Here is a 112133-nt window from a genome sequence, read left to right as displayed (position 1 = left end):
GGCTCACCTCGCCGGGCTTTCCGGACCAGCGGCGGACGCCGGGCTCGTCCGTCTCGCTCTCGACTGGGCGACCGAGCTCCTCTGGGAGGAGTTCGAGTTCACGTGGTGGCACGAGGGCGATCCCCAGGTGGTTGCCGCCTGGCTTGCCACGCAGCGACCCCGCATCTCCGCCTTTGCCCGGCGTCATCCGAGGTGCAAAACCGCGGCGGACGCGCTGATCGCCGTCGACCGCCTCCGGACCGGTGACCACAGCCCATGGCTGTACCCGTACGGAATGAACGAGCTGCTCGGCCTGGTCTCATGAAGCCGAGGGCGGAGCACCGGCGACACGTCGTCCGACCGGGAGACCGGCGCCGGACACGACGGCATGGCCGGATGAGCTGACGCGCCAGGCCCACCCCGGGGAGTGCATGGGCCGCTCCCAGTCGCGCTCCGGGACGGTGGCCGCGGCACCTCCGGCTGCCCCGATCCCGGACTGCCCGACGCTGATGTCGGCTGAGGCTCCCGGCGGCAGTGGAACGGTTCGGGTGTCCGCTTGCGTCGTCCCTCTCCAGGGCGCGGCGGTTGTGCCCCGGAAAGGGGATCCGGATGGATACAGGTGGCTTCGCCAAGTGGACAGGGCGGTTCGAGGACGAGCACGCGCGCCGGCGGGCGCTGGGTGATCCGGACTGGGAGCAGGGCGCGACGTTGCCTCCGGCGGTGTGGACCAGCATCCAGCGCTTCCAGGTCGGCGAGGACGGTGACGGCGCCAACCTGATCGGCAAAGCGGACCAGGCCGGCGACCCCGACTATGGGCAGGCGGTGCGGCTCTTCATAGCCGAGGAACAGAACCACGCCCGTCTTCTCGCCCGGCTGCTGACGGCTGGAGGTGTGGCGACGCTGCCCGGACACTGGAGCGATGTCGTCTTCGTGCGGTTGCGGCGTCTCCTGGGCCTCCGTACCGAACTGCTGATGCTGATGATCGCGGAGGTGGTGGCGCTGCGCTATTACCGCGCCCTCCGCGACGGCACCGACGACGCGCTCACCTCGGAGGTGGCGGGGCGGATCCTGGCCGACGAGCAGCGCCACGTCCCCTTCCACTGCGAACGGCTGCACGCCTCCCTGGCGGACCTGCCCCGGCCGGTGCGCCGCCCGACGATGGCGCTGTGGCGGCTTCTGCTGCGCGCGGTCTCTCTCGTCGTCGTCGCCGACCACGGTTCGGCACTGCGCCGACTCGGCGTCAAGCGGACGCGGTTCGTCGCCGATGTCATGACCTCGTCCCACGAGGTGGTCTCCGCAGTACTGTCGCCCCGCCCGGATGCCTGGACGAACGCGGGCTGACAACCATACGAATCACCGCTCTCTCCACCTCTTCAGGAGCCGACACGTTCTCAGGCAGTCAACGGGTCACCCCGGAACACCGGACGCCGTCATGGGAACGGCTGCTGTCCCGCACACCCGGCCGCTTCCGACCCGGTGACGCTTCCTGAGGAGCGGGAAGGGTACGAGCGTCCCATGATGCTGTGGGGGAAGCGCGTGGGTGTGGCGGTGACATACGGGGCGCTCACCGGGGTGATGTCACGCCTGTGGGAGGACACCTGGTCGGACAGCCTGACGTTCGGCATCAGCATGGCCGTGCTGATGCTCGGTGTCGGTGCGGCGACGGATATCCGGAAGCGTGCGGGCAAGGACTGACGTACCGCCCCCGGCCACACGGTCCGGGGCACGCCTTTCCCCACTCCCCGCCCTCCCCGAAGGCGCGTCCTGCCTTCATGCCGCGTCGGCCGCACTTCCTCCGGCCGAGAACAGGTCGACAACAGGCCGACGACCGCCGTGTACGGACATCGCCCCGCCGGCGTCGAACGGGGGGCCGATGAGGAGCAGGACGACCGTGTCCGCGGCCGTGCTCGCCATACTGCTGTCCGGCGCGTGCACCGCCGACGGCGCAGATTCCGCGGACACCGGCGGGCCGTCTCCGTCGATGCCGCCGAAGCCCACCGGGACCCCCGGAGAGTTGCGCCGCGGACCCGGCCGCCCGCCGGGTCCGCCAGGGACTCAAGCAACGACGACTGACACAGCTCTGCTGCCTCCGGACCGAGCGCTGCGTCACAGGCCGGCACGGGGAGTCCGATGACCTCCAACGGTCGGGCGGGGCCGAACCCACAATCAATGGATCAAGTCCCGCTCGATCATGACGCACGCTCCGTCCCGCTCGATCATGACGCACGCTCCGTCCCGCTCGATCATGACGCACGCTCCCGCGAGGTGCCCGGCCATCCGGCCTCCCCTGGTCAGCAGGTCAGCAGCGTGCCGACCGGTCCGGCCTGTGCGAGGGCTTCGAGTGCCCGCGAGCAACGCGGCGGGGGGCGCCCGCCGCGCCCACGGCGCCGATCGCTTCAGGGGGTGGCGCCGGGAAGGGCCGTTTCGCGGCGGAGGGCCTGGAGGGTTTCGCGCTCGCGCTCGATGTCGCGCTGCTTCTCCGCGAGCCGCTCGGCCTGCTCGGCGAACAGCCGCTCCATCTCGCCGTTGCGTTGCTCAAGCGGAGCGTCCAGGCAGGGCAGCACCTGGTCGATGGTGCTGCTGCCCAGGCCCGCCGCGAACAGGTGCTGGATCATCACCACGCGGTCCACCATCGACGGGTCGAAGTCCCGCCATCCGCCCGAAGTGCGCTCGGAGCGGATCAGACCGTGCTCCTCGTAGTACCGGAGAGAACGGCTGCTCACCCCGGTTGCCTCCGCCAACTCGCCTATCCGCATGGCTCCTCCTGGCCGCCTGTCGAGTAACCGGGGTCGTCGGCGTTGCACCTGACACCGGTGTGAAGACCGAAGGTACAGGCACGGCGCACACAAGGTGCGCCGGAGGAAGCCGGAGGCGAACATGGCGGCAAAGATCCACATTTGGTCCGACTACGTCTGCCCGTTCTGCCTGATCGCCGACGAGCTGATCGAGCGGGCCGTGACGGACCTCCCGGAGGTCGAAGTGGTGCACCACCCCCACGAGCTGCGCCCTCACCCCACGCCCACCCTGCGCCCGGAGGACCCTTACCTGCCCGAGATCTGGAACCGTGCCGTCTACCCGATGGCCCGGCACCACCGGATCCCGATGCAGCTGCCCAGCGTCTCCCCGCAGCCCTACACCGAACTCGCCTTCCGAGGCGCCCAGTACGCCCAGGAGCACGGCCGTGGTCACGCCTACCACCAGCGTCTGATGGCGGCCTTCTTCCGGGAGGACCTCGACATCGGGGACCGGGCAGTCCTGGCACGCCTGGCCGAGGAGGCCGGCCTGGACCCGGCCGGCTACACCCAGGCCCTGGACGACGAGTGGTACGCCGAGCGGCACCGGGAGGCCCTGGCCGAGTCGGCACGGCAGAAGATCACCGTCGTACCGACCCTCGTGATCGGCGAGCGGCGCATCGAAGGCGTGGCAACCGAAGGGGTCATCCGCCGCGCCCTGGAAGACCTGGCCGTGTCATGAGCGAACCCACCCGTGCCCCATGGGACCTGATGACCAAGGCCGTGGAGTTCTGCGTCCATCATGTCGACTCCGGTGGGCCCCCCTTCGTCGGGCAACTGCTCCACTCCGACGGCCAGGTCTCCGCACCCGGTGTGAATCTCGTCCTGGAGACCGGCGATCCCACCGCCCACGCCGAGATCACCGCGATCCGGCAGGCCGTGCGCGAGCACGGACCCGCCGGGGTCCGGGGCGCCGTACTCCTGGCGACCGGTGAACCCTGCGGCATGTGCTACCGCTTCGCCGCCGCCCACGGCATCGCCGAGGTCCACTACGCGGTGGGCCGCGACACGGCTGCCGCGTGGGGCTTCGACTACCGGCCCGGATACCCGAGCGGCGGGACCGAGCCGCTTCCCCTGGAGCGGGATGCCCGGCATCTGCCCGTGAGGCGGGCGCTGGTGCCCTTCACCCGCTACCGCGCCCTGCACCACCCCGCGTCCATCTGACGCTTCTGCACCACTCCGTGAACCACACATCCGGAAGGAACCCGTCATGCACTGGCTCTACCTCGCCATCGCCGTCGTCTTCGAGGTCGCCGTGGCCATCTCCGCGGGCAAGGCCCAGGGCTTCACCCGCCTCGGCTGGTCGGTCGCCACGCTGGTCAGCGGCGGCATCGCCACCTACGTCCTGAGTCTGGCGCTGATCACCTTCGAGGTCGGGGTCGGCTACGCGATCTGGACCTCCGCCGCCGGCGTCGGGATCGTCTTCCTGGGAGCCCTCTTCTTCGGCCAGCGTTTCGACTGGCGCAAGCTCCTCGGGATCGCCGCCGTCATCGCCGGTGTCGTCGGGCTCCAGCTCACCGGTGCCGCCTGATCCCCGCCACGGCCCACCCCACTCCGTCACACACACGCCCGAGAGGAACCGCCATGTCGATCGCCACCGCCACCACCACCGCCACCACCGCCACCACCGCCGCCGCCACCGGTCCGAGCCCCGCCGCCGCAACCAGCAAGCGCACCCGGGCCTGGCTGGTCCTCCTGCTCGCCGGAATCTTCGAAGTCGGCTACGCCCTCGCGGTGGGCGGCAGCCAGGGATTCACCATCCTGCCCTGGTCGATCGTCGCGGTGGTGTTCTTCCTGCTCACCCTGCTGGCCCTGAGCATCTCCCTGCGCACCATCGACGTCGGCATCGGCTACGCGGTGTGGGCCGGGATCGGCGCCGTCGGAGCAGCCCTGCTCGGCCCGGTCTTCTTCCCCGAGACCCTCACCCTGGGCAAGGCCGCCTGGCTCGCGCTGATCATCGGCGGCGTCGTCTGGCTGAAGCTCTCCGACCGGCCCACCGCGGAGTCCACCGAGCGGTAGAGCAAGCAGTGGGACCCCGCTGCCGGCACGGCGCGGAAGGTTTTCCCGTACGAGAGCCGCACCCCAAGACCCGGCCCTGGCCCCAGGGACCGGGTCGGCCTCTGTTCGGAGGGGCGGGACAGGACAAAGCCAAGCGTTCTTCAAAGGAACCCTGCTTCCGCACAGCGACCTCCTGGGCATCAGCCGAGAGCGGTACTGCGCTACGCCACCGCGCCCACCATGGCCTTGGCCGGCATGGCGCGCATCGCCGCGGTCCACGTCGGCTCCACGTGAAATCCGGTCGGCCCACTGCACCCGGGCGGGAATCAGCCGAGCCGCGCGGTCGAGGCCTGCGACACCGTCATGGCCGCCGACGCCTACGTCCTCGCCTGCCAACCCCACGCCAAATAGGGCATGTCAGTCCGACGGCACGTCTGCGGCATCATTCCCAGAAACCAACGGGACCCAGAGAAACAAACAAGACCCAGGTCGCTGACCTGGGTCTTCGTCATGGAGCGGGCGACGGGAATCGAACCCGCGCTCTGAGCTTGGGAAGTACCGGACATCAAGCGGGGAACCAGGTGCTGACCTGTTGAGACGTGGCTCTCCGGCCATTGCTGGGCAGGTCCTGGAGAGCCGCTGTTGACCGTGAATCGCCGCCCTGACGGGCACGCATCGGGCACGGCGGCCGACGGTGCTGAGCTCCGCGTTCACACGCGCCCTGGTCGCGGTCGCAGGTACGGCTTCGGCTGACCGGTGTCAGATGGACTGGGTGCCCCCCTCTCTGGGGTGGCGCAGAGCGCCCCGCCGGGGGATGCCGGGGGATGCCGTGGTACGTGCCCGTGCTGCTTTAGCCGGTACTTGGCCGCAGCCAGTGGCCGCTGACCTCCCATGCCCTCTTGCGTGAGCTTGCGGTATGCAATCTAACGCATATATCGTTGAGTGCATGGATGGGCAGTATGTGATCGAGGTTGAGCCCGAGGTGCGGGACTGGCTCGATTTGCTGCCCTTCCGCCTCTATCGCCGCGTGGAGGACAAGGCGGACCGTCTACTGGCCGAGCCCACGACACTCGGCGAGCCGTATTCGCGCCATCTGGGCGGCAAGCTGCGTGAGCTGCGGCTGGCGCTCGACGGGGATGCCGTCCGTATCCCCTACTGGCTCGCCCCGGGCCGGCGGATCGTGCTGCTGACCGTCTTCCGCAAGACCAGAATGCATGAGACTGCCGAGATCGAGCGTGCCCATCAGGCGCAGAAAGCCTGCGAGGCCGAGCATGGTCCGGCCCAGCACACCTACGACCGAGTCAGGGAGGCGTGATGAACCACAACCAGTGGAAGACGCGTCGTACCAAGCAGCTTCTCGGTGAAGCTGTGGAGTACGACCAGGAGTACATCGACGCACGTCTCGCCGGGGACCTCGGACAGGCCATTTACGACCGCCGCGTCGAACTCGGCCTGTCTCAGACCGAACTGGCCGATCGTGCGGAGATGACGCAACCGCAGATCTCGCGCATCGAGGGTGGAGACACCGTCCCGACGCTTCCTCTGCTGCGTCGCCTTGCCAAGGCCCTGGACGGCTCGCTGAACGTTGCGCTCACAGCGGAGGACTCCCGGGTAACCTTCACCCCGTATGCGGCCTGAGCGGTGCATGTCGCGGCTCGACAATGAACGAACCCCCGGGTCCATGACCTGGGGGTTCGCGTTGGAGCGGGCGACGGGAATCGAACCCGCGCTCTGAGCTTGGGAATCAACTGCGCCTGCAAGATCAATATGTACGTTGACCTGCGAGGACGTGCCAGAGGCGACTCATGTGACTGGCCTGGTGCCGCCGCTGTTGACCGCCGTTTCCCCCTCGGAAGGGCACGGGTGGGGCACGCGGCGCGTCAGCCCTCGCTACCTCTCGCGGGGCGGAGTGTCCCGACTTGCCACGGTCTCCGCTCCGACAGTTCCCCTGGCCGGATGCCGATGAGTAGAAGAGCCGATCAGGAGACCCGGCTCGCACAGCGGCCCACTGTGCCAACGTCTGCTCTTTCGCAACGGGATGGCTGACCGTGGGGGTGCCGCGCAGTTGTCTGACTATTGCGCATCCTGCAGGACGCAGCGGCAGGCGGTGCTGCGGAGCCAGAAGCAGTACACGTAGCTGGGGACAGAGAAGGCAGAAGGGTCGGCCGACCCCGGCGAAGGACACCATCAATCCAGCGTTGGCGCTGGTGGGCCGCGCTTCCTGGACAACCTCTCTATTCCGGTCGCGGTATGTCCCGGCAGGTCGCTTTGGCGCGGTACGGCCAGATGTCCGGAGGGGCCCGGAAATTCACGGCGGATTCAACGGAAGGAAGGGTGCCCGAGCACTCCATCGTTGACGCCTCGACGACTGCAACAACTCAGGCACGGTCCCTGTCGGACAGTACTTGACGGCACAACGAGGGCTGGCTGGGCCGAAGCTCTCACGGTGCGATTGGCAAGAAGGCGCCCGAGGTGCTCTCTGGGCACACCAAAAGCGGTTGAAGTTCGAATTATATTACCTTCCACACCGTGTAGCGGTACCTTTCTGGCGACTGTCTGCGTCGGAGGCGAACAGCTCCGCCTGTTTCGCAGGACAGCGTGGCGGCGGGGCGCCACGCCCGGGCTTTTTTCTTTGGGCTGTTCGAGAGGCTCGCCTGACGGTGGAGATCGGCACGATTAAAGGGCCCTTCATCCTGTTTGAAATGCAGTTTCTTGCCTTCGGCGTCAGATGGCCGTCGGGGAGGGGGTCGTGTCGGAGAGGTTGCATGCGCATAAGCCCTAGTCAAAATGCGTATGGTGTGCCAGTGCTTCGCCCCGACGTTGCAGTCAGTTTTCAGGGGGCGTGCAACGGCGCGAGTCGCCTCGCTCAGACCTCACTCGTCAGGTGAATGCCGTTCGCCGCCTTCGGCCTCGCCAAGCACATGCCGTTGGCATGTGCCGCAGCGATTATCTGATGAAGCGCGAGGGGCCGTGAAATTGTCCGCAGAGTCTCGTACACGGGTAGGAATCTTCATGAGATCCAGCCTCAGTGGTGCGCTCACCAGGCGTGCCGTCCCCGCGTGGCTCGCGGTGATCGCGATGATCGCCGCAGTCATGGTCGCAGTAACCGCCTCTCGAGCGCAGGCCATTGCGACAGCCGTCCCTCTCGGTACCGCAGAGAGCTACGCCGTCCTCGCAGGCCAGTCCGTCACCAACACCGGGCCGACCGTGATCAACGGCGACCTCGGGGTGCACCCCGGAACCGCTGTCAGCGGGTTCCCGCCCGGAATCGTCAACGGGGACACCCACGTGGCCGATGCCGCAGCCCAACAGGCCAAGAGCGACCTGACCACGGCGTACAACAACGCCGCGGGCCAGGCTTCGGATGCCAGTATTTCCGGTGATCTGGGTGGACAGACGCTTCTTCCTGGGGTCTACACCGCGTCGAGTTCCATCGGTCTCACGGGCACGCTGACCCTGGACGCCCAGGGCGACCCCAACGCGGTCTTCCTCTTCCAGATCGGATCAACGCTCACGACGGCATCTGCCAGCCGCGTGCTCCTGGTGAACGGCGCTTCGCCGTGCAACGTCTTCTGGCAGGTGGGCAGCTCCGCCACGCTCGGAACCAACACAACCTTCGTGGGCAGCATCCTGGCGCTGACCTCGATCACCGCAAACACCGGGGCGACCATCGAAGGCCGGGCGCTGGCGCGCGAAGGTTCCGTGACGCTGGACAGCAACCAGATCACCCGGCCGTTGTGCAACGGCGGCACCACGACCGGCACGACCACGGGTACCACGACCGGGACAACCACGGGTACCACGAACGGGGGCACCACGACTGGTACCACCACGGGCACCACGAACGGGGGCACCACTACCGGTACCACGACCGGGACCACCACGGGCACCACGAACGGCGGATCGACCACAGGCACCACGACGGGCGTTCTGGGCGGCGTCCTGGGCGGTACAGGCATCCTCACCGGCGGCACCGGCGGCCTGATCACGGGCGGCGGCGGATCGATCGCAGGCAACACCGTGGGCGGCAACACCCAAGGCAACGTCCAGGGGAGCACTGTCGGTAACACAGCAGGAAACGACGGCAACACCTCCGGCAATACCTCCGGGAACACCCAGGGCAACACGGCCGGAAACACCGAGGGCAACACCTCCGGAATCACCCAGGGCAACACCGCCGGGAATACCACGGGTGGCGGAAAGAGCGGACATCACAAGCCGTGCAAGGGTCATGGGAAGTGTGGGCATCACAAGCCGTGCAAGGGTCACGGGAAGTGTGGGCATCACAAGCCGTGCAAGGGTCACGGGAAGTGTGGGCATCACAAGCCGTGCAAGGGCCATGGGAAGTGTGGGCATCACAAGCCCTCTGGCCACCACGGCAAGAAGTGTGAGCACGGCAAGCGTGCCGGTGACGGGCCCGCGCCCTGCCGGGAGGCAGTGTAAGGAGGCCGCATTTCTGGTCGACCCGCCGGCTGACTGTTTCGTGAACATGCGCAGCTGGACGGAAAACTTGTCCAAGCGTGCACAGCAGGACCGGTAGGTCCGGCGTTCAGTCGGTGGCGCACGGATGGGGCAGTGGTGTGGCGGGGCCCTGAGGGTCCCGCCACACCCGCACCGGGTTATCAGTGGGAGAAGTTGAGCGGGCGGCGCAGTTCCGAGCTACTGGATGTGAGGGAATGGAAAGCGGACTGATCGATGAGGCGTCTACCGACGATGCGAGGGCAAGCAGGCAGAGACCGGCTGGTACATCGCCGCGCCCACGGGAGAGTTCCGCACTTTCTCGCCCGCTGCGACGAGTCGTCGAGATCGTCGCCACTCTGTGCGTGGCCACATGCCTCATCCATCTGCTTTTCGTTTTTCTGCACGTGGCGCCACCCAGTACCATTTCGAAACGATACCAGGATCAGATCAACGCATGGATCTTCCCTCTGTTCGAGCAGAACTGGAAACTCTTCGCCCCGAACCCGCAATCTTTCAATCAGAAGATCTCGGTGAGAACCATGCACACTACGGAAGGCGGAACCCGTCAGGTCAGTGACTGGTTCGATCTGTCTGCGGTGGATGATGCAGCGGTCAGGCACAGTGTCTTTCCGAGCCACACTGCGCAGAACACCCTTCGCAGGGCTTGGGCCTCTTACCTCGAGACACACGGCGGGGACGATCAACCCCATTCGGAACGGGCTCGAATGATGCAGGAGTACCTGAGGAACATCGCGGCGGATCGAGTCGCTGCGCACCGGCGGGGCTCTTTCGAGAGCGTTCAGCTACGTGTGCACACCCGTCCGATCGCGCCGCCGGCAACCGCAGGAAGTTCTCAGCCCGCGGCACCCCCTCGTGGAGAGGTCCGGCATCTGCCGTGGTGGGAGGTGACCCCCCGTGCGAACTGAGCACCCGGATTCCCCGAACTCGCCCGATACGCGGCAGGCCACCGCACAGACCGTCGGTACCGCGAGGAAACGCATGTTCGACACCGTGAGGTCATGCCGTGCTGCCCTCACCGAGCGGGCTGGTTACCTGTACGCCGCGGCGGTGCTGCGCATCGGCTACGGGTTCCTCTACCTCGTCTTTCTCCTGCGGGAGTTCCCGCACCGCGACGAGCTCTGGGGCCCCGGTTCGCCCTGGACGCCCGCGCTCGCCAACGAGTTGTTCGTGCAGACCGGCTGGTCCAGCATCCTCACTCTGTACTCGGGGCGCCCGTATTTCGAGACCTGCTACGCCCTGGCCCTCGTCACCTCCCTGCTCTTCATGCTGGGCTGGCACACCAGGGCCATCTCCGTCGCCTTCGCGGTCATCGTGGCCTCGTTCCACGCACGGACCATCTTCATGACGGATGGCGGAGACAACCTGATCCTTCTCATGTCCGTCTACCTCTGCTTCACCGCATGCGGACGCCGGTGGTCCCTCGACGCGCGCAGGCACCGGCTCCGTCCCGGTGCGACAGTTGCGGGGCTTCCGGCACCCGCGGAGAACTCCAGCCTGCGACACCAGCTCGGGACCGCGCGGCGATACCTGACGACGCTCATCCACAACTGTGGGATGCTGGTCATCGCGGCCCAGGTCTGTCTCCTCTACGGGGCTGCGGGTCTCTACAAAGTGCAGGGCAGTTTCTGGGGTGACGGAACCGCCCTCCACTATGTACTCAACCTCGACCTGTTCCGGCCCTGGCCGGCACTGTCGCACATGGTCGACAGTCAGACCACCTTCATCGCTGTCGCCGGATACCTGACGGTGTTGCTTCAAGTGGCCTTCCCATGCCTGCTGTTCAGCAGACCGAAGTACGCCCTCCTCCCGATGCTCCTCGGCATGCACCTGGGGATCGCGGTACTCATGGGACTCCCGTACTTCTCCGCCGCCATGATCGTCGCCGACGCCGTATTCCTCCCCGACCGCTTCTACACCTCCGTGAGGCGCCTCCTGCGGCGGACGGGAGGCCGAGAGGCCGACGGAAGGCCGTTCGCTCCCACCTCGGCGAAGAGTTCACTTCTGCCTTCGCAGCCTCGATCAGCGGACATGGGGCAGACGTCGCAGGACCCCACTGGAACAGATCGCCGGTTCGCTTCCGGTTCTGCGCCGCCTGGGTGACCCCTTCGGATCGACAGGGCGATGCCCTCCCGATCACCGGTGGCCGCCCAGGGGAAGATACCTGTGATGTGGAGTCCGGCGAGGTGGGCGGCGCGATTCTCTCGTAGCGGGTGGCCCGGGTCGGATGGGCGCAGTGCCCCCTGGCGGTGTCGCAGCCGGAGTATCCCTCGCCCCGCTCCTGGCGTTCTTGGTCGTCTTGGAGTGTCGCTCGTTGGCGTCGGGTCAGTGGGGGATGCCGTCGATGATGTCGCGGGCGTTTTGGCGGAGGAGTTCGGCGCAGACGCGGGAGCCGAGGGTGCCGGGGTCGTTGGAGGTTTCGCCCCAGATGTGGGCGTGGGCGAATTTGGAGCCGTCGCGGGAGAAGACCATGCCGCGCAGGGAGAGTTGTCCGTCGGGGTCGGTGGTGCAGTATCCGGCGATGGGGCTGTTGCAGTGTCCGCTCAGGCCGTGGAGCATGACGCGCTCGGCGGTCGCCTCGGTTTGCGTCTGGGCGTGGTTCAGCTGTTCCAGGAGTGCGGTTACGGCGGTGTCGTCGCGGCGGCATTCGAGGGCGAGGACGCCGGCGCCGACGGCGGGCAGCATCTCGTCGGTGGGGAATTGGTAGACGATGCGGCTGGTCAGGCCGAGGCGTTCGAGGCCGGCGCGGGCGAGGACCATGGCGTCGGCGTTGAGGTCGCCTTTGGTGCCGTCCAGTTTCTCCAGGCGGGTGCCGACTGCGCCTCGTACGCGTACGACGTTGAGGTCGGGGCGGCGGGCGAGGATCTGTGCTTTGCGGCGTACGGCTGTGGTGGCGACGGTGGCTCCGGACGGCAGGTCGCCGAGGGACTTGGCTGTGGATTTGTGGGGGACGAGCAGGACGTCGCGTACGTCGGCGCGGGGCAGCATGGCGGCGAAGATGAGGCCCTTGGGGAGGGGTTCGTCGCCGGGGACGTCCTTGAGGCAGTGGATAGCCATGTCGATGTCGCCGCGCTGGAGCTGCTGGTCGATGGCTTTGACGAACAGGCCCTTGCCCCCGAGCTGGGCCAGGTCGCCCTGCCAGCGGTCGGCTTCTGTGGTGGTCGGCACGGTCTCGATGGTCAGCTCGGGGAGGAGCTGGTGCAGCAGGCCGCTGACGTGTTCGGTCTGGGCGAGGGCCATGGGGCTGGAGCGGGTGCCGATGCGCAGGGTGCGCTCTGGGAAGTCAGACATGGGCGGGGCTTTCTCTCGGTCGGTCTGGTGGTCAGTGTTCGAGGTAGGCGGGTACCGGCCCGGCGTAGGCCCGGGTCAGGCGGAGGGCGTGCCGCTTGTGCAGCAGCTCCACTGCCGCCTCCGGCGGTATCCAGCGGCAGGCGGCCACTTCGCGGCGCTCCAGCAGGATGCGGCTGGCCTCCTGCGGAGTCACCGGAGGGGTGGCGAACAGGAACGTCATCCTCGCGCGGCGGCCCGGCGTGTGGGGCAGAACCCACTCCTGTACCAGCAGGGGGCCTGCTGCTCGGTCGAGCGACAGCTCCTCGCGCAGCTCCCGCCGCAGGGCCTCGCGGGGTGTCTCGCCTCCTTCAACGAGCCCGCCAGGAAGACGCCACGGCGCATTGGCGCCCTTGCCTTGGGGCTGCACGATCAGCACACGCCGTGACTGGTCAGTCACCAGCCCGTAGGCCGTGGCGGGAAAGCCAGGCGGTGACGGGTGCCGGGTCATGACCGTCCTGCTCACGTACTTTGTCCCTGGACGCGTCGGGGGACGGGGCGTTCGGGGTCGTCGAGCCATGGCTGGTGTGCCCCGTCACAGGTCACCGTCATGCCGAAGCGTTCGGGGCCGGGTTGTCCGGCCTCGGTCCACCAGTGGTACGCGGCTTCGACTTCGCTCCACAGCCGTCGGGGCCCGTGCTCCCAGACGGCGAAGGCGTCGTCAGTCTTACCGTCGTGGTCGACGGCGGCCCAGGAGGTGGCGTCGGTCGTGGCTACCCACAGGCGGGTTTCCACGCCGTCCACGTCAGGGTTGTGGTGCCAGGCACACCACACATCCGGGAGCTGCAGGCCGATGGCGAACTGCGCGGCCCAGTTGTCCCCGCTGACGGCCCAAGGCGACAGGGCCGAGGTGAACTCGGTGGGGATGTGGTCGTCGCGTACCACGTCGCGGAAGATCCGCAGGTCGGTGCGCTGGCCGCGCATGAGCATGAACGCCGAGTGCGGGTGGAAGCGACCGACCGCGGGGCCGTCCGGCTGGACAGTGAGCCGCAGCAGCCCGTAACACAGCCACGGACTCTCCCAGGGAAGAAGGATGACCCCACCCGGAGCCACGCCGCTGACCCAGCGCCGAGGTACCTGGCGGACGCTGCAGGTGGCCACGATGCGGTCCACTGCACGGTCGGCGACCACGGCTCCGTCCCCGGTGATGACGTGCGGGCTCAGGCCGACGGCTTCCAGGTTCGCGCGGGCCTGGTCGGCGAGGAGTGTGTCCACTTCCACGGTGGTCACCAGGGAGGTGCCGAGCCGGTGGGCGAGCAGGCCGGCGTTCCAGCCAGTGCCTGTGCCGACTTCCAGAACGCGTTCCCCACCTTCAAGATCCAGCATGTCGAGCATGCGGAAGACGATGCTGGGTGCCGATGCGGAGCAGGAGGGCCAGCGGTCGTCCTCGGGACCAGGGGCGTGGCCATCGTTGATCTGGGTGACGACCGGGGCGTCGTCGTAAGCGGCCCGTAGCCAGGCATCGAAGTCGTCCTGGCAGTTGCAGGGAGCCAGGTCGTCGCCGAGCCACACCGTGTCGGGAAGGAAGGCATGGCGGGGAACGGCGTGGAAGGCCGCTTCCCATTCGGGGGCCAGCGGGCCATGGAGTGACTGGTGGAGCCTGCTGAGCAGGCCGCTCATGGCGGCCTGCTCAGCGGCACGGGGGTCGGTTGTCATCCGTGAGTGCCTACTTCCCCTTGTGCTTGGGCTCGTCCTTGGGGTGCTGCGTGTCGGACGACGGCTTGGAGGTGCCCGGGTCCTTGCCTCCGGAGTGCTTGCCCTCGCCTCCACTGCCACCCTTGCCGGTGCCCCATCCCATCCGTTTCCCCTTCCGTTCAGTTACGGGTTGTTTCCTTCTCCCGGCTCCTGCTGCTGCAGGCCGGACTTCCTGCGAGTGCGGGTCGTGTTCAGACGAGGGGGTCACCTTTCGCCGATCACGAGCCTGCTCTCCTTCACCGCACCGGGAGCCTGGCCCCAGCCCTCCCGCTCCAGCAGGGTCAACACGTCGCGCAGCGTCTCGGCCGCGCTACGGGCGTCTGCCCTGGAGGTGCCGAGTGGGGCGTACGCCGTGGCCCGTGCGCGATTGACGACTTCCCGCACTACGACACGACCCGTGTCCAACTCCGATTCGGCTGCGTCAGCGAGAGCCAGCAGAAAGCCGCGCAACGTACTGATGGTGTGCTCGGCCTCCCCGTCCGTCACCGGGTCGAACCGCTTGCTCAGCACCAGTGCGACTGTCCGTTCCACCGTGTCCCGGGTGACGGGCACCGGTTCGTCGGCGTCCTCCAGCCGCCAGCGATGCATTCCAGAAACCGCCGCAGAACGGCTTCGTCAGGAGCACCTTCGGCCAGATGCTCCGGAGCTGCCGGACGGTGTGCCCAGGCCGCGCCCGGAGTGCGGCGCTCGTCCAGCTCGGCATTCGTCCGGCTACTGCGTCCCGACCGGTCGTGGAAGGTGAGGGAGAAGCGGCGCTGCTTCGCGTGGCGGGCTCTCATACGCTTTCCACCGCCGATTGGTCGGCTGTTTCGGTGAGCAAGTCGGCCCACACCGTCTTCCCCCAGCGGTGCGGCTCGACATCCCAGTGATCGGCCAGTGTCTCCACCAGGAGAAGACCCCGACCGGCCTCCGATTCTTCAGCATCGTCCTCCAGCAGATTGGGCTCGGGCAGGCTGAGGGACTTGTCAGAGACCGCGATCCGTACGCGTTGATGAGTGGCCAGGGTGATGCTGACACGTACCAGGCGGCAGCTTGTGTGCTGCACAGAGTTGCTGACCAGTTCGGAGACGACGAGCGTTCCGTCCTCGATGAGATGGTCGAAGCCCCAGGCGCTCAAAGCGGCTCTGACCAGGCTGCGAGCGCGGCTGACGGACCCTGCCTCGCACGGCCAGGTCTCGCTGTAGCCGGGGACACCAATCGCGTTGGGCCGGATCGCTGTCATGGTCACGGGGTCGTCCCTCCGGTGGCGTTGAACGCCCGAACTGACGTCGGCCGGACGTCAGGCGCTCTCCTACCTGCCGCCGATCACCCGGACCTGGGCGTCCGGCTCGGCGGCATCAGGGGTCAACCAAATCGCCATGCGGAGGCCCTGGTTGATCCCACAGCCAGAACCTACGGTCGTTGTCATTGGAGTAGTACTGACTGTGGGTACGGGTTAGACGACGCAGTGCACAGGGGGCGGCATGGCCGCGAAAGGGGCGGCGCGCGGAAGGGCAGCGGCAGGCACCATCGCTGGGTTCGTGCTCCGTATGGCCAGGGAAAGCGTTCCAGGAAGCGGTACGCAGGCCGGCATGGCGGAAGCCATGGGCGTGGACCTCGCAACCTGGCAGGGGTGGGAGTCCGGGCGCCGACCGTTGGCGAACATGAAGGCGGGCTCCCTTCTCGAACTCCGGCGTCGGCTACTCGGACTCGGTAGCGATCCGGCCGTCCTCGGTCTCCTCGACCCCGCCATGGACGCGGACCGCATCATCAGCGCCACTATCGAGCCGTCAGCCGATAAGCGTCACCCGCTCGCCGATTGGGTGCACACCCGCGATGCGGCCCACATGCTCGCCTGGTCACTCAACGGCACTACGCCTCCAGCGCTTGCATCAAGATCGACCAAGGCCCGACGTGGACCAGTTCCGGCCGCGCCGTTGCTGTCGGCTCCGGAACGCAGCCGGTTCTTCTCCCAGCTACGGGACACCGCGGAGGCTGCGGCCCGCGCGGGCGAAGACGGGATACTGCTACACCGCCAAGCGCTCTACTTGTGCTCCTACGACCGGAGCCGCGAAGCAATCTCGTGGATGAGCCATGCCCTGAACGTCCGGCGAGACCTGATCGTGGCGCGAGGGTGGACTCCCCACTGGGCGGCTGCGCGTTCCACCGCAACGGCCCTCGTACGCCTGGGCGACTCGCAACCGCTGCGGGACTTCATCGACCGGTCGATGGCCGACAACGATACGGCCGAGGCGGCGAACCTGAACTACTGGGCCTACTGGCTCGGAGCCATCCGCGAGCCCCAGGCGAACGACGGGTTCATGAGGGATCGGCCAACCGACTGGGAACCACTCCGGCTCATGCGGGGGCTCGTGGAGGGCTTGGACCAAGCACCGGGCTACGTCGATCTCTACGCCCACTCGCTGTGGGCGCTTCTGTCGTCTCAGCCCTGGCTTCCGCTGGCCTCCGCCGAACTGGCGAACAGACTGGATCAGCGAACGGCCCAGCTCCTCGACGACGACCGAATCTCCAAGCGATCCCGGCACGAACTCAGCTCCGTGCATTACGTTCTACGCGAGAACCGTGCGTGACAGACCGGAGGAGCCATGGCGGACACAGAGCAGGAGCAGGCGAAAGGCACAGCAAGCTTCCTGCTGGAGATGGGAATGCTCAAGCGGGCGAAGCGATCAGGCTGGTGGATCGCTGGCGTGAAGGACCCCGAGACCATCGCCGAGCACTCCTTCCGCGTTGGCCTCATCGGCTCCGTGCTCGCCATGATGGAAGGCGCCGACCCCGCGAAGACCGCGCTCCTCGGGCTCTGGCACGACACCCAGGAAACCCGCGTCAGCGACATCCCGCACATTGGCCGGCGCTACTTGGACGCCGCGTCGAACGAGAAGGTCACCGCGGACCAGGTATCCGCCGCTCACCCAGCCGTACAGGCCGGTGCCAAGCGGATCGTGGACGAGTACGAGAATGGCGACTCCCTCGAAGTGATCTGCGCACACGACGCTGACAAGCTTGAGTGCCTCATCCAGGCTGTCGAGTATCGCGAGCAGGGCTGCTCGAACGTGCAGGGCTGGATCGACAGCAGCGTGGCCAAGCTGAAGACAGCCTCGGCACAGAGCCTCGCCGAGGCCGCGCTGAACATGACCTCCGTGGAGTGGCAGAAGACGTACTTGCCGTAATCAACGGGGAAGACAGGACGCCCGCCTCCGTGGGGAGGCGGGTGTCCTGTGATGAGTCACCGTCGTCGCTGGGCACCAGGGCGGTGGGCGGCGGTGTGAGGGGTGGCTTCTCGGGGTGCCTCTACCTGGTGGGTGGAGCGAGGGCGAGTGGTGGTGCGGGCTTGGGCGGCTCGTGCGCGGGGGCTGGGTGCGGGGCGTTGGCTCATGCGGTGGATGCGCCAGACCAGGACCTTGGCGGGGGAGTGTGCGTCGTCCAGGGTGCGTTGGTCGGCGGCTTGCTGGAGTAGGCGGCCGGGGTCGTGGCCGACGGTCTGCGCGTCGGTGAGCGCGGTGGTTAGAGCCTCCCAGGCGGGGCTGTTGATGATTCGGTCCGCGTGCCCGGGGAGGGATTGGCGTATGAGGTCCGCATGGCGGGCTGTCGTTGTGTGCGGGGGCTTGCGCTCGGCGAGTGCGGCCAGCGGTGTTGCTGCGGCTTGCTCGTAGACGTCGCGGAGAGGTGCGGCGGCTTGGCGGGCGGCGATGGCTTGCTGTTGGTGGTGGCGTTTTTCGTGCCAGCGGGCGGCGGCGATGACGGCGAGGAGCGCTGCGTCCAGCAGCATTGCGAGTGCGGCCCCGTCCTTGGGGGCTGGCTGGCGCAGGATTGCGCGCATGGCGCTGCGCAGGGCGCGGGTCTTGTCGTGGTCGGAGCGGATACGGGAGCGGGTGGCGCGCTCGAACATGGTTGCCGACTGGTGCAGGCCGGGACGGAGATCCTTCGGTGCGATCAGGGTGAGGGCGTCGAGGGTTTCACCGAGGGCGGCCAGGTGGGCCTGGGAGGCGTCGTCGTCGCCTTGGTCGAGGCGGCGGGGGATGCGTTCGAGGGTGGCGGTGGCCTGGTGCCAGGGGTTGGCCTGGCGGTGTGGCGCTGGCTTATCGATGGCGGTCAGGCGTTCGTGGATCTTGGGGTAGGACAGGTCGGGGGCGAGCTTGGAGCCGGAGAACCACACCGGCTCTCCGGCCGCGTTGGTGTCCGAGGCGAGGGCGACCTTGTAGCCCCGGACGTCGCCGGAGGGGAAGCGCTGTACCTCCACCAGTACGTCGTCGTTGGCGTCCAGTAGGGAGATGAACTCTTCCTGGCTGCTGGCGGCGGCAACGGTGGTCCGCACGGTGCCGCGAAGTCGCTCGCGTGCGGTCTGTGATCGCCCGGTGCGGCGGGCCTTCTCCTGTTCGGCGCGGGTGGGGCGCTGGGCGGCGGTGCGGTCGCCGCGCGCGATGCGGTGGAGGCTGTAGTCCCTTCTCGACGGCTTCCAGTTCGCGGTCGGCGGTGAGGAAGTCGTTCCAGTGTTTCTCGTTGCGCAAGTCGCCCCGCGCTGTGGTGGCGGCGATGTGGATGTGGTCGTCGGCGTGCCGTACCGCGACCCAGCGGCACCCGTCCGGATCGCCCTCGGGCGCGATTCCGGTGGCGGCCACGACGCGGCGGGCGATGTCGGCCCATTCCTCGTCGCTGAGGGTCCGGTCTTCGGGTGCGGCCCGTACGGAGCAGTGCCACACGTGCTGTTTGGTGTCGCGGCCCTTCTGCCGGGCTTGGTTCACCCGCAGGTCGAATGCGTCTCGTCATTCGAGACGGAGTGATCCCCACACCACCCTGGTGGTGCGGGGAGTGCCCTTATAGCCGTGCTTTCCACGGAGTTAGGGCACGCGGAGGGCACGGACGGCCCCAACAGGTCTACACAACAAACAAGACCCAGGTCACTGACCTGGGTCTTCGTCATGGAGCGGGCGACGGGAATCGAACCCGCGCTCTGAGCTTGGGAAGCTCATGTTCTACCATTAAACTACGCCCGCGAGGAGCCGGGTATGGGCTGGCTCGTCGTCGGACACTCTACCTCATGGCGGACCCCGGTCGCATACGGCCTGGGTCCTTCTGCTGTTCCGGGGGCGTGGGGGTGTCGGTGCGGGTGGCGGTGGTGTCGCCCGGTCTTCGTCGGTCCGGTTCGTCGGCGCTGTTCCGTCGTTGTCCTCGCGGGGTGTCCGCGGCTCTTCGGTGTGTCCGGAATCGCGTCCGCAGCTGTGGTCCGGGCGTGTTCCGGGCGGTGTTCCGGGCGGCTGGGTGGGCGAGTTGAGGGGCGTACGGTGGGGATGGAGTGCCGGGCGTCAGAGCGTCGGACTCATCCCCTAACGTGGCTTTTGTCGTCCACGCATCCACGTGACTGGGGAGAGGGAAGCGATGGAATCCACTGTCGTCCGGTGTGCCGAGGGGCATGTTTTCAGCACCACGACGTTCCCGATGCAGCAGCTCGGAACCTCCCGGATCGGCCCTGGGCGGTTGTTGCGCTGTCCCCAGTGCGGGCGGCTGCGGCAGGCGGTGCCCGTGGTGCGGCAGCGGAAGGGGTGAGGGCGCGGCGTCCTCCTCCGAGGAGGCGCTCAGCGTCGCGGGGCCGGTCCGATTGGGCCGGCCCCGTTCCGTGCGCGTAGTCTCGGCCCGTGCTTCTCTCAGACAAGGACATCCGGGCCGAGATCGACGCCGGCCGGGTGCGGATCGATCCCTACGATCCGGCCATGGTGCAGCCCTCGAGTGTGGACGTGCGGCTGGACCGCTACTTCCGGGTGTTCGAGAACCACCGGTATCCGCACATCGACCCCGCCGTGGAGCAGCCCGATCTGACGCGGCTGATCGAGGCCGAGGGTGACGAGCCGTTCATCCTGCACCCCGGGGAGTTCGTGCTGGCCTCGACCTACGAGGTGATCACGTTGCCGGAGGACGTGGCCTCGCGGCTGGAGGGGAAGAGTTCGCTCGGGCGGCTGGGGCTGCTGACGCACTCGACGGCGGGCTTCATCGATCCGGGGTTCTCCGGCCATGTGACGCTCGAACTGTCCAATGTGGCGACGCTGCCCATGAAGCTGTGGCCCGGTATGAAGATCGGCCAGCTGTGCATGTTCCGGCTGACGACTCCCGCGGAGTTCCCGTACGGCTCGGCGCGGTACGGCTCCCGCTACCAGGGGCAGCGCGGGCCCACGCCGTCCCGCTCGTATCTGAACTTCCACCGGACCCATGTCTGAGGCGGATCCGCGGCCGAGTGGCCTGCGGGGTGACCGGCCGGGCAGCCGGTCGGGCAACTGAGGGACGAGAGAGCAGAGGGCCACCTGTGAGTGACGAGCAGGCGCACGAGCGCGAGAACCTGACCTACAGCCTCTTCGGGCAGGCCATCCGGGAGCTGGCGCAGCGGGTGGCCGACGACGGTTACGAGTCGGACATCATCCTCTCCATCGCCCGCGGTGGGCTCTTCGTGGCCGGCGGGCTGGGCTATGCGCTCGATGTGAAGAACCTTCATGTGATGAATGTCGAGTTCTATACCGGGGTGGGGGAGACGCTGGCCATGCCGGTGATGTTGCCTCCGGTCCCCAACGTCGTCGATCTCAGCCGGAAGAAGGTGCTCATCGCCGACGATGTCGCCGACACCGGCAAGACGCTGAAGCTGGTGCAGGACTTCTGTGCCGAGCATGTGGCCGAGGCGCGCAGCGCGGTCGTCTACGAGAAGTCCCATTCCCTGGTGAAGTGCGACTACGTCTGGAAGCGGACGGATCTGTGGATCAATTTCCCTTGGTCCGTCGAGCACCCTGTGGTCCGCCGGGAGGGTCAGGTTCTCGACGCCTGAGGGCGGGTCGGAAGGCCGACGGGGTCGGTAACTCCGTCTCGGTGGCGGCGTGTCGAGGATGAGCGCTGTGCGGTGGGGTCCGCACGGGTGGTTCCCTTCTCCGGTACTTGCGGGTAGGTACCGCTGGTAACAATGTTGCCGGCCGTAGGGAGACCACCTGATGGCGCGTAGGAGATCCGCGACCGCGCTCGCGGCGGCTCTGCTCATGGTGTGCGGAGGTGCGGGCGTGGCGGCTGCCGCGCCCACGAGCGGGGCGGTCGCGAGCGGGGCGGCGGCCGCGAAGGCGGACGCCCGTGTGAGTACGCCGCTGCCGCCCGAGTTGGAGAAGATCCGGGCTGCTGAGGCCCGGGAGCTCTACGGCAGCCCGGAGGAGCGGCCGCTGGGAGAGCGCAGCACGAGCCTCATCTCGCTCGGTGACAGCGAGATCTCCGGGGAGGGTGTCGGCACCTACGAGCCGGGCACCAACGGTCCGGACAACTGGTGCCATCGGTCGCCCGACGCGGCCGTACACCGCACGGGCATCGATGCGGACGTGACGTACAACGTGGCCTGCTCCGGTGCGAGCACCCAGAACATCCGGATCGGCGGCACCAAGCAGTACGCCGACGAGCTGGTGCAGAGCGACAGCCTGGCCATCAAGGCACGCAACACGCGGCTCAAGCAGATCATGCTCGTCGTCGGGGCCAACGACGACCTGCAGTTCGGGCCGGTGATGACCGACTGCGTCACTCGCTATCTGACCTTCCAGGGGCGGTGTGAGCCCAAGTACGACCCCGGCTGGCAGGACCGGGTCGACGGCCTGGTGCCCAAGGTGGAGCGGACCGTGGGCGACCTGCGGACGGTGATGCGCGACGCGGGGTACGCGGACGACGATTACCAGCTCGTCCTGATGGCCTACCCCAGCCCCATCGGTCCGGACATCAAGGACAACCCCAAGTTCCCGGGCAAGCTGGTCGGCGGCTGCGTCGGATACACCAGTGACGCCGCCTGGGGCCGCAACACGGCGGTGCCGAAGTTCGAGAAGGGCATCAGGGCGGCCGCCGCGCACACCGGGGCCGACTTCCTGGACGCCTCCCGGCTCTTCCACGGCCATGAGGTGTGCATGGAGAACACGTGGGCCCGCGGGCTGTATGTGGACCTCACCAACCCGTTCCCGCCGGACTCCAACTCGGTCCGCCAGTCCTTCCACCCGAACGTGCGCGGGCACGGCGCGTTCGCCGCGTGCTTCACCGAGATGTACCGGGCCGGGCAGCAGGGAGTGCGGGAGGCCTCCTGCGCGGATCCCGCCGGCCGCGGCGAGCCGAAGCTCTACCGGCTCGCCTGGGACGACGCCTTCGGGCAGCTGCGGAACGAGGGCACCGGGAGTTGCCTGGACGCCGACGGGGCCGCGAGCGCGGTCGGCACGGACGTGCGCGGCTGGGCCTGCGGTGCGGCGGACAAGCGCAACCAGCAGTGGTGGTACGACGCGCAGGGCAAGGCGCTCTACGCGGGCCAGACCCACGACCGGTGCGTGCAGAGCGACGGCACGGTCCGGGACGGGGCCGGGCTGGAGCTCGGCAACTGCTCCGGGGCGGGTGCACAGCAGTTCGTGCGGAACGGGTCCACCTTCCGGCCCGCCGCGGACACCGGGCTGTGCATGACGCTGCCGGGTGCCGAGGAACGGGCGCGGCTCGCCGCGTGCGACGGATCGGCGGCGCAGCGGTTCGCCGGGTGAGCCGGTGCGCAGGGTGAGCCGCAGGGGTTCGCCGGTTGAGCCGGCGCGCAGGTGAGCCGCTGAGCAGCTGAGCCGTCGCTCCGTGCGGCGGGGTGTCTCCGCTGTGCCGGGGCATCACATGCGGAGGGGCGCCCCGGGTCGGGGCGCCCCTCCATATGTGCGCGATGCGACCGGCGCCCGGGGCTCGCGGTCCGGGCCGCCTACAGCGTGCCCAGCTTGATCAGGAACAGCAGGGCCAGCAGCTGGATGGCGGAGGCGCCGAGGGCCTTGGGCCAGGGCAGGTCGTGGGAGCGGCTGACCATCGAGGTGAAGAGGAAGCCGGCCGCCACCCAGGTCGCCCACCCGACGGCCTGGACGAAGGTGGCCGTACCGCCCAGGAACAGGGCGAACAGCAGGCGCGGTGCATCCGTCAGGGACATGATCAGCATGGCGAGTCCCACGGTGGGCTGCCACGAGCCGTCGCCGCCGAACTGCCGGGCGAGCGTGTGGGTGACGGCGCCCAGGATCAGCCCCGCGAACACCACGGCCACACCGGTGATCAGCACATACGGGACGGCCTGGGAGAGCGTCGTGTGGAGGACGTCCTCGCGGGCCTGGTCGAGGCCGAAGACCGCGAGCAGCCCGTAGACGAACGTGACGATCAGCGCGGGAACCCACACCGCGTAGTCGCGCATCTGCCAGAACGTCGCGTTCGGGCGCAGCACGATTCCGGTGAGCAGGTCCTTCCAGTGCAGCCGGGGTCCGGCGGGCGGGGCGGGGGCATTGCCCGCGCGGTACGTGGCGCCGTCGGGGTATCCGTAGCCGTCCGGACCGGGGCCGCCGCCGGGACCGTAGGAATCGGGGCCGGGACCGCCGTACGGGTCGTGGATGCTGAACGCCTGGGTGTTGCCGGGGTTGTTGGCGTGCGGGTCCTGCCCGTGCCAGCCCTGCGGGGCACCGGGCTGTCCGCCGTGCGCACCGGGTCCGGGACCCGGGCCGGGCCCCGGGCCGGGGCCGTAGTTCTGCGGCGCGCCGTAGTGCGGCTGCGGGTCACCGAAGTACTCCGGCTCGCCGTGCTGCCCGCCGCCCTGCCAGGGGCCGGGTGCGGTCCCCGGCCCGGGGCCCGCACCAGACCCCTGCGGGTACGGCGAACCCGGGGGGTGCTGCGGGTACTGCCCATGCTGCTGCGCGCCCCGGGAGTCCCGGCCGCGTCCGCTCCTGAAACCAGCCACGCGATCGAACGTACCGTGTTCCGCGGGTCACGTGTGCCACAGCCGGGCGAGATGGCCGGACATCGCTGCTGACCTGTGACATCCCCTAGGGGAACCGGCTGGCGTGCCCCCTTCCGAGGGGGGAGGCGGCCCGGCCGGGAGGGCTGCGGGGAGGAGGGCGCGCTCCTCCGGAAGGCGGTCACTCCCGGAAGAGGTCACCCCGGGAAGGGGGTCACTCTCCGGGCAGGGGGTCACTCTCCGGGGAGGGGGTCACTCCAGGGAGGGGGTCACTCTCCGGGGAGGCGGACGGCGAAGGTGACGACGGCGCCCTGACCGGTTCCGCCGGCCACGGTCAGCCGGTCGGTCACCAGCCTGGCCAGCCACAGGCCGCGTCCGCTGGTGGCGCCGTCCAGGCCGGGCAGCAGTTCGGGGATGACGTCCTCGGTGAAGCCGGGGCCGGAGTCGGCGACCTGGCATTCGAGTTCCCCGGCCAGGTGGCGCAGGACGAGTTGGCCGCCGCCGCCCGCGTGCTCGACGGCGTTGGTGGCCACGGCGTCGACCGCGACGACGAATTCGCCCCTGCGGGGTTCGCCGAGCCCCGCCGACGCGGCCCGTGCCTCGACCTCGGCACGCAGTCTGGGCAGGTCGCGGAGGGTGAAGCGCAGTCGGCACAGCAGTTCGGGGGTCAGCATGGGGCACCTTCCCGCGCCGTCGACCGCGGGGCGGACCGGGCGGCGGGCCGCGGGGCGGGGGGCCCGGCGGCGAACGGGGCGCCGGGGTGGCTCCGGGTGACCGCGCGCGGGCCGGGGTCCGGCGGCCGGCCGTTTTCGGCCGGTCCGTCCTGGGCCGTACGGCCCGGGGCCTCGCGGTCCGCCACCTGCTGCTCCTCCTCGCCTGTCCTGCCGCTCCGCTCCGCGTGCGTGCGGTTAGGAGGCTAGGCCCGGCACGCGGCGATGGGTATACCGCGACCGCGGTTTGGCTCGTGTGGTGCGTTAACTGGTCGCATTTGACCACGACTTGCCGGAAAACGCGCAATGGCCGGCCCCGTGGATACGGGACCGGCCATCGCGAGGGTGCGAAGCGCCCGGTTCAGGCCACCTGGGCGCTACGAGGCGGGCTCCGGCTCGGGCTCCGGGTCCTTCTCCGTCTCGCCGTCGGCCGCCGGGGGTTCGCCGGGTGTCCTGACCGAGTCCAGCAGGAGCTGGGCCACGTCCACGACCTGCAACGCTTCCTTGGCCTTGCCGTCGTTCTTCTTGCCGTTGACCGAGTCGGTCAGCATGACGAGGCAGAACGGGCAGGCCGTGGAGACGATGTCCGGGTCGAGGGAGAGCGCCTCGTCCACGCGCTCGTTGTTGACCCGCTTGCCGATGCGCTCCTCCATCCACATCCGGGCGCCGCCGGCGCCGCAGCAGAAGCCGCGCTCCTTGTGCCGGTGCATCTCCTCGTTGCGCAGGCCCGGCACCCGGCCGATGATCTCGCGCGGCGGGGTGTAGACCTTGTTGTGGCGGCCGAGGTAGCAGGGGTCGTGGTAGGTGATCAGCCCCTCGACCGGGGTGACCGGCACCAGCCTGCCCTCGTCGATGAGGTGCTGGAGCAGCTGGGTGTGGTGGATGACCTCGTAGTGCCCGCCGAGCTGCGGGTACTCGTTGGCCAGCGTGTTGAAGCAGTGCGGGCAGGTGGCGACGATCTTCTTCGCGGACTTCGGCTTCCGCGTCGCCGGGTCCACCTCGCCGTCCTCGCCGAGGGACTCGCCGAAGGCCGCGTTCAGCGTGCCGACGTTCTCCTCGCCCAGCTGCTGGAAGAGGAACTCGTTGCCCAGCCGGCGGGCCGAGTCGCCGGTGCACTTCTCGTCGCCGCCCATGATGGCGAAGTTGACGCCCGCGATGTGCAGCAGCTCGGCGAACGCCTTCGTGGTCTTCTTCGCGCGGTCCTCCAGGGCGCCGGCGCAGCCGACCCAGTACAGGTACTCGACCTCGGTCAGGTCCTCGATCGTCTTGCCCACGATCGGTACCTCGAAGCCCGCGTCCTGCTGGATCTCCTTCGTCCACTCCAGCCGCTGCTTCTTGGCCAGGCCCCAGGGGTTGCCCTTCTTCTCCAGGTTCTTGAGCATCGTCCCCGCCTCGGAGGGGAACGCGCTCTCGATCATCACCTGGTAGCGGCGCATGTCGACGATGTGGTCGATGTGCTCGATGTCGACGGGGCACTGCTCGACGCAGGCGCCGCAGGTGGTGCAGGACCACAGCACGTCCGGGTCGATGACGCCGTTCTCCTCGGCTGTGCCGACCAGCGGGCGCTCGGCCTCGGCCAGCGCGGCCGCCGGGACGTCCTTGAGCTGCTCCTCGGTCGCCTTCTCGGCGCCCTCCATCGTCTTGCCGCCGCCCGCCAGCAGATACGGGGCCTTGGCGTACGCGTGGTCGCGCAGCGACATGATCAGCAGCTTCGGCGAGAGGGGCTTGCCGGTGTTCCAGGCGGGGCACTGCGACTGGCAGCGGCCGCACTCGGTGCAGGTGGAGAAGTCGAGGATGCCCTTCCAGGAGAAGTCCTCGACCTGGGAGGCGCCGAAGCGGACCTCCTCGGCGTCCTCGTCGCTGTCGTCCAGCGCGGTCTCGAAGTCGATGACCTTGCCGCCGGACATCATCGGCTGGAGCTCGCCGAGCGACGTGCCGCCGGTGGCCTCCCGCTTGAACCAGATGTTGAAGAACGCCAGGAACCGGTGCCAGGCCACACCCATGTTGGTGTTCAGGCCGACCGTGATCATCCAGATCATGGTCGTGCCCAGCTTGATCAGCGCCCAGAGGTAGACGAGGTTCTGCAGCGTGCCGGTGTCGAGCCCGTTGTAGGCCGCCACCAGCGGGTAGGAGAGGAAGTAGGCCGGCTCGTAGCCGTCCACGTGGTGCAGGGCGCCCTCGAGGCCGCGCAGCATCATGATGGCCAGGCCGATGACGAAGATGACGTACTCGACGAAGTACGCCTGGCCCATCTTCGAGCCCGCGAAGCGCGACTTGCGGCCCGCGCGGGAGGGCAGGCTCAGCAGCCGGATCACCATCAGGACGGCGATCCCGACGGTGGTCGCGAAGCCGATGAACTCGATGTACATCTCGTACGGCAGCCAGCCGCCGATGACCGGCAGCGTCCAGTCGGCCTGGAAGAGCTGGCCGTAGGCGTTGACGATGGTGGGCGGCAGGGTGAGGAAGCCGATCGCCACGAACCAGTGGGCCACGCCCACCACGCCCCACCTGTTCATCCTGGTGTGTCCGAGGAACTCCCGGACCAGCGTGGCCGTTCGCTGCTTGGGGCTGTCCTTGCGGGTACCCGCGGGCAGTGGCTGGCCGAGCTTGACGAAGCGGTAGATCTGCGCAATGGCGCGGGCGAACAGCGCAACGCCGACCGCGGTGAGCAGCAGCGTGACGACGATCGCGGCGAGTTGCATAGCGGCTCCTCGGAGCACGGAGGCGGCGTTTACTAAGCAGTAACTTATCCAGTCCGTACGAGACTACCCACTTGTCGCCGCTCCCTGCACCGCGCACCCCGGTGATTTGCGTCGCCCCGCGCGGGCGGGTCGGCCCCGCGGGGGTCCTCGGCCCGGGGTGGAGTCGTCCGGGGGCCGTGGAGTCGTCGGTGCCGGGGGTCGCGCGCCGCTCCCGCGCCCCTCCTGGGTGGCGCTCGGAGCCTCCTTGCAAGCAGGTATGCGCGCACCGTAGTCATGGAGGTTGAGTCGGCCCGGCTCAAGCTTCTTGACGCATTCTCCCCGGTCGTGCACTCTTGAGTCAGCTTCACTCAAGACCAAGCTGGAGGAACCCGAAATGGCTCGTGCGGTCGGCATCGACCTGGGTACGACGAACTCCGTCGTCAGTGTTCTCGAGGGCGGTGAGCCCACCGTCATCACCAACGCCGAGGGCGCCAGGACCACGCCGTCCGTCGTGGCCTTCGCGAAGAACGGCGAAGTGCTCGTCGGCGAGGTGGCCAAGCGGCAGGCGGTCACCAACGTCGACCGGACGATCCGGTCGGTCAAGCGGCACATGGGTACCGACTGGAAGATCGGTATCGACGACAAGGAGTTCAACCCGCAGCAGATCAGCGCCTTCGTGCTGCAGAAGCTGAAGCGGGACGCCGAGTCGTACCTGGGCGAGAAGGTCGCCGACGCGGTCATCACCGTCCCGGCGTACTTCAACGACGCCGAGCGGCAGGCCACCAAGGAGGCCGGTGAGATCGCAGGCATGAACGTGCTCCGGATCGTCAACGAGCCGACCGCCGCGGCCCTCGCCTACGGGCTGGAGAAGGAGGACCAGACGATCCTGGTCTTCGACCTCGGCGGCGGCACCTTCGACGTCTCGCTGCTGGAGATCGGCGACGGAGTCGTCGAGGTCAAGGCGACCAACGGCGACAACCACCTCGGTGGTGACGACTGGGACCAGCGGATCGTCGACTACCTGGTCAAGCAGTTCCAGTCCGGCCACGGCGTGGACCTGGGCAAGGACAAGATGGCCCTCCAGCGCCTCCGGGAGGCCGCGGAGAAGGCGAAGATCGAGCTCTCCTCGTCCACCGAGACCACGATCAACCTGCCCTACATCACCGCTTCGGCCGAGGGCCCGCTGCACCTGGACGAGAAGCTGACCCGGGCGCAGTTCCAGCAGCTCACGCAGGACCTGCTGGAGCGCTGCAAGACGCCGTTCCACAACGTGATCAAGGACGCGGGCATCCAGCTCAGCGAGATCGACCACGTGGTGCTCGTCGGCGGCTCCACCCGGATGCCGGCCGTCGCGGAGCTCGTCAAGGAGCTGACCGGCGGCAAGGACGCGAACAAGGGCGTGAACCCGGACGAGGTCGTGGCGATCGGCGCCAGCCTCCAGGCCGGTGTGCTCAAGGGCGAGGTCAAGGACGTCCTGCTGCTGGACGTCACCCCGCTGTCCCTCGGTATCGAGACCAAGGGCGGCATCATGACCAAGCTGATCGAGCGCAACACCACCATCCCGACCAAGCGCTCGGAGACCTTCACCACGGCGGAGGACAACCAGCCCTCGGTGCAGATCCAGGTCTTCCAGGGCGAGCGGGAGATCGCCGCCTACAACAAGAAGCTCGGCATGTTCGAGCTGACCGGCCTGCCCCCGGCGCCGCGCAACGTCCCGCAGATCGAGGTCACCTTCGACATCGACGCCAACGGGATCATGCACGTCTCCGCCAAGGACCTGGGCACCGGCAAGGAACAGAAGATGCAGGTCACCGGCGGCTCCAGCCTTCCCAAGGACGACATCGAGCGAATGATGCGGGAGGCCGAGCAGTACGCCGACGAGGACCACAAGCGCCGCGAGGCCGCCGAGACGCGCAACCAGGCCGAGCAGCTCGTCTACACGACGGAGAAGTTCCTCAAGGACAACGAGGAGAAGGTCCCGGCCGAGACCAAGTCCGAGGTCGAGACCTCGCTGGAGGACCTGAAGGAGAAGCTCAAGGGCGAGGACACCGCGGCCATCCGCGAGGCGTCCGAAAAGGTGGCGGCCACCAGCCAGAAGCTGGGCCAGGCCCTCTACGCCGACGCCCAGCAGGCCCAGGAAGGCGGCGCCGAGGGCGGCGCGGCCGGTGCGGGCAAGGCCGAGGGCGGTGCCGGTGAGGACGACGTCGTGGACGCCGAGATCGTCGACGAGGACCAGAAGCCCAAGGACGGTGCGGCGTGACGGAGGAGACCGCGGGCTTCGGCAAGGAGTCCGACGTCCCCGCCGACGCCGGTGAGCCGAGTGACGCGGACCGGGCAGCCGCCTCCGACCAGGAGGCGGCGCCCGGGGCGCCGTCGGCCGGGGACGCCCAGCAGAGTGAGGGCGATGTGAGCGCACAGGACGTCTGGGAAGCGGAGGAGGGCGGCGACCAGGAGCGGGGCGAGCCCGCCGAGGGCGGCCCGGTCTCCGAGCTGGAGGCCGCCCGGAAGGCCCTGCACGAGCGCACCCAGGACCTTCAGCGGCTGCAGGCGGAGTTCCAGAACTACCGCCGCAGGGTCGAGCGGGACCGGGAGGCGGTCAAGGAGATCGCCGTCGCGAACCTGCTGACCGAGCTGCTGCCGGTGCTGGACGACATCGGCCGGGCGCGGGACCACGGCGAGCTGGTGGGCGGCTTCAAGTCGGTCGCAGAGTCGCTGGAGACCGTCGCGGCCAAGATGGGTCTGATGCAGTTCGGCAAGGAGGGCGAGCCCTTCGACCCGACGGTGCACGAGGCCCTGATGCACTCCTACTCTCCGGACGTCACGGAGACGACGTGCGTGCAGATCCTGCAACCCGGGTACCGAATCGGCGAGCGGACCATCCGTCCCGCGCGGGTCGGCGTGGCCGAGCCGCAGCCCGGTGCCGCGGGCGGCAAGGGCGAGGCCGGTGCCGAGGCGCCGGCGGCTGAAGAGGAGAACGGTGGCCCGGACGAGGGCTGACCGCGTGCGGGAGGAGGGACGTCGAGGATGAGTACCAAGGACTTCATCGAGAAGGACTACTACAAGGTCCTCGGCGTCCCCAAGGACGCCACCGAAGCCGAGATCAAGAAGGCGTACCGCAAGCTGGCCCGGGAGAACCACCCGGACGCCAACGCCGGCGACCCCAAGGCCGAGGAGCGCTTCAAGGACGCCTCCGAGGCGTACGACGTGCTCGGCGACGCCAAGCGGCGCAAGGAGTACGACGAGGCGCGCAGCCTCTTCGGCAACGGCGGCGGCTTCCGGCCCGGCGGCGGCGCGGGCGGGCCGGGCGGCGCCGGAACGTTCAACTTCGACCTGGGCGACCTGTTCGGCGGACAGGGCGGCGGCGGAGCCGGCGGACCCGGCGGACCCGGTGGTGCCGGGGGCTTCGGCGGTGGGCTCGGCGACGTCTTCGGCGGGCTGTTCAACCGCGGCGGCGCCGGTACCCGCACCCAGCCCCGGCGCGGGCAGGACATCGAGTCCGAGGTGACGCTCAGCTTCACCGAGGCGGTGGACGGGGCCACGGTCCCGCTGCGGATGTCCTCCAGCGCCGCGTGCAAGGACTGCGCGGGAACGGGGGACAAGAACGGCACCCCGCGGGTGTGCCCCACCTGCGTGGGCACCGGGCAGGTCTCCCGGGGCACGGGCGGCGGCTTCTCGCTGACCGACCCGTGCGTGGACTGCAAGGGCCGCGGCCTGATCGCGCAGGACCCCTGTGACACCTGCAAGGGGTCCGGCCGGGCGACCAGCTCGCGCACGATGCAGGTCCGCATCCCGGCGGGCGTCACCGACGGGCAGCGCATCCGGCTGCGCGGCAAGGGCGCTCCCGGCGAGCGGGGCGGCCCCAACGGCGATCTGTATGTCGTCGTCAACGTGGACAAGCACCCGGTGTTCGGCCGCAGGGGCGACAATCTGACGGTCACCGTTCCGGTCACCTTCCCGGAGGCCGCGCTCGGCGGCGAGGTGAAGGTTCCCACGCTGGGCGGTCCGCCGGTCACCCTGAAGGTCCCGCCGGGTACGCCGTCCGGGCGGACGATGCGGGCCCGGGGCAAGGGCGCGGTCCGCAAGGACGGCACCCGCGGCGATCTGCTGGTGACGGTGGAGGTCGCGGTGCCGGTGGCGCTGGACGACGAGGCGAAGGACTCCCTGGAGTCCTACCGGGACGCGACGGCGGGTGAGGATCCGCGGGCCGCGTTGTTCAAGGCAGCGAAGGGAGACTGAGGTGGACGGCCGGGACGGACGCAGACGCTTCGCGGCCGGGCGCTCCGCGGCGTACGAGCTGACGGACGAGTCTCCCGTCTACGTCATCTCGGTCGCAGCGCAGCTCTCGGGGCTGCACCCGCAGACCCTGCGGCAGTACGACCGGCTGGGGCTGGTCTCGCCCGACCGTACGCCCGGGCGGGGCCGCCGCTACTCGGCCCGCGACATCGAGCAGCTGCGCGAGGTGCAGCGGCTCAGTCAGGACGAGGGCATCAATCTCGCCGGTATCAAGCGGATCATCGAGCTGGAGAACCAGGTCACGGCGCTCCGGCAGCGGGTGGCCGAGCTGTCGGCCGCGGTGGAGGGCGCCGCGGCGGCGATGCAGCAGCGGGAGGCCCAGGTGCACGCCTCCTACCGGCGCGATCTGGTGCCCTACGAGGATGTGCGCCAGTCCAGCGCGCTGGTGGTCTGGCGGCCCCGGCCCCGGGAGTGACCCGGGCCAGGCACCCGGCGGCCACCGCGCCGGGGCGGTCACTGCCGCCGGGACCGGCCCCGGAAGCGGGTGCGGGGCGGGGCCGCCCGGCCTGCCGCTGCTACTTCGCGAAGCCGTAGGAGAGCAGCTTCTTCGCGTCCTTCGTGCGGTTGGCGGACGAGGAGGCGGCCAGCACGGTGCCGATCACGGTTTTGCCGCCCCGCTTGGCGGCGAAGACCAGGCAGTACTTCGCCTCGGGGCCCGAGCCGGTCTTGACGCCGAGCGCTCCGGAGTAGCCGCCCAGCAGCGGGTTGGTGTTGCGCCAGTTCATGTACCGGTAGCCGCCGCTCCTGGTGACCGTCTTCTGTTTGGTGGAGCGGGTCTTCACGATCGAGCGGAAGGTCGGGGAGCGCATCGCGTCGCGGGCGAGCTTGGTCAGATCGCGCGGGGTGGAGTAGTTGCGGCCCTTGCCGATGCCGTCGAACGAGTCGAAGTGCGTGTTCTTCAGGCCGAGGCCGCGGGCGGTGGAGTTCATCGAGCCGATGAAGGACTTCACCCGCGCGGAGCGGGTGCTGCCCTTGCCGAAGGTGTCGGCGAGTGCGTAGGCGGCGTCGCACCCGGAGGGCAGCATCATCCCGTAGAGGAGCTGGCGGACGGTGACCTTGTCGCCGACGATCAGCCGGGCCGAGGAGGCGGTGTTGCGGACGATGTAGTCGCTGTACGCCTTCCGGATGGTGACCTTCCGGGAGAGGTTCAGGTTCTTGCGGGCGAGTACCACCCGGGCAGTCATGATCTTGGTGGTCGAGCCGGTGGACCGCCGGGTGTCGGCGGCCTTGGTGTAGAGGCTGCTGCCGGTGCCGCTGTTCATCACGTAGCCGCCCCTGGCGGTGACGGACGGCTTCTTGGCGGCCGTGGCCGCGGGGGCCGGGGCCGTGCGGGCGGTGGTCGGTGCGGTGGCCGCGGGGGCCGCCGCGGCGGCCGGGGCGGTCAGTGCGGCTGCCGTCAGGACGGCCGAGGAAGTGACCATCACCGTGGCGACACGGTGGGTGCCAGCAATGCCGATCTTCACTCTGTCAGCTCCAAATGCCGCTGCCGAGCGGCTCGTTGGGCGATTTTCCGGGCCGGGGCGGCCGGGAACCAGGAAGGATCGTAGACGTTTTTAGGTTGAGTGGAATAGACTCAACTTGTTGCATGCTATGGGTAGCAAGTGCCGGTGATCGGGGCGCAGGGGCGCCAGGGCACGGCACCCGCAGCCAGCACCGGAGGAGGACGCAGGACAGTGGACGCGGAGCTGACCAACAAGAGCCGGGACGCCATCGGCGCGGCCAACGACCGGGCGGTGAGCGACGGGCACCCCGACATCACCCCGGCCCATCTGCTGCTCGCCCTGCTCACGGGCGAGGACAACGAGAACATCCAGGATCTGATCGCCGGCGTCGAGGCCGACCAGGCGGCGCTGCGCTCGGGCGCCGAGCGGCTGCTCGCGGCCCTGCCCACCGTGCAGGGCCAGACGGTGAGCCGGCCGCAGGCCGACCGCGACCTGCTCGCCGTCATCGCCGACGCGGCCCAGCGCGCCAAGGACCTCGGCGACAGTTTCGTCTCCACCGAGCACCTGCTGATCGCGCTGGCGGCCAAGGGCGGCGCCACCGGTGAGCTGCTCGAACAGCAGGGCGCCGACGACCGGAAGCTGCTGGACGCCTTCAGCGCGCAGCGTGGCAGCCGGCGGGTCACCAACCCGGACCCCGAGGGCACCTACAAGGCCCTGGAGAAGTTCGGCACCGACCTGACCGCCGCGGCCCGGGACGGCAAGCTCGACCCCGTCATCGGCCGGGACCAGGAGATCCGCCGGGTGGTGCAGGTGCTCTCCCGGCGCACCAAGAACAATCCCGTCCTCATCGGCGAGCCCGGCGTCGGCAAGACCGCCGTCGTCGAGGGGCTGGCCCAGCGGGTGGTCAAGGGCGACGTACCGGAGTCGCTGCGGAACAAGCGGCTGGTCGCCCTCGACCTCGGTGCCATGGTGGCGGGCGCCAAGTACCGCGGCGAGTTCGAGGAGCGGCTCAAGACCGTGCTCTCCGAGATCAAGGAGAGCGACGGCCAGATCATCACCTTCATCGACGAGCTGCACACCGTCGTCGGAGCGGGCGCGGGCGGCGACTCGGCGATGGACGCGGGCAACATGCTCAAGCCGATGCTGGCCCGCGGCGAGCTGCGGATGGTCGGCGCCACCACGCTGGACGAGTACCGCGAGCGGATCGAGAAGGACCCGGCGCTGGAGCGCCGCTTCCAGCAGGTGCTGGTCGCCGAGCCGAGTGTCGAGGACTCCATCGCGATCCTGCGCGGGCTCAAGGGGCGGTACGAGGCGCACCACAAGGTGCAGATCTCCGACAGCGCGCTGGTGGCCGCCGCCGCCCTCTCGGACCGCTACATCACCTCCCGCTTCCTCCCCGACAAGGCCATCGACCTGGTGGACGAGGCGGCGTCCCGGCTCCGGATGGAGATCGACTCCTCACCCGTGGAGATCGACGAGCTCCAGCGGTCCGTCGACCGGCTCAAGATGGAGGAGCTGGCCCTGGACAAGGAGACCGACCCCGCCTCCGTCGAGCGGCTGGAGCGGCTGCGCCGTGAGCTGGCCGACAAGGAGGAGGAGCTGCGCGGGCTCACCGCCCGCTGGGAGAAGGAGAAGCAGGGCCTCAACCGGGTCGGTGAGCTGAAGGAGACGCTGGACGAGCTGCGCGGCCAGGCCGAGCGCGCCCAGCGCGACGGCGACTTCGACACCGCCTCCAAGCTCCTCTACGGCGAGATCCCGGCCGTCGAGCGGGAGCTGGCGGCCGCCACCGAGGAGGAGGAAGAGGCCAAGAAGGAGATCGCGGCGGGCCAGGCCGACAAGGACAGCAGGATGGTCAAGGAGGAGGTCGGCTCGGACGACATCGCCGACGTCGTCGCCTCCTGGACGGGCATTCCGGCCGGCCGGCTGCTGGAGGGCGAGACGCAGAAGCTCCTGCGGATGGAGGAGGAGCTCGGCAAGCGGCTGATCGGGCAGCGGGAGGCGGTGCGCGCGGTCTCCGACGCGGTGCGCCGCAGCCGGGCCGGTATCGCCGACCCCGACCGCCCCACTGGCTCGTTCCTGTTCCTGGGTCCCACCGGCGTCGGGAAGACGGAGCTGGCCAAGGCGCTTGCGGACTTCCTCTTCGACGACGAGCGGGCCATGGTCCGCATCGACATGAGCGAGTACGGGGAGAAGCACAGCGTCGCCCGGCTGGTCGGCGCGCCGCCCGGGTACGTCGGCTACGAGGAGGGCGGCCAGCTCACCGAGGCCGTGCGGCGCCGCCCCTACAGCGTCGTCCTGCTGGACGAGGTGGAGAAGGCGCACCACGAGGTCTTCGACGTGCTGCTCCAGGTCCTCGACGACGGCCGGCTCACCGACGGCCAGGGCCGCACCGTCGATTTCCGCAACACCATCCTCATCCTCACCTCCAATCTGGGCAGCCAGTTCCTGATGGACCCGCTGGAGAAGGAGGAGGAGAAGCGCGAGCAGGTGCTCGCCGCGGTCCGGTCCGCCTTCCGGCCCGAGTTCCTCAACCGGCTGGACGACCTGGTGGTCTTCTCCGCGCTGGCCGGGGACGAGCTGCGGCGGATCGCCCGGCTCCAGGTCGACGCGCTGCAGGCCCGCCTCGTCGAGCGGCGGCTGACGCTGGACGTCACCCCCGCCGCGCTGGACTGGCTCGCCGCCGAGGGCAACGACCCGGCCTACGGTGCCCGGCCGCTGCGCCGCCTCGTCCAGACCGCCATCGGCGACCAGCTCGCCCGGGAGATCCTCGCGGGCGAGGTACGCGACGGCGACACCGTGCGGGTGGACCACGTCGAGGGGTGGGAGGGCCTGGTGGTGGGCTCGGCCGCCGGAGCGGCCGCGGGCGCCTGAGTCCCCTCGGAGGGGCCGGCCGCCGGCCCCTCCGCAGCTGCCTACCGCATCCCCGGGCCCGGCACCCCGGACAGCGCGGCCCGCCCGGCCGCCCCGGGCATTCCGGGGCGTCGGTGCCGGAACCGGTGAAACGGTGAAAGGGTGGCGGGGTGCCGCACGCAGCGGGCGCCGCCCCTCCGCTGCCTCCGGCCGGGCCGCACCCCCAGGGTTGTCACCGCGGGGGGCCCGTGCGGGAGGATGACCGAAGCCGTATGAAGGGAACACCCACGTGAGCATCGACCCGTCCTCGATCCCGAACTTCGGGGGCCAGCCCGAGGAGCCGGAGGAGTCCGGTCCCACCGGACCGATCATCCCCGACCAGGACCTCGTCAAGCAGCTCCTGGACCAGATGGAGCTGAAGTACGTCGTCGACGACGAGGGAGACCTCGCGGCGCCGTGGGAGGAGTTCCGCACCTACTTCATGTTCCGGGGTGAGGCGGAGCAGCAGGTCTTCTCGGTCCGTACGTTCTACGACCGGCCGCACACCATCGAGGACAAGCCCAAGCTGCTGGAGGCCATCGACGACTGGAACCGCCGCACCCTGTGGCCCAAGGTCTACAGCCACACCCACGACGACGGCAGCGTCCGGCTGATCGGTGAGGCGCAGATGCTGGTGGGCACGGGCGTCTCGCTGGAGCACTTCGTCTCGTCCACGGTCAGCTGGGTGCGTGCCAGCATCGAGTTCGACAAGTGGCTGGTGGAGCAGTTCGGCCTGGAGAAGGACATCGACTCCTCCGAGGGCGACGGCGGCGACGCGTAACGGCGTCGGCACCCCGAGTTCCCGAAGGGCCGGGCGCATCCTGGGGATGCGCCCGGCCCTTCGCCTGTCCGCTTCCCCGGAGCCCGGCCCGCACCGTGCCGGTGCCCGCTCCCCGGCTCCTCGCCCCGCTCCTTCGGCTCCCGTTCCCCGGTGCCCGCCGGACCCCTGACACCCGTCAGGTACCGCGCGGCATCCCGAGCCGGGAGACTCCCCGGACCGGCGCGCGGGACCCGCGGAACGGGGGGCGGGTGGTCAGTCGGCGCCCGCCACACCCCGCAGCCGCCGCGCGGCCTCGTCCAGCACGTCCTCCCGCTTGCAGAACGCGAAGCGGACGTAGGGGGCGCCCTCTGCCGCGTGGTCGTAGAAGACCTGGGTGGGGACGGCGACGACGCCGACGCGCTCGGGGAGGGCGAGGCAGAAGGCGACCCCGTCGGCGGCGCCGAGCGGGCGGATGTCGGTGGTGATGAAGTAGGTGCCCTGCGGGCGGTGCACCGCGAAGCCCGCTTCCTCCAGTCCGCCGGCCAGCAGGTCCCGGCGGCGGCGCAGGCCCTCGCGCAGGTCGGTGTAGTAGCTGTCGGGCAGTGCCAGGGCCTCCGCGACGGCGTACTGGAAGGGGCCCGCCGACACGAAGGTCAGATACTGCTTGGCCGCGCGTACGGCGGTCACCAGGGCGGGGGTGCCGGTGACCCAGCCGACCTTCCAGCCGGTGAAGGAGAACGTCTTCCCGCTGGAGGAGATGGTGACCGTGCGGTCCCGCATCCCGGGGAAGCCCGCCAGCGGGTGGTGCGCGCCGTCGAACACGAGGTGCTCGTAGACCTCGTCGGTGACGGCGAGCAGGTCGCGCTCCACACACAGTTCGGCGACGGCGGCCAGCTCGTCGCGGCGCAGCACGGTGCCGGTGGGGTTGTGCGGGGTGTTGAGGAGGAGGAGCCGGGTGCGGTCGGTCACGGCGTCCCGCAGTTCGTCCAGGTCGAGGTGGTAGGCGCCGTCCCGGGGGCGCAGGGTGACGGGCACCCGGGTGCCGCCCGCCATCGCGATGGAAGCCGCGTAGGAGTCGTAGTACGGCTCCAGGGCGATGACCTCGTCCCCGGGTTCGACCAGCGCCAGCAGCGAGGCGGCGATGGCCTCGGTGGCGCCCGCGGTGACCAGTACCTCGGTGTCGGGGTCGTAGCGCAGGCCGTAGAAGCGCTGCTGGTGGTCGGCCACGGCCGTGCGCAGTTCGGGGATGCCGGGACCCGGCGGGTACTGGTTGCCCCGGCCGTCCCGCAGGGCACGGACCGCGGCCTCCCGGACCTCCTCGGGGCCGTCGGTGTCCGGGAAGCCCTGGCCCAGGTTGATCGCGCCGGTCCGGACGGCGAGCGCGGACATCTCGGCGAAGATCGTGGTGCCGAACCCGGCGAGGCGGCGGTTGAGCAGCGGGCGCCCTTGGCCGGACTCCGTCCGGGTGGCGTCCGCGGCCCCCGGCGCTCCCGGGGCGGCGGCGTGGCCAGCAGTCATGGCAGCCATCCTCCGGCAAGCTCTGGTCTTCCTCAACCCGGCATTGCCCACCCGCGGCAGCGGGCAGGAGCCGACTACGCCTGCGGACGGCAGCACGGTTGCACGAGAAGGGAATTGCCGTTCACAGAACTTCGAGGGGGAAGCGCTCATGTCCCAAGTTCTGGTGTTCGTCGGCATCGTCACCGCCTTCGCCCTCGTCGCGGTGCTCGCCAGGCCGGCCCTCTCCGGCCGCCCGCGGCGCCGCCCGCCCCGCGGCGGCTCCCGGCGGGCCGGAGGCGGCCGCGGCAACCGCAGCGCGTACGACGGCGACATCCCGACCGGCGGCGGCCCCGTGTACGAGGGTGGCGTTTCGCAGGGCGGGGACACGTCGGGCGACGGCGACACTTCGTACGGCGGTGACGGGTCGTACGGCGGTGACGGGGCGTTCGGCGACGGCGACTGAAGCGCTCGCGCGGCCGGCGCGCGACGTGGCCCGCGCCCGGTCTCCGTGGCTCTGCGCCCTGCGCCCTGCGCCCTGCGCCCGCGCCCGGTCTCCGTGGCTCTGCGCCCGCGCCCGGACGACCGCGCCTCTGCCCCGCCTCCGGGTGCTCCGCGCCCCGCGGTGCCCCGCTCCGCAGCTCCGCGGGTGCTCGGTGTTGGTGGAGCGAGAAGGGAACACATGACCTCATCCATACCTATGGGATGGAAATCCGTAGAACCTGGGTAAAAGCGCTGTGGGTACGGCGTTTCCGTGATTCGGTGAATCGTGAACTGTCGTCCCCGCGCCTCCTGGTCCCCGGCCCGGAGGCGCGGGAGATCGAGGGGTGGGGCGGCCCACTCCTCCCTGCGTGCTTGCGGAGCCGACCCATGCTCACCACTTTGAACACCGCCTACACCGACACCCGCGCGCACGACCTCGCCTGGGACCTGGGTCGTGCGCCGCTGCCCGCACTCGCCTGCATGGACGTCGAACTGGACGGCAGCCACGTGCAGTTGCGACTGTTGGGCGCCTCGCACCAGGTCCTGCTCGGCGACGAATTCGGCGGGTGCTGTGAGACCGTCGCCTGCCTGCCGGGCAGCAGTACCCCGCTCCCGCTGGGCGTCTCCAAACGCTTCACGGGGTGGGAGTACGAGTTCGCGGCCCGCGTCGAGCGGCTGTCGCCCAGCTCGTTCTCCGGGCGCGCGCAGGAGTTGCTGGCGCTGGTCGCGGATCACCCCAACGGATTCGCGGGGACGTTCCCCGGGGCGCCGAGCGCCTTCACCGCGCTGCTGGTCCAGCGGCACGAGGGGCAGATCCGCTGGCGCACCTGGCATTCCTATCCGCAGGAGGGGTCGTTGGTCTCGACCCGGACCCGGGTGGCCACCCGGGCGCGGAGAGGGACGGGCGGAGCCCCGGGGCCGGAGGGGGCCTCCGTGATCCCGCTCCGCCGCGGTCCGGCCATGGCCTGAGGCGATCCGGCGCGGCGCACGGCCCGGTACGGCCCGCGCGGCGCGGCCCGGGACGGCTCGGCGCGCGGTGCGCCGCGCACCTCTCCGGGCCCTGCCCGGTGGGGAGACCGACCACCCCGGAAGCACTCATGTGAGTGACCTAAGGTGTCTATGATGTGACGTAGCGTGCACCCATGATCGACCGTCCACCGCCCTCCGTGGAGAGCCCGCGGCTGCCCGTCCCCGCGGGGTTCGGGCGCGGCCTCGTCCTCGCCTCGGTGTTCGTGTGTGCGGCCTGCGGTCTCGTCTACGAACTCGAACTGGTCGCCGTGGCCTCCTCGCTGGTCGGGGACTCGGTCACCCAGGCGTCCGTCGTCCTGTCCGTCATGGTCTTCGCGATGGGTGTCGGCTCGCTGCTGGCCAAGCGGTTGCGCTGCCACGCCGCCGCGGGCTTCGGCTGTGTCGAGGCGCTGCTCGCGCTGGTCGGCGGCGGCTCGGCGATGGGGATGTACGCCTCCTTCGCCTGGCTGGGCGGAGCCCGGGTGGCGCTGGTCGTCATCTCCTTCACCATCGGCGTGCTGATCGGCGCGGAGATGCCGCTGCTGATGACCCTGATCCAGCGGATCCGCGCGCAGGACCCCGGCGGAGCCCTCGCCGACCTGTTCGCAGCCGACTACGTGGGGGCGCTGGTCGGCGGGCTGACCTTTCCGTTCCTGCTGCTGCCGCTGGCCGGGGAGTTGACCGGCGCGCTGCTCACCGGGGTGGTGAACGCGGTGGCCGGAGGTCTGGTCGTGCAGTGGCTCTTCCGCCACGATCTGACCGGCCCGGTGCGCCGCCGGCTCCTGGCGGCCAACGGCTGCGTACTCCTCCTGCTGCTCGCGGGCACGGCGTTCGCCGGGCCGTTCGAACACGCCGCGCGGCAGGCGGTGTTCGGCGAGGACGTCCGGGTGGCCGTGCGCACCGACCGGCAGGAACTCGTCCTGACCGGCGGCGCGACCCGCGGCGAGTGGCCGGCGGCGGGCGAGCTGCGGCTGTTCCGGGACGGTGCGCTGGTGCTGCGGGGCCGCAGCGCCCGCGCCGAGTACCGGGCCCTGGTCCGGCCCGCGCTGTCCGGCGGCCCGCGCGCCCGGGTGCTGGTCGTCGGTGGCGGCGACGGGGTCGCGCTGCGCGAGGTGCTGCGCTATCCGGAGGTGCGCGAGGTCACGGTGGTGGGGAGCGACCCCGGTGTCGTCCGGCTCGCGCGGCGGGATCCGGGGCTGCGCGCCCTCAACGGCGGAGCCCTGGAGGACCGGCGCGTGCGGTTCGTACGGGCCGACGCCTTCGACTGGCTGCGGGACCGGGTGCGCTCCGGGGCCGCCCCGTTTGATGTGGTGGTCTCCGCGCTGGCCGCCCCGCGGGTCGCCGGTCCCGAGCTGTACTCGCAGGAGTTCTACGGTCTTGCCGAACGCCTGCTCGCCGAGGAGGGGCGCCTCGCCGTGCGGGCGGGCGCGCCCGCCGAGCGGGCCCGCGCCTTCTGGACCGTGCACGCCACCCTGCGGGCCGCCGGGCTGAGCCCCTGCCCCTACCCGGACGCCGCCGAAGACGGCGGGTTCCTGCTGGCCCGGCACGCCCGGCCCGCGCCGCAGGACTGCGAACTGCCCGGGGGCCGGACCGTCTCGCTGCCGGAGGGCGATCCGCAGGCCCGTCCCTCCACGCTGATGCACCCGCGCTATCCGGGCTGACCGGGCCGGCCGCGCCGGGCCGACCGGCTGACCGTGCCGCTTCCGGCCCGAGGTGGGTGGTCCCGCCCAACACGGGTGCGGGAAAGATGCGGCCCGGTCATATGTGCGCCGCACCGCTGGGTAATAGGCTCCGGCCCATGGAGCACGAGGTGTACGTACCGCTTTCCGTCGGCTCGGTGCGGGCCGCCCTCACCGACAGCGCCCGTGTCGCCCGCTGCGTGCCCGGCTTCCAGCAGGAGCAGCAGGAGCAGGCCGACGAGCGGGGGGCCGACCGGGTGGCCGGCCGGCTGAAGGTCCGGATCGGCGGCTCGACCATCACCTACCGCGGCGCTCTCACCCTCACTCCGCACGGTGGCACCGGCCCCGCGGCGGCTCCCGACGCGCTGGAGCGGCTGGAGGTCGAGGGCAGCGGCGGCGAGGCCCGTGGTGCGGGCACCGTCGAACTCGCGCTCTCCGTCGAGCCCCGGTCGGCCGACGACGGCGAGGGCACCGCGCTGGTCTGCGTCGGCACGGTGACCGGTACCGGCAGGCTCGCCGCGTTCGAGCAGAAGACGGCCACGTCGGCGGGGGTGCGGCTGCTCGACAGGTTCGCCGCGGCCCTCGGCGACAGCATCCGCGCCGAACCGCCCGCGGGCAGTCCGGAGGCGGAAGCGTCCGGTGGCGGGTCCGGCGACGGTGGACCGGAGGGCCGCGAGGGCCCGGTCGCGGGCGGTATCGGCGCACCCGGCGACAACGAACGGGCGATCCCGGGGATCCCGGAGCCGGAACCGGAGCCGGAGCGCACCCCGCTGTTCGAGACCGAGGTGCCGCCCTCGTCGCTGGGCCGCGACGAGGAGTCGGAGCTCGACGCGGCCGAGGGAACGGGCGGGACAGCCGGGGCGGACGAGCCGGGTGGTCCGGAGGGGCCCGACGGCGGTCCGGAGGGGCTCAACGCGGAGGCCGCGCACGCCCGGCGCACGATGATCGGGCGCAGCGCGGAGGAGGTGGACCACGCCCCGCCGCGCGGCCGCTACGCCCCGGTCCCGGCCCCGGAGCAGGGCTCGGCGACCGCCACCCTGCGCTGGGCCGCACCGGCCGCCGCCGCGATGGTGGCGGGCGCTGTCGTGCTCGGCCGGGCGCTCCGGCGACGGCGCTGACAGCGGGTCTTGCGGCGGGGTCGCTGACACCGCCGTTATGGTCGCTGTATGACTGATCTGCCCACCTCCCCAGAAGCCACGTCCGTTGTGCTCAGCGCCCAGGGGACCGAGGTGTCGGTCGAACCCGGGCGCGGGTGCCGGCTCGCCTCCCTCCGGGTGGGCGGCACCGAACTCCTGCGCCAGGGGCCGCAGTACGGCTCCTTCGTGATGGCGCCCTGGTGCGGCCGCACCGCGCAGGGGCGGTTCCGCAACGGCGGCGAGATGTTCCAACTCCCGTTGAACGGGGGCGCTTCCCGGCCGGCGGCCGGGGCGGGCCCGCACGCCCTCCACGGCACCGTCCGCGACGCGGTCTGGCGTCAGACGCCCGGCGGCACCGACACCAAGGCGTCCTTCACCTACGACCTGACCGACCCGTGGCCCTGGGAGGGCCGGGTGACCCAGGTCGTCGAGCTCGCCGAGGACGGCGGTTCGCTCACCCTCAAGCTCGCCGTCGAGACCTTCGACGTCTCCTTCCCGGCGCAGGCCGGATGGCACCCCTGGTTCCTGCGCAATCTCGGCGAGGGCGGGGAGGACGTCCGGCTCGACTTCTCGCCGGAGTGGCAGGAGGAGCGGGGCGAGGACCACATCCCGACCGGTAAGCGGATCGCGCCGCAGCCGGGGCCGTGGGACGACTGCTTCGGGATGCCCGGCGGTGTCGACGCCACCCTCACCTGGCCCTCCGAGCTGTCCCTGCGCATCACCTCGCGCGCCGAGTACGTGGTGGTCTACGACGAGCCGGCGGAGGCCGTCTGCGTGGAGCCGCAGAGCGGTCCCCCCAACGGGCTCAACTCCCACCCGCGCCAGGTGACCCCGCTGGACCCGCTGGAGCTGACGACCACGTGGAGCTGGCAGCGGCTGTAGGTGGTGGTTGCCGGGGCGCGGGCCGGGGGCGCATAGGCTGAGGTCCCATGAACGACGACGTGCGCGCCGCGCTGCTGCGGCAGATCAAGGACAAGGCCGTGGTGCACGGCCGGGTCACCCTCTCCTCGGGTGCGGAGGCCGACTTCTACGTCGACCTCCGCCGGGTCACCCTGGACGGGGAGTCGGCGCCCCTCGCGGGCCAGGTGATGCTGGATGCGACGGAGCACCTGGACTTCGACGCGGTGGGCGGCCTCACGCTGGGGGCCGACCCGGTCGCGACGGCGATGCTGCACGCCGCCGCCGCCCGTGGCCGGCACCTCGACGCGTTCGTCGTCCGCAAGGCGGGCAAGGCGCACGGGTTGCAGCGCCGAATCGAGGGCCCGGATGTGGCGGGGCGCCGGGTGCTGATCGTGGAGGACACCTCGACGACCGGGAACTCGCCGCTGACCGCCGTCGAGGCGGCCCGGCAGGCGGGTGCCGAGGTGGTGGCGGTGGCGACCATCGTGGAGCGCGGCGCGGCCGGGGCGATGGAGCGGGCCGGAGTGCCGTATGTCCATGCGTTCGATTTGGCGGACCTCGAACTGGTCTGAGCGTCCGGTCCGTCCGTGGCTGCTGTTTCACGTGAAACGCATTCGGGTGGAATGTGTTCGCGCGGAACCGCGATCAGCGCGCCGTAGTGCGCATTAAGTGCATTTGTGAACTCACTCGTCCGGAGCATCCGGCCCCGTCTGGGAAGATGGGCACGACGATGACGTCGTTCCGTTGAGCCGAAGCCGGATCACCACGCACCCCCAAGGAGCGGTCTCATGCCCATCGCAACCCCCGAGGTCTACAACGAGATGCTCGACAGGGCGAAGGAGGGCACGTTCGCCTACCCCGCCATCAACGTCACCTCGTCGCAGACGCTGCACGCCGCGCTCCGCGGCTTCGCCGAGGCGGAGAGCGACGGCATCGTGCAGATCTCCACGGGCGGGGCCGAGTTCCTGGGCGGGCAGTACAGCAAGGACATGGTCAGCGGCGCGGTCGCGCTCGCCGAGTTCGCGCACATCGTCGCGAAGAAGTACCCGGTGAACATCGCCCTGCACACCGACCACTGCCCCAAGGACAAGCTCGACGGCTACGTCCGCCCGCTGCTGGCGGTCTCCCGTGAGCGGGTGGAGCGGGGCGAGAACCCCCTCTTCCAGTCCCACATGTGGGACGGGTCCGCCGAGACGCTCAAGGACAACCTGGCGATCGGCCAGGAGCTGCTCGCCGAGGCGGCCGCCGCCAAGATCATCCTTGAGGTCGAGATCACCCCGACCGGTGGCGAGGAGGACGGCGTCACCCACGAGATCAACGACGAGCTGTACACCACGGTCGAGGACGCCGTCCGCACCGCCGAGGCGCTCGGCCTCGGCGACAAGGGCCGCTACCTGCTCGCCGCCTCCTTCGGCAACGTGCACGGCGTCTACAAGCCGGGCAACGTGGTGCTCCGCCCCGAACTGCTCAAGGACCTCCAGCAGGGCGTCTCCGAGAAGTTCGACAAGCCCGCGGGCAGCCAGCCGTTCGACTTCGTCTTCCACGGCGGCTCCGGCTCCACCGAGGAGGAGATCGCCACCGCGCTGCAGAACGGCGTGGTGAAGATGAACCTCGACACCGACACCCAGTACGCCTTCACCCGGCCGGTCGCCGCGCACATGTTCAGCAACTACGACGGCGTGCTGAAGATCGACGGCGAGGTCGGCAACAAGAAGGTCTACGACCCGCGGAGCTGGGGCAAGGCCGCCGAGAAGGGGATGGCCGAGCGCGTCCTGACCGCCTGCGGCAACCTCCGTTCCACCGGCACCCGCATGAAGTAGCCCCGCGCCCGTCCGCGACGCCCCGCGCGCGGTACGCCCCCGCCGCGCGAGGCCGGACGGCACGCGACCTCCTGGAAGGGCCCCCGGTACGCCGGGGGCCCTTCCGCGGCCGGGCCACGGGTGGCGGCGCGGTGTCCGCTGCGCGGACAGGTACAGGCACACTGGGGCCATGGCCATTCACGAGAACCTGCTCGGGGGTCCGCCCCCGACCCACCTTCCCGACGACCCCGGGCCGCGCGAGCTGCTCGCCGCCGGGACGGCGCCCTCCGAGGTCGCCGCGCAGTACCCCACCTCGTCGCTGGCGTGGGCACAGCTCGCCGACGACGCGTTCGAGGCGGGCCGCGTCGTGGAGTCGTACGCCTACGCGCGCACCGGCTACCACCGCGGGCTGGACGCGCTGCGCCGGAACGGCTGGAAGGGGCACGGGCCCGTACCGTTCGAGCACGAGCCGAACCGGGGCTTCCTGCGCGCGCTGCACGCCCTCGCGCGTGCGGCCGAGGCGATCGGGGAGCAGGATGAGTACGAGCGCTGCTCCTCCTTCCTGAAGGAGAGCTCGCCCACCGCCGCCGCGACCCTGGGCTGAGCCCGCGGCCGGTGGCCGGCGGGTGCACGGCGGCGGTGAGGGTGCCTGCGTACAGCCGGTGACCTTGCCGCCGCCGCCGCGTAGCGCGCATGATGCCCCTCGGGCCCGCAGAGGCCCGAGGGGACCGGGGCTCCGATGTCTATCCGGAAGGGGCGGACCGCTACCCGGACGCACAGCGAGTGGAGACAGCGATGTCACACGACCCCGAGGCCCCGGTACTGGATTTCGCGGGCACCACACCGTACGAGGACTATGTCCGCGCGGACGTCCTCACCCACCTCCAGGAGCCGCTCTCCGACGATCCCGGGGAGCTGGCGTTCCTCGTCACCACCCAGGTGATGGAGCTGTGGTTCACCGTCATCGTGCACGAGTGGCAGACGGCCGCCGCGGCGCTGCGCCGGGACGACACGGAGGGCGCGCTGGCCGCCCTGAAGCGCTCCACCCACGAGCTGCGGTCGCTCAACGCCTCCTGGGAGCCGCTGGCGCATCTCACCCCCGCCCAGTTCAACGCCTACCGGGCGGCGCTGGGGGACGGGTCCGGTTTCCAGTCCGCGATGTACCGGCGGATGGAGTTCCTGCTGGGCGAGAAGTCGGCCTCCATGCTGGTGCCGCACCGGGGGGCGCCGCGGGTGCACGCCGAGCTGGAGAAGGCGCTCCAGGAGCCGAGCCTCTACGACGAGGCGCTGCGGTTCCTGGCCCGGCACGGCGCGCAGGTCCCCGAGCCGGTGCTGCGCCGGGACGTCGCCGCCCGCTACGAGCCCGACCCGGGGGTCGAGGCGGTCTGGGTGCGCGTCTACGCGGGTGACCCGGGCGCCGCGGCGCACCGGTTGGGCGAGGCACTGACCGAGGTCGCCGAGCTGGTGTGGCGCTGGCGCAACGACCATCTCGTGGCCACCCGCAGGGCGATGGGTGCCAAGGTCGGCACCGGCGGCTCGTCCGGGGTCGCCTGGCTGGAGAAGCGGGCGGCCAAGCAGGTGTTCCCCGAGCTGTGGACGGCGCGCAGCCATGTCTGAGCGCGGACCCGCCGAAGCCGCGGACGCCCCCGCCGCCCAGGGGCCGGCCGCCGAGGGGCCGGCCGACCGGGGCCCGGCCGCCGAGGCGCTCGCCGCGGAAGCACTGGCCCTGGACGCCGCGGACCCGCTCGCCGCGTTGCGGGAGCGGTTCGTGCTCGACCCCGCCACCGTCTACCTGGACGGGAACTCCCTGGGCGCACTGCCCGAGGGCGTCGAGGCGCGGCTCGTGGACGTCGTCTCCCGCGAGTGGGGCCGGCTGCGGATCCGCTCGTGGGCGGAGTCCGGCTGGTGGACGATGCCGGAGCGGGTCGGCGAGCTGGTGGCGCCGCTCGTCGGCGCCGGGCCGGGGCAGGTCGTCGTCTCCGACTCGACGAGCGTGAACCTCCTCAAGGCGCTGGTCGGCGCGGTCCGGGTCGCCCGGGAGCAGGACCCGGACCGCGGTGAGCTGCTGGTGGACGCGGCGACCTTCCCCACCGACGGCTACATCGCCGAGTCCGCGGCCCGGCTCACCGGCTGCACGGTGCGCGCCGTACCGCCCGAGGAGGTGCCCGCCGCGCTGGGCCCGCGCACCGCCGCCGTGCTGCTCAACCACGTCGACTACCGCACCGGAGAGCTCCGCGCGCTGCCCGCGCTCACGTCCGCCGCGCACGCGGCGGGCGCCCTGACGGTCTGGGACCTGTGCCACAGCGCCGGTGCGCTGCCCGTGGACCTGGACGCGCACGGTGTGGACTTCGCGGTGGGCTGCACCTACAAGTTCCTCAACGGCGGGCCCGGTTCGCCCGCCTTCCTCTATGTGCGCGGCGCCTTGCAGGAGCGGTTCGACTCTCCGCTGCCCGGCTGGAACTCGCACGCCGACCCGTTCGCCATGGCGCCGGACTACACGCCCGCGAGCGGTGCGGTACGCGGCCGGGTGGGCACCCCCGACATCCTCTCGATGGCCGCGCTGGAGAGCGCGCTCGGCGTCTGGGACGGGGTGCGGATCCAGGACGTGCGGGCGAAGTCGCTGGCGCTCACGGACTTCTTCCTGCGCTGCGTCGCCGCCCACGCGGCCGGCGGCGCGCTCGGTGTCCGGTCCCTGACCCCGGCCGAACACGCCCGGCGCGGCAGCCAGATCGCGCTGCTGTGCGATCCGCCGGAGCAGGCGGAACCGGTGATGCGGGAGCTGATCGCGCGTGGCGTCGTCGGGGATTTCCGCCGCCCCGGTGTCCTGCGCTTCGGGTTCACCCCGCTCTACACTTCGTTCCGGGACGCCGAGCGTGCCGCCCGCGTCCTGGGCGAAGTGATCGGGGGAGCACGATGAGCCAGGACGAGGAGAAGGCGCTGCTGGCTCTCCCGGCGGCGCCCCCGGAGCGCCAGGAGCGGTACGGGCCGCATCCCTCGCAGGTCGTCGATCTGTACGGGGAGGGCGCGAGCGGTGGCCGGGTGGTGCTGCTGCACGGCGGCTTCTGGCGCGAGCAGTGGGACCGCAGCCATCTGTCGCCGTTCGCCGCGGCCCTGGCGGGCCAGGGCATACCGGTGGCGCTGGTCGAGTACCGCAGGGTGGGCGGAGGCGGCGGCTGGCCCGCGACCGCCGAGGACGTCGGTGCCGCGCTCGACCTGCTGGGCGCTCCGCCCAGCGTGCTGTTCGGCCACTCGGCGGGCGGACACCTCGCGCTGTGGGCGGCGGCCGCGCGGGAGCGGGCCGCCGGGCGGGTGGTGGTGGCGGCGCCGGTCGCCGACCTGGAGCGGGCCCATGCGACGCGGCTGAACGGCGGAGTCGTCTCCGACTTCCTCGGGGGCGAGGAGCGGGTCGCCGCAGCGCTGGCGGAGGCGGACCCGATGCGGCTGCTGCCCCGCACGCCGGTGGAGATCCTGCACGGCACCGCCGACCGGGAGGTGCCCATCGAGCTGTCCCGCCGCTACGCCAACAACTGGGGCGCCCGGCTGCACCTGCTGCCCGGCGTGGGCCACTACGCGCCCATCACCCCGCGCACCCCGGCCTTCGACGTGCTCGTCAGGTCACTGCGCTAGCCCCCGGGCCCGCGCCCGTTTGCATCTCCGGCCCGCACCCGTCCGCATCTCCGGCCCACACCCGTTTGCATCCGCGGCGCACGCGCGTCCGGCCCCGCGCGGGGCGCGGGGCCGGAGCGGGCGCGGGCGCGCGGGGCGCCCTGCTGAGCGGCGGGCTCAGTCGAGCTCGAGCTCGCCGATGGCGAGGCCGCTGTTGATGTGCGTCACCACGTTGTCGTGGATGTGGTTGCTCTGGAACGACTTCACGGACGTGGTGTCGTTGTCGCTGCTGCTCACTCGCGCGTTCAGGATGTGGTCGCTGAAGTCCTGCGCGTACGAGTTCCAGGAGTTGCCGGCGAAGGCGGTGCCCGCCGAGCCGAGGACGGCGGCGGTCGCCAGGACGGCGGCTGCGGTCGCGGTGCGGATGCGCATGGGTGCTCCTTGCGGGTCTGGTGCGCGGTCTCGCGCGGTTCTGGCTGTGCGTCGAGACCTCTTCCACACCACGCACCGGAACGATCATCATTAGTCCGTACGTGCCGCTCATCTACCCCGCACGGGCGCCTGTCGGCCGTCCGGTACCTGATTCGACCGGGGGTGCGCGTGGGTCCCCGCTGCCACCCCGGCACACTCCCCTCATGCACACGGACATGCGTACGGACAGGAACACCGCGCGGACGAACGCGGCGCGGGCCGCTGCGGCACCGTGCGACCCGGACCCGGCAGGCGCGATCGGCGTCGGCGTCACCCTGGGACTCTTCGCCGCATGGGCACTGCACGACGCGGAGGAGGTGGCCATGGTGTCCCGCTGGACCCGGACCCGGGTGCCCGAACTGCGGGAGCGGATACCCGGCGTGCCCGAGGCGGTGTGGGAGCGGCTGGAGTCGCTGGACGGCCGCCGGTTCGCCACCGCGGTCGGCGTCATGGGCGTCATCGTGGCGGCCGCGGCGGCGGACGGGCACCGCACGGGCGGGCGCAGCGGCTTCTACCAGGGGGCACTCACCGGCTTCGGGCTGCACGGCTTCGTCCATCTGGCGCAGGCGGCCGCCGTCCGCGGCTACACCCCCGGATCGGTCACCTCGCCGCTGCTGGTCATTCCGTTCACGGCCTGGGCCCGCAGGCGGCTGCGGGACGCGGGCGTCCTCCGTCCGGCGACCCCGCGCGACATCGCCGTCGGCCTCGCCACCGCCGCCGCCGCGACAGCGCTCTCGCACGGTGCGGCGGACCGGCTGCTGCGGCCCCGGCGCGGCCGGTGGAGTCAGCGGGGTCAGCGGGCGTAGTTCTTCAGCGCGTCAGTCTCCAGCGTGAACCCGACCGGCTCGGGGAGCACCACTCGGGGCGGGACTGCATGCACTGCCTCGGCAGCCACATGATGAGGGCTGCGTGAGCTCCGTCCGGCACGGCTTTTTCTCCGATACGTCCGTCGATGAACTCCAACGTGACGGTCTCGGGGGCGGTGGAGGCGAGCCGTTCGAACTCCTCCGCCGTCATGTGAGACGTGCGCTCGGCGATAGCCGTCATGTTGCACCTCCTTCCAGGCGAAAGCCAGCGTCGCCCGGCCGGACCCGGCACCGGGGACGATCTTCACACTTTCACTCGCACGGGCGGACGGCGCGCGTCCCGGGCGTCGCCGAGGACGCACACGCCGACCGCCACCGCCAGGAACGCCGCGCCGGCGGCGAGCAGCGCCGTCTCGTAGTAGCCGCCGCTCATCACCCGCGCCGCGCCCCAACCGGCAGCCGTGCCCGCGACCGCGGCGACGGCCAGCCGCAGCAGCAGCCGCCCGGGATTGGCGACTCCGGCGGTCCCGGCGGACTCGGCGGTGAGCGTGTCCCGCAGCGCGAGAGCCGCGGCCACCGCGCCGAGCAGCAGTCCGGCACCGGCCGCCAGCGCCGGGGTGCCGAAGACGACGCCGTACCGCACGGCCAGGGCCGGGGCGAAGAACAGCAGCAGGAAGCGGCGCAGCGCGTGGCCGAGGAAGGCGACGGCGGGTCCCGCGTCCGGGCCGGTGCGCAGCCGCCGGTCGGCCGCCCGGCATCCGGCCAGGACGAGGGCGCATCCGGCGACGAAGGGCAGCCGCGCCTCCAGCCGCCCCAGGTTGTAGAGGAGCAGCGTGTCGTAGGCGAGCAGGACGAGTCCGCCGAAGGAGGCGAGGGATCCGAGGAAGAGCAGCAGCCGTCCGGCGGACAGCGGCCGGGGCCGGGGGAGTCCAGCGGGCGGCGTCCGGCTGGTTGCTCCGTGTCGGACCGCCGCCGCCAGCAGCGGCGGGGTCACCAGTGCGGACGCGCACCGGATCAGCAGGTCGTCCGTGGTCCACGGGTTGCGCAGGTCCCATTCGACGGCGCAGAAGACCGCCGTGTAGGCGAGCGCGGCCACCACCAGCAGCGGGGAGGTGAACACCCGGCGGTACAGCCGGTCGTCCAGCCAGCGCAGCACCACCGCGAAGGCCAGCAGCACGAGCGGGAGTTCGAGGGCGGCCTGGACCCGCAGCACGGACCCGGCCAGCGCCTCGGGCCAGGGCCAGTGTGCCGCGAGCCGGGTCGGCGGCCAGTCCGCCGCGGGGAGTTCGAACCAGCCGGGCGGCAGATACCGGGCCACGAAGCCGGGGTCGCCGCCGTGCACCCGCCGGATGTACACCACGACGGCGATCTGGTTGACCAGTACGGCCCCGACCAGCAGGCCGAGCAGACCGAGCGGTCCCGGCACCCGGCGGGACGGGCTCGCGCCGGGCGCGGAGCGCCGCCGTCCCCGCCGGGCACCCACACCGTGCGGCGGTCCGGCGGACGGGTCGGCCGGCGGCTCCGCGCGCGGGCCGGGCAGCCACCGGGCGGTCGCGGCGAGCGGGAGCCGGGTGGCGAGGGCCAGGGAGAGGAGGACCGACACCACGACTGTGCCGTCCACGGCGAGCTGCACGCGGGGCAGCGTAGTGGCACGGCCCGCAGCCGCACGGACCGGGCCGTGCGGCTGCGGGCCGGGCTGGGGGAGCCTACGGGCCGGGGGTGCTCAGAGGAAGGAGTTGATCTCGATCGTCTCGTCGCGGCCCGGGCCGACGCCGACGGCGGAGATGGGCGCTCCGGACATCTCCTCCAGCGTCTTCACATACGCCTGGGCGTTCTTGGGGAGGTCCCCGAAGGTCTTCGCCTTGGTGATGTCCTCGCTCCAGCCCGGCAGGTACTCGTAGACCGGCTGGGCGTGGTGGAAGTCGCTCTGGTTGTAGGGCAGCTCGGTGGTGCGCTCGCCGTCGATCTCGTAGGCGACGCACACCGGGATCTGCTCCCAGCCGGTGAGCACGTCCAGCTTGGTGAGGAAGAAGTCGGTCAGCCCGTTGACGCGGGTCGCGTAGCGGGCGATGACCGCGTCGAACCAGCCGCAGCGCCGGTTGCGGCCCGTGGTGACGCCGAACTCTCCGCCGATGCGGCGCAGCGCCTCGCCGTCGTCGTCGAACAGCTCCGTCGGGAACGGTCCCGCACCCACCCGCGTGGTGTACGCCTTCAGGATGCCGATGACCCGGTTGATCTTCGTCGGGCCGACGCCGGCGCCGGTGCAGGCGCCGCCCGCGGTCGGGTTGGAGGAGGTGACGAACGGGTAGGTGCCGTGGTCCACGTCCAGCAGCGTGCCCTGGCCGCCCTCGAACAGGACGACCTTGCCCTCGTCGATGGCGTCGTTGAGGATCAGCGTGGTGTCGGCGACGAAGCCCTTGAGCTGTTCCGCGTAGCCCAGCAGCTCCTCGGTCGCCTGCTGCGGGGAGATCGCGCGGCGGTTGTAGAGCTTGGCGAGCACCTGGTTCTTGAAGTCGAGTGCGGCCTCGACCTTCTGCAGCAGGATCGACTCGTCGAACAGGTCCTGGACCCGGATGCCGACCCGGTTGATCTTGTCGGCGTAGCTCGGGCCGATGCCGCGTCCGGTGGTGCCGATCCGGCGCTTGCCCAGGAACCGTTCCGTCGTCTTGTCGAGCGTCGCGTGATACGGCGTGATCAGGTGCGCGTTACCGCTCACCAGCAGCTTGGAGGTGTCGACGCCGCGCTCCTGGAGCCCGCTCAGCTCGGAGAGCAGGACCGAGGGGTCGACGACGACGCCGTTGCCGATGACCGGGGTGCACCCCGGCGAGAGGATCCCGGAAGGCAGGAGGTGCAGCGCGTACTTCTGGTCGCCGACGACGACCGTGTGGCCGGCGTTGTTGCCGCCCTGGTAGCGCACCACATAATCCACCGAGCCGCCGAGCAGGTCGGTGGCCTTTCCCTTGCCTTCGTCACCCCACTGAGCACCGAGCAGCACAAGTGCGGGCACAGGCGTACACCCCTTCCGGGCGGGGCATGTCCCACGTGCGGTGGCGCCGATCGGCACCCTCGCAAGAGCCGCAGTCCGGTACCCCAGATAGAGGAAGCCCCTGGCGCAACAGCGGCAGGGGCTCTTGCACCGAGAGATTACCGAACAATTCTCCCGGGTGACGAACAGGGGAGTGCTCCGGCCCGGACAGGCGTACGAACCAGTACCGCCGCAGCACCGTGAGTACCGTCGGAACCACCGTTCGGGATCACCCGTACCACCCGTCGCAACCATCCGGATCCCTCCGGATTCATGAGGAAGGACCGTGGTGTCGGCTCCAGATTCCGCGAGGCCCCCCGCGGGCGTGGCCCGGGCCGCCGCAGGCACCTGCTCGAAGAGCTGGGAGGAGGCTCCGCTGCTCCTGGTCGTCGATCCCGTCGCCCGGCACACGGACGCCGAGTCCGTACGCATCGCACGCGATGTGCTGCGTGCGGCGACGCCGGGTCTCAAGCTGTGCCTGCCCGACGACCCCGCGCAGACGCCGCGGCTGCTGGCCCGGCGCGGCAGCAGACGCCCCGTCCTGGTCGGTGACGACCGGGCCCTGCTGCACGCGGTCCGGTATCTGCACGGGGAGCGCGCGCTGGGCGCCACGGCGCTGTCGGTGGTGCCTGTCGGCGACGGCCCCTCGGTCGCCCTGGCGCGCAGCCTCGGACTGCCGCTGGACGCGGTCTCGGCCGCCCGTGCGGTACTGCGCGGCAACCCGCACCCCATGGATCTGCTGGTCGACGACGAGGACGGTGTGGTGCTGGGCGGGGTGCGCACCGAAGCCTTCCCGGCCGTGCGCGCGCCGCGCCGGGAGGAGCGTGCCGAGCGGGACGCGGAGGGTGCCGGGCTGCCCGGGCAGTGGCGGCGGATGTACCAGGCCCTGGCGCGCACGATGCTCGCCCACGGGCGCGGGAGGGAATCCGGGGAGCACGGCGGGCTGCCGCCGACGGCTCCGGGGCGGCCGGTGCCGCCGTCCCCGCCCGTATGCCGCAGGCCGCCGGTGCGCGGCGGCCAGCGGCTGCGGGTGGAGGCGGACGGCGCGGTGGTGGCCGGTCCGGACCGGCCGCTGGCGGACGTGACGGTGCGGACGACCGGTACCGGCGGGCTCGCCGAGGTGTCCGTCCAGCCGCTGGCGGGCACGCCGCTGCGGGTGCGGGCGCACACCGTCACGGTCTCCGCGCCGGAGGGGTTCCCGGGGTTCCGCTACCGCGCCGACGCGGACGCCGACTCCGGGGCTCCGGCGGCGCCCGCCGCGTCGCGTACCTGGACGGTGCTGCCCCGCGCCTGGCACCTGGTGCTTCCGGCGGGGTGAGCCGTTCCGGTCCCGGCCGCCCGGTCGCCCAGTCCCAGTCGCCCGGTCGCGGGTCGCCCGGGCTCCGCTCACGGGTGCGGGTCGCCGGGCCCGTCGCCCGGGTGCCGGTCAGTCGGACTGTCGGCGGGCGTGCCAGCGGTTGAGCATGTCCTCCAGGCCGGTGCGCATGAACTCCAGGAACTCCGCGCTCTCCCGCACCCGGCGTCCGCCGGGCGTGTCGGTGCCGAGGTCGTCCGCGCCGGTGTTCAGGGTGCCCAGCCACCGGCCGAGGACGTGGTCGCGGCTGAGCAGGCTGGTGTACCAGACGTCCTGGTGCAGCATGTAGCGCTCGCGGCGGGAGCCGGGGTCGCGCTGCCGGGAGACCAGTGCGACCTGGGAGAGGTAGCGCACGGCGCCGGAGATGGCGGCGGGGCTGGCCTGGAGCCGGTCGCCGAGTTCGGCGGAGGTGAGGGCGCCCTCCTCGGAGGCGAGCAGGCAGGCGAAGACGCGGGACGCCATGCGCTGCATGCCCGCTTCGGTGAGGTCGGCGGCGAACCGTTCGACGAAGGGGGACACCCTCGTGCGGTAGTCCGCCACCTCCGGGTGGTCCGCCGCCTCTTGCCGGTCCGCAGTCCTCCGGCGGTCCTCTGTGGTCCGGTTGTCCTCTGTGGTCCGGTCGTCCGCCGCGGAGTCGTCTGACACGTCTGTCCGTCTCTTCCCGTTCTTCCCGCCCAGGGGTCCTGTGGAAGATCCTAACGCTTCCTTAACTTCACAAATTTGTGAAATGAGCGTAGCTTCCAAATCATGAACGCGTCCACGACCGCGACCGCCCGCCCCTCCGCGGCGCCCCCCGACACGGCCATCTCCGTGTCCGCCCTCGTCAAGAACTTCGGGACCGCCCGCGCCCTGGACGGGCTGGACCTGGAGGTCGCCACCGGCGAGGTGCACGGCTTCCTCGGCCCGAACGGGGCGGGCAAGTCCACCACCCTGCGCATCCTGCTGGGCCTCCTGCGCCCCGACAGCGGCACCGCGCGGCTGCTCGGCGCCGACCCCTGGCACGACGCGGTGGCCCTGCACCGGCGGCTCGCCTACGTACCCGGCGACGTCGAACTGTGGCCCAACCTCACCGGCGGGGAAGCCGTCGATCTGCTCGCGCGGCTGCGCGGCGGCATCGACCCGGCGAAGCGGGCCGCACTGGTCGAGCGGTTCGACCTCGACCCGACCAAGAAGGGCCGCAGCTACTCCAAGGGCAACCGGCAGAAGGTCGCGCTCGTCGCCGCGCTCGCCTCGGACGCCGAACTGCTGCTGCTGGACGAGCCGACCTCGGGGCTCGACCCGCTGATGGAGGTCGTCTTCCAGGACGTCATCCTCGAGGCGAAGGCCGAGGGCCGCACCGTCCTGCTCTCCAGCCACATCCTGTCCCAGGTCGAGAAGCTCTGCGACCGGGTCAGCATCGTCCGGCTCGGCAGGACCGTGCAGACCGGGTCGCTCGACGAGATGCGCCACCTCACCCGCACCACCATCGAGGCGGAGGCCGACGGCCCCCTCGACGGACTCCGCGAGCTGCCCGGCGTCCACAACCTGCGGACGGACGGCGGCCGGGCGCACTTCGCCGTCGACGGCGGACATCTCGACGCCGTCGTACGCCACCTCGGCGGGCTCGGCCTCCGCAGCCTCGTCAGCCACCCGCCCACCCTGGAGGAGCTGATGCTGCGGCACTACGGCGACGACCTGACCGGCCGCGGCCACCCGGTGCCGCACCCGGCCGCGGCCGGCCCCGACGCCGTGCAGGAAGGCGGCCCGCGATGAGCACCGCGACCCGAGCCGCACCGGCCCGCACCGGGGCCGGAAACCGGCAGGAGGGGCCCGGCGGCGGCGCGCTCACCGGAACCGGCGTACTCCTCCGCTTCGCCCTGCGCCGCGACCGGATGCGGCTGCCCGTGTGGCTGCTGGCCGTGCTCCTGGTCACCCTCTCCAGCCTCCAGCAGGCCACGGACCTGGCGCCCGACGATCCCGCCGAGGCCGCCGACACGGCCACGACCCTCGGCGGTCCCGCCATGCTCGCCATGACCGGCCCCGAGCACTACCTCGCCGACCCCACCCCCGCCGCCGTGCTCAGCATGCTGGTGCTCGGCTACGGCGCCGTCCTGGTCGGGCTGATGAACGTGCTGACCGTCGTCCGGCACACCCGCGCCGACGAGGAGACCGGCATCGCCGAACTCCTCCGCTCCGGCGTCGTCGGCCGGCACGCCACCCTCACCGCGGCCCTCGCCACCGCGGCGGCGGCCGACACGGTGCTCGGGCTGCTGCTCGCGGTCCTGCTGCCCGCCGCCGGGCTCGGCGGTGCCACCGCGGGCGGCGCCCTGCTCTACGGCGCCGCGCTCACCGTCATCGGCCTGGTCTTCGCGGGCGTCGCCGCCGTGAGCGTGCAGCTCTCCTCGCACGGCAGAACCGCCGCCGGGGCGGCGCTGGCCGTGCTGGGCGCCGCCTACGCGCTGCGGGCCGCGGGCGACGTCGGGCCCGACGCGCTCTCCTGGTGCTCACCCATCGGCTGGATCCAGCGCAGCTACCCCTTCGTCGACAACCGCTGGTGGTCGCTGCTGCCCGGGCTCGCGCTGGCCGCCGGTACCGCCGCCGCCGGGTATCTGCTCAGCACCCGGCGCGACGTGGGCGCCGGACTGCTGCCGCCCCGGGCGGGCCGGTCCCAGGGCTCCGCGGCCCTCACCCACCCGCTCGGCTTCGCCGTCCGGCTGCACCGCGGACTGTGCGCCGGGTTCGCCGCGGCGCTGCTGCTGCTCGGTGCGATGTACGGCTCGCTCCTCGGCGGGGTCGAGGACATGCTCAAGGACCTGGCAGAGGTCCGCGAGGCGCTCGCCGAGGCGGGCGGGACGCTGGTCGAGTCGTTCGCCTCCACGATCCTGCTGATCGTCGCCGTCGTCGCCTCCCTCCTCGTGGTGCTGGTCGCGCTGCGGCCGCGCGCCGAGGAGACTTCCGGACGCGCCGAACCCCTGCTGGCCACCGGCCTGTCCCGGTCCCGCTGGCTGGCCTCGCACTTGGTGGCCGCACTGGGCGGGGGCACGCTCGTGCTGCTGCTGGGCTCCCTCTCCCTGGCCCTGACCGGTGCCGCCGCCACGCATGACGGAGACCTGGGCGTACGGCTGCTGGGCGCGGGGCTGGCCTACGCGCCGGCGCTGTGGGTGACCGGCGGGGCCGCCGCCCTGGTGTACGGCTGGGCGCCCCGCGCGACCCGGTTGGCCTGGGTCGTCCCCGCCTACGGGTTCGCCGTCGGCTATCTCGGCAAGCTCTCCGGGCTGCCCGACGCCTTCGGCGCCCTCTCTCCCTTCAGCCACGTCCCGCAGCTCCCTGCCGCGGAGATGCGCTGGACCCCGATGGTCCTCCTGACGCTGGTGGCCGCCGCCCTGATCGCCGCCGGGCTGGCGGGGTTCCGGCGCCGGGACCTGCACCCGAAGTAGGACGCGGCGGCCGGGCGGCACGGCCGCCGCGGTGCGACGCGGCGGCGGTGCGAGACGCCGGGGCCGGGCCGCGGCGGGCCGGTCAGGTCTCCGGATGGAGCGCCGCCATCGCGCCCGAGAGCCGGCGCAGCGCCTCGGCGGCCTGGGCGAATTCCCGGTCGCCGCCCAGCTCTTCGCTCAGCCGCCGGGCCAGCTCGGCGTGCCCGGGGTCGATACCCGCCACGGCGGTGCGGCCCTCGGGCGTGGGGGCGAGCAGTTTGGCCCGCCGGTGGGCCGGGTTGGGTTCGTACGCCGCGAGGCCCCGCTCGACCAGGAGGTCGGCGATCCGCTGGACGCTCTGCCGGGTGATGCCCATGGCCCGGGCTATCCCGGAGACGGGCAGCGGATCGCGGAGCACGGCGCCGAGCACCTGCCACCAGGCGGCGGTCAGTCCGGCCGGGCGGGCGAGCACTTCGGCGGCGGCGAGGAACTGGCCGTTGAGCCGGAAGACGGCCAGCGCGGTCTCGCTCAGCAGTTCCGTGTCCCGCGGGTGTTCGGTGTCCCGTGGGTGGTCGTCCGCGTCCGCGGCGCCGCTCATGCCTGCGCCGCCGCGAACACCGCGTACGCCTCCGGGTCGGAGTGCTGGTACAGCCGCTGGAAGGCGTCCAGCACGGCCGGCTCGAAGACGCCCAGGCGGTTCAGGATCTCGCGGGCGAAGGCGACGGGTTCGGTCGGCCCGGCCGTGATCAGGTCGCGGTCGGTGACGGCGTCGGCGTCGCGGTAGTGCGCAGCGCCCCGGTAGCCGTTGGCGGCGCGCAGGAACTCGGGCGCCGCGGCGGTGTGTGCGCGCTCGTCGAGCAGTCCCTCGTCCGCGAGCCCGTAGACGGCTCCGCAGATGGCCGCGACGGGGACGCCGTCGTGCAGGAACTCCCGTGCCGTGTAGGCGAACGCGGTGAGGGCGCCGCTCGTCCAGGTGTCGGCGCCGGGCAGGATCAGCATGCTGCTGTCGAGGGGGCGCAGGCCGTCCAGCGTCAGGTCCGGCTCGATGCGCAGTCCGCCCTTGGTGGTGACGGTGGCGCCGGTCGCGCCGACGGTGCGTACGCCGCCGGGGATGTGGGCGACGGCGTGCCCGTACTCCCAGTCGGCGAGGGTGTCGTACACGGCGAGGTGAACGGTCATGGCGGCCTCCGCGGGCGCTCGAAGCGATGACAGTACTTTGTCAATATGACAATATCCTGTCAATCTCGCGCGGTCGGGTCCCCGCTTTCTCCGCGGGCCCCGGGCGGTCCCGGACATCCCGAGGTCCTCCGGGTTCCCCGCGTGCTTCCGGGCACGCGGGGCGGCGCGCGCCGGTGGTCCATGCGGCGGCGCGGGAGGTGCGGCTCAGGCGGGCAGCGGCCGCTCGTGTACCACGTGCTTCATCACCAGCGTGGAGCTCAGCCGCTGGACGCCGGGCAGGGTGGCGAGGTTCTCGTCGTAGAGCCGCTGGAAGGCGGGCAGGTCGGCGGTGATGACGCGGAGCAGGTAGTCCGGGTCGCCGAAGAGCCGCTGGGCCTGGACGACCTGCGGCAGCTCGGTCAGGGCCTGCTCGAAGGCGGAGATGGTGGTGCGGTCCTCCTGGCGCATGGTGACGAAGACGAGCGCGTCGAAGGTCAGTCCCACCGCGTCGGTGTCGACCACGGCACGGTAGCCGCGGATGGCGCCGCTGCGCTCCAGCTCCCGCAGCCGCCGGTGGCACGGGGAGAGGCTGAGCCCCACCCGCGCGGCCAGCTCGGTGACCGTCAGCCGGCCGTCGTTCTGGAGCTCCGCAAGAATCTGCCGGTCCATATCGTCCATGGGGAAGATTATCCCACCAAGGGTGCTGCAGCCGATGATTCTGGGGAGCACTTTCGGGGCTGAACTTCCTATTGTTCCTCCCGCACTCCCGTCAGAGCGGAAGGGACCGCCCCCATGGCTGCCAGCTCCATAGCCGCGTTTTTCGCCCTCTCCTTTCTCCTCGTCCTCGTCCCGGGCGCGGACTGGGCGTTCACCATCACCTCCGGGCTGCGGGACCGGTCGGTGGTGCCCGCCGTCGGCGGACTGATGCTGGGGTACGTGGGGCTGACGGCCGTGGTCGTCGCGGGCGTGGCCGCGCTGGTCGCCCGCACGCCCGGGGTGCTGACCTCGCTCACCGCGCTCGGCGCCGGATATCTGGTCTGGCTCGGCGCGACGACGTTCGCCGGGGCGAAGGAGGCCGGGCTGCCGCAGACCGACGACGGCACCGGCGCCGCCACCGCCGCGGCCGGGTGCGCCCGCTCCCGGGTGCTCAAGGGCGCCGGCGTCAGCGGACTGAACCCCAAGGCGCTGCTGCTCTACGTCGCGCTGCTGCCCCAGTTCGCCGACCAGCACGGGCAGTGGCCGCTGGCCTTCCAGATCGGGCTCCTGGGGCTGCTGCACATGTGCACGGCCGGAGCCGTCTACCTCGGCCTGGGCTCGCTGGCGCGCACCGTGCTGCGGGCCCGGCCGACCGCGGCCCGCCTCGTCACCAGGCTCTCCGGCGTCGCGATGATCCTGCTGGGCGCCCTGCTGCTGGTGGAGCAGCTCCCCCACTGAGCGGAGCAGCTTTCCCCACCGGGGGAGCAGCCTCCCCACCGCGCAACCCCGGTGCCCTGCTTCGGTCCGCCCCGCGTGCGGAAGACTTCCGCCCTCCCTGCGCCCGGTCGGGGAGGGCGACATTACGCTGGCTCTCACCCTTCCGGGTGCCTCCCCGCCCGGAAGCCGTCCGTCCTGGGCCGGACGGGCACCACGCGAGCGAACCGAGGTACCGATCGTGACGACGCACCACCCCTCATCGGACACCCCCGCCACCCCGGCTTCCACCTCGGCCGTCCCGGACCCGGCCGCCGGCCGGGCGGTCCGCGACGCCGACCGGGCCCATGTGTTCCACTCCTGGTCGGCCCAGGGGCTGATAGACCCCCCGGCGGTCGCGGGCGCCGAGGGCTCCCACTTCTGGGACTACGAGGGGAAGCGGTACCTCGACTTCACCAGCGGCCTCGTCTTCACCAACATCGGCTACGCGCACCCCAAGGTCGTGGCCGCGGTCCAGGAGCAGGCGGCGAAGATGTGCACCTTCGCGCCCGCCTTCGCGATCGAGGCGCGTTCCGAGGCGGCCCGGCTGATCGCCGAGCGGACCCCCGGCGACCTCGACAAGATCTTCTTCACCAACGGCGGTGCCGACGCCGTCGAGCACGCGATCCGGATGGCCCGGCTGCACACCGGCCGCCCCAAGGTGCTCTCCGCCTACCGCTCGTACCACGGCGGGACCCAGCAGGCGATCAACCTCACCGGTGACCCGCGCCGTTGGGCATCCGACAGCGGCACGGCGGGCGTCGTGCACTTCCACGCGCCGCACCTCTACCGCACCCCGTTCTACGCCGAGACCGAGGAGCAGGAGTGCGAGCGCGCGCTGGCACACCTGGAGCAGACCCTCGCGTACGAGGGCCCGCAGACCGTCGCCGCCGTCATCCTGGAGACCATCCCCGGCACCGCCGGGATCATGATGCCGCCGCCCGGCTATCTGGCGGGGGTCCGGGAGATCTGCGACAGGTACGGCGTCGTCCTCGTGCTGGACGAGGTGATGGCGGGCTTCGGGCGCACCGGCACCTGGTTCGCGGCCGACCTCTACGGCGTCGTACCCGACCTGCTGACCTTCGCCAAGGGCGTCAACTCCGGCTATGTGCCGCTCGGCGGAGTGGCGATCTCCGGGAAGCTCGCCGAGACGTTCGACCAGCGCCCCTACCCGGGCGGCCTCACCTACTCCGGCCACCCGCTGGCCTGCGGTGCGGCCGTCGCGACGCTCCGCACCATGGCGGAGGAGGGCATCGTCGAGCACGCCGCGCGGCTCGGCGAGACCGTCATCGGCCCGGCCCTGCGCGAGCTGGCCGCCCGCCACCCCTCGGTCGGCGAGGTGCGCGGCACCGGTGTCTTCTGGGCCCTCGACCTGGTGCGCGACCAGCAGACCCGGGAGCCCCTGGTGCCCTACAACGCCTCCGGCGCGGCCAACGCGCCGATGGCGGACTTCGCCGCCGCGGCCAAGCGCGGCGGCCTGTGGCCGTTCGTGAACATGAACCGCACCCATGTCGTCCCGCCGTGCAACATCACCGAGGCCGACCTCAAGGAGGGGCTGAGCGTGCTGGACGAGGCGCTGACCGCGGCCGACGCGCACACCACGGCGGGCACCGGCGGTGCTGCGGCGGGCGCGGGGAGCACGGGGGAGTGATCAAACGCAGCACCCTGCGCTCGCAGATCGCCACCGCGCTGCGCGACGAGATCCTGGCCGGCCGGCTCGCCACCGGCCGGGACTTCACCGTCAAGGAGATCGCCGAGCAGTACGGCGTCTCCGCGACGCCCGTGCGGGAGGCGCTGGTCGATCTCGCGGCGCAGGGGCTGCTGGACGTGGAGCAGCACCGGGGCTTCCGCGTGCACGAGTTCACGCCGGCCGACTACCGGGCCATGTGCGAGGCCCGGGAGCTCGTCGTCGACGGGGTCTTCCGGGGCCTCGACGGGCCCCCCGGTGCGCCCGACGGTGCGTCGCACGGCCTGGGATCCGCGCGCGCCGCCGGCCCGGCCGTCCCCGCCGGCCGGGCGGTCGCCCGCCGCGCCTTCGCCGGGCTGGCGCCCGAGGTGGTGCGCTCCGTGCGCCGCCGCGCCGACGCGGCCGAACGCGCCGCCCGCGCCGGGGACCTGGACGTACTGATCGCCTACGACCTGCGGTACTGGCGAGAGTTGAGCGGGCTGCTGGGCAACCCCTACGTCTGCGACTTCCTCGACCGGCTCCGCGTCCAGTGCTGGGTCTACGCCGTCCCGGTGCTGCGCCGCCACGCCTCGCTGCGCGGCCGGCTGTGGGCGGGGCACAACGCGCTGCTGGACGCCGTCGAGTCGGGGGACGCGCGGGCGGCCCGCGAAGTCGTCGCCGCCCACAACCGGCACGCGCTGGCGCAGGTGGGCGCGGACGGGGCGGCACCGCGTCCCGAGCAGGGCCCCGAAGGGGAGTGAGCCCGCCGGGGCGCCGCCGGGGTGTCGGAAGGGGCGCCGCCGGGGCGTATCCGTCCCGGCCCGCCTGCGCCGGACGGGGGACGGGCGGCAGGAGACCGCACTACGCTGGGCGCAGGCAGGTCCCTGACGGTATTGGAGCGCCCCTTGGCCTGTGACCTCTGGCTCGTACCCCTCGTCGACGTGCTGTGCCACAGCCCCGACAACCCCTTCTCCGAAGAGATCGCCACCTACGACAGGGTGCTCACCGAGGCCGGTCTGCCCACGGTTCCCGTCTTCGGCTACATGCCGGGCCTCTCCGGCGACGTGGCCCCGGTCGCGGGCTTCGACTACGAGGCGCTGCACTGTCTGCGCCGCGCCCACCTGCTGCTGGCCTCCGGTCTGGAGGTGGCGCCGGTGGGGGAGTTGGGCAGCGACTACGAGCAGCTCCTGGAGATGTTCGAGCAGCCGGCGCAGCAGTCCCACCTGGTGTGGCACTACGACCACGCGGGTGTCTACATCCCGGTGGACTTCCAGGCGCCGCTCTACGACGACGAGTTGCTGGAGGGGAACGGTCCGCTGGGCTCCAGCCACGGCCTGCTGCGCGAGCTCCAGGCGCTGGGGCCGCACCTGGGGATCGACCCGGGCAATCCGCCGCCCGCGCCCGCCGCGCCCCTGCGCCCCACCGATTTGGACGAGCCCGCGGCCTCCGCCGCGATCGGCTACGAGGACGGCACCCCGTTCGGCAGGGAGCGGCACGTGTGGCTGAGCCTGCACGCGGCCGTGACCCGCAGCCTGGCCCAGGGGTCGATGATCGTCTTCGGCTGACGGGCGCCGCCGGCCCACCGGCCCGCCGTCCCGTCGGCGGGGTCGGCGCGGTCTCGGCCCTCGGCCCGGTCGCCGGTCAGCCGCCAGGGGGCCGCTGGCGGGGCATGGTGGCCCAGCCCGCGGTCCCGTTGGGCGGCGGCATACGGCGCGCCGGCCCGCCCCGCGCACCGGGCACCGCGCTCTGCGGGGCCAGCAGGAGCGGAGAGCCCGAGGTGCGGAAGGCGACCATCCAGTCGACCGTCTCGGCCCGCACCGTCTCGTTCACGTCGTCCGAGAACCGGCGGAGCACTGCCAGCGAGCGCTCCGCCGCCTCGCCGGCCGTGCCCTCGGCCGGGCCGAGGACCTCGCGGACGTTCTCGGCCGCCCACTCGTACCGCAGCGCCTCCAGCCGCCGGTGCAGTGCCAGCGCCGCGGCGACGTCCCGCATCCAGCCGGCGGTCAGGCCGAGCCAGCGGTCGGCGAGGGCGCAGCCGGCCGCGCCGAGCAGGGCCAGATAGCCGAGGTGGCCGGACCTCTCCTGCACGAGCGCGAACCCGGCCAGCTCGGCGAGCGGCAGCAGCGCCCCCACGCAGGCCCCGGCCACGACGCCGCCGCGCAGCAACCGGGCCCAGCGGCGTTTGCGCACGCGGTCCGCCAGATACCACTCGACGAGGCGCATCGCCTCCTGCTCGACCCACTGGTACAGCTCTTCCAGGCGCTCGGCGGGCTCGTTCCAGTCCCCGGACGGGAACCCCCGCCCCAGCAGATCGGGCTGCTTGACCCGCTTCACCCATGCTCCTTCGACGACGCGTCCGGCAGCCCGGCGTTCGGTCCGACCGCACAATTCATACCGCCGAAAGTGGGACCTCACCGACGATCCGCGCGGAATTCCCCCCGGAAGTGGCGGTCTGTCGGGTATAGGAGCGACGCTGTGCCCCTCGTCGTCACTCGTAAGGGCCGCACGGGGGCGGCTGCGCGGGCCGCTAGGGTGGCGGCGTGAGGATTCTGGTCATTGGCGGCGGTGCCCGCGAACACGCAATCTGTCGCTCGCTCTCCCTCGACCCCGAGGTCGCCGCCGTGCACTGCGCGCCCGGCAACGCCGGGACCGCCGAGGTGGCCACGCCGCACGCGGTGGACGTGCTGGACGGTGCCGCGGTCGCCGCGCTCGCCGCCTCCGACGAGGTCCGCGCCGACCTCGTCGTCGTCGGCCCCGAGGCGCCGCTGGTCGCGGGAGTCGCCGACGCGGTCCGCGCGCGGGGCATCCCCGTCTTCGGCCCGTCCGCCGAGGCCGCCGTGCTGGAGGGCTCCAAGGCGTTCGCCAAGGAGGTCATGGCCGAGGCCGGGGTCCCCACGGCGCGCAGTTACGTGTGCACCGGGCCGCAGGAGGCCGACGCGGCGCTGGACGCGTTCGGCCCGCCTTACGTGGTCAAGGACGACGGCCTCGCCGCCGGCAAGGGTGTCGTGGTGACCGGCGACATCGAGGAGGCGCGCGCCCACGCGCGCGCCTGCGGCGGCGCCGTCGTCGTCGAGGAGTTCCTGGACGGCCCGGAGGTCTCCCTTTTCGCGGTGACCGACGGCGAGACCGTGGTGCCGTTGCAGCCCGCGCAGGACTTCAAGCGCGCCTACGACGCCGACGAGGGCCCCAACACCGGCGGGATGGGCGCCTACTCGCCGCTGCCGTGGGCGGACCCGAAGCTGGTGGACGAGGTCGTGGCCACGGTTCTGGAGCCGACGGTCAACGAATTGCGCCGCCGGGGCACGCCCTTCTCCGGGCTGCTCTACGCCGGCCTGGCGCTCACCTCGCGCGGGGTGCGCGTGATCGAGTTCAACGCCCGGTTCGGCGACCCGGAGACGCAGGCCGTCCTCGCCCGGCTCCGCACGCCGCTGGGCGGACTGCTGTACGCGGCCGCCACCGGCACGCTCGCCGACTTCCCCGCACTGCGCTGGAGCGACGGCGCCGCGGTCACCGTCGTGGTCGCGGCGCACGGGTATCCGGCCGAGCCCCGCAAGGGCGATGCCGTCGAGGGGCTGGCCGAGATCGTCCGCGAGGACGGTCCGGACGCCTACGTGCTGCACGCGGGCACCAGGGCCGACGCGGACGGCACGGTGCGCAGCGCGGGCGGCCGGGTCCTGTCGGTCACCGCGACCGGGGCCGATCTGACCGAGGCGCGTGAGCGGGCCTACACGGCCGTCGGTCGCGTCCGGCTGGCGGGCTCGCACCACCGCACGGACATCGCGGAGCGGGCCGCCGCGGAGGCGGCCGCGGCCGACTGAGCGGCCCGGAGCCCCCGGAGACCCCGGACCTGCCCGGACGGACTCACCGGGACGCCCCCGGACTTGCCCGGACGCCTCCGGCCCGGACGCCCCGACTCGCCTGGAGCGGAGCGGAGCGGAGCGGCGGTCGGGCGCGCCGCGTGCGCCGGGGCGCGGTTCTGCATACCGCCATACTTGCGGCTCATATACCTCCCGCCCCCGCCGGGCAAGAGCTCTCCCCAAAGCCATTCCATCGAGTGAGCGCGTCCGCTTCCGGCTGACGCCCGCCGAGGCCCCGACTAGGGTGCCGCACAACTGCCGTGCAGTCGCCATCAGGGCTGCGCGGGCGGTGTGCGCGCGTGGTCCGGCCGGCTGCGGGGGCCTCGCCGACCGCCCGGCGAACCGTCCGTCGACTGGCGCAGCGCGTATTGCGGTGTCGGAGCGCGGTGACACAGTGGGTGGGAGCCGGAGAGCCCGGTTGCGGACCCGAAGGTGCGGGGGTGAGACGTGCGCGGTTCCAGTGGTCTTGGTCCCGGCAGCCGAGCAGGGGCGCGTTCCGCACGCGCCCACGCCCTCGCCGTGCTGCGGGTGCGCGGCACGATGCTCGCCCTGGCGCTGCTCCCGGCCGCCGCCGCGGTGATCCTCTGGACGGGGCGCACGACGGGGCAGTTCGGCCCCGGCTGGGAGACGGCGCGCTGGTCCGTGAGCGGGTTCGCCGTCGCCGTTCTCGGCTGCGCCGCGGTCGCCGGGCTCGCCATCGCCCGGGGTCGGCCGGCCGTGTCCCCGACGGTGCCCGTCGAGGAGCACGCGGCTCCCGACCTGCACGCGCTGGTCCGCGATCTCGCGGACCGGCTGGAGGTCCCCGCGCCCTCCGCCATCGCGCTCACCCCGGACTGCGACAGCTGGCTGGAGGACCGCACCCACGCGCGCGCGGGCGGCGCCCGGGGAGCGGCCCCGGTGCTGGTCATCGGCTCCCCGTTCCTGTGGTGGATGCGGGTCGCCGAACTGCGCGCGCTGCTGGCCCCGGTGGTCGCCGGCACCGGTCCCTCCGCCCACCCCGACATAGCGGCGGCCCGCCGGGTCGTACGAGGACTGGACGCGGCGGTGGCCAACGCCGCGCGCCCCGCGGGCCCGTGGAGCGGTGACCCGGCGGCGGACGGGCCCGGCGCACCCGCGGCCTGGGTTCCCGGGGTGCTCGCGCGGGTGGTGCGCGCAGGCGCGGCACGGCTGCGCCGCGCGGTGCACCGTGCGGTGGGGCCGGTCGCCCGGCTGATGCTCCGCGCCGCCGGACCGCACGCCGCCGCGATGGAGCAGGGCGTCGCCGCTGCCGCCGCCGACCGCGCCCAGGCCGTCGACCAGGGGTTGCGGGGCGCGGCGCAGGAGCAGGTCGGCCTCGCCTACGCCGGCTGGGACCGGCTGCTGACCCGGGTGGCGCTGCCCGCCTGGCGGCTCGGCCTGTGGCCCACCCGGCTCGACGCGGGGGTGGTCTCGGCGCTGACCGAGCTGTCCCGCCGTGACCGGCTCGCGGCGGGTTTCACCTCGCGGCTCGGTGAACGTCCGGCCTGCGACCTGCTGAAGGAGCCGGGCAACACGGACGGCGCCGTCTCGCTGCTCGCCGCCCGGATCTTCCTGGGGCCGCGCCCTCCGGTGCCCGCGGCGCACGGGGCGGCCCCGGAGTGGACGCCGGTGGACTGGGCGGCGTACCCGGAGGAGGTCGTCGACCGTATCTGGCGTGCGGAGGCCTCCCGTCTCTTCGCCGCGCTGGACGCGCTCGGCTCCCCGGAGCCGGTGGGCGCGTCCCGGTCGGCCGCGAGTGCCGCGGCCCCGGCCTCCGCGGTGCCGGTCGGCCGTCGGCTGCCGGAGTCCGCCTTCGCGCCGCCCCCCGGCGTCCCGCGGCACGGGAGCGGCCCGCCGGGTGGGACGCCCGCCGGGGAGGCGGTTCCGGAGTGGGCGGGTCCCACCCTGGCGCGGGTGCTCGACCGGTTCGCCGCGGCGGGCGGAACCGACGCGTTGGCAGCGCGTATCAGCGCGGAAGTGGCGCGCGAGGAGGCGGCGAGCGCCCCCGGTGGTCTCGGTGCGAGCCCCGGCGCGGAGCCCCAGCCGGGTACCGGCGGTGCACATCTCGCGCCCTTGGCGCCGATGGGCCTGCCGCTGCAGCCGCCGCGGAGCGGCAAGGAGCTGCTGGCCGACCACGTCACCGCAGCCGTCTGCTGCGCCGCCGTCGACACGGCGGGTGCCGTACCGGGACTGGACTGGCTGGACGGACCGGCGCTCTACGTCGACGGCGAGCGCGCGGGCGAGCTGCCCTCGCTGGTGCTCGCCCTCGTCGAGGACGGTGAGGCGGTGGAGCTGCGGGACTGGTTGGCGGCGGCCGGGGTGCGGCCGGAGAAGCCCGTGCGGCTGATCTGAAGATCATCTCCAGCCATTTAGCGACGAAGGGTGACCACACCCTTGCGTAATGTGATGTGCTGTCTGCCGTCACATCGGGCGCAGCGGGTACGGGGAGGGAGCAGCGATGGGAACCGAGCGGACCGGACAGCCCGTACGGGAAGCCGAGCGGACCGAGCGGCAGCCCGTGTCACTCGTGCACGAGGCCGCCGAGCCGACCGAGCCGACCCGGCGCTGGGAGTCGGGGGCGCTGGCGCACGCCGTGACCGATCCCTTCGGCCAGGGCCCCCTGCCGTGGCTGCGGGTGAGTGAGAACTACTTCGAGAACGGCCGGCTCGTCCCCTGGTACGTGGACTGCGTCGACCCGGCACCCGGCCAGACCTCCCGCACCCCGGAGTTGGTGCGGGAGCTGGCGGGCGGCGGCCAGACCGTGCCCCGCCCCCGGACCCGCGGCCCCTCCAGCAGCGGCCCGCCCGCCGCGGACGACGTGCGCTGCCAGATCAAGGGCTTCGCCTCGGCGGCGGGCGGCACCCCGCCCGGCGAGTCCCTCGACTTCCGGATCACCGTCAATCCGCCGCAGCCCTTCAGCGTCGACGTCTACCGGATCGGCCACTACGGCGGCGCGGGCGCCACCAAGATCACCACCAGCCCGCGGCTGTCCGGCATCATGCAGCCCGCGCCGCTCACCGCCGAACGCACCGTCTCCTGCCACCACTGGTGGCTCTCCTGGCGCCTCCAGATCCCCGACTACTGGTCCACCGGCGCCTACGTCGCCGTCCTGACCACGGCCGACGGGCACCGCTCGCACATCCCCTTCACCGTCCGCGACCGCGACCCGGCCGATCTGCTCCTGATCCTCCCGGATGTCACGTGGCAGGCGTACAACCTCTTCCCCGAGGACGGCCGCACCGGCGCCAGCCTCTACCACGCCTGGGACGAGGAGGGGCGGCTGATCGGCGAGAGCGAGGCGGCGATGACCGTCTCGTTCGACCGCCCCTACGCCGGTTCCGGCCTGCCCCTGCACGTCGGGCACGCCTACGACTTCATCCGCTGGGCCGAGCGGTACGGCTACGACCTGGCCTACGCCGACACCCGCGACCTGCACGCCGGGCACATCGACCCCACCCGCTACCGGGCCCTGGTCTTCCCCGGCCACGACGAGTACTGGTCCGTCCCGATGCGCCGGGCGGCCGAACGCGCCCGGGACAGCGGCACGTCGCTGGTCTTCCTCTCCGCCAACACCATGTACTGGCAGGTCGAACTCGAAGCGCTGCCCTCCGGCGCCGCCGACCGGCTGCTGACCTGTCGAAAACGGCGCGGGCCCGGGCGCCCCGCACTCTGGCGCGAGCAGGGTGAGCCCGAGCAGGCGCTGCTGGGCATCCAGTACGCCGGACAGGTCGCCGAGCCCTACCCGCTGATCGTCCGCAACGCCGACCACTGGCTGTGGGCGGCCACCGAGGCGCACGAGGGCGACGAACTGCCCGGCCTCGTCGCCGGCGAGGCCGACCGCTACTACCCGCGCACCGCGCTGCCCCAGCACACCTCCCGGATCCTGCTGGCGCACTCCCCCTACCGCGACCGCGCCGGCGCACTCCGCCATCAGGAGACCTCGCTCTACCGCGCACCCTCGGGTGCGCTGGTCTTCTCCTCCGGCTCCTTCGCCTGGTCCCCGGCCCTGGACCGGCCCGGCTACATCGACACCAGAGTCCAGCGCGCCACCAGCAACCTCCTGGACCGCATCTGCACCAGGGAGTGACAGCCGCCGGCGCCCTCGCGGGTCGCCGCCCGACCCGGGTGCGGGCGCCCGGAGCCCGCCACGGAAGGGCCCCGCCCGCAGGGTGTGCGGGTGAACCGCCGGGCCGCCGCGAGGCCGCGGGGCGTACCGCCCGGCACCCGGCGCGGGTGACAAGGAAGAATCGGGGCACCTGTAGGAAGCGCCGCAGGAAGCCGGCCCCCGCTGAGGAGAAAGAACGTGACGGGATTCGTCGAAAAGCCCGAGCCCGCCCAGGTCCCCGGCCTGGTGCACCTGCACACGGGCAAGGTGCGCGACCTCTACCGGAACGAGGACGGCGACCTGGTGATGGTCGCCACCGACCGGCTGTCCGCCTTCGACTGGGTGCTGCCGACCCTCATCCCGGACAAAGGCCGCGTCCTCACCCGGCTGTCCCTGTGGTGGTTCGAGCAGCTGGAGGACCTGCTGCCCAACCATGTGCTCAGCACCGACGTGCCCGCCGGCGCCCCCGCCGACTGGGCGGGCCGCACCATGGTCTGCCGCTCCCTGCGGATGCTGCCCGTCGAGTGCGTGGCCCGCGGCTACCTGGCCGGGTCCGGGCTGGCCGAGTACGAGGAGTCCCGCACCGTCTGCGGACTCGCCCTGCCGGAGGGCCTGCAGAACGGCTCCGAGCTGCCCGGCTCGCTCTTCACCCCGGCCACCAAGGCGGCCGTCGGCGAGCACGACGAGAACGTCGACTACGAGGAGGTGGCCCGCCGGCTCGGCCCCGAGACCGCCGCCGCGCTGCGGCAGTCCACCCTCGCCGCGTACGACCGCGCCCGCGACATCGCCCGCGAGCGGGGCATCATCCTGGCCGACACCAAGTTCGAGTTCGGCTGGGACGACAACCGCACCGAGGACGGCGAACCGGTGCTCACCCTCGCCGACGAGGTCCTCACCCCCGACTCGTCCCGCTTCTGGCCCGCCGACCAGTGGCAGCCAGGACGCTCCCAGCCCTCGTTCGACAAACAGTACGTCCGCGACTGGCTGGTCTCCCCCGAGTCCGGCTGGGACCGCACCTCCGAGCAGCCGCCGCCCGCGCTGCCCGAGGCCGTCGTCGAGGCCACCCGCACCCGCTACATCGAGGCGTACGAACGCCTCACGGGCGTCCCCTGGAGCTGACCGCCGCCCGCCCCTCCGCCCCCGCCGCTCCGGAGGCGCCACACCCGGAGCGGCGCCCGCCTCCCCGGAGCCGCGGCCGTCGGCGGGGTCCCGGCACCAACCCCGGACACGCGTACGGCCCCGGTCGGATGACCGGGGCCGTACGGCTCTCTGCCGAGCGGACGACGAGGCTCGAACTCGCGACCTCAACCTTGGCAAGGTTGCGCTCTACCAACTGAGCTACGTCCGCACACTCCGCGCCGGCCCAACGGGGCCGTCGTGGTGCGGGGCCCAGTATAGCCGGACCGGGTGCGGGGCCGGACCGTGTCCCGCGGGGCTCAGATCCAGCCTCGTGCGCGGGCCGTCCGGGCCGCCGCGTGCCGGTTCTCGGCGCCCAGCTTGGCGGCGGCGGCCGACAGGTAGTTGCGGACGGTTCCCCGGGTCAGCGACGCCTGCTCGGCGATCCGGGCGATCGGCGCTCCGTCCGCCGCCAGTTCCAGCAGCTCGGCCTCCCGGGCCGACAGCGGCGAGTCCCCCGCGCTGATGGCGTCGGCGGCCAACTCGGGGTCCACGTACCGGTTGCCGCCGTGCACGCTGCGGATGATCTCCGCGAGTTGTTGGGCGGAGGCGGTCTTGGGGACGAAGCCGCGGACACCCGCCGCCAGCGCCCGCTTGAGGTGCCCCGGACGGCTGTGGCTGGTGACGATCATCGTCCGGCAGTCCGGCACCGACTCCCGCAGCGTGGCCGCGACCCGCAGTCCGTCGGAGCCCGGCATCTGCAGATCGAGCACGGCCACGTCCGGGCGGTGCGCACGGGCCATGGCGATCGCCTCGGGCCCGGAGGCCGCCTCGGCGACGATGACCAGATCGTCCTCCAGCGCCAGCAGGGCGGCCAGCGCGCCGCGGATCAGATGCTCGTCGTCGGCCAGCAGCACCCGGACCGCGTCCCCGCCGGACGCCGCCGCCACCTCGCCGGAGTCCGCGGTTTCCTCACCCATGGCTCGCCCCTCTCGCCGGACCGGTGCCCTCGCCGACCGCGGCGTCGGTGAGCCGGGCCGCCTCCGCCTCCGGCACCGCCTCCTCCGGCTCCGGTCCGGCACCGGGGCCGCCGCGGCCGCCGGGGTCGCCGGGGCCGCCGGGGTCGCGAAGGCCGTCCGGGACTTCCGGCGGCGGTTGCGGGCGCCGGGAGCCGGACGCCGGGATCTCGGCCCGCAGCCGGAAGACCCGCGCCGTCTCGTCGCACTCGGCGGTCAGTGTGCCGTCCACGGCGGCCAGCCGCTCCCGGAGGCCGGTGAGCCCGCTGCCTCCCCGGCCCTGGTCCGGCCGCAGTCCGTCGTTCTCCATCACCAGCGCGGTGGCGCCCGCCGCGTCGCAGGTCAGCCGGATCACGCAGCAGCTCGCCTCCGCGTGCCGCAGCACGTTGGTGGCCCCTTCGCGGACCACCCAGCCCAGCGCGGCCCGCGCGCCGGACGCCAGGCCCGGCTGTGCGGATTCGATCCGGCAGTCCACCCCCGCGGCCCGCAGCACCGCGCGCGCCCCGGCCAGTTCGGTCTCCAGCCCCGTCTCGCGGTAGCCGCGGACGACGGCCCGCACTTCTTTCTGCGACGTGCGCGCGAGCTCCTGCACCTCCCGCATCTGCTCGGCGGCCGATGCGGCGCCCCGGCGGGCGAGCTGGGTGGCCAGCTCGCTCTTGAGCGCGATGACCGACAGATCGCGGCCCATCACGTCGTGCAGGTCGCGGCTGAAGCGCAGCCGTTCCTCCGCGACCGCGAGCTGCGCCTGCGCCTCCCGCGCCTCGTCGAGCTCCCGCATGACCGCCAGGTACCAGGCCGAACAGCGCGGCGAGAAGATCCCGACCAGCCCGCCGATCGCCAGAACGAACAGCGTGCCGAGCAGTGCCGGCCAGGTCGCCCCGGCCGCGGCGAAAGCGGCGGTGATCAGTACGCAGCCTCCGGCGGTCACGGCCGCCGAGCGGCGGCGCGGCACGATGAGCCCGTACACGCCGGTCAGACTCGGGAGCCCGGCGAACAGCGCCATCGTGGGCGCGGGATTGTCGTTCGCCACCCAGCCCCGCGCGATCAGGGCGGTGACCAGCGCGGCGGTGAGCAGGAACGTCACGAGTCCGGTGACCAGCAACCGGCGGGGCGGATCCTGCTCGGTGCCCAGATAGGTGTCGATGCCGCGCCGCAGGCCGCGCACCCCGAGCAGGCACTGGAGGAGCCCCAGCACGACGACGGCTCCCCCCATGGCCGTCGCCGTCGGCGGTCCCGCCACCTGCACCGCGAACTGCGGCATCCCGCTCACGTAGAAGATCCAGGGGGAGAGCAGCAGCAACCAGTACGTCGAGACCTCGACCTGTTGCAGCTTGCTGCGCCGCTGCCACTTCCGCCGCTTCTCCCGGCCCCAGTGGATCATCGGTGGCCCGCCTCCCGTTCCGGAGCGCGCCTTTCCCGTTCCGGCGCGCTCCGGCCACCGTAAGCGGCTCGGCCCCCGACCGGGGAGGTCGGCCGCGAGGGGCGGCCGCCCGGGACCCGGTCGGCCGCCCCTGTCGGCCCGCGGAGCGGCCGGTCAGCGGCGGGGCTCCCACCGGAACCGCTTGCGCACGGCGTAGCCGCCCAGCGCCGTCCAGGCCACCGCGACCGCGAGCGCCCGCAGTGTCTCCGGGCCGCTGAGCTGCTCCGTCCAGCCGCTCCGCAGCAGGTCCATGACCGGCGTCATCGGCAGCCAGCGGCAGAACTCGGCGATTCGGTCGGGGTAGATCTCCAGCGGGATGAAGACCCCCGACCCCGCGAACGTCGCCAGCATCAGCGGCATCGGGGTGAGCTGCGCCAGCTCGGTGGTGCGGGTGAAGGCCGAGGAGGCGGCGGCCAGCGTCGCCATCAGCAGCATGCCGAGCAGCAGCCCGGCCACCAGCAGGTCCGGCCGGGCCGGTGCTCCCACGTCCAGCAGCACGGCCCCGCCCGCCAGCAGCAGCACCGACTGGACGATCCCGATGGTGACGGACGGCAGCGCCGCCGCGCCGAGGATCTCCAGATCGTCCGCCTCCCCGGTGCGCAGCCGCTTGAGCACCAGCTCCTCGCGGCGGCCCACGTAGACGCCCACGAGATTGCTGTAGACGGCGAACAGCAGCACCATGCCCACCGCTCCCGGCAGCACGGTGGTGCCGACCGAGAGTCCGGTGCCGGACAGATCGGCCTGGTCGGCGGTGGACTTCAGAGAGAGGGCCATCACGGTCGGCAGCAGCAGCGCGATGAACAGCGCGGAGCGGTTGCGCACCAGCAGCGTCAGCTCCGCGCGGGCCAGCGCCCGCACCCGGCGTGCCGACAGCCTGCGCCACGCCCCGGCACGGGTGTTCCGCACCGGCTTCCCGGCCGGTGCCGTGGTCGTCGTCCCGCTCATGCCCGAACCCCCGTCCTCGCTCCGGCCCCGGTACCGGCGCCGGTCGTCGTGTCCGTTCCGCTGTCCGCTCCGGTGCCGGTACCGGTGCCCGTGTCCGTTCCCGCGCCGGTTCCGGTGCCGGGCTCCGTCCGGTCCGTGCCGGATTCCGGCCGGTTGCCCGCCTCGGCGATCTCCAGGAACGCCTCCTCCAGGGAGGCCGACCGGGCCTGCAGCCCCTCCAGCGTGATGCCGGACTCGCGGGCCCAGACCAGCAGCTCGGTGAGCGCCCATTGCAGCTCGTGCGTCCGCACCGCCACCGTCCGGCCGTCCACGGCGGCCGGTACGTTCAACGGCAGCCGCTCGGGAAGCACGCCGCGGGGGAGGCGGAAGGTGATCCGCGAGGGGCGCTCGGCCACCACCTGCTCGGGGGTCCCCGAGGTCACGATCCGTCCGGCCTGCATGATCGCCAGCCGGTCCGCGAGCTGCTCGGCCTCCTCCAGATAGTGGGTGGTCAGCAGCACCGTGGTGCCCTCGGCCCGCAGGTTGCGCACCAACTCGGCGGTGTCCCGGCGCCCTTCGGGGTCCATGCCGGTGGTCGGCTCGTCCAGGAAGAGCACTTCGGGCCGTCCGGTCAGCGCCAGCGCCAGGTCCAGCCGCCGCCGTTCACCGCCGGAGAGCTGTTTGACCCGTACGCCGGACCGGCCGCCGAGTCCGACGATCTCCAGAGCCTCCTGCGGCGGCCGGGCCTCGCTGGTGACGCCGGCCCACATCGTCGCGGTCTCCGCGACGGTGAGTTCGGAGGGGAAGCCGCCTTCCTGGAGCATCACCCCGGTACGGGGGCGCACGAAGGCGCGTTCGCCGTACGGGTCGAATCCCAGCACCCTCACGGTGCCGGCGCTGGGGCGGGCCAGTCCCTCCAGCACCTCCACCGTGGAGGTCTTGCCGGCTCCGTTGGTGCCCAGCAGCGCGAAGATCTCCCCTTCCCGCACCGAGAACGACACGTCCCGTACCGCTTCGAATCCTTGCTCGGTCTGCCCCTTGCGGCGCCCGGAGCCGGCCCGGCCCGCGTAGCGGCGCTTGAGTCCTTCGACCTCGATCGCGTCCATGCCCCCAGGTTTCCGCCGGTCGGGGCGCGCGGGCAGTGCACGCGGTCATGGGTGTGGATGACGAATGTCATCGGAGGCCGACGGAGGCCGGTGCCGCGGGCCGGACACGGGGAGGTGAGGAATCGCGCGGACCAGGAACACGAGGAACGGCCCCGGTCCGAGGACCGGGGCCGTTCCCCAATGAAGTGAGCGGACGACGAGGCTCGAACTCGCGACCTCAACCTTGGCAAGGTTGCGCTCTACCAACTGAGCTACGTCCGCATTGCCCCCACCCGGCTTTCACCGAGTGGTGCGACCAATACTCTACCTGATCGTTTCCGACCGGAGGTCCGTACTGGAGAGCGGGTGACAGGAATCGCACACTGCGCCTCCCTCTTGGAAAGAGGGCGCTCTACTACTGAGCTACACCCGCACGCTTGCTTGAGGTCTTCCCTCGGGGGCTTCCCTCGCGGCGTGCCTTGACTCTAGCCGATCACCCGGGGTCCCTGGCAAGTCGAGCCCCGAACCGGCCCGTTCCGGTCCGTCACGCCCATGGCGGACACTCCGGACCGCTCCCCGCTCCCCGCTCCCCGCTCCCCGCTCCCCGGGCGGCCGGTGGCGCGGGGAGGGTGCGCCGCGGGTGCCGCCGGGCGGGGGAGGGTCGGCGCGGGCGGGACGGGACGGGTGCGGGTCAGCTCGCGGCGCGGAACGCCTCGTAGACCTTCTTCGGGATGCGCCCGCGTGCGGGGACGTCGAACCCGTTGGACTCCGCCCAGGCCCGCACGGCGCGCGGGTCGGGGTCGATCGACGTGCGGCGGTAGGTCTTGCCGGACCGCGCCCGCTTGCGGCCGGCCTCCACGAAGGGGGCCAGCTCGGTGCGCAGCTGCTTCGCGTTCTCGGCGTTCAGATCGATCTCGTACGTCTTGCCGTCGAGGCCGAAGGAGACCGTCTCCGCGGCTTCTCCGCCGTCGATGTCGTCGGAGAGCATGACCACTACGCGCTGTGCCACGGGATATCGGTCCTTCCTGCAGGATCACGAAAGGGGGTCACCCGGCATTGCGGCTTCTTCGGCAAGCCCCCCGCCGATCGGCGGGTACGCAGGGCGAACCCGAGTAGGAGACGGGTTCATATTCAACTGTGTGCGACGCTTCGGCACCGGAGTGCAAAGGGCGCACAAAGATTGTGGCCCACAGAATTAGTTCCGCTTCCGGCCGCAATCGGGACCCTACTTTTTTCCCGGCGTTTTTCCCAGTGCTTCGCGAAGTCCCGGTGCGGCAGCCCAGGATATCAACGCGCGTAGATTCTGGCGCCGGGTACGCTGGCCAGCGCAGCGCCCCGCTAAGCACTAGGAGTACCTGTGGCTCGCGTCGTCGTCGACGTCATGCTGAAGCCGGAGATCCTCGACCCCCAGGGACAGGCGGTGCAGCGCGCACTGCCCCGGCTGGGTTTCGAGGGCATCTCCGATGTCCGCCAGGGCAAGCGCTTCGAACTCGAAGTGGAGGGCCCCGTCGACCAGGCCGCCCTCGCCCGCATACACGAACTCGCCGAGACGTTTCTCGCCAACACCGTGATCGAGGACTTCACCGTCCGCGTCCAGGACGCGGACGGCAGCGAGCGCCCGGCCGGTGACGGGGACCCGCACGGCGGGAACACCGGGAACGCGACCTCCGAAGGAGCAGTGGCGTGACCACCCGTATCGGCGTCGTCACTTTCCCGGGCTCCCTCGACGACAGCGACGCGCGCCGCGCCGTGCGTATCGCCGGCGCGGAACCCGTCGCCCTCTGGCACCGCGACGGGGACCTGCGCCGGCAGCAGGTGGACGCGGTCGTGCTGCCGGGCGGATTCTCCTACGGCGACTATCTGCGGTGCGGTGCAATTGCCCGCTTCTCCCCCATCATGGAGGCGGTGGTCGAACAGGCGAAGGCCGGAATGCCGGTACTCGGCATCTGCAACGGTTTCCAGGTCCTGTGCGAAACCCATCTCCTCCCCGGTGCGCTCACGCGCAATGATCATCTGCACTTCGTCTGCCGGGACCAGCGGCTCCGGGTCGAGAACGCGGAGACCGTGTGGACCGCGGACTACGCCGGCGGCCAGGAGATCGTCGTTCCGCTGAAGAACGGTGAGGGCGGCTACGTCGCCGACGAGCGCACCCTGGACGAACTGGAGGGCGAGGGCCGGGTCGTCGTCCGCTACCTCGGCGGCAACCCCAACGGTTCGCGCCGGGACATCGCCGGAATCACCAACGGGGCCGGGAACGTGGTCGGCCTCATGCCGCATCCGGAGCACGCGGTCGAGGCCCTCACCGGGCCGACGACCGACGGGCTCGGATTCTTCACCTCGGCCCTGAAGAAGCTGGTCGCCTCATGAGCTCCCACCCCCTCGACACCGTCAAGCACGCCGAACACACCCCCGACACCGCGCTCCCGTGGGCGGAACTCGGCCTCAAGCAGGACGAGTACGACCGCGTCCGGGAGATCCTCGGCCGCCGTCCCACCGGTGCCGAGCTGGCCATGTACTCCGTGATGTGGTCCGAGCACTGCTCCTACAAGAGCAGCAAGGTGCATCTGCGGCAGTTCGGCGAGAAGGCACCGACCGAGGGCCCGGGCGCCGAGGCGATGCTCGTCGGCATCGGCGAGCAGGCCGGTGTGGTGGACGTCGGCCAGGGCTACGCGGTCACCTTCAAGGTCGAGTCGCACAACCACCCCTCGTACGTCGAGCCGTACCAGGGCGCGGCCACCGGTATCGGCGGCATCGTCCGCGACATCATCGCCATGGGCGCCCGCCCGGTCGCGGTGATGGACCCGCTGCGGTTCGGCGCCGCCGAGCACCCCGACACCAAGCGGGTGCTGCCGGGGGTCGTCGCCGGGATCGGCGGCTACGGCAACTGCCTGGGCCTGCCCAACATCGGCGGCGAGGTCGTCTTCGACCCCTGCTACCAGGGGAACCCGCTGGTCAACGCCTTGTGCGTGGGGGTGATGAAGCACGAGGACATCCACCTGGCCAAGGCCGCCGGCACCGGCAACAAGGTCGTTCTCTACGGCGCGCGGACCGGTGGCGACGGTATCGGAGGCGCCTCCATCCTCGCCTCCGAGACCTTCGACGCGGAGAAGCCCAGCAAGCGCCCCGCCGTGCAGGTCGGCGACCCCTTCCAGGAGAAGCTGCTCATCGAGTGCACGCTGGAGGCGTTCCACGCCGACCTGGTCGTCGGCATCCAGGACCTGGGCGCCGCGGGGCTCTCCTGCGCCACCAGCGAGCTGGCCTCCAACGGCTCCGGCGGCATGCAGGTGGAACTCGACACCGTGCCGCTGCGCGACTCCTCGCTCTCCCCCGAGGAGATCCTGATGTCGGAGTCCCAGGAGAGGATGTGCGCGGTCGTCGAGCCCGAGAAGGTCGACCGCTTCCTGGAGATCTGCGAGAAGTGGGAGGTCACCGCGACTGTCGTCGGGGAGGTGACCGACGGCGACCGGCTGGAGATCTTCTGGCACGGCGAGAAGATCGTCGACGTCGACCCGCGCACGGTCGCGCACGAGGGCCCCGTCTACGAGCGCCCCTACGCGCGCCCGGACTGGCAGGACGCGTTGCAGGCCGACGACCCGGCCGGGCTGCCCCGTCCGGCGAACGGCGAGGAGCTGCGGGCCGCCGCGCTCGCCCTGGTCGGCTCCCCGAACCAGGCCGCGAAGTCCTGGATCACCGACCAGTACGACCGCTACGTCCTCGGCGACACCGTGCTGGCGCAGCCCGAGGACGGCGGCATGATCCGGATCGACGCGGAGACGGGCCTGGGCGTCGCCGTCGCCACCGACGGCAACGGCCGCTACGCCAAGCTCGACCCCTACGAGGGCGCGCGGCTGGCGCTCGCCGAGTCGTACCGCAACGTCGCCGCCACCGGCGCCCGCCCGCTGGCGGTCACCGACTGCCTCAACTTCGGCTCCCCCGAGGACCCGGCCGCGATGTGGCAGTTCGCCGAGGCGTGCCGCGGGCTCGCCGACGCCTGCCGGGAGCTGGGCACCCCGGTCACCGGCGGCAACGTCTCGCTGTACAACCAGACCGGCGAGGCCGCCATCCACCCGACGCCGGTGGTCGGCGTGCTGGGCGTCATCGACGATGTCGCGCGGCGCACTCCGATGGCGTTCCGCGACGAGGGCCACCTCGTCCACCTGCTCGGCGACACGCACGAGGAGTTCGGCGGTTCGGCCTGGTCCCAGGTCGCGCACGGCCATTTGGGCGGTCGCCCGCCGCGGGTCGACCTGGAGCGGGAGCGGCTGCTGGCGGAGATCCTGATCTCCGCGTCCCGCGACGGCATGGTCGACGCGGCGCACGACGTCTCGGACGGCGGCGTCTTCCAGGCCCTGGCCGAGTCCTGTCTCAAGGGCGGCAGGGGTGCGCGGATCGTCGTCCCGGACGGGCTCGACCCCTTCGTCTTCCTCTTCTCGGAGTCGCAGGGCCGGGCGCTGGTGGCCGTGCCGCGCAGCGAGGAGGTCCGGTTCACCGACATGTGCGCGGCGCGCGGGCTGCCCGCGGCGCGCATCGGCGTGGTGGACGGGGAGGCGCTGGAGGTCCAGGGCCAGTTCTCGCTGCCGCTGGCGGAGCTGCGGCGGCACCACGAGGCCACGATCCCGGAGCTGTTCGGCTGACCGGTCCCGCACCCGGACCGCCGGGTCCGGGACCCGCTCCGGCCGGTCCCGGACCCGGCCCGCGCCCTCCCTCCCGTCCGCAGGGCGGGAGGGCGCGGCAGCGCGCGGCCCGCTAATCTCACGCGTATGCCGCCCGCCCGACGCACCACCCCGAACGGAAGAGACCGGCGCACCTACGACCCGACCCGCGTCCGCACGGCGCTCATCAACCAGGTCGAGTCCGTGGCCGACGCCGCGCACCGCCTCGCACCGGACCAGCACGCCCTCCCCTCCGGGCTGCCCGGCTGGGATGTGCACCATCTGCTCGTCCACCTCGCCCGGCAGATCGACTCGCTCCCCCGCCTGCTGGGCAGGCCGGGGACGGAGGTCTCCGGCCAGGCCCCGCAGGTCACCCTGTCGCGGTGGGCCCTCGCGGCGGCGACCCGCGCCGAGGTGCTGGACGAGGAGACCCGTGCGGAGGCGGCGGCGTCGCCCGACGGCCCGGAGCGCGTCGACCGGGCCGTCGCCGATCTGGAGCCGGTCCTGGAGTCCTGCGTGCGCGAGGACCTGCTGGTCCCGCACGCCTTCGGCACGATGCGGATGCTCGACTACACGGTGACCCGGCTGGTGGAGCTGGTGGTGCACAGCGACGACCTGGCCCGGGCCACCGGGCTGCGGATCGCGTTGGACCGGCAGGCGACGGCGGCCGCCGTCCGGCTGCTCGCGGACGCGCTGGCCGCCAAGGCGCCGGGCGCCTCGGTGGAGGTGCGGATCCCCCCGTTCGCCGTGGTCCAGGCCGTCGAGGGCCCCCGGCACACCCGCGGCACCCCGCCGAACGTTGTCGAGACGGATCCGCTGACCTGGCTCCGGCTGGCCACCGGCCGGGTCGCCTGGGCCGAGGCGCTGGCCGGCCCGCAGCTGACCGCGAGCGGTGCGCGCGCCGATCTGTCGCCGGTGCTGCCGGTACTGGGCTGAAGGTCACAGGTCCCGGGTTCGGCGCAGCGGGCGGCTGGCCGTAGACTCGAAGCGTGCCACGTGGTGACGGAAAGCTCAGCCACGACCTCCTCCCCGGTGAGAAGGGCCCTCAGGACGCATGCGGCGTCTTCGGGGTCTGGGCGCCGGGGGAAGAGGTCGCGAAGCTCACGTATTTCGGCCTGTACGCCCTGCAACACCGCGGTCAGGAGTCCGCGGGCATCGCAGTGAGCAACGGTTCCCAGATCCTGGTGTTCAAGGACATGGGCCTGGTCTCACAGGTCTTCGACGAAACTTCCCTCGGATCCCTGCGCGGCCACATCGCCGTGGGTCACGCGCGCTACTCGACGACAGGCGCCTCGGTCTGGGAGAACGCCCAGCCCACGTTCCGCGCCACCGCCCACGGCTCGATAGCCCTGGGTCACAACGGCAACCTGGTCAACACGGCGCGGCTGGCGGAGCTGGTCGCCGAGCAGGCCGACGTGCCGGGCGGCCGGGCCACCCAGGTGGCGGCCACCAACGACACCGACCTGGTCACCGCGCTGCTCGCGGGCCAGACCGACGGGGACGGCAAGCCGCTCACCGTCGAGGAGGCGGCGCCGCAGGTGCTGCCGCAGGTCAGGGGCGCGTTCTCGATGGTCTTCATGGACGAGGACACGCTCTACGCGGCCCGGGACCCGCAGGGCATCCGGCCGCTGGTGCTCGGCCGCCTGGAGCGCGGCTGGGTGGTGGCCAGCGAGACCTCGGCGCTGGACATCGTCGGCGCCAGCTTCATCCGGGAGATCGAGCCGGGCGAACTGGTCGCCATCGACGAGGACGGGCTGCGCAGCCAGCGGTTCGCCGAAGCAAAGCCGAAGGGCTGTGTCTTCGAGTACGTCTACCTCGCCCGCCCGGACACCGACATCGCGGGCCGGAACGTGTACCTCTCCCGGGTGGAGATGGGCCGCAAGCTCGCCGCCGAGGCCCCGGCCGACGCCGACCTGGTGATAGCGACCCCGGAGTCCGGCACCCCCGCCGCGATCGGCTACGCGGAGGCCAGCGGTATCCCCTACGGCTCCGGCCTGGTCAAGAACAGCTACGTGGGCCGTACCTTCATCCAGCCCTCGCAGACCATTCGCCAGCTCGGCATCCGCCTCAAGCTCAACCCTCTCCGGGAGGTCATCCGGGGCAAGCGGCTGGTCGTCGTGGACGACTCGATCGTCCGCGGCAACACGCAGCGCGCCCTGGTGCGGATGCTGCGCGAGGCCGGGGCGACCGAGGTGCACGTGCGGATCTCCTCGCCGCCGATCAAGTGGCCGTGCTTCTTCGGCATCGACTTCGCCACCCGCGCCGAACTGATCGCCAACGGGCTGTCGACCGACGAGATCGGCAAGTCGCTGGGGGCCGACTCGCTCTCCTACATCTCCACCGACGGGATGATCGAGGCCACGACGATCCCCAAGGACCAGCTCTGCCGGGCCTGCTTCGACGGGGAGTACCCGATGGAGCTGCCCGACCCCGAACTGCTGGGCAAGCACCTGCTCGAAGCCGAGGCGGGTTCCGACGTCGACGGCGTCGACACCCTCGCCTCGGGTGTGGGTGCCGCGGACGCGCTGAAGCGCCCCTAGCCCTGCGCGCCGCCCCCGTCCGCACCGTGTCCGCCTCGCCTCGCCCGGCCGCGTCCCGCCGTCCGCTGCCCGCAGCGCCGCGGGGGGCGGGCGCGGCGGGGCACCGCGCCCGCGGCGCGGCGGCCCGTCGGCGGCGCCGGTCCCGCTCCCCCTTCCGCACTCACACACGAGAGACGTACCGATGACACACAGCGAAGGCGTCAGCTATGCCGCCGCCGGCGTCGACATCGAGGCCGGCGACCGTGCCGTGACGCTCATGAAGGAATGGGTCGCCAAGACCCGGCGCCCCGAGTCGATCGGCGCGCTCGGCGGCTTCGCGGGCCTCTTCGACGCCTCCCGGCTCAAGGGCTACACGCGCCCGCTGCTCGCCTCGGCCACCGACGGCGTCGGCACCAAGGTCGCCATCGCGCAGCGCATGGACGTGCACGACACGATCGGCCACGACCTGGTGGCGATGGTCGTGGACGACCTGGTCGTCTGCGGTGCCGAGCCGCTGTTCATGACGGACTACATCTGCGTGGGCAAGGTCGTGCCCGAGCGGGTGGCGCACCTCGTCAAGGGGATCGCCGAGGGCTGTGTGCTGGCGGGCTGCTCGCTGGTCGGCGGCGAGACGGCGGAGCACCCGGGGCTGCTGGGGCCGGACGAGTACGACGTGGCGGGTGCGGGCACCGGCGTGGTGGAGGCCGACGCGCTGCTGGGGCCCGATCGCATCCGTACGGGGGACGTGGTGGTCGCCATGGCCTCCTCCGGGCTTCACTCGAACGGGTACTCGCTGGTGCGGCACGTTGTCTTCGACCGCGCCGGATGGGAGCTGGACCGGCAGGTGCCGGAGTTCGGCCGGACCCTGGGCGAGGAGCTGCTGGAGCCGACGAAGATCTACTCGCTGGACTGCCTGGAGCTGACCCGGACCACCGAGGTGCACGCCTTCTCGCACGTCACCGGGGGCGGACTGGCCAGCAATCTGGCGCGGGTCGTGCCCGAGGGGCTGCACGCCTCCGTGGACCGCTCGACCTGGACCCCCGGCGCGGTGTTCGAGGTGGTCGCCGGAGCCGGCGGCGTGGCGCGGGCCGAGCTGGAGAAGACCCTGAACATGGGCGTCGGCATGATCGCCGTCGTGCCCCGCGCTTCGGTGGACAGCACCCTGGCGACACTGACCGACCGGGGCGTGGACGCCTGGGTGGCGGGAGAGATCACCGAACGCGGGGACCGCACGGAAGCGGTCACCCTCACGGGTGACTATGCACGCTGAGCGCTCGCTGGCAGGCATTGTGCGGTCTCGGGCGGCGGCCGACGCCGTACCCGCCGTACGACCGTCCGGGCAGTCCGTCGGGTCCGCTTACACCGGCTCCGGGCCACGCGGGACGTCCGCGGAGTGCGCCGCCGCGCCGCTGCCGGGGACGTGCCCGACGCCGGGAGTCCGCCGCCGGACGGCGGCCGCAGCAGCACCGCCGGAGCCCCGCCGGGGGTACGGCTGCGCCGTGCGGCTGGGCGGCAGCGCACGCCAGAACCCGGTCCGGCGGTTGCCGGACCGGGTCAGTACGGGCGAACGTCAGGCGCCGCGGCGCTTCGACCGGGGGTCCGACGACCCGGGCGCACCCGCGTCGTCGTCCTCCTCTTCGTCGTACAGATCCACGTACTGTGCGTACGGGTCGTCCTGCTCATCGTCCTCGAAGCGTTCGCCGTTCGGCGACTCGTTCGATGTCGATGCGCCCAGCTCCTCGGCCAGGCGCGATAGGTCTGTCCCGCCAGTGTTGTACTTCAGCTGGCGGGCGACCTTCGTCTGCTTGGCCTTGGCCCGGCCGCGCCCCATGGCTCGACCCCCTCAACGACGGGGCTCGACGGCCCCAGAGTCTTGACACGCGTTCATGTTTCATAGCGGCCTCTCGAGCGAGAGACCGGTACTCAGGGCTTCAACGGTACCTGCTTCCGCCGCCGTACGGTACGTCGCCCGCATGACGCGGCCGCCGTCCGACGCGCCCGTCGACCCTTCTCGTGCTGGTCAGTGGTGATTTTACCTTCCTGTAGCTGAGGGACCCGCCGCGGGGTGGTGAGACCACTGTCACGGTGGTTCCCCGCGCCGTCCACCGGCCCGGTTCCCGGGGGTTTCAGCGGCCCATGCGCTGCTCGGCGAGCCGGTCCGCGGCGACGACCGGGGGGACGCCGTCGGCCTCCGCCCGCTCGAAGATGGCCGTCGTCGTCGCCTGGATCTTCTCTGCCTTTGCCTTCGCACGTGCGAAATCAAAGCCGTGGAGCTCGTCCGCGACCTGGATCACCCCGCCCGCGTTGACCACGTAGTCGGGCGCGTAGAGAACGCCGCGCTCGGCGAGGTCCTTCTCCACGCCGGGGTGCGCGAGCTGGTTGTTGGCGGCGCCGCAGACGGCCGCAGCGGTGAGCACCGGCACCGTCTCCTCGTTCAGCGCGCCGCCCAGCGCACACGGCGCGTACAGGTCCAGTCCCTCGGTGCGGATCAGCGCGTCGGTGTCGGCGACGGCCGACACCGGGGCTCCCGGGTGCGCGGCCAGCACGGTGCGCACCGACTCCTCGCGGACGTCCGTGACCACCACCCGGGCCCCGTCCTCCAGCAGGTGCCCCACCAGGTGCTTGCCGACCTTGCCGACCCCCGCGACACCGACCAGCCGGCCGCGCAGCGTGGGCGTGCCCCACAGCTGCTGAGCGCAGGCCCGCATGCCCTGGAAGACGCCGAAGGCGGTGAGCACCGAGGAGTCGCCGGCGCCGCCGTTCTCCGGCGAGCGGCCGGTCGTCCAGCGGCACTCCCGGGCCACGACGTCCATGTCCTGCACATAGGTGCCGACGTCGCAGGCGGTGACATAGCGTCCGCCGAGGGAGGCGACGAAGCGGCCGTACGCACGCAGCAGGGCCTCGGTCTTGATCTGCTCGGGATCGCCGATGATCACTGCCTTGCCGCCGCCGTGGTCGAGACCGGCCAGCGCGTTCTTGTAGGACATCCCGCGCGCGAGGTTCAGTGCGTCGAGCACCGCGGCCTGCTCGGGGTCGGCCGAGCCCGGGTAGGCGTGGAAGCGGGTGCCGCCCAGCGCCGGGCCGAGTGCGGTGGAGTGCAGCGCGATGACGGCCTTCAGGCCGCTGGGCCGGTCCTGGCAGAGCACGACCTGCTCGTGTCCGCCCTGTTCGGAGCGGAAGAGCGTGCTGATGACCGGATCCCCGGCGGGGGCTCCGGCGGGAACGCTGGCAGAAGGTGATACCTCGATCACGGTAGTGACTCCTGGAATCGCGTCGTAGCCCTCGGCGGACGCGCCGCTTGTGGCAGTCGTAGCCCGCGGAGGGCCGGTCGGGATGCAGCGTACGACCTGCGCGTCACGGGCACGTTGCGGTCCCACGATCGGGGTAGTCAACTGTCTCCCAGGCTCGCTCATGAGACCGGCATGTGGAGGCGTGGAGCTTGGAGGCAATGCGTGGCTGAGAATGCGTCCGTCGTCGTCCCGTACGCGGCGTACCTGCGGGTCTACGAACCGCTGGCGGCCTTCCCCGAGCCGGAGCGCTCGCACTGGATCGCGTATGCGAAACAGCGGCGCCTCCCGACCGCGCAGGACGAAATCCGCCGCGCCCTGGCGGATTTGATCCCGGTGCCGCCCGTGGCGGTGCCGGTCGGCGAGAGCGCCGAGGCGTTCGTGACGGAGGTGGACGGCGTCACGTGCGTCTGCCCCTGGCGCACCCGGCTGCGGAGCTGGCAGGCCCTGGCGGCCCTCACCCAGGCCGCCGAGGACCGCGAGATCGACCTGCCGCAGTCGGTGCTGGACGCCGCGCTGCCGCCCGTGGTCCGGCGGCAGGCCGTGGCCGACTACGAACAGTGGCGGGAGCGCAACCCGGACGCGCGGCCCTGGATCCGTACCGCGCTGTGGCATGTGCCGGTGCGCTGGTTCGTTCTCTTCGAGGACGAAGAAAGGGAGTTTGCGAAGCCGGAATCCGGTCAGGAGAGCGGACAGCAGTTCGTTTTCCGTTATCGCACGCCCATGGTCCAGGCGAGGCGCCGCCTCGCCCGCGGCCTGAAGGTGCTCCGCGAGGAACTGGAGGAGGGACCGCTCGTCGAGGGACTGATCGACGTGGGCCGCTGGCTGGAGGAGTTCCACCCGCGCTCCCTGGTCGAGCTGGACTACGGCGGGCTGGCCCACGCCATCCCCGAGGAGCAGTTGGCGGGCGACCGCTCCGCCGCCGATGTCGCGGAGGGTCTCGCGGCCCTCCGCGCCGGCGACGGTGAGCGTGCCGGTGCGGCCTACGAGCGGCTGACAGCGCGCTGGAGGGCGGTTCGCCAGCTCCAGTACGCGAGCTGAGGTGCCCCTCCCCGCCGGGCGCCCGGGGCCGTTTCCGGGCCCGGGGCCGGGGGAGCGGCGGCCACCCGGAACGGGCTCTGTGGGAGGAGTGGGACCTACGTCCCGAACCGGGTGATTGCCTCAAGCGTGACGGATTGCACTTAAACGGGTCTTGCTCTCAGAGCTACCCCTCGTGTCAAAATAGGACAAGGAGTCCGCACGGGGCTCCTTCCGTCCAACTAAGGGCGGATAGATCGGTATTGCGCTCCTTGGTGGGTCTGATGCCCCTTGCTCCCTGTTGTGACTGATCGTCACAGGGGAGTGACTGTCCGCTATGGGACGGTCCATCGGCTTCCGCCGAGGTTGAACACCTGAGAGGGCAATTCCATCGGTTTGGCCGACGTGGCTGGACAGATGGTGTAGTTGTAGTGCCGAGGACAAGCCGTTCGTCCTATAACCGACTCGGCTCGCGTCCGCCATATCGGGCAACGCGGGTCAAGGTGCAGAATTTAGAGGAAAGAACCGTGATGGTTCGGTTCTCCCGAGGAGGCCGCTCATGACCGCTCGCACCCCTGATACCGAGCCGCTGCTGACCCCGGCTGAGGTTGCCACGATGTTCCGCGTGGACCCCAAGACGGTCACGCGCTGGGCAAAGGCGGGCAAGCTCACGTCCATCCGCACGCTCGGAGGGCACCGCCGCTATCGCGAAGCGGAGGTTCGCGCCCTGCTCGCGGGCATCCCGCAGCAGCGCAGCGAAGCCTGATCAGGGTTCCTGAGCAGGCGCAACAGCACCACACAGGGGCGAATTCCGGGGCCTCACCCCACGATCCGCCCCCTGCGCACCACGCGGCCGAACCGCTGCCCCAACAGCGGCTCTCCGTTGATCGCGCTGGACTCCGCCGGGTCCAGCGCGATCTTTTTGTGTCCGCGAACCGGTGCCCCGAACCGTCGCGCCGGCGGACCGTTCGAGAAGTGCCCCGGGGGACGCTCCAAGGGTCGGGGGCTGCGCCTTCCTGCGCTTCGGCGGGTGCCCCTGAGCGGATGTGCGCGCAGCTGTGCGGTCCGTTCCACGCCTGGTGCAATTGCACATATTAAATTGAGGCCGTCTGAGGGGTGCTCAAGTTCCCGGGCGGTACGACCAATCCGGGTGACACCCGTCACATCGGGCAGGTGTTGTGGTGATCACTCTCGGTGCGGTATGGCGTCAACGACGGTGCCTCATCCGTCACTTGCGTTTCCGGTCGGCCTTCCCGTGATCTGTCATCGCCAGCCGCAGCAGCCGGTGGCAGAGCGGGCAGTGCCGGGTCGCATGGCGCCGCCGCCCCGCGGCCGCGAGATGGGCCCGCAGGAGTGCCCGCGCTTCCTGCCGCGCTCCGTGCGCGGGTTCCTCGATCACGGGTCACCTCCTCCCGTGCCAGGACTACCCCCCGGCCCCGGGCCCGTCAAACATCGGCGGAGGTTTGGGGCGGCCGGCCCCGGCGCGGGCAAGGCTCCGGGGCGGGCGGGGCTTCCGAGGTGGGGCTTCCGGAGTGGGCGGGGACGCGCGGCGGAGTCGGCGAACACGAAAGAGCCCGGCAGTCGCCGACTGCCGGGCTCTCGAACAGATGCGGTCCTGACGGGATTTGAACCCGCGGCCTCCACCTTGACAGGGTGGCGAGCACTCCAAACTGCTCCACAGGACCTCGCGAGATGGAACTCTACAGCAGGTCAGTGGCCGGGAGCGAACTCACGCTGCGTTGCGCGTTGGTCACCTAAGGCGAGTGGCCCTGTCACGGAGCCGCGGCGTCCACCGCCTTCACGATCCGCTTGTCGGAGACCGGGTACGCCGTGCCCAGCGCATGGGCGAAGTAGCTGACCCGCAGCTCCTCGATCATCCACCGGATCTCCCGCGCCGCCTGCGGCACCGCACGTCCCGGAGGGAACTGCTCGAGCAGCCAGAGGTATTCGTCCCGCATCTCGTGCACCTTGGCCATCCGCGTCCGGTCCCGGTCGACGTGGTGCGGGAGCTGCTGGAGGCGCCGGTCGGCGGCGACGAGGTAGCGCATCAGATGCGGCAGCCGGGCCGCACCGTGCTCGGCCACGAACCCCGGCTTGATCAGCTCCGCGAGCTGCTGCCGGACGTCCGCAACGGAGTCGGCCAGCACCGGGCTGGTCGTCGCGCGCAGCCGGCCCTCGCACGAGTGCCAGGCCGCCAGCACCTCCTGCACCTGCTGCACCGTGCGCAGCGTCGCGTCCACCACGTCCGTGCGGACGGCGTCGAACAGCTTGCGGAAGGACTCCTCGTCCCAGGCCGGTCCGCCGTGCGCCGCCACCAGCCGGTCCACCGTGGCCGCCACACAGTCCTCGAACAGCGCCTGCACGCTCCCGTGCGGCGACCGGGACAGGGCCAGCTTCTGCTGATTGCCCAGCTTCGACTGCGCGAACTTCGCCGGGTCGGAGGGCAGGTTCAGCATGATCAGCCGCCGGGTGCCGCGCCACATCGCGGCGTGCTGCTCCGCCTCGGTGTCGTACAGCCGCACGGCAACCGAGGAGCCCTCGTCCACCAGCGCCGGGTACGCCTTCACCGGCTGCCCGGCGCGCCGGGTCTCGAAGGTGCGGGGGAGGGCACCCAGCGTCCACCGGGTCAGGCCCGTGCGCTGGAGCGCCGGTGGCTCCGCCGGTGCCCCCTCGCGGGGCGCGGCGCCGTCTTCTGCGGCCTTGCGGCCCTTCTTGCGCGCGGCCCGCGTGGACGAGTCGAACGCCTGGGAGATCGCCGTCTGCGTCTGCGACTTGAGCCGGATCTGCAGCGCCTCGACGTCCTTGCCCTCCGCGAGCGTGCGGCGCCGCTCGTCGGTGACCCGGAAGGTGACCTTCAGATGGTCGGGCACCTTGGCCGGATCGAAGTCCTGGGCCGTCAGGGGGACCCCGACCATCCGCTGCAGCTCCCGCGCCAGCGTCCACACCAGCGGCTCGGGCTGCGGCGCGGTGCGCCGCAGGAACTCCCTGGCGTGGTCGGGAGCCGGGACGTAGTGCCGCCGGATCGCCTTGGGCAGCGAACGGATCAGTTCGGTGACCAAATCCTGGCGCAGCCCGGGGATCTGCCAGTCGAAGCCCTCGCCCGTGACCTGGTTCAGCACCTGGAGCGGTACGTGCACGGTCACCCCGTCCGCATCCGTGCCCGGCTCGAACTGGTAGGTCACCGGCAGCGCGAGGCCGCCCTGCCGCCACACGTCCGGGTAGTCGGCGGCGGAGACCTCCTCGGCCCGGTCGCTGATGAGCATCGACTTCTCGAAGTTCAGCAGATCGGGCTCTTCGCGGCGCTTCTTCTTCCACCAGGAGTCGAAGTGCGCCCCGGAGACGACGTGCTCCGGCACCCGCTGGTCGTAGAAGTCGTACAGGGTGTCGTCGTCGACCAGGATGTCGCGGCGCCTGGCGCGGTGCTCCAGGTCCTCGACCTCGTCCAGCAGCTTGCGGTTGTCGTGGAAGAACTGGTGGTGGGTCCGCCAGTCGCCCTCCACCAGCGCGTTGCGCAGGAACAGGTCACGCGAGATCTCCGCGTCGATCCGGCCGTAGTCGACCTTCCGCTGGGCCACGACCGGTACGCCGTAGAGCGTCACCCGCTCGTACGCCACCACCGACGCCTGCTTCTGCTCCCAGTGCGGCTCGCTGTAGGTGCGCTTGACCAGATGCTGCGCCAGCGGCTCGATCCACTCGGGCTCGATCCGCGCGTTGACCCGCGCCCACAGCCGCGAGGTCTCCACCAGCTCCGCCGACATCACCCAGCGCGGCGGCTTCTTGAACAGCGCGGACCCGGGGAAGACGGCGAACTTGGCGCCGCGCGCCCCCAGATACTCGTTCTTGCCGGAGTCCTTCCCGCCCTCCAGCCCGCCGCCCTTCAGCCCGACGTGCGAGAGCAGACCCGCCAGCAGCGACCGGTGGACGGCGTCGGGCGCCGCCTCCTGCCCGGCACCCGGCTCCGGGCCACGGCCTCCGGCGGAGTGGATTTTCATCGTCCTGGCGACCTGGCGGAGCTGACTGTGGATGTCCTGCCACTCGCGTATCCGCAGGTAGTTGAGGAACTCCGCCTTGCACATCCGGCGGAAGGCGGAGGAGGACAGCTCGCGCTGCTGCTCGCGCACATAGCGCCACAGGTTGAGGAACGCCAGGAAGTCGCTGGTCTCGTCCTTGAACCGGGCGTGCTGCTGGTCGGCCTGCTGCTGCTTGTCCGAGGGCCGCTCCCGCGGATCCTGGATGGAGAGCGCCGCCGCGATCACCATCACCTCGTGCAGGCAGCCGTTCCGGTCGGCCTCCAGCACCATCCGGGCCAGCCGCGGGTCGACGGGCAGCTGGGACAGCTTGCGGCCCAGCGGCGTCAGCCTCCGCGTCTTCGCCTCCAGCGCGCCCAGCTCCTCCAGAAGCTGCACGCCCGCCTTGATGCTGCGGTGGTCCGGCGGATCGATGAACGGGAACTTCTCGATGTCCCCCAGCCCCGCGGCCGTCATCTGCAGAATCACCGACGCCAGATTCGTCCGCAGGATCTCCGGGTCGGTGAACTCCGGCCGCGCGAGGAAGTCCTCCTCCGAGTAGAGCCGGATGCAGATGCCGTCCGACGTCCGGCCGGAGCGGCCCTTGCGCTGGTCGGCGCTCGCCTGGCTGACCCGCTCGATCGGCAGCCGCTGCACCTTGGTGCGGTGGCTGTAGCGCGAGATGCGGGCGGTGCCCGGATCGATCACGTACTTGATGCCGGGGACCGTCAGCGACGTCTCCGCCACATTCGTCGCCAGCACGATCCGGCGCCCCGAGTGCTGCTGGAAGACCCGGTGCTGTTCGGCGTTGGAGAGCCGCGCGTACAGCGGCAGCACCTCGGTGCCGCCGCCGGGGCGCGGGCCCTGGCCGCGGGCGAACTTCTTCTCCAGCGCGTCCGCCGTGTCCCGGATCTCCCGCTCCCCGGAGAGGAAGACCAGGACATCGCCGGGGCCTTCGGCGTGGAGCTCGTCCACCGCGTCGCAGATGGCCGTGACCTGGTCCCGGTCGCCGCCGCCGCTCCCGGCGGCCTCGCCGTCCTCCTCGTCGCCGCTCCCCGAACCCTCCTCCAGGGGCCGGTAGCGCACCTCCACCGGATACGTCCGGCCGCTGACCTCCACGATCGGCGCGTCCCCGAAGTGCCGCGAGAACCGCTCCGGATCGATGGTGGCCGAGGTGATGATCACCTTCAGGTCCGGCCGTTTGGGCAGCAGCTGCGCCAGATACCCCAGCAGGAAGTCGATGTTCAGGGAACGCTCGTGCGCCTCGTCGATGATGAGCGTGTCGTACTGACGCAGCTCGCGGTCCTGCTGGATCTCCGCCAGCAGGATGCCGTCCGTCATCAGCTTGACCAGCGTGTGGTCCTGCACCTGGTCGGTGAAGCGCACCTTCCAGCCGACCGCCTCGCCGAGCTGCGAGCCCAGCTCCTCGGCCACCCGCTCGGCGACCGTGCGCGCCGCGATCCGGCGCGGCTGGGTGTGGCCGATCACCCCGCGCAGCCCGCGGCCCAGCTCCATGCAGATCTTGGGGATCTGGGTCGTCTTGCCGGAGCCCGTCTCGCCCGCGATGATCACCACCTGGTGGTCGCGGACGGCGGCGAGGATCTCGTCCTTCTTCTGGCTGACGGGGAGCTGCTGGGGATAGGTGATCTGCGGCACCGCCTCGCGGCGGGCCGCCACGCGCAGCTCGGAGGCGTCCATCGCCGCGGAGATCTCCGCGAGCACGGCCGCGCGGGCCTCCCCTTTGCGGATCTTGCGGGCGCCCGCGAGTCGGCGGCCCAGCCGGTGCTGGTCGCCGAGCATCAGGTGCGGGAGGCGCTTCGACAGCTCCTGGGGGGAGGGGGCGGGGGTCTGGGTGGAAGTCGACATACCACGTCAAGGATCGCACCCCCGGGGAGCGGGTGGCGAACGGTTTGCAACCGGGGGCGCGGCTTCCGCGTCGGTGTACCCGAAGGACACCGGCCCCGTACCGCCCGGACGGGGCAGGCCGGCGCGGCTGACACGGCGGGGCACCGACCCGCGGCGGGGCCGCGGCGGACGGGACGGACGGGGGACCGAGGTGCGGGGGACCGAGGTGGGCGGAGAGCGTACGCGCCGCCGCAGGCGACGGGTGCGGGGCGCGGTGCTCGGCTGCGTGCTGGCACTGCTGCCGGCGACCTGGCTGCGGCTGACGACCGACGGCCGGGTCGGCGAGGACCTGGCGGAAGCACCCAGGGCCCCGGTGGCGCTGGTGTTCGGCGCGGGTCTGCGGGACGGCCGGCCGTCCCCGTATCTGGCGCACCGGCTGGACGCCGCCGTGCGGCTCTACCGCGCGGGTACGGTCCGGGTCCTGCTGGTCTCCGGCGACCACGGCCGCCGCGATCACGACGAACCCGGCGCCATGCGCCGCTACCTGCTCGACCGCGGAGTCCCGCCCGGCCGCGTCGTCACCGACCACGCGGGCTTCGACACCTGGGACTCCTGCGCCCGCGCCGCCCGGGTCTTCGGCGTCCGGCGGGCGCTGCTGGTCAGCCAGGACTACCACGTGCGGCGGGCCGCCGCGCTGTGCCGGGCCGCCGGGATCGACGCGTACGGCGTCGCGGTGCCCGAACCCCGGGACGCGACCTGGTACGCGGGCGGGCTGCGCGAGCTGCCGGGTGCGGTGAAGGCGGCCTACGACGCGGCGTTCACCCCCGACCCGCGCTTCCCCGGCCCCCGCGAACCGGGCGTCGTCCGGCGCGCCCTCGCGGGATCCGGAGCGCACCACCTCCCCACCGAGCGGCAAGAAAGCGGCACGCACTGATGACATCCACGGGGACCGACGGCGCGAGCAGCACCGGTGCGAGCACCAACGGCGCGAGCACCGACGGCGCGAGCACCACCGGCGCGAGCACCACCGGTGCGCGGACCACGCAGAGCGCGACCACCGGCGCCGGCGCCCCGGGCGCCGCCGGGCACACCGCCGACCGCGACGCCGAGGAGCGGGCCTACCGGACGGCTGCCGAGCACGGTGACGCGGCGGACCGGCACGCGTACGCGGAGTTCCTCGTCGGCAGGGGGCGCGTGGACGACGCGGTCCGCTGGCTGGAGGAGGCGGCCAGGGGCGGCGACCCGCGGGCCGCACGGCTGCGTGCGGTCACCGCGAAGGACCGGGGCCAGTACGCGGTCGCCGCATACTGGTACCGCTCCGCAGCCGAGCGGGACGGCGCCTGCGCCTTCGGCCTCGCCGAACTGCTGTGGGAGCGGCTCGACGACCAGGAGGGCGCCGCGGAGTGGTACGCGCGTGGCGCAGCCCTCGGCAGTGTCGAGTGCCGTACGAACGGCGCACTGCTCCTGCTCAGCCAGGGCCGCCGCAGGGAGGCGGAGGCGGAACTGGCGCAGGCCGCCCCGTACGACCATGTCGCCGGCCGGGTCGAGCAGCGGGTGGCCGAGTTGGGTGAGCGGATCGACCTCCACCGCGCCCGGATCCAGGAACTCACCGCGCTGTGCGGGCTGCCGGCCGAGGAGCGCCCCGCCGACCTGCCCGAGCGGGTGGCGGAGTTCCTCGACGATGCCGAGGAGTGCGCGCCCTTCAGCGAACTGCACACCGAACCGGAGTGGTTCACCTCCTACCCGTCCTTCCTGCCCGAAGCGGAGAAGGCGTACGTGGAGGCGCGCGCGCTCGGCAACCCGCGCACCGATCAATGGCACGCGCTCCTCCACTACCACCTCGACCGGTACGAGGACGCCTGCCGGGTGCTGACGGACGGACTGCGCCGCCACCCGGACTCCCGGCTGCTCTCCCGCTCCCTCAGCGCCGTGCACTTCCAGTACGGCGAACTGGCGCGGTACGAGGCGTCGCTGCGGCCCGGCGCCGAGGCGGGCGACCGCATCCAGCAGCGGCGGCTGGGCGACCTGTGCCGCGAGCAGTGGCGCACGGCCGAGGCCCGCCGCTGGCTGGAGGCGGCCGAAGCGGGCACCGACGGCGACGACGAACCGTACGAGGCCGCCGCCGACTCCCTCGCGGAGCTGGAAGCGGACGAGCACACCGCCCCGCCGGCACTCTCGGCCGAGGAGGAGTCCCGACTGCCCGCGCTGCACGCGGCGTCCGCATCCGGTGACCCGGCCGCCGCGCTCGAACTCGGCCGCCTGGCGGAGAAACTGCACCGCTACCCCGAAGCCGTACGGCACTACCGGCACGCCGCCGCGGCGCCGGACGTGTCCGCCGGCGCGCCGGACGTGTCCGCTTCCGTCCCGGACGTGTCCGCTTCCGCGGTCGGCGGGGGAGCGGGCAGTGCGCAGCAGGGACAGTCCGCGGAGGGGAGCAGCGGGGAAGACGAATCCCCGGCCGGCCCAGCCGCCCTCGCCGCGTACGCGCTCGGTCGCATGCTGCACGAGGAGTGCGGGGCGCACGAGAAGGCCGTCGTCCCGCTCTATCTCCCCGCGGCCAGGGCGGGCGACCTGGACGCCGTCGAGGGACTGGGCGCGCTGTACGTCCGGTTGGACGACCCGGTCGCGGCCGAACCGTGGCTGCGCAGGGCGGCCAGGTTCGGGCGGCCCGAGGCCGCGGGCTGGGTCGGCAACCGGGTCGGGGACGGCTACGGCGACCTGGAGGAGGCCGTCCGCTGGTGGACGCGCGCCGCCAAGGGCGGCAAGGTCTGGTACGGCTGGCGCGCCGGTAAGCAGCTCGTCCGGTGGCGGCGGTACGAGGAAGCCGAGGCCCTGCTGCGGCTCGCCTGGACGGGTCGCGAGGAGCAGGAGGCGCTGCACGAGGCCGCCTACTGGCTGGCCCGGTCCCTGCGCGGTCAGGCGCGTACCGTCGAGGCGGTGGAGTGGCTGCGCACCGCCCGGGAGGTGCACCCCCTCGTGCGGCTGGGCTACAGCGGCTTCATGCTCACCTCGCTCTTCGACCCGGCGACGGAACTGGCGGAGCTGCTGGTCGAGGAGGTCGCGACGCCCGAGGCGTACGCGGAGGCCGCGGAGCTGCGCGCCGCCGTCCCGGAGACCTGAGCGCCGGGGCCCGCACGTACCGCCCTCCGGGGTGACGGGCAGGGCGACCGTGTCCCGTTAGGCTGGCCGCATGCACGGTGGCGCACTGACGGTACGGGGCACGCGGCGGGCTGCCGCCGTCGTCGCCGTCCTCGTGGCGCTGCTGCTGGCACTGTGCGGGGCCGTGCAGCTCGCGGGTGCGCGCAGTGCGCAGTCCGCCGGGGCCGGTGCCGGCACCGGGGAGGCGTCCCTGGGGGCGCGGACCGCGGTGGCCGCGCCGTACGCCGCCGCACCGGACGTGCCGTACGCGGCCGAGGCGGTGCGGTACGCCACCGTGCCGTCCGCCGATCGCGCGGTCCCCGCCTCCGCTTCCGTCGACGCGGACCCTCAGCACTGCCACCGTTCGAAGGGCGGGGGCGGCGCGCTTCCGGCGGCGCCCGTCGGCAGTCGGCAACTCCTGTCTCTCGCGCTCCCGGCCTGCCTCACCCCGCAGTCGCACAGCGCGATCGGGGCGGCGCACGCCAGACCGCCCGTGCGCGGTCCCGCGCCGATACCGCCCCCCACTCCCGTCGGACTCTCCGTCCTGCGCGTGTAGCCGCGCCCGCCGGCGCGGAGTCCCCGCGCGTCCGCACGGTGCGGACGCGCCGACTTCCGTGCCGGTTCCGGATCGCCGCATTCCGCAACCGTGACAGGAGACGTCCGCATGCCCTCGACCGACCCCAGCAGCCCCACCGGGCCGTCCGAGCCCCCGGCGGGATCCGCCGCTTCCCCGGACCGCGATCCGAAGCCGACGCCGCATCCGGAGTCCACGCCGGACCCGAAGTCCAAGAAGAAGTCGGCCCTGAAGCCCCCGGCGCCGGCCCGCTCCCGCAAGGGGGTCGTCATCGGTGCGCTCGTCGCCGTCGCGGCGCTCCTGGCGGGCTGGTTGTCGCAGTACGCCGTCGGCGGGGACACCACCGCTCCGCGTGCGGGAGGCGACTCCGGCAGCACCACCGCCGACGAACGCTCCGGCAACACCGCGGCCGGCGACCCGGCGCTGTTGAAGCTGGCCCGCCGCAATGCGGACGACCCGTTCGCGCGGGGTGCCGCGGACGCTCCCGTCGTACTGATCGAGTACGCCGACTTCGGTTGCTCGTTCTGCGGCAAGTTCGCGCGGGACACCGAGCCGAAGCTGGTCGAGAAGTACGTCGACAAGGGGCTGCTGCGCATCGAATGGCGCAACTTCCCTGTCTTCGGCGAGGGCTCCGAGCGCGCCGCTCTCGCCGGGTACGCGGCAGGCCGGCAGGGCCGGTTCTGGCAGTTCTACGACGCCGTCTACGCCGACAAGGGCAACGAGAAGAACGCCTTCGAGGACGGGCACCTGCGCGAACTCGCCGAGCAGGCCGGCGTGCGGGACCTCGACCGCTTCGACCGCGACCGGTCGAGCGAGGCCGCCAGGAAGCTGCTGGAGAAGGACCGCACCGAGGCGTACGGACTGGGCGCCGCGGCCACCCCCGCCTTCCTCGTCAACGGTCAGCCGATCGCGGGGGCACAGCCGGACGAGGTCTTCACCGACGCGATCGAACGCGCGGCGGCGGCAGCCGATAAGTCCGGGAAGTCCGAGAAGCCCGGCAAGTCCGGCTCGGGCGGGGACCAGGACTGATGGACGTCGGATACCTGGCCGCCTTCCTCGGCGGCCTCCTCGCCCTGCTCAGCCCGTGCAGCGCGCTGCTGCTGCCCGCGTTCTTCGCCTACTCGATCGACTCGGCCGGCCGGCTGACGGCCCGTACCGGAATCTTCTACCTCGGGCTGGCCACGACGCTGGTCCCGCTGGGCGCGGCCGGCGCGTTCGCCGGCCGGCTCTTCTACGGCCACCGGGACCTGCTGGTCTCGGCCGGCGGCTGGCTGATCATCGCTCTCGGAGTCGCCCAGGTGATCGGTCTCGGCTTCGCCCCGCGCCGGTTGCAGCAGGTCTCGGGCCGTATCCGGCCCACGACGGCGCTCTCCGTGTACGCCCTCGGGGCCGTGTACGGCCTGGCCGGGTTCTGCGCCGGCCCGATCCTCGGCAGCGTCCTGACGGTGGCGGCCGTGCACGGCAACCCCGTCTACGGAGGGGTGCTGCTGGCCGTGTACGCCCTGGGCATGGCCGTACCGCTGTTCGTGCTCGCGCTGCTGTGGGAGCGATTCGACCTGGGGCGGCGGCGGTGGCTGCGCGGAAGGGAACTGGTGGTCGGCGGGCGTTTCCGGCTGCACACCACCTCGCTCCTCTCCGGCTTCTTCTTCATCCTCCTCGGAGTCCTCTTCCTCGCCTTCGACGGTGCGTCGGGCCTGCCCGGCCTCTCGGACGTGGACGGTGCCTTCGCCGCGGAGAACTGGGCCCGCCGGGTGGGTGACGCGGTGCCCGACAGCGTGCTGCTGGGCGTGCTGCTGCTGGTGCTGGGCGCGGTGGGTGCCGCGCGCGGCGTACGTACGGCGCACGCACGCCGCGTCCGCCTCCGCGCCGGTGCGCGGCCGGACCCGGGCGCCCGGGCCGACGCCGGGCCGCAGCCCGACCCCGCCCCGGAGCAGCCCGCCTCCGCCACACGGTCCGCCCCGGAGGCGCAGCCCGCCCCGGACGGGCGGTCCGCCCCGGACGCGGCGGCGGCACGCGCGGACACCCGGCCGCCCGCGGACGCATAGCGGGAACCGCCGGGAACCGGCTCCGCCCGGTGCGCGCGGAACCGGGCGGAGCCGCGCGGTCAGGGTTGCGGTCGGGGTTGCCGCGAGGCGGAAACGGTGGAATGCCCGTTGTGTCCGCATAGTGTGCAGGGATGAGCGAGGAACCCGAGTGGTCCGAGCACCGCGCGGACCCCAGCCCCGACCGGCCCCGCCACCCCGGCAGCGAGCAGGGCGGCGGCCGGCCGGGCCGGCACGGTGGCACGCGGCGCACCGCCGCCCGGATGTGGCAGGACTTCAAGGACTCGCCCTTCCTGCCCGCCACCGTGCTGGTGCTGATCCTCGCCGCGGCCGCCGGTCTCTTCGCCGGGTCGTACACGTACGCGATGGCGAATCCCACCCCGCACCACGTTCCCGTCGCAGTCGTGGGCGAGCCGGAGGGCCATCGGGACCGCGCGGCGTTCGTGCAGGGCATGGAGAAGGCGCTGGGTTCCTCGCTGGAGCTGCGCCATTACGGCACACAGGCGGCGGCGGAGCACGCCGTCGAGGCCCAGCAGGTCTTCGCGATCATGCGCGTGGAGCGGCCGAAGGGCGTCGAGCTGGACGTGTCGAGCGCGTCCGGCGCCTCGGTGGCCGAACTGCTGGGCACGGCGGGACCGAAGGTCGGCCGAGCGCTGGGCGTCCCCGTACGGGTGCGCGACCTCAAGCCGCTGAACGCGGGCGACCCGCGCGGCCTGGCGATCTTCTACATCTCGCTCGCCGCCGTCATCATCGGCTTCGTCGGGGCCATCCAGCTCAGCGTCCACGCCCGCGCCCTCAACCCGCCCGAGCGCATCGCCTACACCGCCGCCTACGCCCTCCTGGGCGGATTCGTCATCGCCGCCGTGGCCGACTGGGGACTCGGCGCGCTGGACCTCCCGTTCGTCCACTCCTGGCTGATCCTGGCGCTGACGATGTTCACCAGCGGGATGGTCTTCACCATGTTCAACACGCTGATCGGCCGCTGGGCGATGCTGCCGACCTGGGGCGTGATGGTGCTGCTGGGCAACCCCTCGTCGGGCGGTGCGGTCTCCTGGCCGCTGCTGCCCTCGGCACTCGGCGAGATCGGCCGCTGGCTGCCGCCCGGCGCCTCGGTGAACGCCCAGCACACCGCCGTCTACTTCGCCGACCACCAGCTCGTCCAGCCCTACCTGGTCCTCGCCGCCTGGGCGCTGGTCTCGTGCACCGTCTTCTGGCTCTGGCGCCACCGCCACCCGGGCGGCCGGGACCGCGCCCCGGCCCACGCCGCGGCCCCGTCCTGACCCGGCCCTGACCCCGGAACCGCCGGCCCCCGGCACCGGCCGAAATGCCGATACTCATGGATCAGGTGTTCTATAGACTCCTGCGGTGACGAACGATGTCCTCAGCCTCACCGTCCTGGGATCCGCCACGCCCTACGCGAGCGTCGACAACGCGTGCTCCGGCTACCTGGTGTCCGGCCGCGGCACGCGCGTCTGGATGGATGCGGGCAGCGGGACGCTGGCACAGTTGCAGCGTCACGTCCGGCTCGACGAGGTGGACGCGATCTGGATCTCGCACCTGCACGCGGATCACAGCGCGGACCTGCTCACCGCCTACTACGCGGCGCTGTTCGCGGATGTCCGGCTTGCCGCGCCCATCCCCCTGTACGGGCCGCCCGGGATCGCCGACCGGCTGGCCCACTTCCTCACCAACAGCGCGAACCGCAGCCCGGTCGAGTCCGCCTTCGCCGTCCACGAGTTGCATGACGGACACCGGGCGCGGGTCGGCGCCCTCACCATGACCAGCCGTACCGTGGAGCACGGGATCCCGGCTTTCGCCGTGCGCATCGAGGCCGAGGCCGAGGGCCGGACGCTGGCCTACTCCGGGGACACCGCGCCCTGCGCGAACCTCGCGGAACTGGCCGCAGGATGCGACGCGCTGCTGTGCGAGGCCGACAGCACCCAGGCGTCGGCCGAGGGCCCGCAGGTGCACCACACGCCCGAAGACGCCGGTGACGCGGCCACCGCGGCCCGGGCAGCGCGGCTCATCGTCACCCATGTCGGCCGGACCCTCACCCCGCAGGAGGCGGTGACCCGCGCCTCGGCCCGGTTCGCCGGCCCGGTCGACCATGCCGCACCCGGCGCCACTTTCCCGGTCGGCTAGTCCCGCTACACGGATCACCGGACGGGCCGACACGCGAGCAGCCCCGCCGCGGACTGTCGGCGGGGGCCGTGTGCCCCTGATTCCCTGTTCAGCTGATTCCCTGGTCAGCGCGGGGCGGCCGGCGAGGACGGGGACGAATGGCGACCCCCCGCCGATTCCCGCGCCGGGCTCGCCGCACAGCACGGGGAGTTCGTCCGTCCCCGTTGTGCCAAGCGGCATTTCGTGCCCTCCTCCACAGACCCATACGGTCCTGCTCATGGAGTGGAATTTTCGGACAGCCGAACAACTCGCGACTGCCCTGCGTGCCGGTGACGTGACCTCGGCGGAGCTGACCGACGAGGCCATCGCCCGTATCGAACGGGACGACGCCGCGATCAACGCGATCTGTGTGCCGGACTTCGACCGTGCACGGGCCGCAGCGCGCGATGCCGACCAGGCCCGCGCCCGCGGTGCGGACCGTCCGCTGCTGGGCGTTCCGGTGACGGTCAAGGAGTCCTACGACATCGCCGGGCTGCCCACGACCTGGGGGATGCCGCACCACCGGGACCATGTGCCGTCCGAGGACGCGGTGCAGGTGGCGCGGCTCAAGGCCGCGGGCGCGGTGGTGCTCGGCAAGACCAACGTGCCCCTGGGGCTGCAGGATATACAGAGCTTCAACGAGATCTACGGGACCACCAACAACCCGTGGGATCACCGCCGTACATCGGGCGGATCCTCCGGCGGCTCGGCGGCTGCCCTGGCGTCCGGATTCGGCGCGCTGTCCATCGGCTCCGACCTCGCCGGTTCGCTGCGCACCCCCGCGCACTTCTGCGGAATCCACGCGCACAAGCCGACGCTCGGGCTGGCGCCGACCCGCGGCATGGTCCCGCCGCCCGGGCCGGCCCTGCCGGTCGAGCACGACCTGGCCGTCGTCGGCCCGATGGCGCGCACCGCTCGCGACCTCACGCTCCTGCTCGACGTCATGGCCGGACCGGACCCGCTGACTTCCGGTGCGGCGTACCACCTGACGCTGCCGCCCGCGCGCCACGAACAGCTCCGCGACTTCCGGGTCCTGGTTCTCGACGACCATCCGCTCATACCGACCGGCTCCGCTGTGCGGGCGGGCGTGCACCGGGTCGCCGACGCGCTCGCCGACGGCGGTGCCCGCGTCGAAGGGCGCAGTCCGCTGCTGCCGGACCTGACCGAAGCCGCGATGCTCTACCGGCAGTTGCTGTTCTCGGGCTCCGCTGCGCACTTCCCCGTCGAGGAGTACGAGCAGCTGCGGACTCGCGCCGCCGCACTGAGCGCGGACGACCAGAGCCTCGATGCCGCGGTGCTGCGCGGCATGGTGTTCAGCCACCGCGACTGGATCGAGGCGAACAACCGTCGCGAGCTGCACCGCCGCGGCTGGCGCCGGTTCTTCGCCGAGTTCGACGCAGTGGTGTGCCCCATCACGCCGACTCCCGCGTTCCCGCACGACCACCACCCCGACCCGAGGGAACGCCGGATCGACATCGACGGCACCGAGTACCCGTACTTCGACCAGCTGGTCTGGGCCGGTCTGCCGACCATGCCCGGCCTGCCCGCCACCGCCGTGCCGGCGGGCCCGTCCCCCGAGGGGCTGCCGGTGGGAGTGCAGCTCGTCGGTCCGATGTTCGAGGACCGCACCCCGCTGCGGCTGGCCGAACTGCTGGAGCAGAAGATCGGCGGTTTCCGGGCACCGGAGTAGGGGTTCCCGGCCGGGATCCGGAGGGCTCGGAAGGCGTCGACCTGACCAGCGTGGGCGTATCGGATGGCGTGACAAAGCGTGAAACGGCCCCGTCGAAGATTCTCGACGGGGCCGTATGCCCTGCTAAGAGCGGTGGTGGCTGGGGCCGGGGTCGAACCGGCGACCTTCCGCTTTTCAGGCGGACGCTCGTACCAACTGAGCTACCCAGCCGCAGCGGTCCTGACGGGATTTGAACCCGCGGCCTCCACCTTGACAGGGTGGCGAGCACTCCAAACTGCTCCACAGGACCAAGCGTTTGTGCGAGGTACAGTCTCGCACAGTGCGACGTGTGGTCCCAACCGCGTTTCCGGGGCTTGGAACGCTCCCCAGCTGGGGTGACGTCGCCGGAAAAGAGTAACAGACCCCGGAGGCTGCCCCGAACCGTCAGCTACCGGGTCGTCTGCGGAGTCGGGGAAGGTTCCGCGTCGCCGGAACCTGGACCGCGCATGCCCCCGTATCGGCACGGCAGCACGAAGAAAGGCCCCTCCGGCCGCGTTTTCGCAGTTCAGGGGCTGAGAAGGTGCCCCAACGGGATTCGAACCCGAAATCGTTACCTCGCTGACCTGCGGGAATGTGACGAAGCCGGATGAGTGGGGCCGTTTCGCTCCGACCCGATCCGGCTGTGTCTCGCTCGATCCGGTACCCGTGCTGACGTGTCAGCACGACCCCGCGATCGTTGCTCGTGTAACTCCAGTCACGTCAAGCACATGGGGTGCGGGGGAAGCCCGGCAGGCCGCCCGAGCTGCACGGAGTAGCTTTCCGGCGCGTACCGGGTCCGCTACGTTGACTTCGGGGCAGCAGCGCGAACAGTGGAGGCGGCATGTCAGCGGGCGCAGCCGAGGGGCCTGAATTCCACCCCCCCGAGATGCTGAGCTGGGAAGAACTTCAGCAGCTTCCGGACGACGTCGCCGAGGGGATCGAGCTCTGGCAGGGCAGGGTCGTGTGGAACAGGCGCGGCCCGCTGGAGCACCAGCGTTTCGCCGTGCGCATGCGTAACGCGCTCGAGGACGCGGCCCGCCGCGCCATGCGGGGAGAGAGCAGCGGCACGGGCGAGCGCTGCTGGCAGGTCGAGGTGGAGACCAATGTCTTCTTCACGCCCGACAAGTCCAGCTTCCTCACCCCTGACTTCATGGTCCGCCGCTGCCTACCCCGTGGAGCCGACACCTTCGCCACGGACGCCGTCCTTGTGGGCGAGGTGCTCTCCGGCTCGGACACCCCCAGGCGCCGGCAGTGGAAGATGGACCGCTACGCGGAGGCGGCCATCCCCTGGTACTGGGAGATCGAGCTCGACTCGAGCGCGACCTGGGACGTCACCTCCGTTCGGGCGTACGAGCTGGTCGCCATCGACCGGTCCGGGCTCGCCGTCAAGCCGCTGCGCCCCTCGGTGTACGTAGCCGTCGGCGAGTGGGAGCCGGACGGCCTCGGTATCGAGTTCCCCGAGCCCTTCGCCCTGAGCGTCCCCTGGGAAGACCTGGCGTTCCAGTAGTGCCGAGCCGGCCAGGTGGTGTCGTGGGGCTGCCCTGGAACCGTTCGCCGGGGTCGTATGCGGAGCCGGGGGAGTTCCCCGTCGTCGGAAACTGGGCCGCGGATGCCCCGTGGCGGCACAGCCGAGTCGGCACGGCAGCACGAAAAAAAGCCCCTCCGGCCGCGTTTTCGCAGTTCAGAGGGGCTGAGAAGGTGCCCCCAACGGGATTCGAACCCGTGCTACCGCCTTGAAAGGGCGGCGTCCTGGGCCACTAGACGATGAGGGCGAAACCGCCGACTGTGCGCCTGAACAGCGCCTCAGCAGGCTCGGGCAGCATATGGGATGCACGGACCGTTCGCCAAAACATATGCCGGGCCCGGACGGCGGTGTGCGGGCGGTTCGCCGTACCGGGCCGCACGGTCAGCGATCCGGCCGTCAACCCTGCCCGTCCCGCACGGTCAGCGGCCCGTCGCCGGGCTCGTGCCGGTCGGGCTCGGCGACGACGGCGACGACGGCGACGGGGACGGCGAGGAGCCCGGTTCGACCTCCTCCGGCAGATGGCGGGACACCTCCGCCTTGGACAGTCCCAGGCCGCCCAGGTCGATCTCGTCCCATGCCTGGAGCTGCTTGCTGTCCCGGTCCAGGTAGAGCACCGCTGCCTGCACCTTGTCCGGCGTCTCGCCCTCGACCGCGCGCAGTCCGCTGCCTCCCGTGGAGCCCTCGATCATCAGCCGGGTGTCGTGCGGCAGCACCCGGGTGCTGCGGTTGTGGGTGTGGCCTGCGAGGGCGAGCGGGACGAGGCCGTCGGTCTGCTCGGCCAGTACCGGGTTGTGGCCCACGGCTATGTCCACCGGGGAGCCGGCGGCCCGCTGGGAGCGCAGCGCGGCGGCGAGCCTGCGGCCCTCCGCCCGCTCCGCCGGGTCGCCCTCGGCGGCGACCGAGCGGTCCGGGGTGAACTGCGGGTCGCCCCAGCCGGCTATCCGCAGCCCGGCGACGTCGACCGGTTCACCCCCGTCCAGTACGTGCACCTGCGAGGGGGACGTGCCGGCCAGTTTCTCCATGGCCTGCTGGGTGGTCTTCGAGTCGTGGTTGCCGCGGACCCACACATAGGGGGCGCCGAGGTCCGGTATGGGCTCCAGGAAGCCGTTCTCGGGGGCCGTGCCGTGGTCCATGGTGTCGCCGGTGTCGATGATCACGTCGATCTTGTACTGCTCGACCAGCGACCGGACGATGTGCCAGGCGGCGGGGTTGAGGTGGATGTCCGAGACGTGCAGCACCCGGGTGGTCGACGGGTCCGGCTGGTAGGCGGGGAGCGTGGACGCCGCGTCGTAGAGCTTGGTGACGTTGGTGACCAGCCGCGCCAGCTCCTGCTGGTAGACGTCGAACTCGGTGGCGATGCTGCGGGCGTTGCCCACCACCGAGGGGGCGCTCGCGAGCAGCCCGGAGAACTTCGGCTCCAGCACCGATTTCGGGTTCCAGGTGAGCGCCGCGGTCGCGCCGCAGGCCACCAGCAGCGCGAGGGAGAGTCCGCCTGCCGCGAGGGCCCGGCGTGGCCTGCGGTAGACGGCGAGGGCCAGCGCGCAGGAGCCGGTCAGCACCGCGACCGCCGAGCGTACGCCGAGGTCGAGCGCGCCCGAGCGGACGTCGTCCGAGATCTCGTCCTGCAGGCCCTCGATCCGCTCCGGGTGGTCCACCAGGGCCGAGGCACGCTCCTGGTCGAGCTCGTCGACGTCGACGTCCAGCCGCAGCGGTGCCGTGTGGCTGTCCAGCGCCAGCGCTCCCAGCGGCGCGACATTGATCTTGGTGCCGCCGCTGAAGGAGGGGCGCAGCGTCATCGTCGTGTCGACGGGCCCCACCGGCTCCCGCACGCTGCCCACGGCGAGCAGCCCCAGCCAGGCCCCCAGCAGCGTCACGAGCACAAGCCCCGCGGCACGCCGGTGGGAGCGCCGGGTGGTGGCGGCGAACCGGTGGGCGAGCCGGTCGGCGACCTGTCTGAACCGGTCCCTCGCGATCCGCGACGGTCTGTCGGCAACGCTGGCCATGTGGGCGCGTATGCCCCTTGTGCGGCGTCCTATGCCGCGAGCGGGCCGGGCGCTCGACGGCCCGGGCCCACGTGCGGTCGCCTGCGGGACCGGTTGGGCAGGAAACTGGTGCGCGTGCTGCTGCCCGGGCGGGGTCGCGGGTCGACAATGGTCACGTGCTGGAGATGACGCGTGAGGAGTTCGAGGAGCTGGTGGCAGAGGCCCTCGACCGGATACCGCCCGAACTGACCAGGCTTATGGACAACGTCGCGGTCTTCGTGGAGGACGAGCCTCCGGCGGGCGAGCCGGAGCTGCTCGGGCTCTACGAGGGGACGCCGCTGACCGAACGCGGCGAGTGGTACGCGGGTGTGCTGCCCGACCGCATCACGGTCTACCGGGGGCCGACCCTGCGCATGGTCGAGCGGGAATCCGCCACCGGCGGCGGCCGGGACACGGGGGACACCGGGGACGCCGGGGGTGGCCACGATGCGGAGAGCGGCCGGGAGGGGGTCGTGGAGGAGGTCGAGATCACCGTCGTCCACGAGATCGCGCACCACTTCGGCATCGACGACGAGCGCCTGCACGCACTCGGCTACGGCTGACGTGACGCGAGGCCGGGGGCGACAGGGGGCGCCCTGGGCGGCGCTCGGCGGTCGCGCGTGCGCCGTGGCGAGCGCCGTGGGCGTCGCGCGGCGTGACCTGTTGGGGTGATGGGGAGTTGGGCACGGCACTCGCCTGTAGTCCCGCTGTAGTCCCGCGCAGGAGGTCCCGCCGTGCGCCGAGCCCGTACCGCCGTACCCAGCCCCACAGTCGTCGCACGGACGACCGCGGGTGCCCTGATACTCGCGGCGGTTTCCACCCTCACCGGCTGTATGACGGTGCAGGGCGCCGACGACGCGGGCGAGGGCACCGTGCCGGTGGGCAGCAGGGCCGACGACGACAGCGGGGCGACCGAGCCGGACGGCGGACTGGACGGTACCGCCTACCGCAGGGGCCACACCCGCGGCGGAGCGCACGGTGGCGCCGACGGGCGCAAGGCCCGGGAGCACGAGCGGGACAAGAAGGGCAAGCACGCGAAGCGCGGCGAGCAGGGCGACGAAGAGCGCTCCGAGAAACGGGACGGCTCGGACGGAGACGGCTCGGGTGAGGACACCGGGTCCTCCAAAGGTTCCGGTCCGTCCGGCTCGTCGTCGGGCAGCGGCGGGACCCGCCCCGGGCCGGGCCCGACCGGGGGCCACGACGGTTCGGGCGGCGCCGGAGGCGGCCACGACGGCGGTTCGGGTACGCCGACCGACTCACCCAGCCCGACGCCGACCAAGCCGGATCCGGAGCCCTCGCCGACCCGGACCACGGCCTCGCCCAGCGGAGGCTCCGACCCCTTCGCCCGCCGGGTCCAGCCCAGTCCGGCCTGAGCATGCACGCTGCGCCTGCCCGAGCGCGCCCGGCTTGGCGGAGGCCCCGCGCCGCACGGTCGGACAGCGGCTCGGCGGTTCCGGGGCTCGGCGGCTCAGGGGCTCGGTGGCTCGGCGGCCCAGCGCGGCCTCAGTGTCGAGCGAGTGCCGCGTGCTCGGGGCACCCGCTCGACGCCCGCGTCCTCCCGGGAGCCACCCCGGCACCCCGCAAGCACCCGCAAGCACTCGGAAGCGGTCCACGCGCCCCCGGCAGCGGCCCGCAGCGGCCCGGAGCCCTGCTTCCAGCCGGGCCTCCGGCCGGATGCGCAGCCGGTCCGGAAGCCGGACCCGCGGCCGGGCCGGAGCCCCGGGGGAGGCGGGAGCGCGGTGACCGGGGGGATCGTGGCCAGGAGCCCGTTTGCGTGTTGCTCCCAGGGCCGCGTATGCTGGTAGATCGTTTGATCCCATTTGCCCGGCGCCGTCAGTACAGCGCGCCGTGTGGCGCGTTCTCTCCGGCCGTGGCTGACCGCATCGAGGCGGTTCTTTGCGAATTTCACGGAGTTATGGGCGCGTGCCGAATGACTCCGGAAGGTTGTCGCAACTCGCATGTCTGTCACCACCCCTGCCGCCGTACGGCCCGAGGACTTCCCCGAGCCGACCGAGCCGACCGCTGAGACGGTCCCCGCAGCGGCTCCCGAGACCCCTGAGACCCCCGAATCGGTCGACGCATCGACGGAATCGGCTGCCGAGGCCGACCAGGCCGACGAGGCCGCCGAGCCGCAGATCACGTTCGGCGAGCTGGGGCTCCCCGAGGCCGTCGTCCGCAAGCTCGCCCAGAACGGTGTGACCGCGCCGTTCCCCATCCAGGCCGCCACCATCCCGGATGCGCTGGCCGGCAAGGACGTGCTCGGTCGGGGCCGCACCGGCTCCGGCAAGACGCTCTCCTTCGGCCTGCCGCTGCTCGCCCGGCTGCACGGGGGCCGCACCCAGCGCAAGCGCCCGCGCGGCGTCATCCTCACGCCCACCCGCGAGTTGGCGATGCAGGTCTCGGACGCGCTGCAGCCGTACGGGGACACGCTCGGCCTCAAGCTGAAGGTCGTCTGCGGCGGTACCTCGATGGCCAATCAGATCTCCGCGCTCGAACGAGGTGTCGACATCCTCGTCGCCACCCCGGGCCGACTGCGCGACCTGATCAACCGCGGCTCCTGCTCGCTGGACGACGTCGAGACGGCCATCCTCGACGAGGCCGACCAGATGTCCGACCTGGGCTTCCTGCCCGAGGTCACCGAGATCCTGGACCTGGTCCCCGAGGGCGGCCAGCGGATGCTCTTCTCCGCCACCATGGAGAAGGAGATCGACTCCCTGGTCCGCCGCTACCTCGTCGACCCCGTCTCGCACGAGGTGGACGCGGCGCAGGGCGCGGTGACGACCATGACCCACCACGTGATGGTCGTGAAGCCGCGCGACAAGGCGCCGGTCACCACCGCCATCGCCGCTCGCAAGGGCCGCACCATCATCTTCGTCCGCACCCAGCTCGGTGCGGACCGCGTCGCCGAACAGCTCCGCGAGGCCGGGGTGCCCGCCGACGCGCTGCACGGCGGCATGACGCAGGGCGCGCGCACCCGCACGCTGGCGGACTTCAAGGACGGCAGGGTCAACGTCCTGGTCGCCACGGACGTCGCGGCCCGCGGTATCCACGTCGACGGCATCGACCTGGTGCTGAACGTCGACCCGGCCGGCGACCACAAGGACTACCTGCACCGCTCGGGCCGTACGGCACGCGCGGGCGAGTCCGGGACGGTCGTCTCGCTGGCCCTGCCGCACCAGCGGCGGCAGATCTTCCGGCTGATGGAGGACGCGGGCGTGGACGCCTCGCGGCACATCATCGGCCGCGGCGACGTCTTCGACGACGACGTGGCCCGCATCACCGGCGCCCGGTCGCTGACCGAGGTGCAGGCCGAGTCCGCCGCCAACTCGGCCCGCCAGGCCGAGCGCGAGGCCAAGAAGCTCAACCGCCAGCTCGAGAAGCTCCAGCAGCGCGCCGCGGAACTCCGCGAGGAGGCCACTCTGCTGACCGCCCGTGCGGCGCGGGAGCGCGGCGACGACCCGGACGCCGCCGTGGCGGCCGCCGCCGAGGCGGAGGCGGCCCAGGCCGCCGAGGAGGCCCGTGCGGAGGCACGCCGCGAGGCGAAGGCGGAGGCCGAGCGCCGCGAGCGGGCCGACCGCGAGCGCCAGGACCGCGACCGCGGCGGCCGCTCCTCGTACGACCGGCGCGACCGGGACCGCGGCGACCGCCGTGCGAACGACCGCGGCGGTGACCGGGGCGGCTTCCGCCGGGACCGCGACCGGGACGAGCGCCCCTACGGCCGCGACCGGGACCGGGACCGGGATCGCCGGGACGGCGGCCGCGGTGACGGTGGCCGCGGTGGCTCCGGTGGTGGCGGCTTCCGCCGCGACGACGTCCGCCGTGACGACCGCCGCGAAGGCGGGGACCGCGGTTTCCGCCGGGAGGGCTTCCGTGGCGGCGACCGTCCGCACCACCGCGACGACCGCCGTCCGCACGGCCGCTCCGGTGGCTCCCACGCCCCCAGCCGCAACGGCGCCCGCACCCCGGACCGCCGCGCGGACAAGCCCCGCTGGAAGCGCAACGGCTGACACTCGGTGAGGGCCCCGGCCCTCCCGAACGCGTGCCCGAGCACGGCTTCGAAGGCGTTCAACCCGGAATGCCTTCGAAGCCCGCCGGGCCTCCGGGCTATGCTGCTCGGTGCGGGCCGTTAGCTCAATTGGCAGAGCAGTGGACTTTTAATCCATTGGTTGTGGGTTCGAGTCCCACACGGCCTACCGATGAGCCCCAGGTCAGAGAATCTCTGGCCTGGGGCTTGAGTCGTTTTCGGGGCTGGAGATCATCAGCTCAACCATTGCTCAACCGAGGCGCCAGCGTGCGCATGGGTGAGCGTGCGCGAAAAGCGCCGCCGGATCCCTGGCTGGAGGTTGCGACGGCGCCGGGTCCCCATCCGCTCGTGGTGGGTAGACGCGCAGATGGCGGCGCGATCAGCGTGCGGTGACGAGCAGGGTCCCGATGTGTCCCGCTTCGCGAGGCTCCAGCACGGTGGCCTTGGCGGTGGCGAAGCCTGCGCGGATCAGCAGGCGCTCCCACACTGGGGGCCGGAAGCTGTAGCGGTGGGTGAACATGGCCGGTCCCGCGAAGTCGCCCTTGTCCATGCCCTGGGGTCCGTAGGCGCCGGGGATGGCCGGCGGCTGGGAGAAGGCGAACACGCCGCCCGGGTTGAGCCTGGCCCGGACGAGGGGAAAGAGGCGGCCCGGGTCGGCGAACCAGGTGCAGCCGAAGATGGAGTAGATCGCGTCGTAGGTGTCCTCGGTGGCGGCGAGGTGTTCCAGGACTTCGCCCTGCACGAAGGTTGCTCCGGTGCTGCTCCATCGTTCGGCGAGCTTCTTGACCATGACCGGCGAGAGATCCAGGCCGGTCGTCTGCACCCCGTGCAGGGCGAGGTAGGCCGCTGCGCGGCCGGTGCCGCATCCGATCTCCAGTGCGGTCGAGGGGGTGCCGAGGAGTTCGGGGCCGGGGCCGTGGTCCTTGTACTGGGTCCAGCGGAAGGCGGGCTCGGCCTCCGGGTCGAAGGCGGACTCGGCGTAGCTGTTCCACAGTTCGGTCTCGGCGGCGATGTCGTGCGGTACCGGCACGTGAGTGTCCTTTCGGCGGCATGCCCGCCCCGGTGGGCGCCACCGGGGCGGGCACTGTATCGGGCGTCAGTGGCTGTCGGGCGCCTTGTCGTCGCAGGGCGAGCAGTTCGCCCCGTCGACGGCCCACAGCTCTTCGTCCGGAGTGAAGCCGTTCGCGCGGATGGCGTCGGCGGTGCGCAGCACGGTGCCGTCGCCGCGGCGCTGGATCAGCGGGGCATGGTGCTTGTAGCGGCCCTCGTTGTACAGCCGACACAGGGCGAAGTAGACGGGGTGTCGAGGATGAGTTGGTGTACGCCGATGTCCACGGTCTTGCCGACGCCCAGGTGGAGGCCCGGCCGCTCCAGGGACGTCATGACGTACATGATCGCGTTGTCGAGGATGCGCTCAGCGAGACTGCGGACGGCGACCGTGTCACGCAGCAGCAGCCGCACCTCCCGCTCATAGAGGTCGATGGCCGCCGATCCGGGGGATTCCAGCACGTTGTAGGTGAGGCCGTTGATGTGGGGGCGTACCGCGGGTCGCGGGAGCGTTGGGCGGGTGGGTGGAGGAGGGCGGTGAAGGCGCTGGTCTCCGAGACTGCGGTGTCGTGCTGTACTGACATGTGCCTCTCCTGTCTGTGTCGATGAGTTGGGTTGGCCTCGCCCCTGGTGACCGGCGCGTGTTGGATGGCAGCCGTAGCGCGGCGGCTCACCGGGGCGGGGGGCTCATCGGGGCGGGCTTCCCGGCGAGTGCCAGGGCCACGGCGGCGGCGCACGAGGCGACCACGGTGGTCGCGTACAGCGGCCCGGCGTACCGGGCAACCCGTCGCAGCAGCGTCACGTCTCGTCGCCCTCCTGTCGGCGCTTGCGCTGCTCGCGCTCGGCTGC

Annotated in this window: 99 protein-coding genes, 9 tRNA genes and 3 pseudogenes (1 of these 111 running past the window's edge); 67 read left to right on the top strand and 44 right to left on the bottom strand. The window is 72.0% G+C overall.

The window, feature by feature from the left end:
- From ACFYMO_RS11555 to ACFYMO_RS11545, 3 genes are all read left to right on the top strand, one after another.
- Window positions 1–304 carry the 3' portion of a hypothetical protein gene (locus ACFYMO_RS11555; protein WP_366773015.1) on the top strand. It extends 494 nt beyond the left edge of the window, so only the last 304 of its 798 coding nucleotides appear in the window; its start codon lies beyond the left edge, outside the window; the stop codon is at window positions 302–304.
- Between the two features lie 284 nt (window positions 305–588).
- Window positions 589–1320 (top strand): ferritin-like domain-containing protein, encoded by a 732-nt coding sequence (locus ACFYMO_RS11550; RefSeq protein ID WP_388545801.1) that lies wholly within the window; start codon window positions 589–591, stop codon window positions 1318–1320.
- Between the two features lie 174 nt (window positions 1321–1494).
- Entirely contained in the window at window positions 1495–1674 is a 180-nt protein-coding gene (locus ACFYMO_RS11545) for a hypothetical protein (protein WP_388545798.1), read from the top strand.
- Between the two features lie 75 nt (window positions 1675–1749).
- Here ACFYMO_RS11545 and ACFYMO_RS11540 read toward each other — a convergent pair whose 3' ends face one another.
- Window positions 1750–1941 carry a hypothetical protein gene (locus ACFYMO_RS11540; RefSeq protein ID WP_388545795.1) on the bottom strand — a complete coding sequence of 64 codons (192 nt, stop codon included), beginning with the start codon at window positions 1939–1941 and terminating at the stop codon, window positions 1750–1752.
- A gap of 434 nt (window positions 1942–2375) precedes the next feature.
- The gene (locus ACFYMO_RS11535) at window positions 2376–2735 is read right to left on the bottom strand and encodes a MerR family transcriptional regulator (RefSeq protein WP_366773011.1); all 360 of its coding nucleotides are present in this window, start codon (window positions 2733–2735) and stop codon (window positions 2376–2378) included.
- Between the two features lie 121 nt (window positions 2736–2856).
- On the opposite strand from ACFYMO_RS11535, the gene ACFYMO_RS11530 reads away from it, so the two are divergent.
- The 9 genes from ACFYMO_RS11530 to ACFYMO_RS11490 all read left to right on the top strand — a co-directional run bounded on the left by ACFYMO_RS11530 (window position 2857) and on the right by ACFYMO_RS11490 (window position 11351).
- Window positions 2857–3453, top strand: coding sequence for a DsbA family protein (locus tag ACFYMO_RS11530; RefSeq protein WP_366773010.1), 597 nt, complete (start codon window positions 2857–2859; stop codon window positions 3451–3453).
- Window positions 3450–3935, top strand: coding sequence for a deaminase (locus tag ACFYMO_RS11525; protein ID WP_366773009.1), 486 nt, complete (start codon window positions 3450–3452; stop codon window positions 3933–3935). Before ACFYMO_RS11530 ends, ACFYMO_RS11525 begins: the two co-directional genes overlap by 4 nt.
- 46 nt (window positions 3936–3981) lie before the next feature.
- Window positions 3982–4302 carry a multidrug efflux SMR transporter gene (locus ACFYMO_RS11520; protein ID WP_366773008.1) on the top strand — a complete coding sequence of 107 codons (321 nt, stop codon included), beginning with the start codon at window positions 3982–3984 and terminating at the stop codon, window positions 4300–4302.
- 53 nt (window positions 4303–4355) lie between these two features.
- Window positions 4356–4790, top strand: a complete 435-nt coding sequence (locus ACFYMO_RS11515; protein WP_366773007.1) for a multidrug efflux SMR transporter — start codon at window positions 4356–4358, stop codon at window positions 4788–4790.
- A gap of 925 nt (window positions 4791–5715) precedes the next feature.
- Window positions 5716–6084, top strand: coding sequence for a type II toxin-antitoxin system RelE/ParE family toxin (locus tag ACFYMO_RS11510; RefSeq protein WP_243084624.1), 369 nt, complete (start codon window positions 5716–5718; stop codon window positions 6082–6084).
- Entirely contained in the window at window positions 6084–6407 is a 324-nt protein-coding gene (locus tag ACFYMO_RS11505; protein WP_099882997.1) for a helix-turn-helix domain-containing protein, read from the top strand. The genes ACFYMO_RS11510 and ACFYMO_RS11505 overlap by 1 nt, the downstream gene beginning before the upstream one ends.
- Before the next feature lie 1374 nt (window positions 6408–7781).
- Window positions 7782–9212, top strand: a complete 1431-nt coding sequence (locus ACFYMO_RS11500; protein ID WP_388545788.1) for an ice-binding family protein — start codon at window positions 7782–7784, stop codon at window positions 9210–9212.
- 233 nt (window positions 9213–9445) lie between these two features.
- Window positions 9446–10156, top strand: coding sequence for a DUF5819 family protein (locus tag ACFYMO_RS11495; RefSeq protein WP_366773005.1), 711 nt, complete (start codon window positions 9446–9448; stop codon window positions 10154–10156).
- A gap of 73 nt (window positions 10157–10229) precedes the next feature.
- Window positions 10230–11351 carry an HTTM domain-containing protein gene (locus ACFYMO_RS11490; RefSeq protein ID WP_366773004.1) on the top strand — a complete coding sequence of 374 codons (1122 nt, stop codon included), beginning with the start codon at window positions 10230–10232 and terminating at the stop codon, window positions 11349–11351.
- Window positions 11352–11573: 222 nt separating this feature from the next.
- On the opposite strand, the gene hemC is transcribed toward ACFYMO_RS11490, so the two are convergent.
- The 6 genes from hemC to ACFYMO_RS11460 all read right to left on the bottom strand — a co-directional run bounded on the left by hemC (window position 11574) and on the right by ACFYMO_RS11460 (window position 15492).
- Window positions 11574–12539, bottom strand: coding sequence for a hydroxymethylbilane synthase (gene hemC, locus ACFYMO_RS11485; RefSeq protein WP_366773003.1), 966 nt, complete (start codon window positions 12537–12539; stop codon window positions 11574–11576).
- 31 nt (window positions 12540–12570) lie between these two features.
- Window positions 12571–13026 carry an NUDIX hydrolase gene (locus ACFYMO_RS11480; protein WP_366773053.1) on the bottom strand — a complete coding sequence of 152 codons (456 nt, stop codon included), beginning with the start codon at window positions 13024–13026 and terminating at the stop codon, window positions 12571–12573.
- A gap of 11 nt (window positions 13027–13037) precedes the next feature.
- Window positions 13038–14231 carry a methyltransferase gene (locus tag ACFYMO_RS11475; RefSeq protein ID WP_360685631.1) on the bottom strand — a complete coding sequence of 398 codons (1194 nt, stop codon included), beginning with the start codon at window positions 14229–14231 and terminating at the stop codon, window positions 13038–13040.
- Between the two features lie 10 nt (window positions 14232–14241).
- Window positions 14242–14373: a hypothetical protein gene (locus tag ACFYMO_RS11470; RefSeq protein WP_360685628.1), complete on the bottom strand. Its 132-nt coding sequence runs from the start codon at window positions 14371–14373 to the stop codon at window positions 14242–14244.
- Between the two features lie 101 nt (window positions 14374–14474).
- Window positions 14475–14858: a DUF6415 family natural product biosynthesis protein gene (locus ACFYMO_RS11465; RefSeq protein WP_366773002.1), complete on the bottom strand. Its 384-nt coding sequence runs from the start codon at window positions 14856–14858 to the stop codon at window positions 14475–14477.
- A 187-nt stretch (window positions 14859–15045) separates the two neighbouring features.
- The gene (locus ACFYMO_RS11460) at window positions 15046–15492 is read right to left on the bottom strand and encodes an ATP-binding protein (RefSeq protein WP_360685749.1); all 447 of its coding nucleotides are present in this window, start codon (window positions 15490–15492) and stop codon (window positions 15046–15048) included.
- Between the two features lie 349 nt (window positions 15493–15841).
- Between ACFYMO_RS11460 and ACFYMO_RS11455 the strand changes: the two genes are divergently transcribed.
- Complete coding sequence (locus ACFYMO_RS11455) at window positions 15842–16840, top strand: XRE family transcriptional regulator (protein WP_360685622.1); 999 nt, start codon at window positions 15842–15844, stop codon at window positions 16838–16840.
- 15 nt (window positions 16841–16855) lie between these two features.
- Window positions 16856–17437, top strand: coding sequence for an HD domain-containing protein (locus ACFYMO_RS11450; RefSeq protein ID WP_366773001.1), 582 nt, complete (start codon window positions 16856–16858; stop codon window positions 17435–17437).
- A gap of 56 nt (window positions 17438–17493) precedes the next feature.
- Here ACFYMO_RS11450 and ACFYMO_RS11445 read toward each other — a convergent pair.
- Together ACFYMO_RS11445 and ACFYMO_RS11440 are read right to left on the bottom strand one after the other, a co-directional pair.
- Window positions 17494–19018: pseudogene (locus ACFYMO_RS11445) on the bottom strand (relaxase/mobilization nuclease domain-containing protein); the annotation flags it as partial.
- A gap of 169 nt (window positions 19019–19187) precedes the next feature.
- Window positions 19188–19261, bottom strand: a tRNA-Gly gene (locus ACFYMO_RS11440).
- A 639-nt stretch (window positions 19262–19900) separates the two neighbouring features.
- On the opposite strand from ACFYMO_RS11440, the gene dcd reads away from it, so the two are divergent.
- The 3 genes from dcd to ACFYMO_RS11425 all read left to right on the top strand — a co-directional run bounded on the left by dcd (window position 19901) and on the right by ACFYMO_RS11425 (window position 22786).
- Window positions 19901–20476, top strand: coding sequence for a dCTP deaminase (gene dcd, locus ACFYMO_RS11435; protein WP_074998957.1), 576 nt, complete (start codon window positions 19901–19903; stop codon window positions 20474–20476).
- Window positions 20477–20562: 86 nt separating this feature from the next.
- A complete protein-coding gene (locus ACFYMO_RS11430) occupies window positions 20563–21072 on the top strand; it encodes a phosphoribosyltransferase (protein WP_388545779.1) in 510 nt (169 codons plus the stop codon).
- A 160-nt stretch (window positions 21073–21232) separates the two neighbouring features.
- A complete protein-coding gene (locus ACFYMO_RS11425) occupies window positions 21233–22786 on the top strand; it encodes a ricin-type beta-trefoil lectin domain protein (RefSeq protein WP_366772998.1) in 1554 nt (517 codons plus the stop codon).
- A gap of 200 nt (window positions 22787–22986) precedes the next feature.
- Here the strand turns inward: ACFYMO_RS11425 and ACFYMO_RS11420 are convergent, their stop codons facing one another.
- From ACFYMO_RS11420 to ACFYMO_RS11410, 3 genes are all read right to left on the bottom strand, one after another.
- Window positions 22987–23997 (bottom strand): Yip1 family protein, encoded by a 1011-nt coding sequence (locus ACFYMO_RS11420; protein ID WP_366772997.1) that lies wholly within the window; start codon window positions 23995–23997, stop codon window positions 22987–22989.
- Window positions 23998–24263: 266 nt separating this feature from the next.
- Window positions 24264–24668, bottom strand: a complete 405-nt coding sequence (locus tag ACFYMO_RS11415) for an ATP-binding protein (RefSeq protein ID WP_074998953.1) — start codon at window positions 24666–24668, stop codon at window positions 24264–24266.
- Between the two features lie 413 nt (window positions 24669–25081).
- Window positions 25082–27406 (bottom strand): (Fe-S)-binding protein, encoded by a 2325-nt coding sequence (locus ACFYMO_RS11410; RefSeq protein WP_366772996.1) that lies wholly within the window; start codon window positions 27404–27406, stop codon window positions 25082–25084.
- Between the two features lie 373 nt (window positions 27407–27779).
- Between ACFYMO_RS11410 and dnaK the strand changes: the two genes are divergently transcribed.
- The 4 genes from dnaK to ACFYMO_RS11390 are packed head-to-tail and all read left to right on the top strand — an operon-like array spanning window position 27780 to window position 32093.
- On the top strand, window positions 27780–29645 hold the full coding sequence (gene dnaK / locus ACFYMO_RS11405; protein ID WP_366772995.1) for a molecular chaperone DnaK: 1866 nt from the start codon (window positions 27780–27782) through the stop codon (window positions 29643–29645).
- On the top strand, window positions 29642–30382 hold the full coding sequence (gene grpE, locus ACFYMO_RS11400; protein ID WP_366772994.1) for a nucleotide exchange factor GrpE: 741 nt from the start codon (window positions 29642–29644) through the stop codon (window positions 30380–30382). The genes dnaK and grpE overlap by 4 nt, the downstream gene beginning before the upstream one ends.
- A gap of 27 nt (window positions 30383–30409) precedes the next feature.
- Window positions 30410–31621, top strand: coding sequence for a molecular chaperone DnaJ (gene dnaJ / locus ACFYMO_RS11395; protein ID WP_019355032.1), 1212 nt, complete (start codon window positions 30410–30412; stop codon window positions 31619–31621).
- Between the two features lies 1 nt (window position 31622).
- On the top strand, window positions 31623–32093 hold the full coding sequence (locus tag ACFYMO_RS11390; protein WP_360290002.1) for a heat shock protein transcriptional repressor HspR: 471 nt from the start codon (window positions 31623–31625) through the stop codon (window positions 32091–32093).
- 100 nt (window positions 32094–32193) lie between these two features.
- Here the strand turns inward: ACFYMO_RS11390 and ACFYMO_RS11385 are convergent, their stop codons facing one another.
- Window positions 32194–33141 carry a serine hydrolase gene (locus ACFYMO_RS11385; protein WP_366772993.1) on the bottom strand — a complete coding sequence of 316 codons (948 nt, stop codon included), beginning with the start codon at window positions 33139–33141 and terminating at the stop codon, window positions 32194–32196.
- A 210-nt stretch (window positions 33142–33351) separates the two neighbouring features.
- On the opposite strand from ACFYMO_RS11385, the gene clpB reads away from it, so the two are divergent.
- Window positions 33352–35991: an ATP-dependent chaperone ClpB gene (clpB, locus tag ACFYMO_RS11380; protein ID WP_366772992.1), complete on the top strand. Its 2640-nt coding sequence runs from the start codon at window positions 33352–33354 to the stop codon at window positions 35989–35991.
- A gap of 268 nt (window positions 35992–36259) precedes the next feature.
- Window positions 36260–36790 (top strand): YbjN domain-containing protein, encoded by a 531-nt coding sequence (locus tag ACFYMO_RS11375; protein ID WP_019355036.1) that lies wholly within the window; start codon window positions 36260–36262, stop codon window positions 36788–36790.
- A gap of 252 nt (window positions 36791–37042) precedes the next feature.
- Here ACFYMO_RS11375 and ACFYMO_RS11370 read toward each other — a convergent pair whose 3' ends face one another.
- Window positions 37043–38287, bottom strand: coding sequence for a pyridoxal phosphate-dependent aminotransferase (locus tag ACFYMO_RS11370; RefSeq protein WP_366772991.1), 1245 nt, complete (start codon window positions 38285–38287; stop codon window positions 37043–37045).
- Between the two features lie 148 nt (window positions 38288–38435).
- Here ACFYMO_RS11370 and ACFYMO_RS11365 point away from each other — a divergent pair, with 148 nt between their 5' ends.
- The 11 genes from ACFYMO_RS11365 to ACFYMO_RS11315 all read left to right on the top strand — a co-directional run bounded on the left by ACFYMO_RS11365 (window position 38436) and on the right by ACFYMO_RS11315 (window position 48895).
- Window positions 38436–38729 carry a hypothetical protein gene (locus ACFYMO_RS11365; RefSeq protein WP_366772990.1) on the top strand — a complete coding sequence of 98 codons (294 nt, stop codon included), beginning with the start codon at window positions 38436–38438 and terminating at the stop codon, window positions 38727–38729.
- A 404-nt stretch (window positions 38730–39133) separates the two neighbouring features.
- Window positions 39134–39715, top strand: a complete 582-nt coding sequence (locus ACFYMO_RS11360) for a DUF2617 family protein (RefSeq protein WP_366772989.1) — start codon at window positions 39134–39136, stop codon at window positions 39713–39715.
- Window positions 39716–39888: 173 nt separating this feature from the next.
- Entirely contained in the window at window positions 39889–41415 is a 1527-nt protein-coding gene (locus tag ACFYMO_RS11355) for a spermidine synthase (protein WP_388545767.1), read from the top strand.
- Between the two features lie 137 nt (window positions 41416–41552).
- The gene (locus ACFYMO_RS11350; RefSeq protein WP_366772987.1) at window positions 41553–42551 is read left to right on the top strand and encodes a hypothetical protein; all 999 of its coding nucleotides are present in this window, start codon (window positions 41553–41555) and stop codon (window positions 42549–42551) included.
- Between the two features lie 48 nt (window positions 42552–42599).
- Window positions 42600–43451 carry an aldose 1-epimerase gene (locus tag ACFYMO_RS11345; protein ID WP_366772986.1) on the top strand — a complete coding sequence of 284 codons (852 nt, stop codon included), beginning with the start codon at window positions 42600–42602 and terminating at the stop codon, window positions 43449–43451.
- A 47-nt stretch (window positions 43452–43498) separates the two neighbouring features.
- Window positions 43499–44041, top strand: coding sequence for an orotate phosphoribosyltransferase (gene pyrE / locus ACFYMO_RS11340; RefSeq protein WP_366772985.1), 543 nt, complete (start codon window positions 43499–43501; stop codon window positions 44039–44041).
- Window positions 44042–44257: 216 nt separating this feature from the next.
- Window positions 44258–45289, top strand: coding sequence for a class II fructose-bisphosphate aldolase (fbaA, locus tag ACFYMO_RS11335; protein ID WP_366772984.1), 1032 nt, complete (start codon window positions 44258–44260; stop codon window positions 45287–45289).
- Between the two features lie 169 nt (window positions 45290–45458).
- Window positions 45459–45872, top strand: a complete 414-nt coding sequence (locus tag ACFYMO_RS11330; protein WP_074998940.1) for a DUF3151 domain-containing protein — start codon at window positions 45459–45461, stop codon at window positions 45870–45872.
- A gap of 191 nt (window positions 45873–46063) precedes the next feature.
- Window positions 46064–46885 (top strand): tryptophan 2,3-dioxygenase family protein, encoded by an 822-nt coding sequence (locus tag ACFYMO_RS11325; RefSeq protein ID WP_366772983.1) that lies wholly within the window; start codon window positions 46064–46066, stop codon window positions 46883–46885.
- Window positions 46878–48185 carry a kynureninase gene (gene kynU, locus ACFYMO_RS11320; protein ID WP_366772982.1) on the top strand — a complete coding sequence of 436 codons (1308 nt, stop codon included), beginning with the start codon at window positions 46878–46880 and terminating at the stop codon, window positions 48183–48185. The genes ACFYMO_RS11325 and kynU overlap by 8 nt, the downstream gene beginning before the upstream one ends.
- The gene (locus ACFYMO_RS11315; protein WP_366772981.1) at window positions 48182–48895 is read left to right on the top strand and encodes an alpha/beta fold hydrolase; all 714 of its coding nucleotides are present in this window, start codon (window positions 48182–48184) and stop codon (window positions 48893–48895) included. Before kynU ends, ACFYMO_RS11315 begins: the two co-directional genes overlap by 4 nt.
- A 156-nt stretch (window positions 48896–49051) precedes the next feature.
- On the opposite strand, the gene ACFYMO_RS11310 is transcribed toward ACFYMO_RS11315, so the two are convergent.
- Window positions 49052–49306 (bottom strand): hypothetical protein, encoded by a 255-nt coding sequence (locus ACFYMO_RS11310; RefSeq protein ID WP_019355050.1) that lies wholly within the window; start codon window positions 49304–49306, stop codon window positions 49052–49054.
- Between the two features lie 203 nt (window positions 49307–49509).
- Here ACFYMO_RS11310 and ACFYMO_RS11305 point away from each other — a divergent pair, with 203 nt between their 5' ends.
- Window positions 49510–50151, top strand: coding sequence for an HXXEE domain-containing protein (locus ACFYMO_RS11305; protein WP_388545760.1), 642 nt, complete (start codon window positions 49510–49512; stop codon window positions 50149–50151).
- Between the two features lie 52 nt (window positions 50152–50203).
- Here the strand turns inward: ACFYMO_RS11305 and ACFYMO_RS11300 are convergent.
- The 3 genes and pseudogenes from ACFYMO_RS11300 to ACFYMO_RS11290 form a co-directional block, all read right to left on the bottom strand.
- A pseudogene (locus ACFYMO_RS11300) lies at window positions 50204–50392 on the bottom strand (Uma2 family endonuclease); the annotation flags it as partial.
- A gap of 63 nt (window positions 50393–50455) precedes the next feature.
- Window positions 50456–51784, bottom strand: a complete 1329-nt coding sequence (locus tag ACFYMO_RS11295) for a hypothetical protein (protein WP_366772979.1) — start codon at window positions 51782–51784, stop codon at window positions 50456–50458.
- Between the two features lie 90 nt (window positions 51785–51874).
- Window positions 51875–53158 (bottom strand): adenylosuccinate synthase, encoded by a 1284-nt coding sequence (locus ACFYMO_RS11290; protein WP_026004374.1) that lies wholly within the window; start codon window positions 53156–53158, stop codon window positions 51875–51877.
- A gap of 307 nt (window positions 53159–53465) precedes the next feature.
- Here ACFYMO_RS11290 and ACFYMO_RS11285 point away from each other — a divergent pair, with 307 nt between their 5' ends.
- Window positions 53466–54494 carry a hypothetical protein gene (locus ACFYMO_RS11285; RefSeq protein WP_366772978.1) on the top strand — a complete coding sequence of 343 codons (1029 nt, stop codon included), beginning with the start codon at window positions 53466–53468 and terminating at the stop codon, window positions 54492–54494.
- A gap of 108 nt (window positions 54495–54602) precedes the next feature.
- Here ACFYMO_RS11285 and ACFYMO_RS11280 read toward each other — a convergent pair whose 3' ends face one another.
- The gene (locus ACFYMO_RS11280; protein ID WP_366772977.1) at window positions 54603–55175 is read right to left on the bottom strand and encodes a MarR family transcriptional regulator; all 573 of its coding nucleotides are present in this window, start codon (window positions 55173–55175) and stop codon (window positions 54603–54605) included.
- A 102-nt stretch (window positions 55176–55277) separates the two neighbouring features.
- On the opposite strand from ACFYMO_RS11280, the gene ACFYMO_RS11275 reads away from it, so the two are divergent.
- Both ACFYMO_RS11275 and ACFYMO_RS11270 read left to right on the top strand, forming a co-directional pair.
- Window positions 55278–56282, top strand: a complete 1005-nt coding sequence (locus ACFYMO_RS11275) for an ABC transporter ATP-binding protein (RefSeq protein WP_366772976.1) — start codon at window positions 55278–55280, stop codon at window positions 56280–56282.
- Complete coding sequence (locus tag ACFYMO_RS11270; protein WP_366772975.1) at window positions 56279–57946, top strand: ABC transporter permease; 1668 nt, start codon at window positions 56279–56281, stop codon at window positions 57944–57946. Before ACFYMO_RS11275 ends, ACFYMO_RS11270 begins: the two co-directional genes overlap by 4 nt.
- An 82-nt stretch (window positions 57947–58028) precedes the next feature.
- Here the strand turns inward: ACFYMO_RS11270 and ACFYMO_RS11265 are convergent, their stop codons facing one another.
- From ACFYMO_RS11265 to ACFYMO_RS11255, 3 genes are all read right to left on the bottom strand, one after another.
- Window positions 58029–58523 (bottom strand): helix-turn-helix domain-containing protein, encoded by a 495-nt coding sequence (locus ACFYMO_RS11265; RefSeq protein WP_366772974.1) that lies wholly within the window; start codon window positions 58521–58523, stop codon window positions 58029–58031.
- Entirely contained in the window at window positions 58520–59104 is a 585-nt protein-coding gene (locus tag ACFYMO_RS11260; RefSeq protein ID WP_366772973.1) for a DJ-1/PfpI family protein, read from the bottom strand. The genes ACFYMO_RS11265 and ACFYMO_RS11260 overlap by 4 nt, the downstream gene beginning before the upstream one ends.
- 204 nt (window positions 59105–59308) lie before the next feature.
- Entirely contained in the window at window positions 59309–59761 is a 453-nt protein-coding gene (locus tag ACFYMO_RS11255; RefSeq protein ID WP_019355060.1) for an Lrp/AsnC family transcriptional regulator, read from the bottom strand.
- A 114-nt stretch (window positions 59762–59875) separates the two neighbouring features.
- Between ACFYMO_RS11255 and ACFYMO_RS11250 the strand changes: the two genes are divergently transcribed.
- The 4 genes from ACFYMO_RS11250 (at window position 59876) to ACFYMO_RS11235 (ending at window position 63763) form a co-directional block, all read left to right on the top strand.
- Window positions 59876–60517: a LysE family translocator gene (locus ACFYMO_RS11250; protein ID WP_366772972.1), complete on the top strand. Its 642-nt coding sequence runs from the start codon at window positions 59876–59878 to the stop codon at window positions 60515–60517.
- 217 nt (window positions 60518–60734) lie between these two features.
- Window positions 60735–62183: an aspartate aminotransferase family protein gene (locus tag ACFYMO_RS11245; protein ID WP_388545751.1), complete on the top strand. Its 1449-nt coding sequence runs from the start codon at window positions 60735–60737 to the stop codon at window positions 62181–62183.
- Window positions 62180–62959, top strand: a complete 780-nt coding sequence (locus tag ACFYMO_RS11240; protein ID WP_388545748.1) for a GntR family transcriptional regulator — start codon at window positions 62180–62182, stop codon at window positions 62957–62959. The genes ACFYMO_RS11245 and ACFYMO_RS11240 overlap by 4 nt, the downstream gene beginning before the upstream one ends.
- A 144-nt stretch (window positions 62960–63103) precedes the next feature.
- Window positions 63104–63763 carry a hypothetical protein gene (locus ACFYMO_RS11235; RefSeq protein ID WP_366772969.1) on the top strand — a complete coding sequence of 220 codons (660 nt, stop codon included), beginning with the start codon at window positions 63104–63106 and terminating at the stop codon, window positions 63761–63763.
- 76 nt (window positions 63764–63839) lie between these two features.
- On the opposite strand, the gene ACFYMO_RS11230 is transcribed toward ACFYMO_RS11235, so the two are convergent.
- Window positions 63840–64532 carry an SLATT domain-containing protein gene (locus tag ACFYMO_RS11230; protein WP_366772968.1) on the bottom strand — a complete coding sequence of 231 codons (693 nt, stop codon included), beginning with the start codon at window positions 64530–64532 and terminating at the stop codon, window positions 63840–63842.
- A 206-nt stretch (window positions 64533–64738) separates the two neighbouring features.
- On the opposite strand from ACFYMO_RS11230, the gene purD reads away from it, so the two are divergent.
- The 4 genes from purD (at window position 64739) to ACFYMO_RS11210 (ending at window position 71276) form a co-directional block, all read left to right on the top strand.
- The gene (gene purD, locus ACFYMO_RS11225) at window positions 64739–66016 is read left to right on the top strand and encodes a phosphoribosylamine--glycine ligase (protein WP_366772967.1); all 1278 of its coding nucleotides are present in this window, start codon (window positions 64739–64741) and stop codon (window positions 66014–66016) included.
- Window positions 66017–66595: 579 nt separating this feature from the next.
- Window positions 66596–68404 (top strand): hypothetical protein, encoded by a 1809-nt coding sequence (locus tag ACFYMO_RS11220; protein WP_366773052.1) that lies wholly within the window; start codon window positions 66596–66598, stop codon window positions 68402–68404.
- A 106-nt stretch (window positions 68405–68510) separates the two neighbouring features.
- Entirely contained in the window at window positions 68511–70139 is a 1629-nt protein-coding gene (locus ACFYMO_RS11215; protein WP_366772966.1) for a N,N-dimethylformamidase beta subunit family domain-containing protein, read from the top strand.
- Window positions 70140–70355: 216 nt separating this feature from the next.
- Window positions 70356–71276, top strand: coding sequence for a phosphoribosylaminoimidazolesuccinocarboxamide synthase (locus ACFYMO_RS11210; RefSeq protein WP_366772965.1), 921 nt, complete (start codon window positions 70356–70358; stop codon window positions 71274–71276).
- Between the two features lie 156 nt (window positions 71277–71432).
- On the opposite strand, the gene ACFYMO_RS11205 is transcribed toward ACFYMO_RS11210, so the two are convergent.
- From ACFYMO_RS11205 to ACFYMO_RS11170, 8 genes are all read right to left on the bottom strand, one after another.
- Window positions 71433–71505 (bottom strand) — tRNA-Gly (locus ACFYMO_RS11205).
- Window positions 71506–71593: 88 nt separating this feature from the next.
- Window positions 71594–72253, bottom strand: a complete 660-nt coding sequence (locus ACFYMO_RS11200; RefSeq protein ID WP_366772964.1) for a response regulator transcription factor — start codon at window positions 72251–72253, stop codon at window positions 71594–71596.
- On the bottom strand, window positions 72246–73670 hold the full coding sequence (locus tag ACFYMO_RS11195; RefSeq protein ID WP_388545741.1) for a sensor histidine kinase: 1425 nt from the start codon (window positions 73668–73670) through the stop codon (window positions 72246–72248). The genes ACFYMO_RS11200 and ACFYMO_RS11195 overlap by 8 nt, the downstream gene beginning before the upstream one ends.
- 153 nt (window positions 73671–73823) lie before the next feature.
- Entirely contained in the window at window positions 73824–74654 is an 831-nt protein-coding gene (locus ACFYMO_RS11190) for an ABC transporter permease (RefSeq protein WP_366774597.1), read from the bottom strand.
- Window positions 74651–75739, bottom strand: a complete 1089-nt coding sequence (locus tag ACFYMO_RS11185; RefSeq protein ID WP_366774596.1) for an ABC transporter ATP-binding protein — start codon at window positions 75737–75739, stop codon at window positions 74651–74653. Before ACFYMO_RS11185 ends, ACFYMO_RS11190 begins: the two co-directional genes overlap by 4 nt.
- A 188-nt stretch (window positions 75740–75927) precedes the next feature.
- Window positions 75928–76000 (bottom strand) — tRNA-Gly (locus ACFYMO_RS11180).
- 79 nt (window positions 76001–76079) lie between these two features.
- Window positions 76080–76151: transfer RNA gene (locus ACFYMO_RS11175), tRNA-Gly, on the bottom strand.
- 258 nt (window positions 76152–76409) lie between these two features.
- On the bottom strand, window positions 76410–76727 hold the full coding sequence (locus ACFYMO_RS11170) for an Lsr2 family protein (protein ID WP_026004379.1): 318 nt from the start codon (window positions 76725–76727) through the stop codon (window positions 76410–76412).
- 348 nt (window positions 76728–77075) lie between these two features.
- Between ACFYMO_RS11170 and purS the strand changes: the two genes are divergently transcribed.
- The 6 genes from purS to purM all read left to right on the top strand — a co-directional run bounded on the left by purS (window position 77076) and on the right by purM (window position 84159).
- Entirely contained in the window at window positions 77076–77405 is a 330-nt protein-coding gene (purS, locus tag ACFYMO_RS11165; protein WP_366774595.1) for a phosphoribosylformylglycinamidine synthase subunit PurS, read from the top strand.
- Window positions 77402–78085: a phosphoribosylformylglycinamidine synthase subunit PurQ gene (gene purQ / locus ACFYMO_RS11160; RefSeq protein ID WP_074998913.1), complete on the top strand. Its 684-nt coding sequence runs from the start codon at window positions 77402–77404 to the stop codon at window positions 78083–78085. Before purS ends, purQ begins: the two co-directional genes overlap by 4 nt.
- A complete protein-coding gene (gene purL / locus ACFYMO_RS11155) occupies window positions 78082–80352 on the top strand; it encodes a phosphoribosylformylglycinamidine synthase subunit PurL (protein WP_388545736.1) in 2271 nt (756 codons plus the stop codon). The genes purQ and purL overlap by 4 nt, the downstream gene beginning before the upstream one ends.
- A 126-nt stretch (window positions 80353–80478) precedes the next feature.
- The gene (locus ACFYMO_RS11150) at window positions 80479–81306 is read left to right on the top strand and encodes a sterol carrier family protein (RefSeq protein WP_366774593.1); all 828 of its coding nucleotides are present in this window, start codon (window positions 80479–80481) and stop codon (window positions 81304–81306) included.
- 53 nt (window positions 81307–81359) lie between these two features.
- The gene (gene purF / locus ACFYMO_RS11145; protein WP_366774592.1) at window positions 81360–82910 is read left to right on the top strand and encodes an amidophosphoribosyltransferase; all 1551 of its coding nucleotides are present in this window, start codon (window positions 81360–81362) and stop codon (window positions 82908–82910) included.
- A 181-nt stretch (window positions 82911–83091) separates the two neighbouring features.
- Window positions 83092–84159, top strand: a complete 1068-nt coding sequence (gene purM / locus ACFYMO_RS11140) for a phosphoribosylformylglycinamidine cyclo-ligase (protein ID WP_366774591.1) — start codon at window positions 83092–83094, stop codon at window positions 84157–84159.
- Between the two features lie 300 nt (window positions 84160–84459).
- Here the strand turns inward: purM and ACFYMO_RS11135 are convergent, their stop codons facing one another.
- Together ACFYMO_RS11135 and ACFYMO_RS11130 are read right to left on the bottom strand one after the other, a co-directional pair.
- Window positions 84460–84720: a DUF3073 domain-containing protein gene (locus ACFYMO_RS11135; RefSeq protein WP_276478707.1), complete on the bottom strand. Its 261-nt coding sequence runs from the start codon at window positions 84718–84720 to the stop codon at window positions 84460–84462.
- A gap of 295 nt (window positions 84721–85015) precedes the next feature.
- Window positions 85016–86140 carry a Leu/Phe/Val dehydrogenase gene (locus ACFYMO_RS11130; protein WP_388545730.1) on the bottom strand — a complete coding sequence of 375 codons (1125 nt, stop codon included), beginning with the start codon at window positions 86138–86140 and terminating at the stop codon, window positions 85016–85018.
- A 201-nt stretch (window positions 86141–86341) separates the two neighbouring features.
- Here ACFYMO_RS11130 and ACFYMO_RS11125 point away from each other — a divergent pair, with 201 nt between their 5' ends.
- Entirely contained in the window at window positions 86342–87217 is an 876-nt protein-coding gene (locus ACFYMO_RS11125; protein ID WP_366774589.1) for a hypothetical protein, read from the top strand.
- A 535-nt stretch (window positions 87218–87752) separates the two neighbouring features.
- Complete coding sequence (gene bldC, locus ACFYMO_RS11120; RefSeq protein WP_019355084.1) at window positions 87753–87959, top strand: developmental transcriptional regulator BldC; 207 nt, start codon at window positions 87753–87755, stop codon at window positions 87957–87959.
- A 462-nt stretch (window positions 87960–88421) separates the two neighbouring features.
- Here bldC and ACFYMO_RS11115 read toward each other — a convergent pair whose 3' ends face one another.
- The 3 genes from ACFYMO_RS11115 to hrpA all read right to left on the bottom strand — a co-directional run bounded on the left by ACFYMO_RS11115 (window position 88422) and on the right by hrpA (window position 93066).
- Window positions 88422–88592 carry a DUF6274 family protein gene (locus tag ACFYMO_RS11115; RefSeq protein ID WP_366774587.1) on the bottom strand — a complete coding sequence of 57 codons (171 nt, stop codon included), beginning with the start codon at window positions 88590–88592 and terminating at the stop codon, window positions 88422–88424.
- Window positions 88593–88803: 211 nt separating this feature from the next.
- Window positions 88804–88878 (bottom strand) — tRNA-Asp (locus ACFYMO_RS11110).
- An 87-nt stretch (window positions 88879–88965) separates the two neighbouring features.
- Window positions 88966–93066 carry an ATP-dependent RNA helicase HrpA gene (hrpA, locus tag ACFYMO_RS11105; protein ID WP_366774586.1) on the bottom strand — a complete coding sequence of 1367 codons (4101 nt, stop codon included), beginning with the start codon at window positions 93064–93066 and terminating at the stop codon, window positions 88966–88968.
- 205 nt (window positions 93067–93271) lie between these two features.
- Here hrpA and ACFYMO_RS11100 point away from each other — a divergent pair, with 205 nt between their 5' ends.
- The 8 genes from ACFYMO_RS11100 (at window position 93272) to ACFYMO_RS11065 (ending at window position 102649) form a co-directional block, all read left to right on the top strand.
- A complete protein-coding gene (locus ACFYMO_RS11100; protein WP_366774585.1) occupies window positions 93272–93979 on the top strand; it encodes an ElyC/SanA/YdcF family protein in 708 nt (235 codons plus the stop codon).
- Window positions 93979–96165, top strand: a complete 2187-nt coding sequence (locus ACFYMO_RS11095; RefSeq protein ID WP_366774584.1) for a hypothetical protein — start codon at window positions 93979–93981, stop codon at window positions 96163–96165. Before ACFYMO_RS11100 ends, ACFYMO_RS11095 begins: the two co-directional genes overlap by 1 nt.
- A gap of 70 nt (window positions 96166–96235) precedes the next feature.
- Window positions 96236–96739, top strand: coding sequence for a hypothetical protein (locus ACFYMO_RS11090; protein ID WP_366774583.1), 504 nt, complete (start codon window positions 96236–96238; stop codon window positions 96737–96739).
- A 108-nt stretch (window positions 96740–96847) separates the two neighbouring features.
- Window positions 96848–97786 (top strand): thioredoxin domain-containing protein, encoded by a 939-nt coding sequence (locus tag ACFYMO_RS11085; RefSeq protein WP_366774582.1) that lies wholly within the window; start codon window positions 96848–96850, stop codon window positions 97784–97786.
- The gene (locus ACFYMO_RS11080; RefSeq protein ID WP_366774581.1) at window positions 97786–98802 is read left to right on the top strand and encodes a cytochrome c biogenesis CcdA family protein; all 1017 of its coding nucleotides are present in this window, start codon (window positions 97786–97788) and stop codon (window positions 98800–98802) included. Before ACFYMO_RS11085 ends, ACFYMO_RS11080 begins: the two co-directional genes overlap by 1 nt.
- Before the next feature lie 260 nt (window positions 98803–99062).
- Window positions 99063–100079, top strand: coding sequence for an ABC transporter permease (locus ACFYMO_RS11075; RefSeq protein ID WP_366774599.1), 1017 nt, complete (start codon window positions 99063–99065; stop codon window positions 100077–100079).
- 85 nt (window positions 100080–100164) lie between these two features.
- Window positions 100165–100941, top strand: a complete 777-nt coding sequence (locus ACFYMO_RS11070) for an MBL fold metallo-hydrolase (RefSeq protein ID WP_366774580.1) — start codon at window positions 100165–100167, stop codon at window positions 100939–100941.
- Window positions 100942–101197: 256 nt separating this feature from the next.
- Complete coding sequence (locus ACFYMO_RS11065; RefSeq protein ID WP_366774579.1) at window positions 101198–102649, top strand: amidase; 1452 nt, start codon at window positions 101198–101200, stop codon at window positions 102647–102649.
- A 133-nt stretch (window positions 102650–102782) separates the two neighbouring features.
- On the opposite strand, the gene ACFYMO_RS11060 is transcribed toward ACFYMO_RS11065, so the two are convergent.
- Window positions 102783–102859 (bottom strand) — tRNA-Phe (locus ACFYMO_RS11060).
- Between the two features lie 4 nt (window positions 102860–102863).
- Window positions 102864–102938: transfer RNA gene (locus ACFYMO_RS11055), tRNA-Asp, on the bottom strand.
- Between the two features lie 570 nt (window positions 102939–103508).
- Between ACFYMO_RS11055 and ACFYMO_RS11050 the strand changes: the two genes are divergently transcribed.
- Entirely contained in the window at window positions 103509–104174 is a 666-nt protein-coding gene (locus ACFYMO_RS11050; RefSeq protein WP_388545720.1) for a Uma2 family endonuclease, read from the top strand.
- Between the two features lie 192 nt (window positions 104175–104366).
- Here the strand turns inward: ACFYMO_RS11050 and ACFYMO_RS11045 are convergent.
- Both ACFYMO_RS11045 and ACFYMO_RS11040 read right to left on the bottom strand, forming a co-directional pair.
- Window positions 104367–104439 (bottom strand) — tRNA-Glu (locus tag ACFYMO_RS11045).
- Window positions 104440–104611: 172 nt separating this feature from the next.
- Complete coding sequence (locus ACFYMO_RS11040; RefSeq protein WP_388545717.1) at window positions 104612–106195, bottom strand: metallophosphoesterase; 1584 nt, start codon at window positions 106193–106195, stop codon at window positions 104612–104614.
- Between the two features lie 164 nt (window positions 106196–106359).
- Here ACFYMO_RS11040 and ACFYMO_RS11035 point away from each other — a divergent pair, with 164 nt between their 5' ends.
- From ACFYMO_RS11035 to ACFYMO_RS11020, 4 genes are all read left to right on the top strand, one after another.
- Window positions 106360–106776, top strand: coding sequence for a metallopeptidase family protein (locus ACFYMO_RS11035; RefSeq protein WP_388546176.1), 417 nt, complete (start codon window positions 106360–106362; stop codon window positions 106774–106776).
- Window positions 106777–106947: 171 nt separating this feature from the next.
- Window positions 106948–107586, top strand: a complete 639-nt coding sequence (locus ACFYMO_RS11030) for a hypothetical protein (RefSeq protein ID WP_366774576.1) — start codon at window positions 106948–106950, stop codon at window positions 107584–107586.
- Window positions 107587–108171: 585 nt separating this feature from the next.
- Window positions 108172–110220, top strand: coding sequence for a DEAD/DEAH box helicase (locus ACFYMO_RS11025; protein WP_388545714.1), 2049 nt, complete (start codon window positions 108172–108174; stop codon window positions 110218–110220).
- Between the two features lie 113 nt (window positions 110221–110333).
- Window positions 110334–110406 (top strand) — tRNA-Lys (locus tag ACFYMO_RS11020).
- 210 nt (window positions 110407–110616) lie between these two features.
- On the opposite strand, the gene ACFYMO_RS11015 is transcribed toward ACFYMO_RS11020, so the two are convergent.
- From ACFYMO_RS11015 to ACFYMO_RS11005, 3 genes and pseudogenes are all read right to left on the bottom strand, one after another.
- Window positions 110617–111267 carry a class I SAM-dependent methyltransferase gene (locus ACFYMO_RS11015; RefSeq protein ID WP_366774574.1) on the bottom strand — a complete coding sequence of 217 codons (651 nt, stop codon included), beginning with the start codon at window positions 111265–111267 and terminating at the stop codon, window positions 110617–110619.
- A gap of 66 nt (window positions 111268–111333) precedes the next feature.
- Window positions 111334–111767 (bottom strand): annotated as a pseudogene (locus ACFYMO_RS11010) (hypothetical protein).
- Window positions 111768–111954: 187 nt separating this feature from the next.
- Window positions 111955–112086 carry a hypothetical protein gene (locus tag ACFYMO_RS11005; RefSeq protein ID WP_388545710.1) on the bottom strand — a complete coding sequence of 44 codons (132 nt, stop codon included), beginning with the start codon at window positions 112084–112086 and terminating at the stop codon, window positions 111955–111957.
- Window positions 112087–112133 lie beyond the last annotated feature (47 nt).

Source organism: Streptomyces sp. NPDC007025 (genome assembly GCF_042869455.1).
Lineage (GTDB): Bacteria > Actinomycetota > Actinomycetes > Streptomycetales > Streptomycetaceae > Streptomyces.
This window is presented reverse-complemented; position numbering and strand designations above follow the sequence as displayed.

What these genes read in the sequence shown, in the direction of transcription:
- ACFYMO_RS11550 (WP_388545801.1), top strand. Translation starts at nt 589, where the DNA reads ATGGATACAGGTGGCTTCGCCAAGTGGACAGGGCGGTTCGAGGACGAG.
- ACFYMO_RS11545 (WP_388545798.1), top strand. Translation starts at nt 1,495, where the DNA reads ATGATGCTGTGGGGGAAGCGCGTGGGTGTGGCGGTGACATACGGGGCG.
- ACFYMO_RS11535 (WP_366773011.1), bottom strand. Translation starts at nt 2,735, where the DNA reads ATGCGGATAGGCGAGTTGGCGGAGGCAACCGGGGTGAGCAGCCGTTCT.
- ACFYMO_RS11530 (WP_366773010.1), top strand. Translation starts at nt 2,857, where the DNA reads ATGGCGGCAAAGATCCACATTTGGTCCGACTACGTCTGCCCGTTCTGC.
- ACFYMO_RS11525 (WP_366773009.1), top strand. Translation starts at nt 3,450, where the DNA reads ATGAGCGAACCCACCCGTGCCCCATGGGACCTGATGACCAAGGCCGTG.
- ACFYMO_RS11520 (WP_366773008.1), top strand. Translation starts at nt 3,982, where the DNA reads ATGCACTGGCTCTACCTCGCCATCGCCGTCGTCTTCGAGGTCGCCGTG.
- ACFYMO_RS11515 (WP_366773007.1), top strand. Translation starts at nt 4,356, where the DNA reads ATGTCGATCGCCACCGCCACCACCACCGCCACCACCGCCACCACCGCC.
- ACFYMO_RS11510 (WP_243084624.1), top strand. Translation starts at nt 5,716, where the DNA reads ATGGATGGGCAGTATGTGATCGAGGTTGAGCCCGAGGTGCGGGACTGG.
- ACFYMO_RS11505 (WP_099882997.1), top strand. Translation starts at nt 6,084, where the DNA reads ATGAACCACAACCAGTGGAAGACGCGTCGTACCAAGCAGCTTCTCGGT.
- ACFYMO_RS11500 (WP_388545788.1), top strand. Translation starts at nt 7,782, where the DNA reads ATGAGATCCAGCCTCAGTGGTGCGCTCACCAGGCGTGCCGTCCCCGCG.
- ACFYMO_RS11495 (WP_366773005.1), top strand. Translation starts at nt 9,446, where the DNA reads ATGGAAAGCGGACTGATCGATGAGGCGTCTACCGACGATGCGAGGGCA.
- ACFYMO_RS11490 (WP_366773004.1), top strand. Translation starts at nt 10,230, where the DNA reads ATGTTCGACACCGTGAGGTCATGCCGTGCTGCCCTCACCGAGCGGGCT.
- hemC (WP_366773003.1), bottom strand. Translation starts at nt 12,539, where the DNA reads ATGTCTGACTTCCCAGAGCGCACCCTGCGCATCGGCACCCGCTCCAGC.
- ACFYMO_RS11480 (WP_366773053.1), bottom strand. Translation starts at nt 13,026, where the DNA reads ATGACCCGGCACCCGTCACCGCCTGGCTTTCCCGCCACGGCCTACGGG.
- ACFYMO_RS11475 (WP_360685631.1), bottom strand. Translation starts at nt 14,231, where the DNA reads ATGACAACCGACCCCCGTGCCGCTGAGCAGGCCGCCATGAGCGGCCTG.
- ACFYMO_RS11470 (WP_360685628.1), bottom strand. Translation starts at nt 14,373, where the DNA reads ATGGGATGGGGCACCGGCAAGGGTGGCAGTGGAGGCGAGGGCAAGCAC.
- ACFYMO_RS11465 (WP_366773002.1), bottom strand. Translation starts at nt 14,858, where the DNA reads ATGCATCGCTGGCGGCTGGAGGACGCCGACGAACCGGTGCCCGTCACC.
- ACFYMO_RS11460 (WP_360685749.1), bottom strand. Translation starts at nt 15,492, where the DNA reads ATGACAGCGATCCGGCCCAACGCGATTGGTGTCCCCGGCTACAGCGAG.
- ACFYMO_RS11455 (WP_360685622.1), top strand. Translation starts at nt 15,842, where the DNA reads ATGGCGGAAGCCATGGGCGTGGACCTCGCAACCTGGCAGGGGTGGGAG.
- ACFYMO_RS11450 (WP_366773001.1), top strand. Translation starts at nt 16,856, where the DNA reads ATGGCGGACACAGAGCAGGAGCAGGCGAAAGGCACAGCAAGCTTCCTG.
- ACFYMO_RS11425 (WP_366772998.1), top strand. Translation starts at nt 21,233, where the DNA reads ATGGCGCGTAGGAGATCCGCGACCGCGCTCGCGGCGGCTCTGCTCATG.
- ACFYMO_RS11415 (WP_074998953.1), bottom strand. Translation starts at nt 24,668, where the DNA reads ATGCTGACCCCCGAACTGCTGTGCCGACTGCGCTTCACCCTCCGCGAC.
- ACFYMO_RS11410 (WP_366772996.1), bottom strand. Translation starts at nt 27,406, where the DNA reads ATGCAACTCGCCGCGATCGTCGTCACGCTGCTGCTCACCGCGGTCGGC.
- dnaK (WP_366772995.1), top strand. Translation starts at nt 27,780, where the DNA reads ATGGCTCGTGCGGTCGGCATCGACCTGGGTACGACGAACTCCGTCGTC.
- dnaJ (WP_019355032.1), top strand. Translation starts at nt 30,410, where the DNA reads ATGAGTACCAAGGACTTCATCGAGAAGGACTACTACAAGGTCCTCGGC.
- ACFYMO_RS11370 (WP_366772991.1), bottom strand. Translation starts at nt 38,287, where the DNA reads ATGACTGCTGGCCACGCCGCCGCCCCGGGAGCGCCGGGGGCCGCGGAC.
- ACFYMO_RS11365 (WP_366772990.1), top strand. Translation starts at nt 38,436, where the DNA reads ATGTCCCAAGTTCTGGTGTTCGTCGGCATCGTCACCGCCTTCGCCCTC.
- ACFYMO_RS11360 (WP_366772989.1), top strand. Translation starts at nt 39,134, where the DNA reads ATGCTCACCACTTTGAACACCGCCTACACCGACACCCGCGCGCACGAC.
- ACFYMO_RS11355 (WP_388545767.1), top strand. Translation starts at nt 39,889, where the DNA reads ATGATCGACCGTCCACCGCCCTCCGTGGAGAGCCCGCGGCTGCCCGTC.
- ACFYMO_RS11350 (WP_366772987.1), top strand. Translation starts at nt 41,553, where the DNA reads ATGGAGCACGAGGTGTACGTACCGCTTTCCGTCGGCTCGGTGCGGGCC.
- ACFYMO_RS11345 (WP_366772986.1), top strand. Translation starts at nt 42,600, where the DNA reads ATGACTGATCTGCCCACCTCCCCAGAAGCCACGTCCGTTGTGCTCAGC.
- pyrE (WP_366772985.1), top strand. Translation starts at nt 43,499, where the DNA reads ATGAACGACGACGTGCGCGCCGCGCTGCTGCGGCAGATCAAGGACAAG.
- fbaA (WP_366772984.1), top strand. Translation starts at nt 44,258, where the DNA reads ATGCCCATCGCAACCCCCGAGGTCTACAACGAGATGCTCGACAGGGCG.
- ACFYMO_RS11330 (WP_074998940.1), top strand. Translation starts at nt 45,459, where the DNA reads ATGGCCATTCACGAGAACCTGCTCGGGGGTCCGCCCCCGACCCACCTT.
- ACFYMO_RS11325 (WP_366772983.1), top strand. Translation starts at nt 46,064, where the DNA reads ATGTCACACGACCCCGAGGCCCCGGTACTGGATTTCGCGGGCACCACA.
- kynU (WP_366772982.1), top strand. Translation starts at nt 46,878, where the DNA reads ATGTCTGAGCGCGGACCCGCCGAAGCCGCGGACGCCCCCGCCGCCCAG.
- ACFYMO_RS11315 (WP_366772981.1), top strand. Translation starts at nt 48,182, where the DNA reads ATGAGCCAGGACGAGGAGAAGGCGCTGCTGGCTCTCCCGGCGGCGCCC.
- ACFYMO_RS11310 (WP_019355050.1), bottom strand. Translation starts at nt 49,306, where the DNA reads ATGCGCATCCGCACCGCGACCGCAGCCGCCGTCCTGGCGACCGCCGCC.
- ACFYMO_RS11305 (WP_388545760.1), top strand. Translation starts at nt 49,510, where the DNA reads ATGCACACGGACATGCGTACGGACAGGAACACCGCGCGGACGAACGCG.
- ACFYMO_RS11275 (WP_366772976.1), top strand. Translation starts at nt 55,278, where the DNA reads ATGAACGCGTCCACGACCGCGACCGCCCGCCCCTCCGCGGCGCCCCCC.
- ACFYMO_RS11270 (WP_366772975.1), top strand. Translation starts at nt 56,279, where the DNA reads ATGAGCACCGCGACCCGAGCCGCACCGGCCCGCACCGGGGCCGGAAAC.
- ACFYMO_RS11265 (WP_366772974.1), bottom strand. Translation starts at nt 58,523, where the DNA reads ATGAGCGGCGCCGCGGACGCGGACGACCACCCACGGGACACCGAACAC.
- ACFYMO_RS11260 (WP_366772973.1), bottom strand. Translation starts at nt 59,104, where the DNA reads ATGACCGTTCACCTCGCCGTGTACGACACCCTCGCCGACTGGGAGTAC.
- ACFYMO_RS11255 (WP_019355060.1), bottom strand. Translation starts at nt 59,761, where the DNA reads ATGGACGATATGGACCGGCAGATTCTTGCGGAGCTCCAGAACGACGGC.
- ACFYMO_RS11250 (WP_366772972.1), top strand. Translation starts at nt 59,876, where the DNA reads ATGGCTGCCAGCTCCATAGCCGCGTTTTTCGCCCTCTCCTTTCTCCTC.
- ACFYMO_RS11220 (WP_366773052.1), top strand. Translation starts at nt 66,596, where the DNA reads ATGCTCGCCCTGGCGCTGCTCCCGGCCGCCGCCGCGGTGATCCTCTGG.
- ACFYMO_RS11215 (WP_366772966.1), top strand. Translation starts at nt 68,511, where the DNA reads ATGGGAACCGAGCGGACCGGACAGCCCGTACGGGAAGCCGAGCGGACC.
- ACFYMO_RS11200 (WP_366772964.1), bottom strand. Translation starts at nt 72,253, where the DNA reads ATGGGTGAGGAAACCGCGGACTCCGGCGAGGTGGCGGCGGCGTCCGGC.
- ACFYMO_RS11195 (WP_388545741.1), bottom strand. Translation starts at nt 73,670, where the DNA reads ATGATCCACTGGGGCCGGGAGAAGCGGCGGAAGTGGCAGCGGCGCAGC.
- ACFYMO_RS11190 (WP_366774597.1), bottom strand. Translation starts at nt 74,654, where the DNA reads ATGAGCGGGACGACGACCACGGCACCGGCCGGGAAGCCGGTGCGGAAC.
- ACFYMO_RS11185 (WP_366774596.1), bottom strand. Translation starts at nt 75,739, where the DNA reads ATGGACGCGATCGAGGTCGAAGGACTCAAGCGCCGCTACGCGGGCCGG.
- purL (WP_388545736.1), top strand. Translation starts at nt 78,082, where the DNA reads ATGAGCTCCCACCCCCTCGACACCGTCAAGCACGCCGAACACACCCCC.
- ACFYMO_RS11150 (WP_366774593.1), top strand. Translation starts at nt 80,479, where the DNA reads ATGCCGCCCGCCCGACGCACCACCCCGAACGGAAGAGACCGGCGCACC.
- purM (WP_366774591.1), top strand. Translation starts at nt 83,092, where the DNA reads ATGACACACAGCGAAGGCGTCAGCTATGCCGCCGCCGGCGTCGACATC.
- ACFYMO_RS11135 (WP_276478707.1), bottom strand. Translation starts at nt 84,720, where the DNA reads ATGGGGCGCGGCCGGGCCAAGGCCAAGCAGACGAAGGTCGCCCGCCAG.
- bldC (WP_019355084.1), top strand. Translation starts at nt 87,753, where the DNA reads ATGACCGCTCGCACCCCTGATACCGAGCCGCTGCTGACCCCGGCTGAG.
- hrpA (WP_366774586.1), bottom strand. Translation starts at nt 93,066, where the DNA reads ATGTCGACTTCCACCCAGACCCCCGCCCCCTCCCCCCAGGAGCTGTCG.
- ACFYMO_RS11095 (WP_366774584.1), top strand. Translation starts at nt 93,979, where the DNA reads ATGACATCCACGGGGACCGACGGCGCGAGCAGCACCGGTGCGAGCACC.
- ACFYMO_RS11090 (WP_366774583.1), top strand. Translation starts at nt 96,236, where the DNA reads ATGCACGGTGGCGCACTGACGGTACGGGGCACGCGGCGGGCTGCCGCC.
- ACFYMO_RS11085 (WP_366774582.1), top strand. Translation starts at nt 96,848, where the DNA reads ATGCCCTCGACCGACCCCAGCAGCCCCACCGGGCCGTCCGAGCCCCCG.
- ACFYMO_RS11080 (WP_366774581.1), top strand. Translation starts at nt 97,786, where the DNA reads ATGGACGTCGGATACCTGGCCGCCTTCCTCGGCGGCCTCCTCGCCCTG.
- ACFYMO_RS11075 (WP_366774599.1), top strand. Translation starts at nt 99,063, where the DNA reads ATGTGGCAGGACTTCAAGGACTCGCCCTTCCTGCCCGCCACCGTGCTG.
- ACFYMO_RS11065 (WP_366774579.1), top strand. Translation starts at nt 101,198, where the DNA reads ATGGAGTGGAATTTTCGGACAGCCGAACAACTCGCGACTGCCCTGCGT.
- ACFYMO_RS11050 (WP_388545720.1), top strand. Translation starts at nt 103,509, where the DNA reads ATGTCAGCGGGCGCAGCCGAGGGGCCTGAATTCCACCCCCCCGAGATG.
- ACFYMO_RS11040 (WP_388545717.1), bottom strand. Translation starts at nt 106,195, where the DNA reads ATGGCCAGCGTTGCCGACAGACCGTCGCGGATCGCGAGGGACCGGTTC.
- ACFYMO_RS11035 (WP_388546176.1), top strand. Translation starts at nt 106,360, where the DNA reads ATGACGCGTGAGGAGTTCGAGGAGCTGGTGGCAGAGGCCCTCGACCGG.
- ACFYMO_RS11025 (WP_388545714.1), top strand. Translation starts at nt 108,172, where the DNA reads ATGTCTGTCACCACCCCTGCCGCCGTACGGCCCGAGGACTTCCCCGAG.